Raw genomic sequence first — 114,395 nt, 5'->3', positions numbered from 1 at the left:
CCGGGGAATCCTGCCACACCGCGCCCGGTCGAAGCTCCCAGCCGGCCCCGAAGGATACCCGCGAACCGCGAGGCGGCGACTCGCCGCCGATCCGGACGACGGGCCGCGGACCTCGCATGTTGCCCGCCCGAAGCGGCTCCGCGGTGCAAACTGTCCACCCGCGGACGCCCGCCGTCACGCCGATCCGCGGGATTCCCTAAGCTTCGGGAAGGCGTGCTCGCACCGTCGCGAGGCGCCTCGGATGCACGCATCCCCGATCCGGTAGTCAGAGAGGACCGCACCGTTCATGGATCAGCACATTCCCCCCGCCCCCAGGGCCTTCGCCCGCACCCGCTCCCGACTGCGAGGCGGCGCCGTCGCCCTCGCGGCCGCGACGCTCGCCGTCCCCTTCGCGCTCGGCTCCGGGCTCCCCGCTGCGGCCGCGCCCGAGGACGGCCTCGAGGCCATCGAGGCCGGCGACCTGCTCCCCGGCTACCAGGACGAGTTCCTCGCCCTGCCGGACGGCGAGAGCGTCTTCGCCCACGTCGAGCACCTCGCCGTCGACATCGGCCCCCGCGTCGCCGGCACGGAGGCCGAGGACGAGGCGATCGCCTACGTCGAGGGCCTCCTGGAGGAGTACGGGTTCGACACGTACATCGAGACCTTCGAGGCCCGACCCGGCAGCTTCGCCGACGTCGTCCCGAGCCGCGACGACGTCGAGGGCCACGGCAGCTGGCAGTTCGCGCCCGCCACGAACTCGCTCTTCACCGGCCCCGATGCCCCCGTGACCGCACCGGTCGTCGACGTCGCCGACGGCTCGGCGCTCGAGGACCGGCCGCTCGAGGGCGCGTTCGTGCTCGTCGACTGGGTCGCCGACGCGGACGCCCGGGCCGCGCTCATCGGCGCCATCGCCGAGCACGACCCCGCCGGCATCATCCTCACGGCCACCGCGGCCAACGCCCCCATCCCGCGGATCGGGGCCGCGCCCGCCGGCACGGAGGACCTCATCGTGGCCGCCGCGGGCGACTACCAGGGCGACCGCATCCGCGCGCTGCTCGAGACGGGACCGCTCGACCTCGCCATCACCACCGACACGGGCGGCGCGACGAGCTCGAACGTGATCGGCGTACGCCCGGCGGTCGGCGACGAGGACGGCACCGCGCCGATCGTCTACATCGGCGCGCACATCGACTCCGTGGTCGGCAGCCCCGGGGCGAGCGACAACGCGTCCGGCGTCGGCGTGATGCTGCAGATCGCCGAGCTCATCGGCCGGTACCCGCTCGACGTCGAGATCCGCGTGGGCGCCTGGGGCGCCGAGGAGCAGGGCATCGTCGGCTCCGCCCACCACGCGGCCCAGCTCACGCAGGACGAGATCGACCGCACCATCGGGGCGTGGAACTTCGACATGGCCGGCACCTCCTATCCCGGCACCGCGGACCGGCCCACCGACTTCTACGGGCTCTCCGTGAACCCGGACAACGAGGACAACGCCGTGCTCGACCTCACGGGGCAGATCACCGAGTACACGGGCCACGGCCCGCTCAACCGCGGCTACGTGGGCCGCAGCGACCACCAGTCGTTCCACGACGTCGGCATCGACGCGGCGGTCTTCAGCTGGATGTACTGGTCGCCCGAGACCTCGATCGTGCTGGAGCCGACGTATCACAACCCCTCCGACACGATCGACTTCATCTCCTCCGACCGGCTCGGCACTGCCGCGCAGTTCGTCGGCGGCTCCGTCTTCCTCGCCGCGCTCAACGAGGTGGAGGTGTCGGTGCTCGACGAGTCCGGCGCCGCGGCCGCGGAGGTGCCCGTCGCGATGTCCTGCGAGGGGGACGAGGGCTGGCGGGATGCCGGGACGACCGGACCCGACGGAGCCCTGACCACGGGCGCGCCGCACGTCGAATGCGACTTCGCCGCCCTCGCGGACGACGGCGCCGCGGCATCCGCGGAAGCCGTGCAGATCGCCGGCGACACCTCGGTGACCCTCGAGCTCGCCCAGGCCGCGCCCGCCCCCACGGGCACCGAGGAGCCCGTGCCGACCGGCACCGAGGAGCCGGGCGACTCGCCCGATCCCACCGGCACCGAGGATGCTCCGGGCACGACCGCGCCCTCCGAGACGGCCTCGGAGGCCGGCGACGGCGACCCGCTGGCGCGGACCGGCGACGACCGGATGCTGACGCTGCTCGCGCTCGCGCTGCTCTTCGCCGGGGCGGGCACGGCGCTCGCGGTCTACCGGAGGCGACGCCCCGCCGGCGAGACCGTCGAGTAGCCGCAGGCGGACATCGCCGCAGCGGGCCCCGGCCGGCGCACGCCGCGCCGGGGCCCGCCGCGGGATCGCGTCCGCGGCTAGTCCTCCGCCGCCGCCCACTCGAGCGCGCGCTCGTGCAGCGCCATCGCGCGCTGCTCCCCCGCCTCGCACGCGGCGGCGAGGATGCGCGTGCCGTCGGCGCGGACCGCCCAGGTGTGGCGCCTCGCCGTGCCGAGCTCCCCGTCGAAGGCGCTGCAGGCCCGCGCCACCCGCCCGTGCGGCCAGTGGTCGGACACGCCGAGCAGCAGGCCCGAGTGATCGACCTCCTGCAGCCAGCGCGCGAGCGTCGGCGCGGCGTCGCAGGACACGATCATCAGCTCCACGCGGAGCCGATCCGCCCGCTGGGCGAGCTGCGCCAGCTCGCCGACCTCGTCGCCGCAGACCGGCGTGAACGCGGCCGGCACGAAGGCGAGGATCCGCGGCGCGCCCGGGCCGAGCACGCGCACCCGATCGCCGCGGTGCGTGGGCGCGTCCAGCGGCATGTCTGACGGGTGCGGGTGCGAGAAGAACACGGCTCCATTCTTCCCGAGAAGCGTGGGAATCCACTTGGGATCGGCGGCCCGGATCGAGCGCTGAACGTGCGTTCCGGCAGGACTCGGTAGGCTGATCGGTGTGCCTGCGGTCGTGATCCGACCGAGCACGCCGCACCTGCGCTCTCACTAGTGAAAGAGGTCACCATGGCTGTCAGCCACCAGGATCCTTATTCGGAGGACCATGTCGACACCGATCCGCAGGAGACTGCGGAGTGGAAGGAATCGCTCGACGCGGTAATCGCCGAGCGCGGACATGAGCGTGCGCGCGAGATCATGCTCTCGCTGCTGGAGCGCTCGCGGGAGCAGCACCTCGGCGTGCCCCGCGTGCCCGTCACCGACTTCGTCAACACGATCGCGCCCGAGGACGAGCCGGAGTTCCCCGGCGACGAGCGGATCGAGCGCACCTACCGCCGCTGGCTGCGCTGGAACGCCGCGATGACGGTGCAGAACTCGCAGGCCTCGGAGATCGCCGTCGGCGGCCACATCTCCTCCTACGCCGCCCAGGCCACCCTCTACGAGGTGGGCTTCAACCACTTCTTCAAGGGCAACGGCCACGAGCAGGGCCCCGACCAGGTCTACTTCCAGGGCCACGCCTCCCCCGGCAACTACGCCCGCGCCTTCCTCGAGGGCCGGCTGAGCGAGCAGCACCTCAAGGCGTTCCGCCAGGAGGCCTCGAAGGCCCCCTACGGGCTCTCCTCCTACCCGCATCCGCGGCTCATGCCGGAGTTCTGGCAGTTCCCCACCGTCTCCATGGGCCTCGGGCCCATGAACGCGATCTGGCAGGCCCAGACGAACAAGTACCTCACGAACCGCGGCATCAAGGACGTGTCCGGCTCGCACGTGTGGGCCTACCTCGGCGACGGCGAGATGGACGAGCCCGAGTCGCGCGGCCAGCTGCAGTTCGCCGCGAACAACAACCTCGACAACCTCACGTTCATCGTCAACTGCAACCTGCAGCGCCTCGACGGCCCGGTCCGCGGCAACGGCAAGATCATCCAGGAGCTCGAGTCCTTCTTCCGCGGCGCCGGCTGGCACGTGATCAAGGTCGTGTGGGGCCGCGAGTGGGACGACCTGCTCGCGCGCGACGAGCACAACGCGCTGCTCAACCTCATGAACGAGACCCCGGACGGCGACTTCCAGACCTACAAGGCGGAGTCGGGCAAGTTCGTCCGCGACAACTTCTTCGGCCGCGATCCCGAGGCGCTCAAGCTCGTCGAGGACTACACGGACGACCAGATCTGGAGCCTCAAGCGCGGCGGCCACGACTACCGCAAGGTCTACGCCGCCTACAAGGCCGCGCTCGAGCACAAGGGGCAGCCCACGGTCATCCTCGCCCACACCGTCAAGGGCTACGGCCTCGGCACCCACTTCGAGGGCCGCAACGCGACCCACCAGATGAAGAAGCTGACGCTCGAGGACCTCAAGACCTTCCGCGACAACCTGCAGATCCCGATCGCCGACAAGGACCTCGAGCGCGATCTCTACGACATCCCGTTCTACCGCCCCGACGAGAACGACGAGGCGCTCCAGTACCTGCTCGAGCGGCGCCGGGGGCTCGGCGGCTCGCTGCCGGAGCGCAAGTCGAAGTACACCCAGCTCGAGCTGCCCGCCGACAAGGCGTACGCCTCGGTGAAGAAGGGCTCCGGCTCGCAGCAGGTCGCCACCACGATGGGCTTCGTGCGGCTGCTCAAGGAGCTCATGCGCTCGGGCGAGTTCGGCCGCCGCGTCGTCCCCGTCATCCCCGACGAGGCGCGCACCTTCGGGCTCGACGCGTTCTTCCCGACCGCGAAGATCTACAACCCGCACGGCCAGCACTACACGTCCGTGGACCGCGAGCTGCTGCTCGCCTACCGCGAGTCGCCCCAGGGCCAGCTCATGCACGTGGGCATCAACGAAGGCGGCGCCGTCTCCGCCTTCACCGGCCTCGGCACGAGCTACTCGACCCACGGCGAGCTCATGGTGCCGTTCTACATGTTCTACTCGATGTTCGGCTTCCAGCGGACCGGCGACGGCTTCTGGGCCGCGGCCGATCAGCTCACGCGCGGCTTCATCATCGGCGCCACCGCCGGCCGCACGACGCTCACGGGCGAGGGCCTGCAGCACATGGACGGGCACTCGCACCTGCTCGCCGCCACCAACCCGGCCGTCGTGAGCTACGACCCCGCGTACGTCTACGAGATCGCCCACATCGTGCGGGCCGGCATCGAGCGGATGTACGGCGGGAACCACCCCGACCCGGACGTCATGTACTACATCACGATGTACAACGAGCCGATCGTGCAGCCCGCCGAGCCCGCCGACGTGGACGCCGAGGGCATCCTCAAGGGCATCTACTACCTGCGGGCCCCCGAGTCGCAGGAGGGGCCGCAGGCCCAGCTGCTCGCCTCGGGCGTGGCCGTGCCCTGGGCCCTGCACGCCCAGGAGCTGCTCCGCGAGGACTGGGGCGTCGCCGCCCACGTGTGGTCGGTGACCAGCTGGCAGGAGCTCCGCCGCGAGGCGCTCGAGGCCGACGAGCACAACTGGACCAAGCCCTCGGAGCAGGCGCGCACCCCGTACCTCGCCGAGAAGCTCTCGGGCTCGGACGGCGTCTTCCTGGGCGTGAGCGACTACAACCACTCGCTGCCCGACATGATCCGCAAGTGGGTGCCCGGCGACTACGCCACGCTCGGCGCCGACGGCTTCGGCATCTCGGACATGCGCGCGGCCGCCCGCCGGTTCTACAAGATCGACTCGCATTCGATCGTGATCCGGACGCTCGCCGAGCTCGCCTCCCGCGGGGAGGTCGACCGCGGCGTCGTGCAGCAGGCGATCGACAAGTACGAGCTCCACAACGCCCTGGCGGGGCAGTCGGGCACGGCGGGCGGAGACGCCTGACCCCGGCCCCGGCCCTCGCATCCAGGTAGACGAACGAGAAAGGCTCGGCACTGCCGTTCCCATCCATGACTGACACGACCGACCGCCAACGCGCCGTAGCGTGGCTGCGGAGCATCACCGGTGATCTCTCGACCACCGTGCTCAAGCGAATGGAGCAGACGCTCCCCTGGTTCGCGGATATGCCGCCAGGCAGACGCTCGGCGGTCGCGCTCGTGGCCCAGTCCGGAATCGCCTCGTTCGTCTCCTGGTTCGAGGACCCCACCTCGGCGCCGTGGACGGCGAAGGACGTCTTCGACTCCGCGCCGCGGGAGCTGCTGCGCTCGGTGAGCCTGCAGCAGACGCTGCAGCTCATCCGCGTGGTCGTGGACGTCTTCGAGGAGCGCACCCAGACGGCGCCCTCCGAGATCCGCGAGGGCGTGCTGCGCTACTCCCGCGACATCGCCTTCGCGGCCGCCGACGTGTACGCGCGGGCGGCCGAGCAGCGCGGCCTCTGGGACGCCCGCCTCGAGGCGCTCGTCGTCGACTCGATCCTCACGGGCGAGAACGACACCGAGCTGCCGAGCCGCATCGCGGCGCTCGGCTGGAGCGGGCACGGCGAGGTCTCGGTGCTCGTGGGCACCACGCCGAAGGTGGTCGAGATCGACCAGCTGCGGCGCACCGCCCGGCACAACCGGGCGGACCTGCTCGTGGGCGTGCAGGGCAACCGCCTGGTCCTCGTGATCGGCAGGGCCAAGCCGAGCGCCGAGGCCGAGGACGAGCTCATCCCCTTCCTCGAGATCGCCCAGGCGCTCGAACCCGGCTTCGGTCCGGGCCGCCTCGTGCTCGGGCCCGAGGTCGCCTCGGTGGTCGAGGCCTCGCGCAGCGCCAGGGCGGCGCTCGTGGGATTCTCGGTCGCCTCGGCCTACCGCCGTCTCGAGCGGCCCGTGCTCGCCGACGACCTGCTGCCGGAGCGCGCCCTCGCCGGCGATCCGCTCGCCAGGCAGACCCTCGTGCAGCGCATCTACACGCCCCTGTCCGATCACCAGTCGGACCTGCTGAACACCCTCTGGTGCTACCTCGACAACGGGCGCTCGCTCGAGGCCACCGCGCGCGAGCTGTTCGTGCATCCCAACACCGTCCGCTACCGCCTCAAGCGCATCACCGAGATCATCGGCTGGGACGCGACGGGCGCGCGCGAATCGCTCGTCCTGCAGGCCGCCCTCATCCTCGGGCGCATCGCGGACGGCGCGAACACCGAGCCGCGCCGGCAGGTGCGCTCGCCACGGCGGCGGAACTAGCGCCGTCGCACAAAGCTTGCGGGGAATCATGTCGCGTTCCCCACCAAGCGATCCCCACCCCTCTTGAGAAGATGGACGTTATGACTGTCGTGACCTTTCCCGGCCAGGGATCCCAGAAGCCGGGATTCCTCGCCCCGTGGCTCGAGGACGCCGAGAGCCGCCGCACCCTGGAGCACCTCTCCGAGACCGGCGGCATCGACCTCATCCGCCACGGCACCGAATCCGACGCCGACACGATCCGCGACACCGCCGTCGCACAGCCGCTCATCGTGGCGGCCGGCGTGCTCACCTGGGACGCGCTCCGGGCCCGCTTCGGCGACCGCCTGGACGGCGTCGCGGTCGCCGGGCACTCCGTGGGCGAGATCGCCGCGGCCTACGCGGCCGGCGTCTTCGACGCCGCCACCGCGATCCGCTTCGTCGCCACCCGCGCCCGCCTGATGGCGGAGGACGCGGCGAAGACCACGACCGGCATGTCCGCGATCATCGGCGGCGTCGAGGCCGACATCGTCGAGCGGCTCGGCTCGCTGGACCTCGCTCCCGCGAACTTCAACGGCGCCGGGCAGATCGTCGCCGCGGGCGAGCCCGATGCGCTCGCCGAGCTCAAGGCCGACCCGCCGGCCGGGGCGCGGGTGATCCCGCTCAAGGTCGCCGGCGCCTTCCACACCCGCTGGATGGCCGACGCCCAGGCGGCGCTCGCCGGCGTCGAGGAGGAGTTCCCCGTCTCCGCGCCCGTGCGCCCCATCCACACCAACCGGGACGGCAGCGTCGTCACCAGCGGCGAGCTCTACCGCCGCTACCTCGTCGAGCAGGTGAACCGCCCCGTGCACTGGGATCTCTGCATGACCGCCTTCCTCGAGGCGGAGTACGCGGGCCTCGTCGAGGCCGCTCCCGCCGGCACCCTCGCGGGCCTCGCCAAGCGCGGGATGAAGGGCGTCCCCGCGGTCGCCGTCAACGTGCCCGCGGACCTCGACGCCGCCGGCGAGCTCCTCCGCGGCGCATAGGCCCGCGCTCCGTACCGAAAGGACTGTTCGAAACCATGAGTGAACCAGTCGTGCTGCGCCAGGCCGAGGGGCACGAGTACACCCGCATCTACGGCTACGGCGCCTATCGCGGCGAGCACGCCGTCACGAACGACGAGATCGCCGGGCCGATCGACTCCTCCGACGAGTGGATCCGCCAGCGCACCGGCATCGTCACGCGAGCCCGCGCCGCCGAGGACGTCAACATCATCCACATGGCCACCGCCGCCTGCCGAGAGGCCCTCGAGGTCTCCGGCGTGCAGCCGCAGCAGGTGGGCGCCGTCATCGTCGCCACCATCACCAACGTCTTCCAGTCGCCCGCGGCCGCCACCCGCGTCTGCGATGCGATCGGCGCGACGCCCGCGGCCGCGTACGACATCTCGGCCGGCTGCGCGGGCTACTGCTACGCGATCGCGCAGGCGGACGCCCTCATCCGCGCCGGCGCGGCCGAGTACGTGCTCGTGGTCGGCGCCGAGAAGCTCTCGGACATCATCGACCCGACCGACCGCTCCATCTCGTTCCTGCTGGGCGACGGGGCGGGCGCCGCGCTCGTCGGCCCCGCCGAGGAGCCCGGCATCTCGGCCTCGGTCATCGGCTCCGACGGCTCGAAGTGGGACGCCGTCTCGATGAACCACGAGCTGCAGGAGTTCCGGCGCGGCGAGGTCGAATGGCCGACCCTGCGCCAGGACGGCCGGGCGGTCTTCCGCTGGGCCGTGTGGGAGATGGCGAAGGCCGCGCGCGAGGTGCTCGAGCGCGCCGGCATCGAGGCCTCGGACCTCGCGGCGTTCATCCCGCACCAGGCGAACATGCGCATCATCGACGAGTTCGCCAACCAGCTCGGCCTGCCCGAGAGCGTGGTCATCGCCCGCGATATCGCCGACACCGGCAACACCTCGGCGGCCTCGATCCCGCTCGCCTCGCACCGGCTCGTCTCGGAGCATGCCGAGCTCAGCGGAGGCCTCGCCCTGCAGATCGGATTCGGCGCCGGCCTCGCCTACGCGGCGCAGGTCGTCCGTCTCCCCTGACCATCAATCCACATCGAATTCGACCGGTTCGCGCTTCGCGGGCCGGAAGAGCCCCTGACCGGCAATAGAATGTCTCTCGGTCATTGAAGCAACCACAAGGAGAACACCCAAATGGCACTTTCGAAGGACGAAATCCTCGCAGGCCTCGCCGAGCTCGTCAACGACGAGACCGGCATCGCCGCCGACACCGTCACCGGTGAGAAGTCGTTCACCGACGACCTCGACATCGACTCGATCTCGATGATGACCATCGTCGTGAACGCCGAAGAGAAGTTCGACGTCGAGATCCCGGACGCCGAGGTCGAGAACCTCAAGACCGTCCAGGACGCGGTGGACTTCATCGCCAACGCGCAGGACGCCTAGTTCCAGCGACGGTGTCGGGCTGCTCTGCGAGGAGCCCGACACCTTTCCTGCCCCTTCTCCTCAAGAGGACTTTCATGACCAAGAAGATCGTAGTAACGGGCCTGGGAGCATTCTCCCCGCTCGCTCCGACCGCGCGCGGCACCTGGGAGGCGCTGCTGCGGGGAGAATCGGGAGCGCGTCCGCTCACCGACCAAGCCGAGAAGTACGACATCGACCTTCCGGTCACCTTCGCGGCCACCGTCAAGGAGAGCCCCGCCGAGCACCTCGAGCGCGTGGTCGCGAAGCGGCTCGACCCCTCGAGCCAGTACGCCCTCATCTCGGCGCGCGAGGCCTTCGCCGATGCGGGGCTGACGGACGAGGAGATCGACCCCGATCGCCTGCTCGTGGACTGGGCCACCGGCATCGGCGGCGTCTGGACGCTGCTGGACGCGTGGGACACCCTGCGCGAGCGCGGCCCGCGCCGCGTCATGCCCCTCACGGTGCCGATGCTCATGCCCAACGGCCCCGCCGCCGCGATCGGCATGGAGCTCGGCGCCCGCGCCGGCATCCACACGGCGGTCTCCGCCTGCGCCTCGAGCACCGAGTCGATCATCAACGCGTACAACCACCTGCAGGCCGGCTACGCCGACATCGTGATCGCCGGCGGCTCCGAGGCCGCGGTGCACCCGCTGCCGATCGCCTCCTTCGCCTCGATGCAGGCGCTCTCGCGCCGCAACGACGACCCCGCGCACGCGTCGCGCCCCTACGACACCGGCCGCGACGGCTTCGTGCTCGGCGAGGGCGCCGCGACGCTCGTGCTCGAGACCGAGGAGCACGCGCTCGCCCGCGGCGCGCGCATCTACGCCGAGATCGCGGGCGGCGGCGTGACGGCCGACGCCTACCACATCACCGCGCCCGAGCCCACCGGCTCCGGGGCGTCGAAGGCGCTCGAGGCCTGCCTCGCCCAGTCGGGAGCGGCGGCCGAGGACGTCGTGCACATCAACGCGCACGCCACCTCGACCCCCGTGGGCGACATCGCCGAGTACAACGCGTTCAAGCGGGTCTTCGGCGACCGCACCGACTCGATCCCCGTCTCCGCCACGAAGGCGTCCGTGGGGCACCTGCTCGGCGGCGCCGGCGCGATCGAGGCGCTGTTCACCTCGCTCGCCTTCCACGAGGGCGTGCTGCCGCCCACCATCAACCTCGAGGACAAGGACCCGGAGATCGGCCTCGACGTCGTGACCGAGGCCCGCGAGGTCGACCTGCCCTCGGGCGCGATGGCGGTCTCGACCTCCTTCGGCTTCGGCGGCCACAACGCGGTGCTGGGCATTCGCAAGTACTGACCCGCGCGGCGCGCGGAATGCGGGCCTCTCGGACCGGATCGCGGGAAAGGGCCACGGCCGGGGAATCGGATTCCCCGGCCGTGGCCCTTTTCCGCCGGATAGGCGATCCCTCTACCCGCAACGCCGTGCTTGTGAAACTTGCGGGGCCGTATTTTCGAGGGGTGCTCGCCGTGCGGAAGCCTCAGCCCACCCGGTGCATCCAGACTACGGGGCTCTCGTCGCCCGCGGTGCGGAAGGGCTCGAGCTCGTCCTCCCAGGCCTGGCCGAGCGCCAGGCTCAGCTCGCGGTGCAGCTCCGCCGCATTGCCGCCCGAGATCTCCATCGCGTAGCGCACGCGCTCCTCGGGGACGACCATGTTCCCGGCCGTATCGGTCTGGGCGTAGAAGATGCCCAGGCCGGGGGTGTGCATCCACCGGCCGCCGTCCATGCCGGGGCTCGGGTCCTCGCTCACCTCGAAGCGCAGATGCTCCCAGCCGCGCAGCTGGGAGGCGATGGCCGCGCCCGTCCCCGGTGCGCCGGCCCACTCGTACTCGGCCCGAACGGCGCCGGGGATCACGGGCTGCGCGATCCAGGGAAGGCTCGCGGGCTCGCCGAGTGCGCGCCCCAGCCCCCATTCGACGTGCTGGCAGAGCGCGCGCGGTGCGGAGTGCACGTAGAGCACACCCCGGCTGATCGGTGCAGCCATAGTTTCCTCCAGTTTCACGGGTGGTACGTCTTCCCCTACGTCCATACGTGTGACTGAGGCCGTTTGCGGCACCGTCGAGTATTCAATTGGATTGCTCTCGGTCTCGACGAGTTATTCTCGCGTCACAGGAATTATCACTGACGTTAGCCACTAATGACAAGCCTGTGATTCAAGCTCGCGGCGTGTTATCACCTTCGCGATTTCTCCCGAACGCCGAAGGGGCGGCTTCCCGAGGATGCCGCCCCTTCGCCGAGGGCCCGAGCGGTCTGAGGAGCCGAGCCGTCACAGCCGCCGGATCTGCCCGCCGGTCAGGGAAGCCGGACGAGTCCGAGCTCCACCGGCGAGCGCAGCAGCCGGTGCTGCGGCACGACCCGCACGGTGTATCCCACCCTGCCCGGCCGGTCGATCGCGAAGGAGGCGGTGTACACGCCCGGCTCCGCCGTCGGCGCCATCGCGACGAAGTGCGGGGAGGCGAGCTCGCCGGAGGCGTCGGGGCGGCTCACCACGACCTCGACGCGCACGTCCTCCGCCGCGAGCGGGCCGAGCTCCACCCGGGCCTCGAGCGCGACGTCGCCGCCCGCCCGCGGCGACTCGGAGAGCGCTCGGACCGAGCGGATGGCGACGTCGCGCCAGTGGTCGCGCACGCGCTCCTGCCACCGGGCGAACTGCTCCGCGTTGCCGAGGTCCGCGGCGATGCGCGCCGTGCGGCCGGCAGGTAGGTAGAGCTCGGTCACGTAGTCGCGCACCATGCGCTCCGCCGCCACCTGCGGGCCGATCTCGGCCATCGACCGGCGCACCCGCTCGACCCAGGCCTGCGGGATGCCCTGCTCGTCGCGGTCGTAGAACATCGGCACGATCTCGTGCTCGAGGAGGTCGTAGAGCGCCTGCGCCTCCCACTCGTCGCGCAGGTGCGGGTCGGCGTGCTCGGCGCTCGGGATGGTCCAGCCGAGCTCGTCGTCGCGGAACTCGTCCCACCAGCCGTCGGAGATCGACATCGTGAGGCAGCCGTTCATCACGGCCTTCATGCCCGAGGTGCCCGAGGCCTCCTGCGGCCGGATGGGGTTGTTCATCCACACGTCGGAGCCCGCGACGAGGAACTTGCCCATCGAGATGTTGTAGTCGGGGATGAAGATGATCCGGTCCCGCACCCCGGCCTCGTCGGCGAAGCGGATGAGCTCCTGCAGCAGCTGCTTGCCGCCCATGTCCGCGGGGTGCGCCTTGCCCGCCACCACGAACTGCACGGGACGGTCCGCGTCGGTGAGGATGCGCCGCAGCCGCTCCGGGTTCTGCAGCATGAGCGTGAGGCGCTTGTACGTGGAGACGCGGCGCGCGAACCCGATGGTCAGGGCGTCCGGGTCGAGGATGTTCTTGGTCCATCCGAGCTCGGGCGCCTGCGCGCCGCGCTCCCGCCAGGACTTCTGCGCGAGGTCGCGCGAGCGCTCGACGAGCTCGCGGCGGAGCTCGTTGCGCACGCGCCAGAGCTCGGAGGCGCCGACCGCGTCCGGGCGCTCCCAGCGGTTCGCGGTGGTGAGGTCCCGGTCGCCGCTCATGGTGCGCGTGACGGAGCGCATCGGCCCGCGCACCCAGGTCGGGATGTGCACGCCGTTGGTCACGGACGTGATGGGTACCTCGGCCTCGTCGAAGTTCGGGTAGAGGTTCTTGAACATGCTGCGGGAGACCGCGCCGTGCAGCTTCGCGACGCCGTTCGCGTACTGCGCGAGGCGCAGGCCGAGGTGGGCCATGTTGAACCGGCCCGGGTCGTCCTCGGCGCCGAGCTCGAGCACGAGCTGCACGGGCACGCCGGGTGCGAGGCGGGAGCGGCCCTGCTCGTCGGCCTGCAGGTACCGCTGCGCGAGCGACATGTCGAAGCGGTCGATGCCGGCGGGCACCGGGGTGTGCGTCGTGAAGAGCGTGGAGGCGCGGACCACGGCGAGGGCGGTCTCGAAGGAGGCGCCCGCCACCATGAGCTGCCCGATGCGCTCGACGCCGGCGAAGCCCGCGTGGCCCTCGTTCATGTGCAGCACGTCGGGGTGCGGCCTCCCGAGGATGTCGCAGTAGCGCTGGACCGCGCGGACGCCCGCGACGCCGAGCACGAGCTCCTGCTTGATGCGGTGCTCCGCGTCGCCGCCGTAGAGCCGGTCGGTGATCACGCGGAAGTCGTCCGGGTTGGCGTCGATGTTCGTGTCGAGCAGCAGCAGCGGCACTCGGCCCACGTCGGCCTTCCAGACCGCGACGCGGACCTCGCGCTGATCCGGATAGGTGACGCCCACGTGGAGCTGCTCCCCCGTCTCGTCGAGCACCGGCGCGACCGCGAGGTCCGCGGGGTCGTGCTCGCTGTACCGCTCCTGCTGCCAGCCCTCGCGGGACAGCGTCTGCTGGAAGTAGCCGAAGGTGTAGAGCAGGCCGATGCCGATGATCGGCACCCCGAGGTCGGAGGCCGACTTGAGGTGGTCGCCGGCGAGCACGCCCAGCCCGCCCGAGTAGATGGGCAGCGACTGGTGCACGCCGAACTCCATCGAGAAGTACGCGACCGTGGTCTGCGCGTCCTCGGTGCCGGCGGTCTGCTTCCTGAACCAGCGGTCGACGCCGAGGTAGTTCTCGAGGTCCTCGAGCTCGAGGTGCATCCGGCGCAGGAACTCCTCATCCGATTCCAGCTCGGCGACCCTGCCGGCGGGGAGGGCGGCGAGCAGCGCGATGGGGTTGTGGCCCGTGGTGCTCCACAGCTGCGGGTCGATGCTGCGGAAGAGCTGGTGGGTCTCGTCGCGCCAGGACCAGCGGAGGTTCATCGCGAGCGTGCGGAGGGGCTTGAGCGTGTCCGGGAGAATCGGCGTCACGTCGAGAAAGTCGTATGGCTTCACGGCATAAGCGTACCCAGCATGTGCGAACAAACGGTGTCGCTGCGGAAACCGACAATCCCGGCGCCCGCCCGCCGAGGTGATTCGGCGTTCGGGCACCGGGACGGGCCGGTCAGGCGCGCTGCAGCGGGTCGTGCTCGGGCGCGCCCAGCTCCTCGGGCACGTCGATGCCCGCGACCGTCGCGAAGTAGTCGCGCGGGGTCTCGGCCCGGCGGATGAGGCGGAAGCACCCGTCCGGCTCGAGGAGCACCTCGGCCGAGCGCAGCTTGCCGTTGTAGTTGTGCCCCATCGAGTGCCCGTGGGCCCCGCTGTCGTGGAGCACCACGAGGTCGCCGATCTCGATCTCCGGCAGGGCGCGGTCGATCGCGAACTTGTCGTTGTTCTCGCACAGGGCGCCCGTCACGTCGTAGACGCGCTCGGCCGGCGCATCCTCCTTGCCCGCCACGGTGATGTGGTGGTAGGCGCCGTACATCGAGGGCCGCATGAGGTTCGACGCCGAGGCGTCGAGGCCGAGGTAGTGCTTGTGCGTGTCCTTCTCGTGCACCGCGGTGGCCACGAGCCAGCCGTTCGGGCCGGTGATGAAGCGCCCCAGCTCGGTGACGACCGAGAGCGGATCCATCCCGGCCGGGACGATGGTCTCGGCGTAGGCGCGCTCGACCTCGCGGCCGATGTATGCGAGGTCGGCGCGCGGCTGATCGGGCTCGTACGGGATGCCGATGCCGCCCGAGAGGTTGACGAGGAAGAACTCCGCCCCGCAGTCGCGGTGCAGGTCCGCCGCGAGCTCGAAGAGCATCCGCGCGATGGTCGGGTAGTAGTCGGCGTCCGTGGTGTTCGACGCGAGGAAGGAGTGCAGGCCGAACTCCTCGACCCCGAGCTCCTGGAGCCTGCGGATCGCGACGGGCATCTGCTCGGGGGTCAGCCCGAACTTGGCCTCGGCGGGGTTCCCCATGACCCGGGTGCCGAGGCGGAAGTCGCCGCCCGGGTTGTACCGGAGCGAGACCCGTTCCGGGATCCCGCCGTGCTCGGCGAGGAAGTCGATGTGGGAGATGTCGTCGAGGTTGATGATCGCGTCGAGCTCGCGTGCGAGCAGGAAGTCCTCGGCGGGAGTCGCGTTCGAGGAGAACATGATCTCGTCGCCCCGGAATCCGACCTCGTGGGCGAGCAGCAGCTCGGTGTAGGAGGCGCAGTCGACGCCGCACCCGAGCTCCTTGAGCAGCCGGAGGATCGACGGGTTGGGCGTGGCCTTGACCGCGAAGTACTCGGTGAACCCGGGGTTCCAGGCGAAGGCCCGCTGCAGCTCCCGCACGTTCTCGCGGATGCCCTCCGCGTCGTAGAGGTGGAAGGGCGTGGGGATCTCCTCCGCGATGCATCGCAGGGTCTCGAGGGGTGGCGGTTTGCGGGGCATGGATCAGCTTTCGGTCGTCGTGTCGGAGTCGGATGCGGCGGCCTCGGCCGCCGTCGGCGCGGATGCGGGCGCGGCGCTCAGGCTCGGGATGAGCTCGGCGAGGCGGTCCACGGCCTCGAGGGTCTCCTCGTGCGTGCCGAAGGCGCTGAGGCGGAAGTGGTCGGCGCCCGCCGGGCCGAAGCCGACGCCGGGGGTGCCGACGATCTGCGCGCGCTCGAGCAGCGCGTCGAAGAACTGCCAGGAGTCGAGGCCCCCCGGGCAGCGGAACCACACGTACGGGGAGTTGTCGCCGCCCACCGCGTCGACGCCGCGGCCGCGCAGCACGTCGCGGATCAGGGCGGCGTTGCGCAGGTAGTAGTCGATGTCGGCGCGCACCTGCTCGCGCCCCTCGGCGCCGTAGATGGCCGCGGCGGCGCGCTGGACGATGTAGGGCGTGCCGTTGAACTTCGTGGACTGGCGCCGGCTCCACATGGCCTGCAGCGAGACTCCGTCCACGATCAGCTGCCGGGGCACCACGGTCCACGAGCAGCGGAGGCCCGTGAAGCCGGCGGTCTTCGAGAAGGAGCCGAACTCGATCGCGACCTCCTCCGCGCCCTCGATCTCGTAGATCGACCGCGGCACGTCGGCGTCGACGATGAACTCGCGATAGGCCGCGTCGAAGAGGATGACCGCGCCGTGCTCGCGCGCGTATGCCACCCACTCCGCGAGATCCTCGCGCGAGAGCGTCGTCCCGGTGGGGTTGTTCGGGGAGCAGAGGTAGACGAGGTCCACGTGGCCGTCCGGCAGCTGCGGCCGGTATCCGTTGCCCTCGTCGCAGGGCAGGTAGACGAGCCGGCTCCAGCGTCCGTCCCGGAAGTCGCCGAGCCGGCCGGCCATCGCGTTGGAGTCGACGTAGACGGGGTAGACCGGGTCTGCCACCGCGACGGAGGCGTCGGCGGCGAAGAGCTCCTGGATGTTGGCGGTGTCCGACTTCGCCCCGTCGCCGATGAAGATCTCGGCCGGGTCGATGTCGGCGCCGAGCGGGGCGTACTCCCCCGCGACGATCGCCTCGCGGAGGAAGTCGTAGCCCTGCTCGGGCCCGTATCCGCGGAAGGATTCCGCGTCGGCCTGCTCGTCCACGGCGAGATGCAGCGCGTCCACGACCGCGGGGGCGAGCGGCCTCGTCACATCGCCGATGCCGAGCCGCAGCACCCGGGCCCCGGGGTGGGCGGACTGGTAGTCGCGGACGCGCTGGGCGACCTCGCTGAAGAGGTAGGACGGCGGAATGGTGCCGAAATGCTCGTTGATCATGCGTCATCCCTTTCTGATTCGACGGCGACGCCCGGGTCGCGCCAGCTGTGCGCGCCCGATTGCACGATCATTGAGTCTACTACGGGTTTCCCGTGGCTATTACCAGTTGCCTCACGGGAACGCCCCGTCAGGATGCGGACGCGCCGCCCCGCCTCCGCTTCACCGCGGGCCGATACGCCGACACCGAGGGCTCCCCGTCGAGCCAGAAGCGCCAGGGGAACGCCTCCGCGTCGCCGCCCGGACCGGCGACGCCCACCCGCGGCCCCTGCCGCATCCCCTCCGGCAGCGCGGGCGCCTCCCCCAGCTCGAAGCGCCGATCCCCCGCCGCCCCGCGCTCCTCGATGCCCCGCTCCGCGAGGCCCAGCCCCTCGTGCGGCAGCCACCAGGACCATTCCTCGCCGGCGAGGTCCGCGCCGTCATCGGCCCGCGTGGCCCCGAACACCCCGGCCAGATTGCCCGGCCCGCGGGCGAGCTCGCGGAAGGGGATGGCGCGCGAGGGCGCCGCCGCTCCCGGGCTCCGGCGCAGGCGGGCCGCCGCGCGCTCGGCCCTGAACGCCTCCCGGCGGGCACGCGCAGCCTCCTCGCCGACCACCACCTCGCCGGCGCGCAGCAGCACACCCGTGGCCACGCCCTCCGAGTGGCAGACGACGTTGAGCGCGTGGTGCATGCCGTAGGTGAAATAGCAGTACAGGTGTCCCGGTGGGCCGAACATCGTGGCGTTCCGAGCGGTTCTCCCCCGGAAGGAGTGCGCGCCCGGATCGTGCCCGCCGCCGTAGGCCTCCACCTCGGTGATCCGCACCGCCACGGCGCCCTCGGGGCCGTCGCGCCGGAGGACGCCGCCGAGCAGGCGCGGCGCGAGCTCGAGCACGGGCGCGGCGAAGAACGACCTGGGCGCCCGTAGGAATCCGGGAAGCGGAGGGGTTGGCATCCGGCCAGTATCGCAGCCGCGCCTCCGCCGATCCTCCCCGCAGGCTAGAATCATCGGGTGCCGCGACCGCGATCCCGGCACCCGGGGTAATAGCTCAGCCGGTTAGAGCAGCGGACTCATAATCCGTCGGTCGCGGGTTCAAGCCCCGCTTACCCCACCGACTCCACGAACGGGCCGTGCGAAGTGAGGCAAACCTAAGTACGCTGGTCCGGATGGCCGTTCGGCGCCTCCCCGAGCCGTCGGCCCGACATGCGAAGGAGTTCCGTGACCGAGCAGCGCAAGCGCCCGCCCAAGCCCCAGACCGTCCTGGAGGTGCTGCGCCGCGAGGCGCTCACCCCGCACATGGTGCGGCTCTACGTCGGAGGCGAGGGCCTCGCGGGCTTCACCCCGAACGAGTCCACCGACGCCTACGTGAAGATCTTCTTCGCGAAGCCCGAGCTCGGTCTCGAGCCGCCCTACGACGTCGCGGCGCTCCGCGAGACGCTCGACCCCGAGGACCTGCCCGTCACCCGCACCTATACGCTGCGCGAGATCGACCTCGACGAGGGCTGGATCTCGATCGACTTCGTCGTGCACGGCGAGGAGGGGCTCGCGGGTCCCTGGGCCGCCTCGGCCCGGCCGGGCGACCGCATCGTCTTCGCCGGCCCCGGCGGCGGCTACCGCCCCGACCCGGACGCCGACTGGCACCTCTTCGCCGGCGACGAATCCGCGATCCCCGCGATCGCGGCCGGCATCGAGGCGCTCGACGAGGATGCCTCGGGCATCGCCTTCATCGAGGTCGGCGGCCCCGAGGACGAGCAGCCGATCGCGAAGCCCGAGGGCGTCGAGATCCGCTGGACGCACCGCGGCGAGGCCGAGGCGGGCGTGTCCACCGCGCTCGTCGACGCGGTGCGGGCGTTCGAATGGCGCGAGGGACGCGTCCACGTCTTCGCCCACGGCGAGCGGGAGGCCATCAAGGCGCTGCGGGACGTGTTCTTCAAGCAGCACGGGCTCGAGCGCAAGCAGGTCTCCATCTCGGGCTACTGGGCCTACGGCCGCACCGAGGAGCGCTTCCAGGCCGAGAAGCGGACGCCGATCGGCCAGATCCTGCCGCCCGAGGCGTAGCCGGCGCTCAGCCAGAGCGGCTGCCCGAGGGCCCGGCACCGGGCCCCGCATCCGCCGGCCCGGCTCCCCCGTCCCGTGTCCGGGGTCCGGCGCCGGCGGGACGCTCAGCATGGCGCCTGGCCGAGGCCCGCATCACGCCCGGCAGCGCGGCCCAGCAGAGCAGGACGAGCCCGCCGAGCACGGCCGCGACGATGATGGCCGCCTCGCGCCCGGCGACGATGTCGAAGACGAACGCCACCACGCCCAGCACGAGCGCCGACAGCATGACGAGCGAGGCGAGGAGCATCCGGTTGCCCAGCGCGACCGTGCGCTGCTTCTGTCCGCGGCGGAAGAGGAAGCGGTGCACGGCCACGGGGGTCAGCGCGATGATCGTGCTCAGCGCGGCCATCACCACGAGCACGAGGTAGAACGCCCGCTGCGAGCCGTCGAGGCGGTCGAAGGAGGGCTGAAAGGCGAGGGCGAGCAGGAACGCCGTGAGGATCTGCGTGCCGGTCTGCAGCACCCGGAGCTCCTGCAGCACGTCGATCCAGTTGCGGTCGGCACGCTCTGCGGGCGTCTCGTCCCTGAGCCGCTCGAGGCGGTCCCCCGCGGCCCCGCGCTCCCGATCGGCGCGACCGGGCGATGCATCCTCCGACATGCGGCAACGATAACAGCACGGCTCGGGCGGCCGCGCCGATAGGATGGCGGAGCCCCTCGACGCCCGCGACGCCGGGCGGGAAGGGCGCCGATTGCTCCCGCCGACGCCGGCGCGATCCCTTCGGCTCATCGATCAGGAGCTCCGCCGTGCGCCTCTCGCTCTTCGCCGCCCTTGCCGGGTACCGGGCGCTGCCCGGGCTCGCGGGCCGGACGCAGCTCCTGCTCGGGATCCTCGCGCGCATCCCGACGGCGATGCTCCCCCTCGGCACGATGGTCGCCTTCACGGATTCCACCGGGTCGATCGCGGTCGGCGGCCTCGCCACCGGGTTCCTCGCACTCGCCACCGCCCTCGGCTCCCCGCTCATCGGGCGCCTCGCCGACTCCTTCGGCCCGCGTCTCGTGCTCTCGCTCCTGGCCCCGGTCAACGGCGCCGCCCTCATCGCCCTGTGCCTCACCGCGCTGCTGGGCTGGCAGGGGCCGGCCCTCTTCGCGCTCTGCGCCGCCGCGGGCCTCACATCGATCCCGATCGGCTCCTTCACGCGCATCCGCTGGTCGATGCTCGCGCCGTCATCGCGGGAGCTGTCCGCCGCGTTCTCCTACGAGTCCACCGTGGACGAATTGATCTTCGTGCTCGGGCCCGCGCTCGTGGGCCTCGCCGCCGCGGCGGCCGCGCCTGCGGCGCCGCTGGGCATCGCGGCGGCGTTCGTCCTGCTCGCGGTGCTGCCCTTCGCGCTCGTCTCCCCGCGCGCCGCCGGGTCCTCGCCGCAGGACGACGGGAACCCGGCGGCGCGTCGTCCCGGCCTCCTGCGGACGATGCTGCGCGTCTCCCCCGCGCTGCTCGCGATGATCTCGATCGGGTTCTTCTTCGGGGCGAGCCAGGCGGCGATCACGGAGCGCTCGGCGGAGCTCGGCGCGCCCGACGCGGCGGGCCTCGTCTACGCCCTCATGGGGATCGGCTCGGCGACCACCGCGATCCTCGCCGTCGCGATTCCGGATCGGGTGCCGCTCGCGGCCCGCCTCGCGGTCGGCGGCACGGGCATGTCGCTGCTCACCCTCGCGACGCTCGCGCAGGGCTCGCTCGGCGCTACGGCGATCGCCCTGCTGCTGACGGGGCTGTTCCTCGGCCCGACACTCGTGACCGCGTTCACCGCGGCGGAGGGGCTGGCTCCGTCCGGGGGAATCGGCGTCGCGATGACCTCGCTGCAGGCGGCCATGACCGTCGGCGTCTCGATCGGCTCCGCGGCGGGCGGCGTCGCGGCCAGGGACGCCGGGGCCGACGGGGCGTACTGGCTCGCCGCGGCGGCGCCCCTCTGCGTGCTGGTCGCCGCATTCGCGGTCGCGCGGCTGCGGCCGCGGGCCTGAACCGTTCCGCTCCGCCCGCGGATAACGTCCCTCTCCCGGCCGTGCCGCCCCGATATCGGCGCCGGTGGAGCGGCAGGCGGGCCGCCGCGGAGTCGTTCCGCAGCGGCCCGATCCGCGCCTACGCGGCCTCGAGCTGCCCGGCGAGCAGCGACTCGGCCCATCGCACGGCGAGCTCGGGCGCGGATTCCCGGCCCGCGGCATCGTGCCGCCCGTACTCCCCCACGCGGCGCGCCCCGAGTGCGGCCAGCGCCTCGTCGAGGATCTCGCTGCCGCGCGAATAGGTCTCGTGATAGCTCCGGTCGCCGAGCCCGAACATCGCGTACCGCAGGCCCTCGAGGTTCGATCGCGCCTCGAGGAGCGCGGCGTGGAACCGGCGCGCACCGGTGGGGAGCTCGCCGTCGCCGTAGGTGGAGCAGATCACGAGGTGGATGCGCCCCGGGTCGAGATCGGAGGGCTCCGCGGCGGAGAGGTCGAGGAGCCGCACGTCGTTCGTCTCGCCGAGGCGGTTCGCGAGCTCCTCGGCCGCAAGCTCGGCGTTCCCCGATTCGGTGCCGAAGGCGATCGTGATCGAGGCCCCCGAGATCGAGGTGGCGGATCCGCTCTGCGTCCCTGCGCCGCGCAGCCTCGGCAGCGAGAGCGCGGAGCCCGCCACGAGGCGCAGCGTCTCCGCATCCGCGATCTTAGCCCGGACGCGCCCGGGGCCGGCGTTCCTCGCCTCGTGCGCGTCGATGAGCAGCCAGCCGTCGTAGTCCGTGGCCCGGTCCAGGCCCCGGGCGAGCGCCTTCCGTCCCGGCTTGACGGATCGCTCCGGCAGCTCGCGGCGGATGCGCTCCGCGAGCTCGCGCGAATCGATCCGCTGGGAGGGGATCGTGCCGCGCGAGCCGCGCCGCGCCCAGCCCGCGGCGTAGAGTCCGGGCTCGATGCGCCCGGTCTCGCGCGCCTCGTCCGCGATCTCGACGAGCGACTGCCCGGCGCCCGCGCGGAAGCCGATCGCGGTGATCGCGCTCTCGACCTCGAGCTCGACGCGGGAGCCGTCGGCGGCCCGCTCCAGGACGACGCCCCGGACGCGCTCCTCCCCCTCGATCCCGACGGGCGAGAACCCGAACCACCACTCCATGCGCAGACGGGGCCGTGCGGGCGCCGGCCGCTGCAGCAGGTCGAGGACGGCGCGCGCCCTCGGGTCTTCGGAGGCGCGCAGCTCCGCCGCCGAGGCGCCGTGGACGACGTGATGGATCTGCTCGAGATCGGCGAGCTCGCGCACCATGACGGGATCGAACTTCGCCCGGTCAGGCGCGGAGCGCCCCACGAGGTGGATCGTCTCCAGCTCGCCGGTCAGACCCGCGTGCATCGCGTCGTCGATGTCGGAGCCCTCGAACTCGTCCCCTCGCTTGGCCAGGAGCCTGGCGATGTCCATGGCGACGTTGCCGTGGCCGATCACGGCGGTCCGGCGCCCGAGCGATTCGACGGCCCGGTCCTCCTCCGCGTGCGCGTTGAGCAGCCTGGTGATGCGCCCGGCGCCGTGCACGCCCGGGAGCGATGCGCCGGGAACCGGGAGGGCGGCGTCGGCGTGCAGGCCGTTCGCGAGCACGACGGCGTCGAACGCGCCGCGCAGGGCGTCGAGCCCGAGGTCGCGGCCGATCTCCACGCCGCCGACGAACTCCACGTCCTGCTCCTCGAAGAGCCGAGCGAACTGCCGGGCGATCTCCTTGGTGCCCTGGTGGTCGGCGGCGACGCCGTGGCGCACGAGCCCGAACGGCGTGAGCAGGCGGTCGATCACCGTGAGCTCCGCATCCGGGAGCTCGCGCCGCAGCGCCTGGGCGGTGTAGCAGCCGGCCGGGCCCGATCCGACGATCGCGATGCGGGGCGGGGCCGCGGTGCGCGGGGCCGCCTCGCGATCCTCCCACCGCACCGGGAGCTGCGTCATCCCGCGGAACACCCAGCCGCCGGCCTCCGCGGGGCGCTCCGGGTCGAGCCGCAGGCCCGGGAGCCGGTCGAAGAGCATCGGCAGCGCGGTGCCGGCCACCTCGGCCCGCGCGACCCACGCGCCGAGGCACACGTGCACCCCCTTGCCGAAGGCGAGATGCGCGCCCTCGCCCGCCCTCGCGATGTCGAACCGCGCGGGGTCGTGCCACTGCGATTCGTCCCGGTTGGCGGCGAGGATCGAGATCCCCAGCTTCGCCCCGGCGGGGAGCCGCACGCCGCGCAGCACGACCTCTCGCGTCGTCTGACGGGAGTACATGCCGATCGGCGCGACCCAGCGGATGGCCTCCTCGAACGCGTCGTCCCAGGAGTGCTCGCCGGCGCGGACCGCCTCGAGCTGCTCGGGGTGCTGCAGCAGCCCCCAGGCGGCGACGCCCAGCGCGTCGCGCGGCTCGTTGAGGCCGCCGCCGATCGTCATCTTCACGTTGGCGCGGATCGACTCGATCGGCATCTGATAGTCGGGCAGGCGCAGCAAGGCGGACAGCAGACTGTCGTCCGGATGGCGGCGATGCCAGTCGACCATCTCGTCGAGGGCCGCGTCGACCTCGTTGTAGGAGGCCTCGCCCTTCGCCCAGACCACCGGGTCGTCGGCGTAGTTGCCGGTCGCGGCGATCATCGTGGTGGACCAGCGCTGCAGGTCCTCCTGCGTGGCGTTGTGCAGCCCGATCACGGCGCGCAGGTTCTCTGCGACGTAGGGGGCGGAGAAGTCCCACACCAGGTCGGCGCACGGACCCTTGTCGATGAACTCCTGCAGGTACTTCTCGGCGTTCCGCCGGAAGATCGGCGTCCAGGTGCGCTTGACCGCGCCGGGGCGCAGGACGGGCTGCCAGGCGCGGCGCTCCACGTAGTGCTCGGGGTCGTCCTTGCGGAGCATCGAATGCCCCATGGCCCGGATCATCAGCGATCCCTCCTCGTTCGCCGAGAAGGTCTCCTGGTCGAGCTCGGTGTCGTGCACGGCCGCGTAGGACGTGATGAGATACCGGCCGACGGCGGGGACCCAGTGCACCCCGCCCTCGGCCCGGAGCCGTTCGAAGGCCGGGAACGGGTCCCGGTAGAGCTCGGGGATGGTCACCCAGTCGGCGACCGGTGCGGGTACGGCGTTGGCGTTCATGCTTCCTCCTCGAAGCTGATGCCGGGCAGGCGCACCGCGTCGAAGCGCGTGCCCGGGCGGTAGTTCCCGAAGAACAGGTCGGCCCCCTCCTCGGTCAGGGTCGGAGCCTCGAAGACGGTCCCGCCGCGCGTCGCGCGAGGCTCGCCGAGGTCGAGGATCGCGAGCCGCTCGCCGGGGAAGCCCGGCTCGGCGATGTCGAGCCGGGCGCCCTCGCGCCCGCGCACGATCTCGAGCGCGGCGAACTCGACGGCGAGCAGGCCGCCGTGGCCGCGGAAGGCCGCCGTGCCGCGGAACCGGAGCACCTCGCCCTCCTGCGTCCGGATCCGCTCGACGAGCGGGAAGGAGAACCCCTCGGCGAGGCGCTGGGCGCCGTCCTCGACCAGGACCAGGCCATCGCGCATGCGCTCGACGTATTCGACGAACGTCTCGCGGATGGGCCAGCGCAGCGAGCCCTCCGCGGTCCGCCGGGATCCGGTCGGCGGGCGCTCCTCGCCTCGCGCGTCGGTGATTCGCGACTTCGATGTCGTCATAGAGCACTCCCTCGTCACTCCGATGACTCAAGGATGCGCCGCACCATTCCCGCATGCAAACGGTTTAATTTAGGCTATAACCCGATATTTATCGAGGATTTGGGGGAAGTCCGCGGTGGCGCCGGCACGGTTCCGGCCGCTAGCGCCGCCGCCAGCGCCGCACGAGCAGTGCGAGGAGCGCGACGAGCATCACCGCCGACGCCTGCGGGGCCGTGGCGAGCAGCGCGGCCGAGAGCCCCAGCAGCAGCGCCGCGAGCGGCGCCTCGAGGGCCCACACGATGCGGGAGGCCGCCGAGAGATCGCCGGCCGGTGTCGGCATCGGGGTCAGCAGCACGGGCGGCATGGGCGGCTTGAGCGCGTCGACGACGCGCAGGAGGGTCGTGGACGCGGCCAGGAGCAGCGAGGCGAGGGCCCCGAGCGGCGAAAGCCCCGACCACGGCGCTGCGAGGAGCCCTCCGAGCAGCAGCACGAGTCCGCCGACCAGCAGCGGCAGAAGGACGTGCGAGGCCACGAGCGCGCCGTCGGAGACGCCGTAGAGCGAGGTCGAGCTCGCGGCGTCCACCGCGTGCCGCAGGCCGTCCGTCAGCGGGCCGAGGGCCGTGTAGACGGCGGCGCCGAGCAGCGCCATGGGCACCAGGGAGCCGCCTTGCGCGACGAGGAGCGCGATCAGCGCGCCCGAGACGGCCAGCGCGGCGACCGCCGCAAGCGCCCTGGCCGGCGTGCGCAGCACGCCCACCGCATCGCGCACGAGCACCCGGAGTGCGAGCGGTCGGATGCCCCGCACGGCGCCGATGCGACGCGCCGGCCCGGGCCGCTCGCCGTAGAGCCCCGCCGCCTGCGAGAGCTCGAGGTGGGTCGCGAGCCCGCGGGCCGCCTGCCACCGCCGGGACTGCCCGACGATCGTCTCGGTGCGCAGGCGGCGCAGCAGCGGCGGGATCGTCAGCGCCATCAGGACGGTCGCGGCGGCGAGGACGGCCAGGAGCGGCAGCGCATCCGTGGTCGAGAGGACGAGCATCCGGCCGGCCGACCATGCAGCCGCCGTCGTCGCTCCGATCAGCACGAGCGCGAGCAGGCGCCTGCCGCGGGGCGAGGCCGCCTGCCCGGCCAGCCAGAGCGCGGCGACCAGCAGCCCGAGGCACAGCCCGATGGCCGCCCCCATCGCGGCCGCGGGCAGCGCGCCGGAGGTCGCGATGTTCGCGGCGATCAGGGTCGTGGATGCCCCGCCCGCCGCCGCGCCGACCAGGGCGCCGAGGGCGATACCGAGGGCCCCGAGCGCTGCCGCGGCGATGAGCAGGGGCCGCAGCGCGATGCGCCAGCGCGGCAGCGGCCCCTCGCCGAGCACGTGGGCGACGAACGGCGCGAAGACGACCGGGCCCCGTACGGATCCGGCCGCAAGCGCGCAGAGCAGCGCGGCACCCGCGACGGGGATGAGCAGCGTCGGATCCGCGAACGCGGCGAGGGCGCCCCGGGTCTCGGGCTGCTCGAGCATGAGCCACAGGCCCCGTGCTGCGGGGGCGCCGAGGACGACGAGGCCGAGCAGTGCCGAGTAGACGCGGTACCCGGCGCTCGGCGCCTCCTCGCCGTCGCGCCGTTGCCGCCAGAGCTGCATCGTCATCCGGAGCGAGGCCGTCATGCGGCGGCCTCCGTCTCGCCATTCGCGCCGGGGCTCGCCTTCAGCTCGATCCGCGCGCCGTCGAGCGCCTTCGTGAGCGCTTCGCTGTGGCTGGCCAGCACGATGGCGCGGCCCTCCTCCTGGAGCGCGCGCAGGGCGTCGCCGAGCAGGCCCACCCGGTCGGCGTCGAGCCGCTGCTCGGGCTCGTCGAGCAGGAGCAGGTCGAAGGGGCGCACGAGCACGAGGGCCAGCGCGGCGAGCTGGGTCTGCCCCGAGGACAGCTCGTGCGGGAAGCGATCCGCGATCATTCCGGCATCGAGGTCGGCGAGCACCGCATCCGCTCGCGCCTCCGCGGCCTCCCGGTCGATCCCCCAGCTCATGGCGATCATCGCGGCCTGCTCGCGGACGGTGAGCTCTCGGGCGAAGGGCGGCAGGTCGATGCCCGCCGCGACGCGGCGGCGGAACTCGCCGCTGCGGGAGTCGGGGGCGGCGCCGAAGACCTCGACACTGCCGCGGGTCGGTGCGAGCCGCCCCGCGAGGATGCGCAGGAGCGTGGTCTTGCCGCTGCCGTTGGGGCCGCGCAGGGTCGCGGATTCGCCCGCTTCGAGCCGCAGATCCACCGCCTCGAGCAGCGTCGCATCGTCGTGGTCGACTCCGGCTCCCTGCAGTCTGATCATGCGTCCATGCTCGCATGATCGGCGGGCGCAGGCGAAGCGTCCCGTGCGTGCCCGCGAGCGGACGGGGTGGCCGGGCGCGCGCATCCGGATGCCGCTTCCGGGCTACGATGACGGCTATGCAGCGACACAGGAGCGGCCCTGTCCGGAGCGAGGAGGCACGGCGGGCGATTCTCGAGGCGACCGCGCGCCAGTTCACCGAGCACGGATACGACGGCTTCAGCATCCAGGCCGTGGCCGCCGAGGCCGGTGTCGGCAAGCAGACCATCTACCGCTGGTGGAACGGCAAGCCGGAGCTGCTCACGGACTGCCTGCTCGAGGGGCTGCTGTGGGATGAGCGCATGTCCGTCCGCGATACGGGCGATGTGGACGCGGACGTGTGCGACTGGCTGGTCCGCATCACCGAGGCCGTGACGCAGCCGGACGGCGCCGATCTGCTGCGCTCCCTCTTCGCCGCGGCGAGCGCGAACGAAGCCTTCGGGCACCGGCTGCACGAGGCGCTGAACGGCGACGAGGCCCTGCGGCATCGGCTCGAGATCGCGCGACGGGACGGCGAGCTCGAGACCGACGCCCCCGTGGACCGGATCTCCGAGTTCCTCATCGGCGCGGTCATCCTCCGCGCGCTCTCCTGGCAGCCCGTCGACGCGCAGACGATCCGCGAGCTCACCGAATACGCCCTCGACCGGCACCGGTAGTCCGGCACGGGCAGGCCGGCGATCGGAGCGGGCATGCAATCCCGGCAGGCGTCCGGGCCCGTCCGCGAGGAGCCCGCGCCCCGTTGCTCTGCAAGCGCTCAATCGCCGGGTACCCTGAGGGGATCATGGCGCACACGACGAAGAAGCGGCGGGGCACGGGCCGCGAAGACCTCATCCGAGCGGCCGTCCGCGTGGTCGGTCGGCACGGGCTCGAGGGCGCGACGGTGCGCCGCATCGCCGACGAGGCGAAGGTGCACAACACGCTGATCACGCACTACTTCGGCACTCGCGACGAGCTGCTCGCCGAGGCCACCGCGCTCGCCTTCGACGAGCAGGTGGAGATCGTCGACTTCTCGGTGGAGCTGGCGCTCGACCCGGAGGTGCGCAAGGCGTTCTTCGCGGAGTTCGAGGCGTCGAACGAGCGCCAGCTCTTCCTCTACGAGATGGTCTCCGCGCCGCATCGGCGTCCGCAGCTGCAGCAGACCACCGCGTCGCTCTACACGGCCTACATCGACCGCATGCAGCAGTCGCTCGCGCGCCACGGGTTCCCCGAGGATCGCAGCTTCGCCCGAGCCGTGTTCGCCGCGGTGGACGGCCTGATCCTGCAGCGCGTCGCCGTGGCGACGACGGAGCAGATCCTCGAGGCGTGCGCCCGCCTCGGGGATCTGCTCGTCGGATATCGGGAGTTCTATCGCGCGCGGGAAGCCGCTACGGACGCACCTGACCCTGTCCGTTGACGATCCACTTCGTGGTCGTCAGCTCGGCCAGGCCCATGGGGCCGCGGGCGTGCAGCTTCTGCGTCGAGATGCCGAGTTCGGCGCCGAGGCCGAACATGCCGCCGTCGGTGAAGCGCGTCGATGCGTTCACGATGATCGCCGCGGCGTCGATCTCGTCCGTGAACCGCTCGCTCGCCGCAAGCGATTCGGTGACGATCGCCTCGGTGTGCCCGGAGCTGTAGGTGCGGATGTGCTCGATCGCGTCGTCGATCGAGGGCACGACCCTGATCGCGAGGTCGAGCGAGAGGTACTCGGTCTCCCAATCCTCCTCGGTGGCCTCGGCCAGGGAGGCGCCGCCGGGGACGAGGTTGCGCACCCGCTCGTCGGCGTGCAGCCGCACGCCCTTGTCGACGAGCGCGGCGTGGGCGCGCGGGATGAACTCCTCCGCGACGTCCTCGTGCACGAGCAGCGTCTCGGCGGCGTTGCAGACGCCGACCCGCTGGGTCTTGGCGTTGAGCACGATGGGCAGCGCCTTGTCGAGGTCCGCGGAGGCGTCCACGTAAATGTGGACGTTGCCGGTGCCGGTCTCGATGACGGGCACCTGCGACTCGGCGACCACGGTCTGGATCAGCGCCGCCCCGCCGCGCGGCACCAGCACGTCCACGAGTCCCCGGGCCCGCATGAGTGCCACTCCCCCGGCGCGGCCGTGGTCGTCGACGGTCTGCACCAGGTCGCGCGGGAAGCCATTCGCCTCGAGCGCATCGCCGATCACCGCGACGAGCCGGCGGTTCGACTCGAGCGCGGCCGATCCGCCGCGGAGGATCACCGCGTTGCCGGACTTCAGCGCGAGCCCCGCCGCATCCACCGTCACGTTGGGGCGCGCCTCGTAGATCATCCCCACGACGCCCATCGGCACGCGGATCTGCTTGAGCTTGAGGCCGTTGGCGAGAGTGGAGCCGCGGACGATCTCGCCGACCGGATCGGGCAGCGAGGCGACCTCGCGGAGCGCTTCGGCGATGCCGGCGACCCGTTCCTCCGTGAGCTGCAGCCGGTCGAGCAGGCCGTCCGTGAGCCCGCGCTCGCCTCCTCGGGCCATATCCTCGGCGTTCGCCTCGACGATCGCGGGGGCGGAGGCGACGAGCGCATCCGCGATCGCGGTCAGCAGGTCGTTCTTCACGCCGCTGGTAGCGGTCGCGAGCGATCGGGCCGCGAACTTGGCGCGTCGGGCGATGTCGCGGACTGCGGTCTCGGTCTGCACGTCGATGGCGGTGTCGGGGGCAGTCGTCTTCGTCGAGCCTGGATTCGTCATGGAGCGAGTCTAACGAGCTAGTCGGCGATGGGCAGACCGCTGCCGGTGACGACGTCGGTGACGGTGTTGCGCACGATGATGAGGTCGTCGCGGTGCACGATCGACCGCCCGTAGTCCTCGCCGAGCTCCGCGACCATCTCGTTGGTGGTGCGCCCGAGCATGCCTGGCAGCTCGTTCGAGTCGTAGGCGATGAGGCCGTGGGCGACGAGCTCGCCCTCGAGCGAGACGATCTCCACGGGGTCGCCCGCGGCGAAGTCGCCGATGACCTGGCGGATCCCTGCAGCGAGCAGGGAGGCTCCGCGATCGCGGAGCGCGCGAACCGCGCCGTCGTCCACGACGAGCCGGCCGGTCATCTGGGCGGCGTGCTCGAGCCAGACCTTGCGGCGGGTCCGGCGGCCGTTGGTCGGCACGAAGAGCGTGCCGACGTCCTCGCCGCGGAGCGCCGGGGCGACGTCCTGCGCGCGCGTGAGGACGACGGGGATGCCGGTGACGGTCGCCATCTCGGCGGACTGGAGCTTGGTGATCATGCCGCCGGTGCCGAAGGCGCTGCCGCGGCCCGTGACCTGGACTCCGGCGACGTCGGACATCTTCTCGACCACGGGGATGCGCTTGGCGCCCGGCTGCGAGGGAGGCGCGTCGTAGAGGCCGTCGACGTCGGTGAGGAGGAACATGGCATCCGCCCCCACGAGTTGGGCGACGAGCGCGGCGAGCCGGTCGTTGTCGCCGAAGCGGAGCTCGCTGGTGGCGAGCGCGTCGTTCTCGTTGACGATGGGGACCGCGCCGAGCTCGAGCAGACGCTCGAACACCTGGTGGGCGTGGCGGTAGCGCGAACGGCGGACCGTGTCGGCGGCGGTCATCAGGACCTGGCCGACCGTGATGTCGTAGGCGCCGAACGCGTCGGTGTAGGTGGCCATGAGCGAGGACTGGCCGACCGCTGCGGCGGCCTGGCTGGTGGCGATGTCGTTGGGGCGGCGGTCGAGGCCGAGCGGCATGAATCCGGCGGCGATGGAGCCGGAGGTGACGAGGACGATCTGCTTGCCTGCGAGCACTTCTTCGGCGAGCACATCCACGAGTTTTCGCAGCGCGGGCACGTTGAGTCTTCCGTCGGCCCGGGTGAGCGAGGAGGAGCCGATCTTCACCACCACTCGGTGGGCGCGGGGAATGTGCGTGCGCTGGGAAATCGCAGGTGTCATGCCTCCATTCTGCCGCGAAGGATCGCTAGCCTTGGAATCATGTTCGCCCGTAGCGGGAACACGCCGGGCCCGATTCGAGGAGGAATACCATGATGCTCGCATTCTCCGTCGCGCCGTCCGGCACCGGGCGCGAAGACGCGTCGGTGCACGACGCGGTCGCCGAGGCCGTGCGCGTCGTCCGGGAGTCGGGCCTCCCGAACCGGACGTCGGCCATGTTCACCGAGATCGAGGGCGAATGGGACGAGGTGTTCGGCGTCGTGAAGCGGGCGACGGAGGCCGTGTTGCCGTTCGGCTCGCGGGTGTCGCTCGTCATCAAGGCGGACATCCGGCCGGGCTACACGGGCGAGATCGACGGCAAGCTCGAGCGGCTGGAGAAATCCATCGAGGGTCTGGACTGACGGAGAGGTCCTCATCGATTTCGACGCCGGTCAGGCCAGCGCGGCGCGCGAGGAGACTCTCGCCGATCAGCGAAGATCGAGAACGAACACGAAGAGGGCCTCGTGGACGCGAGCCCTGCTGGCCCGAGGGCCTTCGAGAGCGGGCTCGGGCCGCGATAGCTTGAAAGACCAGCCGAACCACCACGAGAGGGGCCGCGCGACATGACCTCCGACGAGCGCGAGCTCTGGTGGCTCAGCAGCACGGACCTCGCCACCGGCGTGACGCGCGGCGGAGCAGTGCTCGGTGGCGTGCCGGCATCGGCCTGCGCCGGCTCGTACTGTTGCCTGCACAACCCCTCGGATCACCCGCTCAGGGACGCGCCGCTGCGCTGGCGCGGGGACCGGCGGATCATGGAGCGCGTCTGCGAGCACGGTATCTGCCACGACGCCCCCGACGACCTCGCCTACCGCCGCTCCGTCGGCGCGGAGGCGACCGGCGCGCACGGCTGCTGCGTCCCGAGCTGCTGCGGCATCGAACCGGAGCGCGAGCAGGTGACCGTGCCTGAGTCCCGAGCCGTCGTGGTCGTCGACTACCAGGCCGGCTGGCCCGCGCGGTTCGAGGAGCTGCGAGCCGCCTACGCCCGCGCCCTCGAGAAATCGCAGGTGCCCTACCGCAGCATCGAGCACGTCGGGAGCACCTCGGTGCCCGGCCTGGCGGCGAAGCCCGTGATCGATGTCGACATCGTCGTCGATGAGCCCGACGTCGACGCCGCGACCGCGGCCCTCGAGCAGATCGGCTTCATCTCCCGGGGCGACCTCGGCGTCTCCGGCCGCTATGCCTTCGTCACACCCGAGCGCTTCGCCCCGACCAACACCTACGCCGCCATCGAGGGCGCACTGGCCCTGCGCAACCACCTCGCCGTCCGGGACGTACTGCGAGCAGACCCGGCCCTGCGGGACGAATACGCCCAGGTGAAGCGGCACGCTGCCGAGGTGGCCGTCGACATCGACGAGTACATCTCGCTCAAGAGCGAGTTCCTCGGCCGCGTCCTGGAACGCGCAGGCCTCTCCGAGGCCGACCGGGCCGCGATCGCCGAGACGAACCGCGGGATCGCCGGACGCGGCGCGCACGGGTGACCTGATGAAGGATGACCCTGGGGTGGGCACGGAACTAGACTCGGCGCCATGGGCAAGTACCTCGCGATCCTGAACGGCACGGCAGACGACGCCGACAAGACCGCGCTGAGCGACGCGCAGCAGGCGGAGTTCATGAGCGCGTGGGCTGCGTGGGCGCAGGCGCACGAGACTCGGCTCGTCGACCCGGGCGCGCCGCTCTTCCGCAAGCAGCGGGTGACGAGCGCCGGGATCGAGCCGTTCGAGGACGGCAAGGTCGCCTATGCGATCGTCGAGGCCGAGTCGCTCGAGGATGCCGCAGGGATCTTCCGCGACCATCCGCATCTCACGCTCATGACCGGCAACTCCGTCGAGGTGCTGGAGTGCCCGGAGCTCCCCGGAGCATAGACGGCCGCGATAGCGATGGACCCCTGAGCTTGTGCTCAGGGGATCCGGTGCCTGGATGAGGCTCAGTCTGCGTCCCCGTCCTGCTCGTCCGACGGCAGCTCGGTGGTGAGCGGCGTCCAGGCGTCGCCGAGCTCGTGCATGCGCTTCAGGTCGGCGAGGCTGCCGAGCCAGCCCGCCTCGTGCTGCGCCGCGCTGTCCCACTCGTCCTCGGTGTAGCCGCTCTGCACGAAGGTCAGGAACGTCCTGCCGTCGGACCCCTCGAGCTCCCAGCGCGTGATCGAGCCCTCGCCGTCCTCGTACGCGAAGCCCTTGCCGGGCTCGAACTCGAAGATCTTCCCCTCGGCCCCCAGCGTCACCGCGCCGCCGAGCCGCGGCTCGACCTCGACCTCCCAGCCGAACCAGCGCGACGCCAGCGCGGAGTCCGTGAGCGAGGCGAACACAGCCTCAGGCGGCGCGCCGATCTCCATGCGCACGCGGATCTCCGGCGCGCGCTCGGGGCGGAAGTCGGCCCGCGGAGTCAGCTGCCGGCCCTCGACGTGCTCGGCGAGGCTGGCCAGCGCCAGTCCCCAGAAGGTGTGCATGGAGTGCAGTCCGTCACGCCGTCCAGGTGGGTTCATCAGCTCCTCGAGCGTCGGCATGCCGTCCTGCCGCAGGCTCAGCACGGTGTCCCTGCCGTCACCGGCCAGCTCGATCTCCACGACCGTGGCTCTGTCGTCGAGCGTCCACTCGAACCGCAGCAGCCGTCCAGGCTCCATGGCCAGGAGTCTCTGGTGAGCGCGGTCGCCCTGGGGGACCGACGGCCCCCAGAACCCATACCTGTCCTCGTCCGGTGATACAACCGCGTGCTCGGCCAGCCACGTCGTCAAGGCGCTCTCGTCGGTCAGTGCCTCGTACACTTCCTCCGGTCGAGCAGAGATGCGGGCCTGCAGGCCCAGGACGTCGTTCATGATCTGGTCTCCTTCGTATCGGGACCCGCGTCGGGCCTCGGGTAGCAGGCCACGGCAAGCCGGAGAACCTCGCCCCCCGAGCCCCCGTGGCGGGCAAACAGGCCCTGCAGCGTCTGCCGCAGGTCCGCCAGGAACGCCGGCCGGTCCTGCGCCCGCAGCCGGATCTCACCGGAGACGCCCAGAGTCGCCAGCTGTGCAGCGCTCTCCTCGTCGTCGGGCTGCCCGCCGTCGAGCAGAGAGAGATCGACCTGCACGTCCTCGACGAGCTGCAGCAGATAGCCCAGGCTCAGCTCGTCGCGCACCGGCCGCTTCCCGATCGTCCCGAGCAGCCGGGGCGAGAGCCAGTACGACCTGGCCGCTGCCTGGTAGACGCCCTCGTGGATGCCTCGCACCCGTCGCTCGTCCACCTGCAGGGCGAGCTCGGCGCTCAGCAGCTTCTTGACGTGGTAGTAGACCTTCTGCGGCGTCTGACCGAGCACTACGCCGATCTCGGTGCACGACCGCGGCTCATCCAGCGACCGGAGCACCTCGACGCGCTGCGGCGTGAACAGCGCCTCGGCCTGCGCGATCGTCTCCACGTGCATGACGTCCCTCATACGACGATCCTTGTACGTAAAAGATTATTTTGTCAATGGGTGATGGGCGATTCCCGAGGTCACACGGTGGTCGATCCTCCGTCCTGCCGGTGCACCGCTGCGACGTCGTCGGCGAGCCTGACCCAGGCCGCGGCGTGCGGATCTCAGGCAGGCGCCCAGTATCTCAGGGCGTCTCACAGACACCTTCTTGACGAGACGAGATCGCACCCCGGCGCTGGGCCGGTGATGGGGTCTCGCAACCCTGTTTTGAGTGGCGCCGAAACGAGACGCACTTTGTGAGCCGTCTTTGGTGCCGCGACGGCTGCGAAATGATCGGTGTATGGAAGGCAGTCTCGTAGAGCGTCTCGCTGTAGAGGCATGAAAACTCATGCCTAGAACGGTGGTGGGTCGTCTCCCGAGGCTTCCGCGCCCGGCCGGCTTCCGGTTCTCCGATGCATATGATGACGCACCACGCGGCTCCCCTGCTCGTGGCCTCGCTCCTCGCGCTGTCTGCCCACGTGTTGCTGACCCGCATGTTGTGATCCCACATGCTGCTGACCCGGGCAGGGCTGATACGTGCGCCGTCGTCCGGCATGCCTCAGCCCTGGTGCGACGTGGTCTTCGTAGACGACGAACCGTTGCCCCGTCGGCGACACCCACACCATGCGGCCGGGACCATCCTGCTCCAGCACCCACCCGGCTTCACGCATCGTGTGATGCCCGCGACACAGCACCGCGAGATTCTCGTACTTCGTGTCGCCGCCTGCAGCCCACGGGGTGGTGTGGTCGATATCACAGTCCTTCGCCAACCGGCGACAGCCGGGGGCCACGCAGGTCACGTCCCGCACCTGCAGCAACCGACGCAGCGCGGCGGGTGGCCGGTAGGTCTCCGCGGTCAATGGCGTGCCGTCGAGCGGGTCGGTGAGCACCCGGAACCACGTCGCCGTGTCCCCGCAGAACTCGAGGGCGGTGTGGATCGGGATCGGGGTGCGACCGGCAAGTTCCGCAGGACCGGTGAACGCGGCCAGTGAGACCGGCTCCCCACCGGTAGCGGTGTGTTCGGGGTGGACATCCTCATGATCACCGGCGCACGCGGCGCACGCGCCGGGTGTGGCGATGCCCGGGGCATGGGCGCCTGTAGCGCTCGCACCGGCGATGTCGGCGACGGTCAGTGTGGCACCGACGGCAGCGGGCTCGGGACCGGCGACAGCAGGCGTGGGATCGTCCATCGCTGCGGCCCGGATGTCCGAGCCCGTCGCCCTGGCGCGGTCTGCAGTGATCAACGACACCGCGGGCACCGTGATCGCGACGGTCGCTTGGATCGGTTTTGCCACGTGATTCGGCGAGCCCGGGGCGACCTGCCCGGTCAATAACAGGTCCGCGAGCACATCGGCGCGGGTCTGCTCGAAGGTGCGCGCGTCGTGTTCGTCATGGCCCGGGGCGTGGAGCTGTTTCGTGGTCTGGGTGAGGCGGTCGAAGATGCCCGCGCCCACGACCGCGGGCAGGAGTGCGGAGAGCTGGCACATGCCATCAGGCTCGTCCTGGAGCCACACGCGGCGGTCGTCCTGCGCCTGGCGAAGACGCTGCTCGGTTTCCTCGGGTTCCAGGTCCGCGGCGACACGCTTCGCGTACCCCCGCAACCGACCCGGCGTGGTTTCCAGGGCTTTGGCAACGACGAGTTCCTCATACGTGCGGATCGACTCGGGGCGGGTGAGACCGTCGCCGCAGGACTCGATCACCCGCACATGCCCGGTACTGATCGAACCCTGTCCCCAGGCATCCGCGGTACGGGGATAGCGGGCTTCCAGGGCGGGTGCCGCGTTGAGCTTCGCGGCGACGGTACGGTCACTGGTGCGCGTAACCGCGCCGATCTCCGCCGCGAGCGACTTGAGTTCCTGCTCAAACGCGTCAGCCCCATGGCCCGCGGTGATCTCCCGGCAATGCTCATACGAGGCGGCCAACAACTGCGCTTCGAGGGCTTCCGCGGAAGCCCGAAGTTTCGCCGCGTGACCGAGCGCGTCCAGGAGTAGGCGCCGGTTGTGCATGGCTGCCGGGGTGCGGGTGCCACCCTTGAGGTGTTCCGGGGTCCCCACAGGGCGAGAAGGAGCGCTCTGGTGGGTGCGGTCATTCCCGGAGGCGCTGCCTGCGCGGTTGCGAGCATCAGGGGCAGAAGAAGCGCTACCGCTCGGGGCGGGGGCATCCGTGGTGCCAGTCGTACCCGTGGTGCCCGTCACGGCTGTGGTGTTGGCACCCGTGGTGCCGGTATTGGTCGTGGTCATCGTCTCCCCCCCCTTCGCATACGGTCTGGTTGCCTGCGGTATTCGTGCATTCATTCTACTACGCGGGTCGCTGGTTTCTTCGGGTTGTGGATAACTCCGCAGCGACTTCAACCCTGTGTGTTCCCACCCTCGCAGCCGTCACCGCGCTGCCACCCCAGTGACGTTTGCCGGCGGGCATCCCGGCATGCTTCGGGGAACGCAACAGCGAATTCAACCTCATACCCGCAGTAGACCACGAGCCACCGACATGCGGCCCGTCCCACCAGCGCCCCTCGCAGCGGAGCGCGGTCATGCGAGTGACCGTCTCGGCACCACATGCCCTCAGCCGTCCCATGGGGACGACCACTCGGGCCCATGGTCGCCGGAGCCGAAGCCTTCCGGAACTGCGCCAGGCCTCGCTGAGACGGCTGGGTCTCACCGTCATCACAGACCCGGGCGCTAAGCGATACGGCGCCCATGCGGCTCCCGTGCCCGACCGTAATAACAGGTACTCCACCCGCACCGGCTGCCGCCATCGGCTCGGGCCCCACCGGCAGACTCCGAAATGGAGCTCGGCGTCTTCGAGAAGCACAGCCTCGAGAAGCACAGTCTCGAGAAGCACAGTCTCGAGAAGCACAGCCCGCAGGAGACGCACCCCTCGAGAACGTCAGCCTTCGCCGAACAGCGCGCCGCCCCGCACCGTCACCTGCACCATCTCGTGCGCCAGTCGGCATTCCGTCGCAAGCTCATCGGTCGAGACGCCCATCCGATGCGCCTCCCTGAGTGCGGATTCCAATAGGGCCGCTGCGCGCGACCTCGCCGCCGAGGATGCAGTCTCCGTCGCAGACGCATCCCCCGCCTCGATCCCAGGCCCCAGGATCGAGATCAGCTCCAACGCGGCGCGACGCGCCCGCTCCAGCGCGGCGCACCGGGCTTCCGGAGCACCGTCATTCGTCCTACCGGAGTCCTCGCCCATCACGATCCGCCAGTCCGGCGAGTCAGCCGGGCTGCCATCCGCACCGTGGTCGGACACGGCCCCGCCCCGCTACTGCCGCCGGCGCCCCTCGCTGTCGCGCTGCACGGTAGGGATCGCGCCGGTGACCGCCTCCACGACGTTGTCGAGCGAGTCGTCCTGCTCGTTGAACGAGTCGAGCGCCACCTGCTCCGTCGACTCGCCGCGGTAGAGCCGTTCGAACAGCGCCATCGTCGTGTCGATGTCGTGCGGCTGCACCATGCGCAGGCTGGCCCGGCCGAGGCGATCACGCACCTCCTGCGGGGCGGTGAGCACCTTCTCGAGCGCCCGCCGGCAGGCGTCCACGTCGCCAGGGGCGAAGAGGTAGCCGTTCTCGCCGTCGTGCACGAGGTGCGGCAGCGCCATCGCGTTCGCCGCGACGATCGGCAGGCCGGTGGCCATCGCCTCCATCGTCGCGATCGACTGCAGCTCGGCGATCGAGGCGATCGCGAACACGGTCGACTCCGTGTAGATCTGCCGGAGCTCCTCGTCCGTGACGTAGCCGTGGAACGTCGTCCGGTCGTCGACGCCGAGTTCGCGGGAGAGCTTCTCGAGCGCCGCCTTCTGGTCGCCTCCGCCGACGATCTCGAGCGATGCGCCGAGCGCCGGGTCGAGCTTCGCGAACGCCTTGATGAGCACGTCGATCTGCTTTTCCCCCGTGACGCGCCCCACGAACACGATGCGCGGCTTCTTCTCGGGATCGAAGCTGGGCGTGTAGTCGCTTGCGCGCAGACCGCACGAGATGGCGAGCACGCGGTCGAGGCCGCCGTTGCGCTCGAGGAAGTCGGCCGCCCGCCGTGTCGGCGTCGTCAGCGCGTGCGTCGCGTCGAAGGTCTTGTGCGCATCCCGCCACCAGATCCTCGATCCGAGCTGCTGCAGCGGCATCGGCAGCATCGTGTGCTCGAGGAGGTTCTCGAGCATGAGGTGGTTCGTGCCGATGATGCGGATGCCCCGCGGAGCGCCCTCGCGCACCGCGGCGCGGCCGAGCACCACCGCCGACTGGTAGTGGATGACGTCCGGCTGCACCTCGTCGAGCACGCGGCGCATGTGCGCACGCGCCCGCCAGGGCTTGACGTACCGCAGCCAGTCGTGCGGCCACCAGCGATCGGACGGCAGGCGGTGCACCGTGATGGACTGCCCGTCGTACTCCTCGCGCCAGGTGCCGTGGCGCCGCGACGCGGCGGGCACCACGACGTGCACATCGTGCCCCCGCGCCGCCATCTCGCTCGCGAGATTGACCGTGAACTTCGCGGCCCCGTTCACGTTCGGCGGAAAGGTGTCGGCGGCGATGAGCAGACGAATCGGTCGTCCTTGCGGCTCGGCTGGTGACTGGTCAGGCAAGGTGTCGGTGTCCTCTGTGGATTGCTGGTCGGCACGGATGCTTCGGCGACGCTCGGCGAGCGCGCTTCTCGTGGAACGCGCGCTGAGTATCCCCTAAGCCTAAATGGCGAGCGGCGGGCATGGGCGTTATTCGACGCCGACTCAGGTATCGGTTTCCCTCCGACCTGGGTCGGGGTAACCGGGTGTCGGAGGATCGGCGGGGTCTGATACGGGCGCCGCGATGCCGCCCGTCTTGACGCCGAGCGCGTGCCGGCGCGCGGCCGCGATCTCGGCCGCGGTCTGGCTCGAGTTGAGCAGGAACACCCCCGCGATGGCGATCGCCCCGAACACGACGAAGAGCACGAGCGTCACGGGCGTGGCCGCCGCGGTCTCGTGCAGCACCACGATGCCGATCGTCACCGCCACGATGGGGTCGACGACCGTGAGCCCCGCGATGACCATGTCGGTGGAGCCGGAGGCGTAGGCGGTCTGCACGAAGTAGCCGCCGACCGCCACGGTGACGAGCAGCGCGGCGAGGCACACCAGCGAGAGCCCGTCGAACCGGCCCTCGCGAAGGCCCGTGAGGATGAGCTTCGCGAAGGTCGCGACGAACCCGTAGAGCACTCCCCCGGCGAGGATGTAGAACATGCCCCGGTGCGAGGTGCGCCGGAAGACGAGGAAGGCGACGGCGGTGAGCAGCACCACCGCCCCGGCGATGATGAGCACCGTGACGGTCTCCCGCGGGCCGATCGGCGTATCGGTCGCCGCCATCGCCGCCGCCGTCACGAACCCGCCGACGCCGACCACGCTCGTGATCACGGCCGTGACCTTGCTCCGGCGCAGCCTCGCCCTGGCCTGCCTGGCCGAGATGATGGTCGTGACGATGAGCGAGATGACCCCGATGGGCTGCACGACGACGAGGGGCGCGAAGAGCAGCGCCCCGAACTGCAGCAGGATGGCGACGCCGATGAGCACCGTGCCGAACAGCCAGCTCGGCCGGCGCAGCAGCGCCAGGAACTGCTTCATGCCGAGCCCCTCGGCGCCCTGCGCGCCCGAGTCCGCGTCCACCTTCGACACCCCGCGATGCTGCAGCATCGCGCTCACCGACATCAGCACCGCGCCGAGCACCGCGATCGGGATGCCGATCAGCTGGCGCGGCGAGAGGCCGATGTCCAGGGTCGCGTCGAGCGCGGCGAGAGTCGGGGCAAGCACAGTGCAGGAGTCTACGGACTCGAGACGGCAATCCGCGCAACGTCCGCGCCGATAGGCTTGCAGCCATGACGATTCTGCCGATCCGCATCTACGGAGACCCGGTCCTGCACGAGCCCGCCGAGCCGGTGGGCGAGATCACCGACGAGATCCGCGCACTCGTGCGCGACATGTACGAGACCATGGACCTCGCTCCGGGCGTCGGCCTCGCCGGTCCGCAGGTGGGCGTGAACAAGCGGCTCTTCGTCTACAGCTACGAGGAGGAGGACGGCACCGCGCATCGCGGCGTCGCGATCGATCCGGAGCTGTGGCTCGCCCCCGCCGTGCCCGAGTCCCTCGACGCGCTCGAGGAGGACGAGGAGGAGGGCTGCCTGTCCGTGCCCGGGGAGCGGTTCGCGCTGCGACGATCCGAGCGTGCGCTCCTGCGGGCCCGCGACATCGAGGGCGAGCCCTTCGAGATCGCCGCCGAGGGCTGGTTCGCGCGCATCCTGCAGCACGAGTACGACCACCTCGACGGCGTCATCTACGTCGACCGGCTCAAGCTGCCGCTGTGGAAGCAGGCGTTCAAGGTGATGCGCAAGCGCGGCTGGAACACGCCCGGGTGCAGCTGGACGCCGGGCGTGGACGATCTCGACGCGTGAGCCGATGCGGCGCCCGGCGCGCGCCGAGTAGCCTTAGCACTTTGCCCATCACCTTCCGCGAAAGGCGGCCATGACCCTGCTCCGCGTGCTCATCGACCTCATCCGCGGCGCCCTCATCGGCATCGTCGAGATCATCCCCGGCGTCAGCGGCGGAACCCTCGCCCTGATCATCGGCGTCTACGAGCGCCTGATCGACTCGGCGAGCGAGTTCGTGCGCGGGCTCGTCCACCTCGTCGTCGATCCGCCGCGCGGCCGCGGGCTCGGCACCGCGAAGAAGCACTTCCGCGCGGTGGCCTGGCCGCTGCTGGTCCCCCTCGCCGTGGGCATGGTCGGCGGGCTGCTGCTCGCGGCGCGCATCGTCGCGCCCCTCGTCGAGGCGCATCCCGTCGAATCCCGGGCGTTCTTCGCGGGGCTCATCCTCGTCGCCCTGTGGGTGCCGGCGCGCATGGTCGGCGGACGCTGGACCTGGCGCGAGTGGGCGCTGGCCGCGCCCAGCGCGGTGGTGGCCTTCCTAGTCACCGGGCTGCCCGCCGCGGCGGGGGCGGAGCCCGGGCCGCTCATGATCGCGGTGGGCGGCGCGCTGGCGGTGTGCGCCCTGGCGCTGCCCGGCATGTCCGGATCGTTCATCCTGCTGCTGCTCGGCATGTACGCGCCGACCCTCGCAGCCGTGAACGATCGCGACCTCGCCTACCTGGGCCTGTTCCTCGCGGGCATGGCGATCGGCTTCGGACTGTTCGTGCGGGGGCTGCAGTGGCTGCTGCGGCATCGCCGACGCATCACCCTCGCGATCATGACCGGGCTCATGGCCGGTTCGCTGCGGGCGCTCTGGCCCTGGCAGACCGAGGATCGCGTGCTGCTCACCCCGAGCGGGGACATCGCCGGGCCCGTGCTCTGGTTCGCGCTGGGCATGCTGCTCATCGGCGCGACGCTCGTAATCGAGTCCTGGCTCGTGCGCCGACGCATCGCGAACGGCGTCGCGGTGCTGCGCGGCTGAGCCGGATTCAGGGGAGGCGGATCAGGCCGCCCCGCCGACCGGGTCGAGCACGAAGAGGAGCATCGCCACCCAGTGGCAGGCGAAGGCCACCGCGGTGCACAGGTGGAAGAGCTCGTGGAAGCCGAACACCCCCGGCACGAGGTTCGGCCGCTTGAGGGCGTAGAACACCGCGCCCACCGAGTACGCGATGCCGCCGACGAGCACGAGCACCATGCCCGCGACGTTGGCCTGGACGAGGTCCACGATGAAGATCATCGCGACCCATCCCAGCGCGATGTACAGCGCCACGTAGAGCCAGCGCGGCGCCGAGAGCCAGACGACGCGGAAGAAGATGCCGATGAGGGCGCCGGCCCACACCGCGCCGAGCAGGATCGTGCTCTTCGGGGGCTCGAGCGCGCACACCGCCATCGGCGTGTACGTGCCCGCGATGAGCAGGAAGATGTTCGAGTGGTCGAGGCGGCGCAGCAGCGCCGTGGCCCTCTCCGACCAGTGGAACCGGTGGTAGAGCGCCGAGATGCCGAAGAGCAGGATCGACGTCGTGAGGAACACCGCCGAGGCCCATTTCGCGGCCGTGCCCTGGGCGAGGCAGATGAGCACCACGCCGAGCGCGATCGCGACCGGCAGCGTGCCCGCATGGATCCACCCGCGCAGTTTGGGCTTCGCCGGGTACGACGGGATGTGCATCCCCATCGCCTTCGGGTCGGAGGCTCGGCTGTCGCGGTCCTCGGTCACTGTCATTCGTGCTCCATTCCTCCCTGTGGACTACTACTTTCGCAGATGATCGGCCAATGTTGCGTGGGAGATTCACGGCGATCCGCGGGCGCGCCGTGGCTCACCCCCAGGGGTGTGCCGCGCGGAATCGCCGCTCCATAGCCTCGCCCCATACCGTTTCGGAAAGGGCCGGGAATCCATGCACATCGTCCTGCTCGCACACACCAGATTCCCCCTGCGGCAGCCGTTCCACGGCGGCCTGGAGTCGATGACGTGGCATCTGGCCCGCGGGCTCGCCGAGCACGGCATGCGGGTCAGTCTGCTCGCCGCCCCGGGATCCACGCCGATACCTGGCGTGGAATTCCTGGATGCGCCCGCGCTGCGGCTGAGCGAGGCTGCCAGGGCGGACGTCTCGATGCCGGACACCGAGCGGATCGAGGCGCACCACACGTATCTGCGGGCCATGCTCGAGCTGACCGTGCGCAACGACGTGGACATCGTGCACAACCACAGCCTGCATCACCTGCCGATCGCCCTGCAGCCGCTGCTCGCCGCGCCGCTGCTCACGACGCTCCACACTCCGCCGGTGCCCTGGCTGGAATCCGCCGTGCAGTGCGCGAGGGCGCTTCGCGGCACGGGGATGGAGCCGCGCTTCCTGGCCGTCTCGGCGCACACCTCGGCGCAGTGGCGCCACCTCGTCGACGCCCGGGTCGTGCACTGCGGCGTCGATACGGAGCTCTGGCGCCAGGGCCCCGGCGGGGAAGCATTGGCGTGGTCCGGGCGCCTGGTGCCGGAGAAGGCGCCGACGGACGCGATCGCCATCGCGCGGGCGGCGGGCCTGCCGCTCCGCATCGCGGGCCCCGTGCCCGACCCCGACTACTTCGACGCCGAGATCCGGCCCCGCCTGGGCGGCGGCGTCGAGTACGTGGGACATCTGCGCACCCGGGAGCTCGCGGCCCTCGTCGGGGAGAGCGCGGCCGCGCTCGTGACGCCGGACTGGGAGGAGCCCTTCGGCCTGGTCGCCGCCGAGGCGCTCTCGTGCGGCACCCCGCTGCTCGCGTGGCGCCGCGGCGGTCTTCCGGAGATCGTGCCGAAGGGCTCGCCGATGCTCGTGCGCCCGGGGGATGTCGACGCCGCGGTCGACACGCTCGAAGACGTCCTCGCCTACCCGCGCGAGGACTGCCGACGGCACGCCGTGGACTCGCTCTCGCTCGCGGCGATGGTCCGGCGGCATCTGGAGATCTATGCCGGCTACCGTTCGGTGGTGCCCGCATGATCGGCTTCTACCTCCATCATCACGGCAGCGGCCATCGCATCCGCGGCACGCTCATCGCACGGCGGCTCGGCGTGCCCGTCGTCGGATTCGGCACCGGAGAGGCGCCGCAGGGCTGGCCCGGGATGTGGGTGCCGCTCGCGGCCGACGACGCCGATGTGCGGCCGGAGCGCGCCGACGTCGCCGCCGGCGGCGCGCTGCACTGGGCACCCCTGCACCATCCCGGCCTGCTCGAGCGTCACGCGGCGATGGCCGCGGCCCTGCAGCGGCTGCGACCGCGGCTCGTGCTGGTGGACGTGTCCGTGGAGGCCGCGGTGCTCTGCCGGCTCCTGGGCATCCCGGTGGCCGTGATGCTGCTCCCCGGCGAACGCGACGACGCGCCCCATCGGCTCGCCCACGGCATCGCCGAGCTGCTGCTCGCCGCCCGGCCGGTCGAGGCGGATGCGCCGCGCGGCCCCCGGCCCTGGGACTCGAAGACGATCCATGTGGGGGCCATCTCGCGGTTCGCGGGACGCGCACCCGCCGCGGACCGCGCCGTGGACCGGCGGCGGGTGCTCGTCCTCGGCGGCACGGGCGGCGGCGGCCCCGCACCGCGCGAGATCGAGGCCGCCGCCGAGGCGACTCCCGATTGGGAGTGGCTGCAGCGAGGCGGAACGGGCGGCTTCGTCGGACCCGAGCGGCTGTGGTCCGAGCTGAGCGGTGCGGATGCGGTGATCGTGTCTGCGGGCGAGAACGCGGTTGCCGACGTCGCGGCCGCCCGCCGCCCGGCGGTCGTGATCCCCGTACCCCGACCGTTCGACGAGCAGCTCGCCACAGCGCGCGCCCTGGCCCGCCTCGATCTCGCCGAGACGCCGGACTCCTGGCCCGAGCCCGCGCAGTGGCCCGGGCTGCTCGCCGCGGCGCTGCGACGCGGCGGCGACGGGTGGGACCGCTGGGAAGGCGATGGGGTTGACGGCGCCGCCGCCGCGCTCCTCTCCGTCTACCGCCGTCACGGAGGCGAGGCATGAGCGCCCCCGATGTCGCGGTGCTGACCATCGTCCAGGGGCGGCACCGGCACCTGCGCGAGCAGATCGGCGGGCTCGCCCGTCAGGAGGCCCCGCCCCGGTGGCATGTGATCGTGGCGATGGGCGATCCGATGATCGAGGCGGAGACGCCGCCGCGCGGATCCGTTCCCTGGGAGACCGTGATCGTGCGCATCGACGAGCACGAGGACGGCCTTCCGCTCGCGGCGGCGCGCAATCGCGGTGCGGCCGCCGCCATCGGGCTCGGCGCGGAGGTGCTCGTCTTCCTCGACGTCGACTGCATCCCCGGGCCGCGGCTCGTCTCCCGCTACGCGCGCGCCGTGAGGGAGCGGCGGGCGGCCTCCCCCGCGCTCTGGTGCGGAGAGGTGTTCTATCTCCCGCCCCGGCTCGGCGATGCGCCCTACCCGGTCGCCGACCTGGATCGCCTCGGCGTCCGACGCGAGGGGCAGCCCGCGCTCTCCGAGGGCGAGTGGCGGGACGAGCCGCGATTCGAGCTGTTCTGGTCGCTCTCGTTCGCGATGCGCGCCAAGGATTTCGAGCTCGCAGGCGGGTTCGACGAGGGCTACGTCGGCTACGGCGCGGAGGACACGGACTTCGCGGTCACGGTGCGCTCGATGTCCGGCAGCCTCTCGTGGCTCGGCGGCTGCCCGGTGTACCACCAGTACCACGAGACCCGGGATCCGCCCGTGCAGCATCTTCGCTCGATCCTCCGCAACGCGGCGGTGTTCCACCGCCGCTGGGGATGGTGGCCGATGCAGGGCTGGCTGCTCGAATTCGAACGGCTGGGACTCGCGCGCCGCGACGAGCGCGGGAACTGGGGACCGGCCGCATGACCGGGCGTCCGCCGATCCGCGTCCTGTCGATTCCGGCCGGGCACCGCTACGTCCGGCACGCGCTGGCCTCCCCCGGCGGCGACGTGCGGGTGCTGCGCGATCCGGTGACGCCGGGGCTGCCGGCCGGGGCCTGGTGGCCCCATCCCGGTTTGGATCCCGACTGGCTGCGGCGGCGTCGGGCCCGATTCGACATCGTCCACCTGCACTTCGGCTTCGAGCACCGCTCGCTCGAACAGCTCCGGCACTGGCTCGAGGAGCTGCGGGCGCTGGCGCTCCCGCTGGTGTTCACGGTGCACGACCTCGTCAATCCTCATCTCGAGGGGCAGGAGGCGCACCTCGCCCGGTCGGCGCTGCTGATCGCGCACGCCGACCGGCTCGTCACGCTGACGCCCGGCGCGGCGGCGGAGGTGGAGGCCCGCTGGGGTCGCCGGCCGCTGGTACTCCCCCATCCGCACATGGTCGACCTGGAGCGGATGGCGCGACCGGCGGAGCCTCGCACCGCGCTCGAACGCGGGCGGAACCTGCGCATCGGCATCCAGCTGGGCGCTCTGCGGGCGAATCTCGCAGCTCGGCCGCTGCTCGAGTGCCTGCTGGGCGTGCTGCCCGAGTGCCCCGGGGCGAGCGTCCACGTCCGCCTCCACGACGAGGTCCGCCGGCCGGGCTTCCCGCGCCGGGATCTCGCACTGCTGCGGCTGCTGGAGCGCCTGGAGGCGCGCCCCGGGTTTCTCGTGTCCTGGGGAGGGCGCGTGGCCGAGGAGGCCCTGTGGCGGCAGCTGGAGGGATGGGACGCGCTCATCCTGCCGTACCGCTGGGCCACCCACTCCGGATGGGTCGAGGAGTGCTTCGATCTCGGCACCTGGAGCATCGCTCCCCGGGGAGTGGGCCGCCTCTCGGAGCAGGCGCCGATGCTTCGATACCGCGCGGACGACGCCGGCCGCCCGGATGCTGAGTCGCTGCGCCTCGCACTGCGCCGGGCCGCGGAGCGCACCCCGCCGAGGGCCCGCGTCGCGGAGCGGCGCGCCCAGCGCGAGTGGCTGGTCGAGGCCCATCGATCGTTGTATGCAGATCTGCTCCGCCGGTGATTGATGGACGGCGATCGCGTCAGGCGTGCTCCCGCGGCAGCATCCCGTGCTCGATGCCCCATCGCACCGCCTGCGAGCGGCGCTCCACGCCCATCTTCCGGTAGGCCGACCGGATGTAGGACTTCAGCGAGTTGATGCTGATGTAGCTCCGGGCCGCGATCTCGGAGTTCGTGAAGCCGCGCGTGATCAGCGCGACCACTTCGGCCTCGCGCGGGGTGAGTCCCTCCCGCTGCCCCGGCCATGCCCATTCCGGCGCCGTCTCCGGCTCCGCGGCGGCCGTTTCGGCGTCGTCCACGAGGCCTGCGTCGGGCGCGATGACGCCGCCCGCCCCGATCTGCTCGAGCGACCGCACGAGCTCCGCGGCGTCGAGCGACTTGTGCAGGTATCCCCCGCAACCGCGCTCCAGCGCGCCGTGCACCGACTCGCTCCGGAGATTCCAGGTGTAGACGACGACGGTACCGGCGGCGGGGTCCTCGAGGAGCTCCTCGATGTGCTCGAGATCCGGCCGTGCGCTGCCGAAGGTGTCGTACAGCGTGAGGTCGACGCGCCGATCCCCCTCCTCCCGGACCTGTGTCTCGACGACGCGGACCCGATCGGCGAAGGGCTCGAGCATCGTCCGGAGTCCGGCCACCACGATCTCGTAGTCGTTGAGCAGTCGCAGGCGCAGTGGGGCGGAAGTCATAGCGTCAGTATAGGGAGCATCGCCTGCTCGGACGGCGCCCTCCGAGGCGGCCGCCGGAGGGAAGGCTCGGGATCATGGAGATGATCCCGAGCCTCTTCCAATGCTGAGCTCCCCGAGTTGGACTCGAACCAACAACCTGCCGGTTAACAGCCGGCTGCTCTGCCATTGAGCTATCGGGGATGACAACTCGAATACTCTACCACCATGATTCGGCGAAAGTGAAATCGAGCCGCCGTGAGGGGTGAAAACCCTGGTCAGCGCGTGATTCTAGTATCCCTCGGCGGGGTTCGCGACGCCCACGAACGCGCCCGTCTCGAGGAAGGCGCGCACGTTGTCGCGGATCCGCCGCTCAATCAGCGGCTGGGTCATTTCGGGTGTATCCGCGGAATGCGGCGTGATGATGCACCGCTCGCTCGAATAGAGCGGATGCCCCTCCGGGAGCGGCTCGGGGTCGGTGACGTCGAGCCCGGCGCCGTAGATCTCGCCCGCCTCGAGCGCCTCGACCAGCGCGTCCGTGTCCACCAGCGGTCCCCGCGCGATGTTCACGAGCACCGCGTTCGGCTTCATGGCACGGAGGCGGTCGCGGTCGATGAGCGAGCGCGTCTCGCTCGTCGCCGCGGCGGCGAGCATGACGACGTCCGCGTCCGGCAGGATCTCGTCGAGGCGATCGGTGGTCACGGTCTGATCGGCGCCGGCGACCTCGCCGTCGCGGCGCCGGACCACGGTGATCCGCGCCCCGAACGGCTCCAGCAGCCGCATGTACTCCTTGGCGATGCCACCCGCGCCCACGATGACGACGTCGGCGCCGTACAGCGACCGGCCGAACTTGCGCCCCCACGAGTCCGCGCGCAGCCGCACCGGGAGATTCCGCTGGAGCGCGAGGGTGAGCATGAGGGCGTGCTCGGCGACGGGCTGCGCGTACGCGCCCTTCGCCGAGGTGAAGAGCACGCCGCGCTCGGCGTAGGGGGCGATGCGCTCCGCGTAGACGTCGATGCCGGCGAACGGCAGCTGCACCCAGCCGATGTCGGGGTACCGTTCGAGCGCGTCCACGAGCTCGTCGACGTTGCTGTACGAGGTGTAGACGAGCCCGCGAGTGGCCTCGGAGAGCGGCGCCACGACGCCGCCGGCGTCACGGACCGCCTGGACCTCCGGCCGTTCGCGATCGCGGACCGGCAGCACCGCGATCTCCCCGGGCTCCGGCCGTCGATCATCGGGAACCGGCGTCGGTTCCTCGCTCAGCACTTCGCGGTGGTTGAACCCCGTCATCCCTGCTCCTTCTCCTCGTGCTCCTCGTGCGGGCCGGCTTCGGGCCCGCCTGCCTCATCCTGAACGTCGCCCCTGTCTTCCCCGGCCTGCCGGGTCTGGAAGCGCGCGAACTCGGGCCGGTGCTCGAGCAGCTCGCGGCGCTCGTCCTCCGCCGCGTCGCGGGAGACCTCCTCCGGGTCCTCGTCTGCGAAGAGCCCCTCCACCACGCGATCGACCGCGGCCTGCGAATCCCGATCGAGGTCGCCCTCGACGGGCGTGCTCGCGAACTCCCTCGCCTCCCGCATCCGGACGAGGAAGGGATCCTCGGTCTCGGTCAGGATCCGCTCGATCCCGCCCTGGGCGATGACGCTGCCGCGGTGGCATACCAGGACGTCGCTCGTGAGGCGCTCGACGGTGGCGAAATCGTTGCTGATGACGAGGATGCTCATGCCCCGAGCGCGGTTGAGCCGCTCGAGCAGCGACATGAGGGCCGGCTGCGCGAAGATGTCCACGCCCTGTGTGGGCTCATCGACGATCAGCAGGCTCGGCTCGACGATGAGCGCCTGTGCGAAGGCCACGCGCTGCCGCTGGCCGCGGCTCAGCTCGAAGGGGAAGCGGTTGAGGATGCCGAGCTCGAGGTCCACGGCGTCGATGAGCATCGCGGCAGCGCGGCCGAGCGCCCGGCGGTCGAAGTCGCGATCCCGGCGGAGCACGGGGTCGGCGATATTCTCGGCCACCGTGAGATCGCTGCGCAGCCGGTCCCCGGAGTTCGGCGCGAGATAGCCGATGTCGAGAGTCAGGCGGCGCCGATCCTCCCGGCCCGGCCGACGCAGGTCGATCCCGGCGGCCATCGCATCGCCGCCGGAGATCCACGGCCACTCCTGCGCGTCCTCGCTGATCATCGCACGACCCGAGAGCACCTGCCCGAGCGCGGTCTTGCCGCTGCCGGAGGACCCGAGGACGCCGAGGATGCCGCCGCGCTCGAGGTCGACGGTGACGCCGGACAGCACCCGGCGGTCGTCGGAGCCGAGCCGGGGCCCGAACGAGATCGAGAGATCGCGCAGGCGCAGGACGAGATCGCGCTCCTCCTCGGCGGGCGGGGCCGGGTCGACTTCGGGGCTCTGCGCATCGATGCCAGTGGGACTCATGGGCTCCACCCTAGCGGCGTCGCCGTGCGCAGCCGCCATGAGCCCCGGAGGAGTCCGCGCCGACCGGTCGTAGGAGGATCGTCGATGCACCCGAAGCATCCCGGCGCATCGCTCAGCGCTGCCACAGCCCGCTCAGCTCCTCGCGGCAGAACCGGAGCAGGGATTGTACCTTGGCCGTGGGCTGCGTGCCCCGGGCCGTGGCCATCACGAGGGCGTTGGGCGGCAGCTCCTCCGCGATCGGCCGGTACACGATCGGCTTCCCCTCGTAGCTGTGATCCCCGTGGGGCCGGCCCATGATGACGGCGTACCCGAGGTTCCGGGCGACGAGCGCCCGGACCGTCTCGATGTTGCGGCTCCGCCACCGAACCCGCAGCGGGAGGCCGGCGTCCCTGAGCACTTCCTCGACGTGGTCCGAGACCGGTCGGACGCCGAAGATGATCGCGTGGTCGTCCCGCAGACTCTGCAGCGAGACCGCCTCGGACTCGGCGAGCGGATGCTCCGCGGAGAGCGCCAGCTGAAGCCGCACGGGGGTGATCAGCTGGGAGTCGACATCGCCCACGAGGTGGTTCTCGTACAAGATGGCGGCATCGAGCTCACCGTCGAGGAGCATGGCCTGCAGCGCTGAGGAGGGCTCCTCCTCCACCTCGAGCGAGACCCCCGGGTGCGCCGTCGCGAAGAACTCCGCCATGGCGGGGAACACCCACGGCGACAGCGTGGTGAACACCCCGATGCGAAGCGGTCCGGCCACCTCGCCGCGCGCCGCCGCTACGGCGGTGTCGATCTCCTCCACCGCATGGATCGCCTTCTTCGCCGAGCGGTAGACCGAGTGCCCCGCAGGCGTGATCGCCACGCCCTTGCCCCGGATCCGCACGGTCAGCTGCGTGCCGATCCGGCGCTCGAGCTCCGTCAGCGCGAGCGAGATCCCGCTCGGCGAGACGTGGAGGAAGTGCGCCGCGTCGCTGAGGCTGCCCCGTTCGACGACCGCGCAGAACACCTCGAGATGACGCAGGCTGAGATTGAGGGAGGCCATATAAGCAACCCTAAACTATCTGTGCAATCTATTGCGCTTGCCTTAATTGCACCCGTTCACCAGGCTGGTCGTCGAAGGCACCCGTTCGCCGATGACCAAGGAGACTCGATGATGAGTACCGGAACGACCTCCCCCACAGCCCCGCCGCCGACCGAGGAGTCGCTGCGCACCCCGCAGATGCGTCGGATCCTCGCCTCCAGCTTCCTCGGCAGCGCCATCGAGTTCTACGACTTCATGCTCTACGCGAGTGCCGCAGCCCTGGTGTTCGGCAGGATCTTCTTCGTGGACCTCGATCCCGCGATCGCGATGATCGCCTCGTTCGCGACGCTCGCCGCGGGCTACGTGGCCCGGCCGCTCGGCGGCATCGTCTTCGGCCACTACGGCGACAAGCTCGGCCGCAAGGGGGTGCTCGTCACCACGATGCTCCTCATGGGCCTCGCGACCACGCTCATCGGGCTGCTTCCCACCTATGCCCAGATCGGCGCCGCCGCGCCGATCCTCCTCGTCGCTCTGCGAGTCGTCCAGGGCTTCGCGGTCGGCGGCGAGTGGGGCGGCGCGATGCTCATCGCGCTTGAGCACGCCCCCGGCGGCAAACGGGGCTTCGCCGCCTCCTTCGCCAATCTCGGCGCGCCCGCCGGGTCCATCCTCTCCGCCGGCATCCTGGGCCTGTTCTCGCTCCTGTCCGACGAGCAGTTCCTCTCCTGGGGCTGGCGCGTTCCGTTCCTCCTCAGCATCGTGCTCGTCGGGATCGGGCTGATCGTCCGGCTCAAGGTCGTGGAGAGCCCGCTCTTCCAGAGCTTCGACCGCGAGGCCGACAAGCGGCGCGTCCCGCTCCTCGAGGTCCTCGCCAAGTCGCCCAAGGTGCTCGTCCTGGGCACGCTCGTCGCGATCAGCCAGCTCACCATCTCCGGGATCGCCAGCGTGTGGGGGCTCTCCTACGCCACCGCCAGCGGCGCCGACGAGACGGGCGCGCTCAACGCGAAGCTCGCGTCCGCGATCGCGCTGTTCGTCATGACGATCCTCGCGGCCAGGCTCAGCGATCGGCTGGGCCGGCGACCGGTGATCCTCGCCGGCATCGTCGCGGCGGTGCTGTTCGCCTATCCCCTGCTGGCCATGATCGCCTCGGGCGACACGGCGCTCTTCGCGGTCGGCGTGATCGTAGCCCAGGGCATTCAGGGCGTCATCCTCGGCCCGCTCGCGGCCTTCCTCGCCGAGCTCTTCCCGACCTCGGTGCGGTTCACGGGCGCCTCGCTCGCCTTCCAGGGGGCCTCCGCCCTCGGCGCCGGCTTCACCCCCATGATCGCGGGAGCCGTCATCGCTTCCTCCGGCGGGCTGCCCCTCCTGGCCGCTGTCTGGATCGGCATCCTGCTGCTGTGCATCGCAGCCCTGTTCCTGGCCCCCGAAGGCCGCAAGCGCGACCTCCACACGATCAAGTGAACACGCCCGTGCACCGCGGAAGGACCAGTTCCATGAACGAATACGACACCGACGTCCTCATCATCGGCGGCGGCCCCGTCGGGCTGCTGGCCGCGATGAACCTCGACGCCCACGGCGTACGCTCCATCGTCGTCGAATCCGACGAGTTCGCCCGAGCACCGGACGTCAAGTGCAATCATGTCTCGGCGCGGACAATGGAGGCCTTCCGCCGGCTCGGCATCGCCGACCGGGTCCGAGACGCGGGAATGCCCGCCGATCATCCCCAGGACGTCGTGTTCCGGACGAGCGTGCTCGGCAGGGAGCTCGCCAGAATCCCGATCCCCTCGCGCAACGGCCGTCGCGACCCCGCAGCGGTCGGCCCCGACACGGGCTGGAGCACGCCGGAGCCCCCGCACCGGGTGAATCAGCACTATCTCGAGCCGATCCTCGACCGGCACGCCGCCGAGCTCCCCCTCGTGGATCTCCGCAACCTGCACACGTGCGAGTCCGTGAGCCAGGATGCGGACGGGATCACCGCCCGCGTTCGGCCTCGCGACGCCGAACAGCCGGTCGCGCTTCGGGCTCGCTATCTCATCGGCGCCGACGGCGGCAGGTCGCTGGTCCGCAAGCACATCGGCGCGAGGTTCTCGGGCGATGCGGTGCTCCAGCACGTCCAGTCGACCTGCATCAGGGCTCCCGGCCTCTACGAGCGCATGCGCGGCGGAGCCGCGTGGGGCTGCTACACCTTCGGCGAGCGGCAGGGACACGTCTACGCGATCGACGGACGCGAGGTGTTCCTCGTGCACACCTACCTCCGAGAGACCGATGACGGCCTCGAGGAGGTGGACCGTGATCGCGCGATCCGCGACATCCTCGGCGTCGACGAGGGGTACCGATACGAGGTCCTGTCGCACGAGGACTGGACCGCGCGACGACTTGTCGCCGACCGGTTCCGGCAAGGCCGGGCCTTCATCGCGGGCGACGCGGCGCACCTCTGGGTGCCGATGGGCGGATACGGCATGAACGCCGGCATCGCCGACGGCCTCAACCTCTCCTGGCTGATCGCCGCGGTGGTCGACGGCTGGGCGGACGAAGCGATTCTCGACGCCTACGCCGCCGAGCGGCAGCCGATCACGGATCAGGTGTCGAAGTTCGCGATGCGGCATCTGCGCAGGCTCGGCGCCGCGGATGTGCCGCGGGATCTCGATGCCGACGGTCCCGCCGCCGACCGCGCGCGCCGGGAGTTCGGCGAGCTGGCCTATGCGCTCAACGTCGAGCAGTTCGCCGCCGAGGGGCTCAACTTCGGCTACAGCTATCCGCACTCCCCGATCATCGTCGCCGACGGGGCGGCTCCGCCCGCGTACACGATGGGGAGCCACTCGCCCTCCACCGTCCCCGGATGCCGTGCCCCGCACTTCTGGCTCGACGAGGGCGTATCGCTCTACGACCGGCTCGGGCCGTGGTACACGCTCCTGGTCGCGGATCCCGATGCCGACCTCGACGGCGCCCGGCGATGGGCGAGGGCCCTGCACGGCTCGGGCTGCCCCGTCGAGGTGCTCGACCTCCGATCGCACGTGCTTCCTCTCGGATACGAGACCGCCTACCTCGTCGTGCGCGAGGACCAGCACGTGGTCTGGCGGGGCGACCGGCTCCCGGCCGATCCGGAGCGATTCGCGACGGCGCTCGGGGCGCACTCCGCGTGCTCGAGGAGAGTCGAGGCGCCCGCCGTCGAGTCCGCGCTCCGGGCCTGAGCGGCCGGGAAGCGCTCGGCGGGCGGGGCGCCTCCTCTCGCGAGTCGTCCGCTCGTCCCGCCCCTACCCCTGCTCGAGACTCTCGCGAACGTCCCGCTTGCGGCGCTCGACGTCCACCAGTTGCTCGCTGAGCTCGCGATGCCGCATCGGGTCGGTGTCGATGTCGGTGCGGCGCAGCTCGCCGAGCAGCTCGGCCTTGCGCCGCAGCAGGTCGCGCTCCACCAGCGCCGTCGCGACGGACCGCACATAGGCCGCCACCTGCTCCGGGCCCGGCCCGGCCGGCAGCGGGGTCATCGACAGGTCCGTGACGAGCGGCAGGAACGAGCTCGGCACCTCCTCGTGCACCCGCGGCAGCCACTGCGCCGTGCCGAGATCGCCCTGCGTGGCGACGATGGCGTCCCGCACGATAGCGAGCGAGGCCTCCGAGTACTCGGCGTCGAGCACGTTGTTGAGCTGGGCGTCCGAGAGCATCCGCGGGTACTGCAGCACCGCGCTCAGCGTGTCCCGCTCGAGTCTCGTGATGGGATCGTTGGGCAGGTCGCCCATCCGCACCGCCGGGATCGCATAGTCGCCCGTGCCGGAGGTGTCCTCGGGCGGGTACTGCGACGCCTGGCGGAGCTGCCGCTCGGCGCGCCCCACCTCGTAGCGCACCTGGTCGAGGTCCATGCCGAGCCAGCCCGCGAGCTGCCGCTCGTACTCGGGCCGCAGCGAGCGGTCGCGGATGCCGACGATGATCGGCGCCGCCTCGCGGAGCGCCGCGACGCGGCCCTCCGCCGTGCGGAGGTTGTGCGCGCGCAGCTGCTCGCGGATCACGAACTCGTACATGGGCTGGGGATGCTCGACCATGCTCCGCACGGCCTCGTCGCCCCGCTTGAGCCGCAGATCGCACGGATCCAGCCCCTCCGGGGCCACGGCCACGAAGGTCTGCGCGACGAAGCGGTTCTCCTCGGCGAAGGCGCGCATCGCGGCCTTGCGGCCGGCCTCGTCCGGGTCGAAGTTGAAGATGACGCGCCCGCGATGGGACTCGTCGTCCATGATGCGGCGGATGATCTTGATGTGGTCCACGCCGAAGGCCGTGCCGCACGTGGCCACCGCCGTGGTGACGCCGGCCAGGTGCGCCGCCATCACGTCCGTGTAGCCCTCGACCACGACGACCTCGTGGCCGCGTGCGATGTCGCGCTTCGCGAGGTCCAGGCCGTAGAGCACCCGGGCCTTGTGGTAGATCTCGGTCTCGGGCGTGTTCAGGTACTTCGGCCCGCGGTCCTCGTCGAGCAGCTTCCGCGCCCCGAAGCCGACGGTCTGCCCCGAGGTGTCGCGGATCGGCCACACGAGGCGGCCGCGGAACCGGTCGTAGCTCGATCCGCGCTCGTTCGTCGAGACGAGGCCGGCGTCCTGCATCTCCTGCATCGTGAAGCCCCTGCCGCGCAGGTGCTTCGTCAGCGCGTCCCAGGACTGCGGCGCGAAGCCCACGCCGAACCGCTGCGCCGCCGCCGGGTCGAAGCCGCGCTGGCCCAGGAACCGGCGCCCGGGCTCCGCCGCCGCCGTCCCGAGCTGCTGCTGGAAGAAGCGCTCGGCCTCGGCCGAGGCCTGCAGCAGCCGCACCCGCTTCGAATGGTCGGGGGCCTCTCCCCCGTCCTCGTAGGTGAGCTGATAGCCGATCGCGCCCGCGAGCCGCTCGACGGCCTCCACGAACGTGACGTGGTCCATCTTCTGGAGGAAGGTGAACGCGTCCCCCGACTCCCCGCACCCGAAGCAGTGGTAGAAGCCCAGCTGCGGCCGCACGTGGAAGGACGGCGTGCGCTCGTCGTGGAAGGGGCAGAGCCCCTTCTTCGACCCGACGCCCGCCTGCTTCAGCGTGACGTACTCGCCGACGATGTCCTCGATATTGGTGCGGGCACGGACCTCATCGATATCAGAACGCCGGATTCGTGCCATGCACCGAATCCTACGCGTTCGCGTGCCGCGCGCCGGTCACTTTCGCGTGCAGCGCAAGCGCCGACTGGTCCGTGAGCGAGGCGACCTGATCGACGAGCACCCGCCGCCTGGCGCGGTCGTCCTGCGCCTCGCGGAAGAGCGCCGCGAAGGGCACGTCGAGATGCGCCGTGCCGGACGCCCAGAGCCCGTCCAGCAGCTCGCGGAGGAGCTCGCGCTGACGCGCGTAGACGGGCTGCCGCGTGGGCAGCGACATCACGAAGCCCGCCACCGCGCCCTTGAGCAGCGCGATCTCGGCCTCGGTGCCCCGGGGCACGATCACATCCGCGGCGAAGCGCGTCAGCCGTTCGCGCCGGGCGTAGTGCTCGAGCGTGGCGTGCGTGGCCGCCTGCGCGAACCGGCCGATGAGCTGCGAGGTGAGGTTCTTCAGCGCCGCCTGCGCGCGCACGGTGCCGTCGTACCGGTGCACCCAGTAGGGCAGCGCCACGAGCCGGTCGAGCGCCTGCGCCATCTCCGCCTGGGAGAACCTGCCGCCCGCCCAGTCCGAGGCGTTGAAGCAGATCGCCTCGCGGTTCTCCGACCATTCGAACTCCTCGAGCGGGAGGAACCCCTCGACCACCGCGTCCTCGAGGTCGTGCACGGAATAGGCGATGTCGTCGGAGAGGTCCATGACCTGCGCCTCGATGCACTTCCGCCCCGCCGGCGCGTCCTGCCGCAGCCATTCGAAGACGGGGCGGTCGTCCTCGTAGACCCCGAACTTGCGCGTGCCCATCGACGCCGCCGTGGCGAGATCCCACGGGTACTTGCAGGCCGCGTCCAGGCAGGCCCGCGTGAGGTTGAGCCCGTAGTTCCGGCCGTCCTCGCCGATCACCTTCGGCTCGAGCCGGGAGATGAGGCGGAGCGTCTGCGCGTTGCCCTCGAACCCGCCGAGATCCTCGGCCCACTCGTTGATCGAGCGCTCGCCGTTGTGCCCGAAGGGCGGATGCCCGATGTCGTGCGCGAGGCAGGCGGTGTCGACCACGTCCGGGTCGAGCGCGAGCACCCCCGCGAGCTCGCGGCCGACCTGCGCCACCTCGAGCGAGTGCGTGAGCCGGTTGCGGGCGAAGTCCACGCCCGAGGTCGGCGAGAGCACCTGCGTCTTCTGCGCGAGCCGGCGCAGCCCCGAGGAGTGGAGCAGCCGGGCGCGGTCGCGCGCGAATCCGGAACGGCTGCGGTTCTCATGGTGCTCGGGCAGGAAGCGCTCGGCGTCCTGCGAGCGGTATCCGGGCGCCGGGATGTCGGCGCGCGTCAGGGGCACGGGCTCAGCCTCCGGAGATGTCGAGTTCGGCATCCGCGATGTCCGAGGCATCGGCGCTGCTCATGGTCCGCGAGTCCAGCCAGCCCTCGGGCAGGTGCGCGCGGCGCGCCGAGCCCGCGCGGCCGCGCGTCCCCATGGCGCCGCGGCCGGGCCAGGGCTCGTCGGGCAGCTCCGCGACGAGCTCGCGCAGCTGGTCGATCGTGTCGATCTTCGCATAGCGCTGCCGCACCTCGCCGCCCACCGGGTAGCCCTTGAAGTACCAGGCGACGTGCTTGCGGAAGTCGCGCGAGGCGCGGCCCTCGTCCTCGTAGAACTCGTGCAGCAGCTCGGCGTGGCGGATCATCGCCGCGCCCACCTCGCGCAGGCCCGGGCGGACGCGATCCGGCCGCCCCGCGAACGCGGCCTGGAGATCGGCGAACAGCCACGGCCGGCCGAGCACGCCGCGCCCCACCACGACGCCGTCGCAGCCCGTCTCCGCGACCATGCGCGGGCCGTCCTCGCCCTCGAACACGTCGCCGTTGCCGAGCACCGGGATGGCGGAAACGGCCGACTTCAGCGTCTCGATCGCCGACCAGTCCGCCTTGCCCGAGTACTGCTGCTCGAGCGTCCGGGCGTGGAGCGTGATGCCCGCGATGCCGGAGCCCTCGGCGATGCGCGCGCTCTCGAGGTAGGTGAGCCGGTCCTCGTTGATGCCCTTGCGGATCTTCACCGTGACCGGCACGTCCCCCGCGCGCTTCACCGCCTCGAGGCAGATGGCCTCGAAGAGGTCGCGCTTCCACGGCAGCGCGCTGCCGCCGCCCTTGCGGGTGACCTTGGGCACCGGGCAGCCGAAGTTCAGGTCGAGGTGGTCGGTGCGGTCCTCGTCGACGAGCAAGGCGACCGCGTCGCCGATCGTCCTCGGGTCCACGCCGTAGAGCTGGATGGAGCGCACCTCCTCGGCGGGATGGTGGCGGATGAGCCGCATGGTCGCCGGCTTGCGCTCCACGAGCGCGCGCGTCGTGACCATCTCGGTGACGTAGAGGCCGGCCCCGTACTCCTGGCAGAGCCGGCGGAACGCCTCGTTCGTCACGCCCGCCATGGGGGCGAGCACGACGGGCGAGGCGATCTCGATCGGCCCGATGCGGAGCGCGGGGTCGGCGACCGGGGTCGTGAATGCTGCAGAGCGCGTCGTCATGGCTCCTGCAACTAGCAGCCGCGCAGGCGCTCGGCGAGGTAGCCGAACAGCTTGTCGATCGAGACGCGCTCCTGCTGCATGGTGTCGCGCTCGCGCACGGTGACGGCGGAGTCCTCGAGCGAGTCGAAGTCCACGGTCACGCAGTACGGGGTGCCGATCTCGTCCTGGCGGCGGTAGCGGCGGCCGATCGCGCCCGCGTCGTCGAAGTCGATGTTCCAGCGGCCGCCGTTGCGGATCTCGTCGGCCACCCGGCGCGCGAGCGGCGTGAGCTTCTCGTTGCGCGAGAGCGGCAGCACGGCCACCTTGTTGGGGGCGAGGCGCGGGTCGAGCCGCAGCACCTTGCGCTTGTCCACGCCGCCCTTCGAGTTGGGCGCCTCGTCCTCCGCGTAGGCGTCGACGAGGAAGGCCATGAGCGAGCGCGTGAGGCCGAACGAGGGCTCGATGACGTAGGGGGTGTAGCGCTCGCCCGCCGCCTGGTCGAAGAAGGACAGCTCGGTGCCGGAGGCCTTCGAGTGCGAGCCGAGGTCGAAGTCGGTGCGGTCGGCGACGCCCATGAGCTCGCCCCACTCGCCGCCCTGGAAGCCGAAGCGGTACTCGAAGTCGATCGTGCGGTCCGAGTAGTGGGCGCGCTCGCCGTCGGGCACGTCGAACCGCCGCAGGTTCTCGGGATTCACGCCGAGGTCGACGAACCAGTTCCAGCAGGCCTCGACCCAGGCGTCGAAGTGCTCGGAAGCCTCCTCGGGCTTGACGAAGTACTCGATCTCCATCTGCTCGAACTCGCGCGTGCGGAACACGAAGTTGCCGGGCGTGATCTCGTTGCGGAAGGACTTGCCGACCTGGCCAATGCCGAACGGCGGCTTCTTGCGCGCGCTCGTCACCACGTTGTTGAAGTTCACGAAGATGCCCTGCGCCGTCTCCGGGCGGAGGTAGTGCAGGCCCTCCTCGTTGTCCACGGGGCCGAGGTACGTCTTCACGAGGCCCGAGAACTGCTTCGGCTCGGTCCAGGCGCCCTCCTGGCCCGTCTCCGGGTCGCGGATGTCCGCGAGGCCGTTCTCCGGCGCGCGGCCGTGCTTGCGCTCGTAGGCCTCGAGCAGGTGGTCCATCCGGTACCGCTTGTGCGTGTGCAGCGACTCGACGAGCGGGTCGGTGAAGGTCTCCACGTGGCCCGAGGCCTCCCACACGGCGCGCGGGAGGATGATCGAGGAGTCGAGCCCGACCATGTCGGCGCGGCCGCGCACGAAGTTCTGCCACCACTGCTGCTTGATGTTCTCCTTGAGCTCGACGCCGAGGGGGCCGTAGTCCCAGGCCGACCGGGAGCCGCCGTAGATCTCACCGGCTTGGTAGACGAATCCGCGCTGTTTCGCGAGGGCGATTACCTGATCGAGCTTCGAGGCGGCCATCTAAAGAACACTCCTGGGCGTTACGAGGTGGGACCTGCGAGTGCAGGCCGAAGAATCAACTGCCCATCCTACCGCTGCGGAACGGCGGGCGCGTCCTCGATCCTCACGTCGCCCACCGGCGTCTGACCGCCGAGCTCCGGGCGGCGCGACACGATCGCCGAGGCCTCCTGCCGGGCCGGCTGCTCGACCGTGAGGTGGCTGAGCGACTCCGGGATCTCCCGGCCCTTCGCCCGCATCGCCTGCGCCCACAGGCGTCCGGCGCGGTAGGAGGAGCGCACGAGCGGCCCCGCCATGACGCCCGAGAAGCCCATCGCGCGGGCCTCGTCCGACAGCTCGATGAACTCCTGCGGCTTGACCCACCGGTCGATGGGATGGTGCATCTTCGTCGGCCGGAGGTACTGCGTGAGCGTGAGGATGTCGGTGCCGCTGTCGCGCAGGTCGCGCATCGTCGAGACGATCTCCTCCCGGGTCTCCCCCATGCCGAGGATGAGGTTCGACTTGGTGATCATGCCGAGCTCGTCGGCCTTCTGCAGCATCCGCAGCGAGCGGTCGTAGCGGAAGGCCGGGCGGATCTGCTTGAAGATGCGCGGCACCGTCTCGAGGTTGTGCGCGAACACCTCGGGGCCGGCCTCGCAGACCGCCTCGATCGGGCCGTCGCCGCCGCGGAAGTCGTCGACGAGCAGTTCGACGCCCGTGCCGGGGTTGAGCGCGTGGATCTGCCGGGCGGTCTCGGCGTAGAGCCAGGACGCGCCGTCGGGCAGGTCGTCGCGGGCCACGCCGGTGACGGTCGCGTACCGCAGGCCCAGCTCGCGCACGGATTCGGCGACGCGGCGCGGCTCGTCCCTGTCGTAGTCGACGGGCTTGCCGGTCGCGATCATGCAGAAGTCGCATCGGCGCGTGCACTGGTCGCCGCCGATGAGGAAGGTCGCCTCGCGGTCCTCCCAGCACTCGTAGATGTTCGGGCAGCCGGCCTCCTCGCACACGGTGTGCAGATCGCTCTTGCGCGCCAGGCTCCGCACGTCCTCGTACTGCGGTCCCACCGAGGCGCGCGTGCGGATCCACTCCGGCTTGCGCTCGATGGGCGTCTGCATGTTCCGCGCCTCGACGCGGAGCAGCTTCCGGCCTTCGGGGGCGGGGGCGGTGCTGATATTGGTCGCTGGCATCGGTCTCTCCAATCGGGGGGCGCTCAGGCGCCGGTCACGGCGTCGGCGGGCGTGCGGAAGCGGGCGAGTTCGCGTTCGAGGTGCGGGTGCAGCCGGTCGGCGACCTCGTCGAGCGACGCCGCCACGCCGAGGTCGCGCAGGGATACGACGCCCGCGTCGCGGAGGCCGCAGGGGACGATCCGGTCGAAGTCGTCGAGGTCGGTGCTCACGTTGAGCGCGAGCCCGTGCATCGTGGTGCGCTTCGCGAAGCGCACACCGATCGCGCAGAGCTTGCGATCCGGCGCGCCCGACGGGTCCTCCGGCAGCCAGACGCCCGTGCGCCCCTCGACCCGGCGGGTCTCCACGCCGTACTCGGCGGCGAGCGCCATCACGGCCGCCTCGAGCGCGCGCACGTAGGCGACGACGTCCTGTCTGCCGTGCACCTTCACGAGCGGGTAGGCCACGAGCTGCCCCGGCCCGTGATAGGTCACGGAGCCGCCGCGATCGATGCGGACCACGGGGACGTCGGGGTCGGGGATGTCGGCGTCGTCGGTGCGGCTGCCGGCCGTGTAGACCGGGGCGAACTCCGAGTAGATCACCGTGTCCCCGCGCTCCCCCGCGGCGATCTCGGCGTGCAGCGCGCGCTGATGTTGATCGACATCCAAATATCGGGAGGGCGACTGGCTCAAGAGGTTCTCGACATGCACGCCGTCCAGTTAACCAGATCTTCAGCCGGTTGTTGCACCCCCGGCGCCGGTCGGCCGGTCGATCGCGCCGCCGAAGCGCCGGTCCCGGTTGATGTAGAGCCGGATCGCGCGCCACAGATCCTCACGGGTGAAATCCGGCCACAGCGTGTCGAGGAACACCATCTCGGCATAGGCCGACTCCCACAGCAGGAAGTTCGAGGTGCGCTGCTCCCCCGAGGAGCGCACGAACAGGTCCACGTCGGGCAGCTGCGGCTGGTAGAGGTGCTGCTCGATGGTCCGCTCGCCGATCCGCTCGGGATTGAGGCGGCCCGCGGCGACCTCGCGGGCGATGGCCCGCACCGCATCGCGGATCTCGACGCGGCCGCCGTAGTTCACGCACATGTTCAGGGTCATGACGCGGTTCTCCCGGGTCATCTCGGCGGCCGCCTCGAGGTCCTTGACCACGCTCTTCCACAGCCGCCGCTCGCTGCCCGACCACACGACGCGCACGCCCCAGGCGTGCAGCTGATCGCGCTGCCGGCGCAGCACGGCCCGGTTGAAGCCCATGAGGAAGCGGACCTCCTCCACCGAGCGCTTCCAGTTCTCGGTCGAGAAGGCGTACACCGACAGGTGCCGCACACCGGCCTGGATGGCGCCCGCCACCACGTCGAGCAGGGCCTCCTCGCCCGCCCGGTGCCCCTCGGTGCGCGGCAGGCCGCGCTGGTTGGCCCAGCGCCCGTTCCCGTCCATCACGACGGCGACGTGCCCGGGCACCCCCTCGGCCGGGAAGGGCGGCGGCGTCAGGCCGGTCCAGTCCAGCGGCTTGTACTGCGCTGCGTCGGGGGGGCGTGACGACTCGGGGGCGGGCTTGCTCATGGAGCTAGCGTACGTCGCGCAACCGCCTCGCCTCGTCCACCGACCCGAAGGACTTGAGCGGGCGGTCGAGGTGGAACTGGGCGTAGGCGCGCACGAGCCGGGCGGCCGCGGCCCGCGTGTCGGCATCGGCGGCCTCCGCGACGCGCCAGCTGCCCGCGAGCAGCGCCCACAGCAGCCGCATCGTGTCGACGGACACGGCCCGCGTCGCTCCCACGGCGGGCGCGCACTCCTCGCAGACCGCGCCGCCGGCCGCGAAGGAGATGCGGCCGTGCGGGCCCGGCGCGCCGCAGCGCGCGCACTCGTTGAAGCTGGGCTGCCAGCCCGCGAGCGAGAGCGACCGCAGCAGATAGGCGTCGAGCTCGAGCAGCGGATCGTGCTCGCCCTGGGCGAGCGAGCGCAGCGCCCCGATGAGCAGCGCGTACTGCAGCGGCGCCGGCTCCGCGTCGATGAGCTCGTCGACCGTCTCGAGCATCGCGCTCGCCGCGCCGTACCGCTCGAAGTCGGGCACGATCCGCTCCGAGAAGCTCGTGATCGCGACGGCCTGCGTCACGGTCTCGAGCCTCGTGCGGTCCTTGGGGTCCTTCGAGTAGAGCTGCGCGTCGATCACGGTGAGCGGCTCGAGCCGTGCGCCGAATTTCGAGCTCGTGCGGCGCACCCCCCGGGCCACGGCGCGGATCTTGCCGCGCTCGCGCCCGAAGAGCGTGAGGATGCGGTCGGCCTCGCCCAGCTGCTGCGCGCGGAGCACGACCGCCTCCTCGCCGTAGGTGCGCACCTCGGCCCCCGGCCCGATGCGGGCTAGCGCCCGTTGTCGCGCAGGGCGCGGTTGACCGACGAGACGATCGCCTTGAGGGACGCGTTCGAGATGTCGGGGTCGATGCCGACGCCCCACAGCCGCTGCCCGTTCGTCTCGAGCTCGACGTAGGCGGCGGCCAGGGCGTCGCCCGAGGCCGACAGCGTGTGCTCGACGTAGTCGTAGAGCTTGACCTCGTAGCCCTTGCTCGCGAGCGCGTTCAGGAAGGCGTTGATCGGCCCGTTGCCGGTGGTCTCGATCGTCCGTTCCTCGTCGGCCACGCGGAGCTTGACCTCGAGGTTGGTGGTGCCGTCCATTTCCGTGTTCGTGCGGGTGCCGAACACCTCGAGGCGGCCCCACTTGCCGTCCTCCCGGTCGGCCGGCAGGTACTCGTCGGTGAAGGCGCGCCAGATCGCATCGGCCGACAGCTCGCCGCCGTCGGCGTCCGTGCGCTGCTGCACGATCTTCGAGAACTCCACCTGCAGCCGCCGCGGCAGCTCGAGGCTGTGGTGCTCCTTGAGCAGGTAGGCGACGCCGCCCTTGCCCGACTGCGAGTTGACGCGGATGACGGCCTCGTAGGTGCGCCCCAGGTCGCGCGGGTCGACCGGCAGGTACGGCACCTCCCAAACGATGTCGTCGACGTCCTTGCCGGCTTCCTCGGCCTTGGCCCCCATGGCCTCGAAGCCCTTCTTGATGGCGTCCTGGTGCGAGCCGGAGAAGGCGGTGTAGACGAGGTCGCCGCCCCACGGGTGGCGCTCGTCGACCTTGAGCTGGTTGCAGTACTCGACGGTGCGGCGGATCTCGTCGATGTCGGAGAAGTCGATCTGGGGGTCCACGCCCTGCGTGAACAGGTTGACGCCCAGCGTGACGAGGCACACGTTGCCGGTGCGCTCGCCGTTGCCGAACAGGCAGCCCTCGATGCGGTCCGCGCCGGCCTGGTAGCCGAGCTCGGCAGCCGCGACGGCCGTGCCGCGGTCGTTGTGGGGGTGCAGCGACAGGATGACGGACTCGCGCCGCGCCAGGTTGCGGTGCATGAATTCGATCGAGTCGGCGTAGACGTTGGGCGTGGCCATCTCGACGGTCGCGGGCAGGTTGATGATGACGTTGCGGTCGGGCCGCGCGTCGAACTCCTCGATCACCGCGTTGCAGACCTCGACGGCGTAGTCGAGCTCGGTGCCCGTGTAGCTCTCGGGCGAGTACTCGTAGAAGATCTCGGTGTCGCCCGCGTACTCGGCCTCGAAGCGCTTGCACATGCGCGCGCCCTCGAGGGCGATCTGCTTGATCCCCTCGCGGTCCTGCCGGAAGACGACCTCGCGCTGCAGCGTGCTCGTCGAGTTGTAGAGGTGCACGATCGCGCGCCGCGCGCCCTGGAGCGATTCGAAGGTGCGCTTCACCAGGTGCTCGCGCGCCTGGGTGAGGACCTGGATGGTCACATCCTCGGGGATCTTGTCCTCGTCGATGAGGCGGCGCACGAAGTCGAAGTCGGTCTGACTCGCCGAGGGGAAGCCCACCTCGATCTCCTTGTAGCCCATGCGCACGAGGAGGTCGAACATGACCATCTTGCGCTCGGGCGACATCGGGTCGATCAGCGCCTGGTTGCCGTCGCGCAGGTCGACGGCGCACCAGCGGGGCGCCTCGTCGATGACCTTGTCGGGCCAGGTGCGGTCGGGGAGGCGGACGCCGAACTGCTGGTCGTAGGAGACGTAGCGGTGGATGGGCATCGTGGACGGCTGCTGGAAATTCTGCATTGCAATGGCTCTCTGTGTTCGGGTTCGAGACGAACGCCGGTTCGGTTCCCGAGAAGGGGTGGCTAAGCCAACACCGGACTCCGCGACGAGGAAGGCTTAGTGGCTAAGCCCCGTCGCGGCAGAGAAGCAGGAGGATGCCGTTCACGAGCATGGCATCCACAGTACCACTTTCCCGGATCGCCCCGAGGCGCCCGCGGCCGGCGGTCACGGCTCCGGGAAGGCCCGCTTGATGTTCGCCCACCCGTGCACGTCCGCGACGACCTCGCCGCCGGACACGCGGACCACGCGATGCGCGCGGCTCGCGCTCTCCGCGGTGCCGGTCGCGTAGACCACCGGCAGGCCGTACTCGTGGGCGAGGACGCGGAGCATGCCCTCGAGCATGAGCCGCTCCCGGCCGGGCAGCGAGCCGAACGGATCCAGCACCGCGAGCATCCCGGGCCCGGGCACGAGCGCCCGGCCGATCGCCGCGCGGTGGCGGAGCGCCTCGGGCAGCTCGGCGACGTGGGCGGTGCCGAGCCCGGCGAACCCGAGCGATTCCCCGACCCGCTCGAGTTCGCGGCTCGCCCGGTCCTCGCGCCCCGCCTCGAGCCACTCCGCCAGCGCCGCCGCCAACGAGCTCGAGCGGAAATCGAGCCCGGGCGCGATGAGCCCCACCTGCCGAGGTGTCAGGCTGTTCGAGTCGCCCCGCCGCCGGTCGAGCCGCTCGCCGCGCAGCGCGCTCGCGCCCGAGTCCACCGGGTCGATGCCGGTCGCGGCGCGCAGCAGCGCCTGCCCCGAGCCGTCCTCGGACAGGAGCACGGTGAGCTCCCCCGGCGCCGCCTCGAACGAGGCTCCGGCGAGCGGGGCTCCGCCCCCGCGCAGCAGGCCGGAGACCCGCAGCGCACGACTGTCGACCTCCGGGACGGGTGGCGACGACGCCGCGGCGGACGACGCGGAGCTGAGCGGGGCGGACATGCCTCAACTCTAGAAATCCGTTCGGCGGCCCTCGTCGGCGGGACTGCGGAAGCCCGGTCATCCCTCAGGATGACCCGTGCGCGTCAGGGCTCAGAGCAGACCGTGCTCGTACGCGAAGACGACGAGCTGCACGCGATCGCGGAGCGAGAGCTTCGCGAGGATGCGCGAGATGTGCGTCTTGACGGTGGCCTCGGAGAGGAACTCCTGCGCCGCGATCTCGCCGTTCGACATGCCCTTCGCGGCGAGGAAGAACATCTCCCGCTCGCGTTCGGTCAGCTCCTTGAATTCCTCGGGCTCGCCCGCGAGACGGCTCGGCGACTGCGAGAAGCGGCGGATGAGGTCCGCCGTGGCCTGCGCCGCGAAGACCTCCGAGCCCGTCTTCACGGTCCGGATCGCCGCGAGCAGGAACTCGGGGTCGGCGTCCTTGAGGACGAAGCCGGACGCGCCGGCGGCGACGGCCTTCGCCACCGCCTTGTCGAGGTCGAAGGTCGTGAGGATGAGGATGCGCGTGTCGAGCCCCCGCGCCACGATCTGCTGCGTGGCCTCGAGGCCGTCCATGACCGGCATGCGCACGTCCATGAGCATGACGTCCGGCTGGGCGGTCTGCGCGAGCCGCACCGCCTCGGCGCCGTCGGAGGCCTCGGCGATGAATTCCATGTCCGGCTGGCTCTCGATGAGCATGCGGATGCCGCCGCGGAAGAGCTGCTGGTCGTCGACGAGGGCGACGCGGATGGGCGCGGTGCTGTCGGGGTTCGCGTTCACTTCGGTCTCACTTCTCGATCGGGCGCGTTCGGCGCCGGGTTCGGTTCAACAATAGGGCCACCCTCCCCGGAGTTCGCTGCGGCGGCGCCGTCCTCCGCCTCCGAACCGCTCGCGGCCGCCTCTTCCTGCGCCGCCTCGGCGCCCGGGGCGATGTACGGCACCTCCGCGCCGACCACCCAGTCCGCGCCCTCCGCGCCCGCGTACGTCGCGCCGCCGACCGCGAGGAGCCGTTCGCGCATGCCGGTGAGGCCGTGCCCCGATCCGGCGTTGATGCGCGGCTGCTCGGCGATCCGGTTGCGGGCGCGGATGCGGAGCCGGTCGGGGCCCCACTCCATCCGCAGCGAGGTCGTCCGGTTCGGCTCGCTGTACTTCAGTGCGTTGGTGAGCGCCTCCTGGACGAGGCGGTAGACGGCGAGCTCCGCGATCGCGCCGATGTGCTGCGGCTCGCCGAGCTCCTCGAAGTCCACGCGCAGCCCCGCCGCGCCGATGCGCTCGACCATGCCGGGGATGTCGCACAGCGCCTTCTGCGGCCCCTCGCCCTGGGTGTGCCGCAGCTGTCCGAGCAGGTTCCGGACATCCCCGAGGGCCTCTCGCGCCGTGTCGGAGATGGTCTCGAGCACGGGCTCGGCCTTCTTCGGGTCCACCTTCATGAGGTAGCGCCCGCCATCGGCCTGGGCGACGACCACGGCGAGGGAATGCGCGATCACGTCGTGTATGTCCCGCGCGATGCGGTTCCGCTCCTGCTCCACGAAGAGCTGCTCCTGCGTCCGCTGGTACTCGAGCTCGGCCAGCTCGGCCGAATGCGAGAGCCTCCCCGCGGTGATCTGCACGCGCTGCACGACCCCCGCCAGCCAGACGATCATCGAGATGAGCGTGAGCGGCAACGCGAAGATGAGCGCCGTGAGCAGGAACACGCCCGTGCCGTAGAAGCCGTTGCCCGCGTACTGGTCCAGGAAGGGCAGGTCCACGGGGAAGAGGGACAGGTACACGGACTGCACGAGGGGCAGCACGACCGCGGCGGCGCCCGAGAGCCACATGAGCAGGCGGGAGCCGTTGGCCGCGAGGCTGTAGAGCACCACGAGCATCGCGACGTCGCTGAAGTGCGGCCCGACGCCGAGCAGCAGCTTGACGTTGAACCCGAGCGTCACCAGCAGCATGGCCGGCCACGGCGCGACCCGCCGCAGGCACAGGCCGATCGTCGCCGGCACCCAGGACGCGAGCACGGCCCAGTCGAACGCGAGGCTCCAGTCGGCGTGGATCGACACCGGCACGCCGACGGTGGCCATGACGACGAGACCGACCACCAGGTCGGTCAGCCAGACGTGCCGGGGCTGCTCGCGCGCCCAGTCGCGCATCCAGCGCGGCAGGCGGCCGCCCGGATCAGAAGCCGAGACGGCCGAGCTGCTTGGCGTCACGCTGCCAATCCTTCGCCACCTTCACGTGCAGTGCGAGGCTCACCGGCTGCCCCGCGATGCCGCGGATGGCGCGCTGCGCGAAGCTCCGGACGTTCTTGAGCCGCGAACCGCCCTTGCCGATGATGATGCCCTTCTGGCTGTCGCGCTCGACGAAGAGGTTCGCGTAGATCTGCAGCCGGCCCTCCTCGTCCTCGTAGCAGTCGTCGATGGTCACCGCGATCGAGTGCGGCAGCTCGTCGTGCACGCCCGCGAGGGCCGACTCGCGGATGAGCTCCGAGACCCGCTGCTCGAAGGTCTCCTCGGTGATCATGTCGTCGGGGTAGAGCTGCGGCGACTCGGGGAAGAGCGCGATGAGCTCGTCGACGAGCGGATCGAGGTTGATGCCCTCCGCGGAGGAGACGGGGATGATCGCATCCCAGTCCCGCAGCGTCTCGACGGCCATGAGCTGGTCCGCCACCTGCGGCCGGGGTACCGTCTCGCACTTCGTGACGAGGGCGATCTTCTTCGCCTGCGGCGCGCGGTCGAGCCACTCGTTGATGAGCCGGTCCCCCGGGCCGATCGGCTCGTCCGCGGGCACGCAGAAGCCCACGGCGTCGACGTCGCCCAGCACGTCCTCCACCACGTCGTTGAGCCGCTGCCCCAGCAGCGTGCGCGGCCGGTGGATGCCCGGCGTGTCGACGATGATGATCTGGCCGTGCTCGCGGTGCACGATGCCGCGCACGGCGCGGCGCGTGGTCTGCGGCTTGTCGGAGGTGATGACGATCTTCTCGCCCACGAGCGCGTTGGTGAGCGTGGACTTGCCGACGTTGGGTCGGCCGACGAAGGTGACGAATCCGGCGCGATAGACGGAGCGGTCCTGCTGCCCCGCCTCCTGTCCCGGCTCCGCGGGCGCGTCCGCGGTCGGCGTGTCGTTCTGGGATGCTTCGGCGCTCATGTGTGGTCCGCTCGTCTCGGGTTCTCGGTCTGGTTCGGTCGTCATCGTCGCTGGGAGTCCTCGGTGCCCCGGTCCTCGAGCACGCCGGTCAGGGAGTCGGTCAGCGCGCCGCCCCCGCGGGGCGCCTGCGCGCCGCCCCCGACCACGCGCACCGTGACCTCGGTGACGTGATGGCGCCGCCCCACCCGGTCCGCGGTGATCTCGAGGCCCTGCACGACCGCGCGATCGCCGAGTACCGGGATCTTACCGAGTTCCTTGCCGAGGAGCCCGCCGACCGTGTCGACGTCCTCCTCCTCGAGCTCGAGGTCGAACAGTTCGCCGAGGTCGCTCGTGGACATGCGCGAGGAGATCCGCATGCCGCCGTCCGCCAGCAGCTCGACGTCGTCGGTCGCGCGATCGTGCTCGTCGCTGATCTCGCCCACCAGCTGCTCGATGAGGTCCTCGATCGTCACGAGCCCCGCGACGCCGCCGTACTCGTCGACGACGATCGCGAAGTGCGTGGATTCGCGCTGCATGCGCCGCAGCAGCTCGTTCGCCCTGAGGCTCTCCGGGACGAAGGTCGCCGGGCGGGCGAGCGATTCGGCGCGGTTCACGAGGCTCGGCTGCTCGCCGCCTCGGCGCATCAGCTCCCGCGCGAGATCCTTCTGGTAGAGGATGCCCCGGATGTCGTCGCTGTCGCGGCCCGTGATCGGCGCCCGGGAGATGCCGAACTCGAGCAGCTCGCGAAGCGCGTCGGCCAGCGGCGCCTGCGCGTCGACCGTGATCATGTCGGTGCGGGCGACCATGACCTCGCGCACGAGCCGGTCGGAGAAGTCGAAGATGGAGTGGATGAGCTCGCGGTCCTCCTCGTCGAGCACCTCGTCCTCGGTCGCCTCGTCGACCATCGACAGCAGCTGCTCCTCGCTCGAGAAGGCGCCCTGCCGGGAGTGCCTGCCGGGGGTGAAGGAGTCGCCGATCGTCGTGAGCAGATCGGCGACGGGCGAGGTCAGCACGCGGGTGAGGCGCACGAACCACGCGAGCGGCCGCAGCGTCTCGCGCGGGTGCGCCCGCGCGACCGACTTCGCCGTCGAGCCGGTGAGCAGCACGTGCACGAGCAGCATGACCGCCGCCGTGATCACCAGCGCGAGCCAGGGCTCGGCGAGCACCTGCGTCAGCCAGACCGCGAGCAGCGCGGTGGCCACCGCCTCGGTGCCGGCACGGGTGAACGCCGCCGCCTGCTGATGCCCCTCGGGGTTTGCGGCGATGCCGGGCAGGAAGCGGTTGTCCGGGTGGTCCTCCGCGAGCTCCGCCACGTCGGAGCGCGGCAGCTCCGCAAGCGCCGCCTCGATCGCGGCGAGGACCGCGGAGACCAGCACCAGCGCGACGGCGATGCCGACCGCGAGCAGCCAGCTCACCGACTACTTCGCCCCCTTGCGCTCCGCCTTCGCGAAGCTCGCGAGCAGTTCGGCCTGCAGGCCGAACATCTGCTTGTGCTCCTCCGGCTCCGCGTGGTCGAAGCCCAGCAGGTGGAGGATGCCGTGGGTCACCAGCAGCAGGATCTCGGACTCGGTGTCGTGCCCCGCGGCCTGCGCCTGGCTCTCCGCCACCTGCGGGCAGACCACGACGTCGCCGAGCAGTCCCGGCGGCGTCTGCCGCTCGATCGACCCGGGCCGGAGCTCGTCCATCGGGAAGCTGAGCACGTCCGTCGGGCCCGGCTCGTCCATCCACTGCACGTGCAGCTCCTCCATGGGGCCGACGTCGACGAACACGAGGCTCAGATCGGCGTCGGGGTGGATGTGCAGCCGGTCGAGCACGTGGGTGGCGAGCCGCAGCATCCGCGCCTCGTCCACCGCCATGTCGGATTCGTTATTCACTTCGATGCTCAACGGCGTCCTCCGGAGTGTGTGCGGCCCGTGCGGGCCTGGATGCCCGCCTCGTGGGCGGTGTACGCGTCGACGATCTCGGCGACCAGCGTGTGCCGGACGACGTCGGCGCTCGTGAGGTGCGAGAAGTGGATGTCCTCGATGCCCTCGAGGATGCGCGAGGCGTCCTTGAGGCCCGACGCGCCCGAGGGGAGATCGACCTGCGTGATATCGCCCGTGACCACCATCTTCGAGCCGAAGCCGAGCCGCGTGAGGAACATCTTCATCTGCTCGGGGCTCGTGTTCTGGGCCTCGTCGAGGATGACGAAGGCGTCGTTGAGCGTGCGGCCGCGCATGTACGCCAGCGGCGCGACCTCCACCACGTTCGTCGACATCAGCTTGAGCACGAGATCGGGCTCGAGCATCTCGCCGAGCGCGTCGAACAGCGGCCGCAGGTACGGGTCGATCTTCTCGGTGAGCCCGCCGGGCAGGTACCCGAGCCGCTCCCCCGCCTCGACGGCGGGCCGCGTGAGCACGAGCCTGGAGACCTCCTTGCGCTGCAGCGCCTGGACGGCCTTCGCCATGGCCAGGTAGGTCTTGCCGGTGCCCGCCGGGCCGATCCCGAAGGTGACGGTGTGCTCGTCGATCGCGTCGACGTACTGCTTCTGCCCGAGCGTCTTGGGCCGGATCGTGCGCCCCCGGGAGGTGAGGATCGCCTCGCCCAGCACCGAGGAGGGCGGCGGCGCGCCCTTCGTCTCGAGGAGCTGGTTGGAGCGGCTCACCGACTCCGGGTCGAGCGGGGCGCCCGACTTCGCGATCTCGATGATCTCGCGCACGAGCGCCTCGGCCTTCCGGACGTCTTCCGGCGAGCCCGACAGCGTGAGCTCGTTGCCCCTCGCGTGCACGCGGACCCCGGGATGCTGCCGTTCGATGGTCCGGAGGATGCGGTCGGCCGGCCCCAGGACGCTGACGACCGAGACCCCTTCGATCGTGATGACCCGTTCGATGCGCGACGGGCGCGATTGCTCAGTTTCCGACAAGTGTGCCTTCCTGGAGGCCTCCGGCCAGCACGTGCGCGTGCACGTGGAAGACGGTCTGGCCGGCCCCGGCCCCGGTGTTGAAGATGAGACGGAACTCGCCGTCGGCGTGCTCCTCGGCCAGCCGCTGCGCCGTCGCGACCATCGCCGCGAGCAGCTCGGGGTCGCCCGCCGCGAGCTCGGCGACGTTCGCGTACTGCTCGGCCTTGGGGATCACGAGCAGGTGCAGGGGCGCCTGCGGGCTGATGTCCCGGATTGCGATGACCCGGTCGTCCTCGTACAGGATCTCGCTCGGGATCTCGCGGTTGATGATCTTGGTGAAGATGCTGGCAGACATGCGGGCCAGTCTACTGGGCGGCGCCGGTCACCAGCGCCCCAGGCGCGTAAGCAGGGCCGCCATCGCCGCGGGCCCCGCCGTGGAGGTGCGCAGGACGTTCCGACCGAGCCGCACCGGGGTCGCCCCGGCCTCGCGGAACCGCTCGAGCTCGGCCTGGGCGATGCCGCCCTCCGGCCCGACCACGAGGCCCACCGCGGGCTCCTCCGGTGCGAGCTCGAGCTCCCCGAACACGGTCTCCGCGCTCGGCTCGAGGACGAGCCACCGGCCCGTCGCCATCCGCTCCGCGAGGCTTCCGGAGTCGACGGGCTCCTCGACGCGGGGCAGGTGCGCGCGGATGGCCTGCTTGGCCGCCTCCCGCGCGATGGTCTGCCAGCGCGCCCGCTGCTTGTCCCGCTTCTCGCCCTGCCATCTCGTGATCGAGCGCTGCGCCTGCCAGGGCAGGATCGCCTCCGCGCCCAGCTCGACCGCGGCCTGCACGGCCATCTCGTCGCGGCCGCCCTTGGCGAGCGCCTGGACGAGGGTGACGCCGGGCGCCGGGGCGGGCTCGGTCTCGGAGTCCTCCACGGCCCGCACGAGGAAGGCGGAGGGCGAGGCCTCCACCACCTCGGCCTCGGCCCTGCCGCCGCGGCCGTTGAGCAGCACGATGCGCTCCCCGACGCGCAGCCGCGCCGCCTTCACCGCGTGGCGCGCCTCGTCGCCGACGACCTCGACCCGGTCCCCCGCCGCCAGGCGGTCCCAGTGCTCGGCGAGGTAGGCGTGCGCCACTAGCGGCCGAACTTCCCGCGCAGCTTCGAGAACAGCCCCTGGCGCTCCTTGGTGAGCGAGGGCGCCGACTCCTGCTTGTCGCGCTCGGCGAACTGCCGCAGCAGCTCCTTCTGCTGATGGTCGAGCCTGGTGGGCGTGCGCACCTGCAGGGTCACGTCGAGATCGCCGCGCTGCGTCGAGCGCAGCCGCGTGATGCCGCGCCCCCGCACCGTGAGCACGTCCCCGGACTGGGCGCCCGCCGGCACCTCGACCTCGATGTCGCCGTCGAGGCCCGGCAGCGTGGTCGTGACGCCGAACACCGCGTCGACCATCGAGACCTCGAGCAGGCACTCGAGGTTGTCGCCGTTGCGGACGAAGGTGTCGTGCTCGCGCACGCGCACCTCGATGTAGAGGTCGCCGCTCGGCCCGCCCCCGGGGCCGGCCTCGCCCTGGCCGGGCAGGTGCAGGCGCAGGCCGGAGTCGACGCCCGCGGGGATGTCGACGGGGATCGTGACCTGGGCGCGCACGCGGCCCTGGCCGTGGCAGGTCTCGCAGGCGTGCTCGATGACGGTGCCGTAGCCCTGGCAGGCGCCGCAGGGCGAGGTCGAGATGACCGGCCCGAGGATCGAGCGCACCTGGCGGCGGACCTCGCCCGTGCCGCCGCACTGGTGGCAGGTCGTCGGGGCGGTGCCGGGCGCGGCGCCCGAGCCGTCGCACGTGTCGCAGTGCACCGCCGTGGCCACCTCGATGTCCCGGTGCGTGCCGAAGATCACCTCGTCGAGGTCCAGCTCCACGCGCACGAGCGCATCCTGGCCCCGCTGCGCGCGCGAGCGGCGGCCGCGTCCGCCGCCCTGCGCGGCGCCGAAGAAGGCGTCGAAGATGTCGCCGAAGCCGAAGCCCTCGGGGCCGGCCTGCGGCCCCATGTCGTACTGCTGACGGCGCTGCGGGTCCGAGAGCACGTCGTACGCGGCCGTGACGTCCTTGAACTTCGCCTCCGCCTCGGGCGAGGGGTTCACATCCGGATGCAGCTGCCGCGCGAGCTTGCGGTAGGCCTTCTTGATCTCGTCCTGCGAGGCGTCCTGCGCGACGCCGAGGGTTTCGTAGTGGTCTGCCAAGTCCGGCTGCCTCCTTGATTACTGCGCGCCGTCGTCGAACGAGCGCGATAGATAGCGTGCGACTGCGCGAACAGCCGCGATATTCCGCTGATAGTCCATGCGTGTGGGGCCGAGGATGCCCAGCCGGCCCTGCCCGCGGTCGGCGAAGTAGCCGGATGCGAGGATACTCGTCTCCTCGAAGGAGGAGTCCTCGTTCTCGTGCCCGATCGAGACCGCCACGTCCTGCGCGTCGAGATCGAGCTCCGCGACCAGGCGCAGGAGCACGACCTGCTCCTCCATCGCCTCCAGCACCGGCAGGATGGACGAGAAGTCGCCCTCGGTGCGGGCGAGGTTCGCGGCGCCGGTGATGATGAGGCGGTCCTCCCGCTGCGAGTGCAGCTGGTCGACGAGGGCCGTCACGATCCCCGCGGCGAGCACCTCGTCCTCGCCCTCGAACGGCTCCGTGACCTCGTCGAGCCGGCCGACCGCGCTCTGGAGCGTGGAGCCGACGAGCAGTTCGTTGCAGTGGTGCCGCAGGCGCAGCAGCACCTCCTCGGTCACCTCGTGCTCGACCTCGACGATGCGCTGCTCCACGCGGCCGGTATCGGTGATGAGCACCGTGAGGATGCGCCGGTCGCTGAGCGAGACGAGCTCGAGCCGGTGGATGGAGGAGCTCAGCAGCGAGGGCAGCCGCCCGATCGCGACGCTGTTCGTGAGCTGGGCCAGGGTCCGCAGCGCCTGCACCACGAGCTCCTCCGGGTCCGTCGAGCCCTCGAGGAACTCCTCGATGGCGCGGCGCTGCACGACCGACATCGGCCGCACCCCTGCGAGGCGGTCCACGAAGACGCGGTAGCCCTTGTCCGTGGGGATGCGGCCCGAGGAGGTGTGCGGGGCCGCGATGAGCTCCGCCTCCTCGAGCGCCGCCATGTCGTTGCGGATCGTCGCGGCCGAGACGCCGAAACGATGCCGCTCCACGAGCCGCTTGGAGCCGACCGGCTCGCGCGTCTCGACGTAGTCGCCGATGATGGCGCGGAGCACTTCGAGACTGCGGTCGCTGACCACTCGCATCACCCCATCCACGTTCGCTGGCACTGTCGAAGTCCGACTGCCAATTCTACCCGGGTTCTCGCGCGGGCCGGCATCCCCCGCTACGCTCTCGGCGAGCAGGGCCCCTCGCCTCAGGTGAGGTCCCGCGCGATCACGTCCGCGAGCAGCCGCCCGCGGAGTGTCGGCACCACGCGGCCGGCGAGCGCGGCCTCGGGCGCCACGAGGCCGTCGGCGATGAGGCGCGCCACCGCCTTCCTATCGCGCAGCTCCGATACCGGCAGCCCCTCGCGCAGCCGCGTGCGCAGCAGCACCGATTCCTCGTAGCGCTCCCGCGCCGTGAGCGACTCGTGCCCCGCCGCGGGGCTCTCCCCCGCTCGCAGCCGGTTCGCGTAGGCCGCCGGATGCTTGACGTTCCAGAAGCGCACGCCGTTGACGTGGCTGTGGGCGCCCGGCCCGAAGCCCCACCAGTCGGTGTCGTGCCAGTACGCGAGATTGTGCCGCGAGGGGTGCCTGCCGCCCCGGGACCAGTTCGAGAGCTCGTACCACTCGAAGCCGGCCTCGGCGAGCAGGCCGTCGGCGAGCTCGTACATCTCGGCCTGCAGGTCGTCGTCCACGGGCTCCAGCTCGCCGCGGCGGATGCGACGGGCGATCGCCGTGCCCGGCTCGATGATGAGCGCGTACGCCGAGATATGGGTCGGCTCGAGCGCGATCGCCTGCTCGAGCGAGGCGCGCCAGTCGTCGAGGGACTCTCCGGGCGCGCCGTAGATGAGGTCCACCGAGACCTCGAGCCCCGCGTCCTTCGCGGCGCTGACCACCTCGGGCACCCGCTCGGGGTCGTGGGTGCGGTCTAGGGTCGCGAGCACGTGCGGCTGCGCGGACTGCATCCCGAAGCTCACCCGCGTCATCCCGCCCTCCCGCAGAGCGCGCAGGTACTCCGCGTCCACCGAGTCGGGGTTCGCCTCGACGCTCACCTCGGCGCCGGGGACGAGCCCGAAGGCCTCCCGGAGCCGGGCGAGCACGTCGACGAGCGCCGCGGCCGGGAGCAGCGTCGGCGTGCCCCCGCCGAAGAAGACCGTGCTCAGCGGGGAGCGCTGGCCGGCCTCGTCGAGCACGCGGCGCGCGAGGCCGATCTCCTCGAGCACCGCGTCCGGGTAGGACTCCTGCGACACCGATCCGAGCTCGGTGGCGGTGTACGTGTTGAAATCGCAGTAGCCGCAGCGCACCCGGCAGAAGGGGATGTGGACGTAGGCGCCGAGCTGGCGGCCTCCCGCCCCCTCGCGGACCGCGGCGGGCAGGGCGCCGTCCGCCGGCAGCGGGCCGCCCTCGGGCAGCGCGCTAGGGGGCAACGCGGCCGTTCCGGTTGAAGAGCTCGGCCGTGATGGGCATCCGCTCGGCCCAGAGCTCCTCCATGCGCTCCGCGCACATCTCGATCTCGCGCTGCGGGAAGGAGGGGAAGGCCGAGCCCTCGACGAGGCGGCGCAGGGAGAGGAAGTTCATGAGCGAGCGGGCGTTCATCGTGACGTACATCGAGGAGTAGATGTTGAGCGGCAGCACCATCCGAGCCACCTCGCGCGCGACCCCCGCGTCGAGCATCCGCTGGTAGCGCCCGTAGGCCTCGACCGACGCGCCCCGGATCTCCTCCGCGACGAGCGCCGTCTGCTCGGGCGTGCCGGGGTGGAACTCGTACTTGCCCGGGCGGCCCTCCTGGCGCAGCCTGCGCTCGGGCGCCGGCACGTAGAACGCGGGCCGCAGCTGCCGATAGCGGCCGGACTCCTCGTTGTAGCTGGCGATGCGGTGCCGCTGGAACTCCCGGAAGACGAAGATGGGCGCCTGCACGTAGAACGTCATCGAGTTGTGCTCGAAGGGCGTGCCGTGGCGGTCGCGCATCAGGAAGTTGATGAGGCCGCGGTCCCGCTTCTCGAGCTCCTCGTCGTCCCCGGCCCGTTCGAGGGTCTGCTCGCCGATCGTGGAGACGCGGGCGGCGAACAGCACATCGCCGTCCGAGGCCTGCGAGCGTACGAGTTCGACGGTGACGTCGCTGCGGAATTCAATCTCGTCGTTCACCGGATCAGCCTATCGCAGGGGCGCGGAGCGCCCGCGCTCATCCCGCCCGCGATTCGAGCTCGAGGGCCTGCCGCATGGCCCGCCGGGCGCGGGCCGTGTCGCCCGAGGCGCGATAGGCCAGCGCGAGCCGGGCCCACGCCCGATAGTCCTCGGGCGCGGCCTCGACCTCCTGCTTCCAGCGCTCGAAATCCGCGTCCGCGGCCTCGCGCACGGGGCGTCCCGAGGGCCGCTTCGGCAGCGTGTCCTCGGGCAGCTCCCCCGCCTCCGCCAGCGCGCGCAGCAGGCGGTCGCCGCGGCGGGCGAACCGCACGTCCTTCCAGATGAAGACGATGCCCACCACCGGGAAGACGACGAGCGCGGCGCCCATCGCGAAGCCGATCGGCTCGCCGCTCGTGACGAGCCCGTAGACCATGCCGCTGATCGCGACGAGGTAGATCGCGATGAGCGCCAGCAGGATGTAGACGCCCGCCTGCGCGCCGGACACCCGGCGCGCGCCCTCCGGACGGCTCACGCCGCTCCGCCGATGCCGAGCAGCCGATCGATCCCGACCGTGAGGCCGCGCGCCTCGGGGGCCGCGCCGAGCGCGAGGCGGATGCCCTGCACGTAGGCCCCGTTCGAGAGGGTCTCGTGACGGATCGTGAGGGTCTCCCCCGTGCCGCCGAAGATCACCTGCTGGTCCGCGACCACGCCGCGCAGGCGCAGCGAGTGCACCGGGATGCCGGCCACGACCCTGCCGCGCGCCTCCTGGTCGGCGTTCGGCGGCACCGGGGCCTCGTCGCGGGCCGCCGAGATCGCCTCGGCGGTGCGCACGGCCGTGCCCGAGGGCGAGTCGATCTTCTTGTCGTGATGGGCCTCGAGGATCTCGATCGAGTCGTAGAACCGGCCCGCGATGGTCGCGAGGTGGGTGCCGAGCACGGAGCCGACCGAGAAGTTGGGGGCCACGATCACGCCGCGCCCCTCGGGGATCCGCGCCTCGAGCGCGGCCAGCCGCTCCGCGCTCCACCCGCTCGTGCCGGTCACGACGTCGATGCCGTGCGCCAGGGCGAAGTCCACGAGCCCCTCCGCGACGTCGATGCGCGTGACGTCGATGAGGACGTCCGCGCCGAGCATCTCCTCCGGCGAGGACGCGCTCGTGAGCGCGGCGTGGAGCTCGAACTCCTCGTGCTCGGCGATGATCTGCTGAATCAGGGTGCCCATTCGGCCGGACGCACCGGTGACCGCGACTGCAATTGCCATGCCCACTACCGTAGCGCGCGAGCCGACGGCCCCGCAGCGCCGCGGCTATGCTGCTCGCATGCTCGAACTTCGCGCCACCGCCCCGGATGCGCCGCTCGCCGCGGCCCTGCTCGCCGAGTACATGGCCGGCCGGGCGAGGTCCCGACCGGCCGAGGACGGCGAGTACCGGAGCACCCGGCCCGCGCCCGGGCAGTTCCGCCCGCCGCACGGCCGGTTCCTGCTGGCGGTCGAGGGCGGGGAGCCGCTCGGCTGCGCCGGAGTGCGCCGCGTCGTCCCGGGCCCCGAGTGGCGGGACGACGGCTTCGGCGGCGACCGCTGGTTCGAGCTCAAGCACCTCTACACGCGGCCCGAGGCGCGCGGCCGGGGCGTCGCGCAGCGCCTCATCGACGCGCTCGCGGACTTCGCGGCGGAGTACGGCGGCGACCGGCTCGTGCTCGACACGCACGACTCGCTCGAGGCCGCGGCCCGCCTCTACGCGCGCAACGGCTTCTCGCCCATCCCGAGGTTCAACGGCAACACGAACGCGAACCGCTGGTACGGCAGACGGCTGGACCGCCGCGCCCCGGCCTCGGAGGCGCCGGCGGGCTAGACGTCCGGGAACCGGTTGACGCCCGTCCGGTCCTGCGGCTCGAGGTGCGAGAGGTCGCCGAAGAGCTTGAGCTCGTCGGGCCGGCCCGAGCGGAGTCGCAGCACCGTGAGCGCCGTATTGCCGGTGCCGAGGGTCAGCCACGCCCATTCCGGCAGACCCAGCAGCTGCCGCACGAAATAGCCGATCACGAAGTTGTGGGTGATCAGCAGCGTGTGCTCGTCCTCGCGGGAGCGGGTGAAGTACGCGTTGATCGCGTCCGTCATCTGCGCCTGGCCGGCCTCCACGAGCTCCGGCTCGATGCCCGAGAAGAAGCTCTCGTAGGAGTCGGGCGCATCCTCGCCCGAGGAGGGCACGCAGTCGAACAGCAGGTTCGACGGCTGCGTCGGCGGCCCCTGCGTGTAGGTGTCGATCACCCCGGCCGTGTCGAGCGCCCGGTCGAGCGGCGAGGTGTGGGCCGCGGTGAACGGCACCCGCGAGAGCCTCCGGCCGAGCGCGTGCGCCTGCAGCCTCCCCCGCTCGGAGAGCGGGCCCTCGGCGATGCCGTGCTCGGCGTTCTCCTGCTCTCCGTGCCGCACCAGATAGAGGAAATGGCTCATACGAGCGCCTCCAGTTCCGTCTTCGCGTCCTCCGTGATGGGTCCGATCGTCTCGGCGGTGAGCTGCCCGGACGCGAACTCCGCGGCGATGGCGCGGATGTCCTCGGTGGTCGTCGCGTTCATCCGGGCGATCGACTCATCGAGATCAATGTACTCGCCCAGCACGAGTTCACTGCGCGCCAGGCGGTGCATCCGCGCATTCATCGACTCGAGTGCGAGCGCGCCCGCACCGGCACCCGCGCCCTGGGCGTCCGCGAGCTCCTCCTCGCTCACCCCGTCGGCCGCGATCCGCTCGAGCTCGCCGCGGATGACCCGGATGGCCTCCGCGGCCTTGTTCGGCAGGAACGAGGCCGAGACCCCGGTCACGCCCGCGTCGGTGTGGCTCGCGCCGAAGGAGAAGACCGAGTAGACGAGGCCGCGGCGCTCGCGGACCTCGTGGAAGAGTCTCGAGGACATGCCCCCGCCCAGGACGTGGTGCATGAGTCCGTAGGGGACCCGGCGCCGGTCGGTCGCGTTGATCCCTGGGGTGCCGAGGATGAGATGGGTCTGCTCGAGCTCGCGCGGGATGTGCTGGAAGGCCTCGCGCCGTGCGAAGGCCGACGGCCCGTCGTGGCGGCGGGGCGCCGGGCGGCCTCGCGCGTCGAGGTCCCAGCCGCCCGCGCGCAGGCCCCGTTCGAGCCGTTCGAGGACCGCGTCGTGGTCCACGCGGCCCGCGATCGCCACCACGAGCCGTTCGGGGCGGTAGTGGCGCCGGTAGAAGTCCCAGACCTCGTCCCGCGTCGACGCGTCGATGGACTCCGGCGTGCCCGCGATCGGGCGGCCCAGCGGGTGCTCGCCGAAGAAGTTGTCGTAGAAGCGCTCCCAGAGCACGTCCGTCGGGTCGTCCTCGGCCATCGCGATCTCCTCGAGGATCACGCCGCGCTCGAGCTCGAACTCCGCGGGGTCGAGGAGCGAGGAGGTGATCATGTCGCTGAGCACGTCGACGGCCATGCCGAGGTCGCGATCGCGCACCCGGGCGTAGTAGACGGTCTGCTCGCGCGAGGTGGCCGCGTTGAAGTCCCCGCCCACGCGCTCGAACTCGAGCGCGACGTCGCGCGCGGAGCGGCTGGGCGTGCCCTTGAACAGGAGGTGCTCGAGGAAGTGGCTCGAGCCGTACTCCCGGTCGGTCTCGTCCCGCGAGCCGAGCGGGACGAAGAAGCCGATCGACGCGGAGGCGGCGCCCGGCACGTCCTCGGTGATGAGCCGGATGCCGCTGGGCAGCACGCTTCTCCGGAGCCTCGCGCCTCCCGCCACGGCTTCATCGAGATGCGGGACGTCGAGCGGGAGCGAGGTGGGTGAGGTCATAGCTGCGACAGCCTATCGCGTACCGGCGACCGGGCGGCGCGGCTGCCGGGAAACGGGCCGGGCCCGGCCCCCGTTCGATCACGGGGTGCCGGGCCCGGCGGTCGGTACCGCCGACGCGCTAGGCGTCGGTCGGCACCTCCTCTTCCTCGAGCACGGGCTCGAGCGAGAGCTTGCCGCGGTCGTCCACCTTGGTGATGCGCACCAGCAGCTTCTGGCCGATGGACACGACGTCCTCGACGTTCTCGACGCGCTTCCCGCCGACGAGCTTGCGCACCTCGGAGATGTGCAGCAGGCCGTCCTTGCCGGGCAGCAGCGAGACGAAGGCGCCGAAGGAGGCGTTCTTCACGACGGTGCCGAGGTACTGCTCGCCGACCTCGGGCACCTGCGGGTTCGCGATCGCGTTGACCGCGTCGCGCGCCGCCTCGGCCGCCGACCCGCTGGTCGCGCCGATGAACACGGTGCCGTCGTCCTCGATGGAGATGTCGGCGCCGGTGTCCTCCTGGATCTGGTTGATGATCTTGCCCTTGGGCCCGATCACCTCGCCGATCTTGTCGACCGGGACCTGCACCGAGATGATGCGCGGGGCGGTCTCGGCCATCTCGTCGGGCTGGTCGATGACCGGGGTGATGGCCTTGTCGAGGATCTCGATGCGGGCGTCGCGCGCCTGCGTGAGCGCCTGGTCGAGCACCTCCGAGGGGATGCCGTCTAGCTTGGTGTCGAGCTGCAGCGCGGTGATGAACTCGCTCGTGCCTGCGACCTTGAAGTCCATGTCGCCGAGCGCGTCCTCGGCCCCGAGGATGTCGGTGAGGGCGCGGTACTGCGTCTCGCCGTCGACCTCGGCCGAGACGAGGCCCATCGCGATGCCCGCGACGGCCGCGCGCAGGGGCACGCCCGCGTTGAGCAGCGAGAGCGTCGACGCGCAGACCGAGCCCATCGAGGTCGAGCCGTTCGAGCCGAGGGCCTCGGAGACCTGGCGGATCGCGTAGGGGAACTCCTCGCGCGCCGGCAGCACCGTCACGAGCGCCTTCTCGGCGAGGTTGCCGTGGCCGATCTCGCGGCGCTTCGGGGAGCCGACGCGACCGGTCTCGCCGGTCGAGTAGGGCGGGAAGTTGTAGTGGTGCATGTAGCGCTTGCTCTTCTGCGGCGAGAGCGAGTCGATCTGCTGCTCCATCTTCAGCATGTTCAGCGTGGTGACGCCCATGATCTGGGTCTCGCCGCGCTGGAAGATCGCCGAGCCGTGCACGCGCGGGATCACGTCGACCTCGGCGTCCAGCTGGCGGATGTCGGTCACGCCGCGGCCGTCGATGCGCAGGCCGTCGCTGAGGATGCGCCCGCGCACGATGTCCTTCGTCACCGACTTGTAGGCGGCCGAGACCTGGCCGTTGGCCGACTCGGGCAGCTCGCCCGCCTCGACCTTCGCGGCGATCTCCGCCTTCACGCGGTCCTTGAGCTCGTCGTCGGCGTGCTGGCGCTCGACCTTGTCGGCGATCTGGTAGACCTTCGCGAGCTCCGTCTCGGCGATCTCTGCGACCGCCGCGCGGACGGGCTCCTCGTAGGCGGGGAACGTGGGGTACTCCTGCACCTCCTTGTTCACCTGCCCCGCGACGTCGAGCTGCGCCTTGATGAGCTGCGTGATGAAGGGCTTCGAGGCCTCGAGGCCCTGGGCCACGGTCGCCTCGTCGGGCTTCTTGGCCCCCGCCTGGATGAGGTTCCAGGCGTTCTCGGGCGCCTGCGCCTCGACGGTCATGACGGCGATGTCCTCGGTGCCGTCCTTGCGCGTCACCAGGCGGCCGGCGACGGTCAGTTCGAAGACCGCCTCCTCGAGCACCTGCGAGTAGGTCGGGAAGGCGACCCACTGGCCGTCGATGAGGGCGATGCGCACCGCGCCGATGGGGCCGGAGAACGGCACGCCCGAGATCTGCGAGGACATCGAGGCGGCGTTCACGGCGAGCACGTCGTAGGTCTCGTCGGGTGCGATCGAGAGGACCGTGATGACGATCTGCACCTCGTTGCGGAGGCCGTCGATGAACGACGGGCGCATCGGGCGGTCGATGAGCCGGCACGCGAGGATCGCGTCGGTCGAGGGGCGGCCCTCGCGGCGGAAGAACGAGCCGGGGATGTCGCCCTTCGCGTAGCTGCGCTCCTCCACGTCCACGGTGAGCGGGAAGAAGTCGAAGTTGTCCTTCGGGTTCTTCGAGACGCTCGTGGCGCTGAGCAGCATGGTCTCGTCGTCGAGGTAGGCGACTGCCGAGCCCTGCGCCTGCTGGGCGAGGCGGCCGGTCTCGAACCGGACGGTGCGGGTGCCGAACCTGCCGTTGTCGATGACGGTCTCGGCGTACTTGATTTCGGGACCTTCCAAAGGTCTCCTCCTTGCGATCGTCCGCACGCGCACAGCACACACCGGAATGCCCCTAGTGGGCTGCCGGGCTGACCGTCAGTGGAAACGCACCGGCTCGATGGAACCGGGGTGCCACCACCGAAGATCAGCAGGGCCGATCCGCGCGCGGGTGAATACGGACTCGCCCACTGTAACAGTGCGGCGCGGAAATACGCCCGTCCGGCTCCCAGCGGAGGATGCCGCGGGGCTCCGGACGGGCGTTCGCCCCTCGCCCGGGAGGCGCTAGCCGAGCGCCGCGTCGAGGCTCGCGCGGAGATCCGCGATGAGGTCCTCGGCCGGCTCGATGCCGACCGAGAAGCGCAGCAGGCCGGGGGTGATCCCGGCCAGCGCCTGGATCTCCGGCGGCATCGCCACGTGCGTCATCGTCGCCGGGTGGGCGACGAGCGATTCGGTGCCGCCCAGGGACTCGGCGAGGCTGAACAGGCGCTTGCCCTCGACGAAGCGGCGCGCCGCCGCCTCCCCGCCGGCGAGGTCGATCGAGAACATCGACCCGAAGCCGAGCTGCTGCCGCATCGCGAGCTCGTGGCCGGGGTGCGTCTCGAGGCCGGGGAAGTAGACGGTCCTGATCGCCGGGTGGTCCTTGATGGCGTCGACCACCTCGACGGCGTTGCGCTGATGGCGCTCGAAGCGCACGTGGAGGGTGCGCAGGCCGCGGAGCACGAGATGCGAGTCGGCGGGGCTGGCCGTGACGCCGAGCACGTTGCTCCACCAGTCGAAGCGCTCGGCGAGCTCCTCGGTCTTCGCGACGATCGCGCCCTGGACGACGTCGGAGTGGCCGTTGAGGCACTTCGTCACGGAGTGCACGATCACGTCGGCGCCGAGCTCGAACGGGCGCTGCCCGAGCGGGGTGAGGAAGGTGTTGTCCACGACGACGACCGCGCCGAGCTCGTGCCCGGTCTCCCCGATCGCCCGGACGTCGGTCACACCGAGCAGCGGATTGGAGGGGGTTTCGATCCAGACCAGGCTCGGACGCAGCTCGCGCAGCCGCTCCCGGGCAGCCTCGGTATCGGTGAAGTCCACCGCCTCGAACCGGTAGTGGCCCTTGGCCCGGAGCTCCTCGAAGAGCCGCCAGCTGCCGCCGTAGCAGTCGTGCGGATAGGCGACGAGATCGCCCGGCTCGAGCAGGGTGATGAGCGCGAGCGTCATCGCGGCCGTGCCGGTGGCGACCACGGAGGCCCCGGCGCCGCCCTCGAGCTCGGCGAGCGCCTCCCCGAGGATGGCTCGCGTGGGGTTGCCCGAGCGCGTGTAGTCGAATTCCCGCCGCTCGCCGAAGGCCTTGAAGGCGTAGGTCGAGGAGCTGTACAGCGGCGGCACGACCGCGCCCTGCGCCGGATCCGTTTCGATCCCCGCTCGGATGACCCTGGTGAGGCTGGAGAATTCGGTCATGGTCGCTGGCTCCTTCGTCGACGTGGCAGTGGTCCCCGTCACGATATTCGGGAGCCCGCATCCGCTGCCCCGGCGTCGTCTCCGAGCGTCATATTCCGCCCGATCGGGAATATCCGGCACCGCACGGGTGCGGAAAACGCGGAGCGCCCCCGCCTCGAGGCGGGGGCGTTCCGGACTCGCCCGTCTCCGGGCCGGTCGTCGCTAGCGGCGCAGGCCGAGACGGCCGATGAGCGTGCGGTAGCGGTTGATGTCGACCTGGGTCAGGTACTTGAGCAGACGACGGCGCTGGCCGACGAGGAGCAGCAGGCCGCGACGCGAGTGGAAGTCGTGCTTGTGCTCCTTGAGGTGCTCGGTGAGCTCGCTGATGCGGGCGCTGAGCAGCGCGACCTGCACCTCGGGGCTGCCGGTGTCGCCCTCGTGCGTCGCGTACTCGTCGATGATGGCCTTCTTCGTTTCTGCGTTCAGCGCCATTGGCGTGAGCCCCTTTCGTTCGCTGCGCGGCGTTCTCGGACCGATTCCCAGAACTCTCTCCATCCGCGGCCGATTCACGGCAACCTCCCAAGTGTACCGCACCGGGAGGCGGATGCGAACCACCGGGGCGGGGCTACTTGGTGCCGAGCAGGTCGATCACGAAGATGAGCGTGCGCCCGGCGAGGGGGTGCGCCCCGGCCTCGCCGTAGGCGAGCGCGGGCGGCACCACGAGCTTGCGGCGGCCGCCGACGCGCATGCCGGGGATCCCCAGCTGCCAGCCCTTCACGAGCATCGCGAGCGGGAAGTTGACGGACTCGCCGCGCGACCACGAGGAGTCGAACTCGTCGCCGGTCTCGTAGTCGACGCCGAGGTAGTGGACGTCGACGGTCGCGCCCTTGGCGGCCTCGGGACCGTCGCCGACGACGATGTCCTCGATCTCGAGCATCGTGGGCGCCGGGCCCTCGGGGAATTCGATTTCGGGCTTCTGCAGTTCAGTCATGCCCACCATGGTTTCACACTCCCGGGAGCCTGCCCGCATGGCGCTGCTTGCGCGCCTCGGCGAGCACCGCGCGATGCGCGCGCGTGCGCTCGAGCAGCTGCTTCTCGTTCGTGCGCCGGTTCGGGTCCTTCTTGTCCACCGACGCGTGCTCGCGCGCGAACGCCAGCCTGGTGGCCTCGGTGATGAAGCCGCGCATCGCCTCGCCCACCGCCTCCGGCTGCTCCTTCGCCCAGCGCAGCGCCGCCCGGCGGATGGGCCAGTCCGTGATCATCCGGATCTCGCCCGCGGTGAACCAGCCGGCCTTCCGGTACTCCCCCAGCCGCAGCATGATGATCTCCTGATCGTGCTCCTGCAGCCGCACGAGGAACCAGGCGGCGAGCAGGAACAGCGGCACCTGCACGATCGCGTAGTAGATGATCCACCCGAACGGGTTCGACAGCTCGATGCCCAGCAGCGGCAGCACCAGCACGTTCCCGCCGTTCCAGAGGGCGTGCAGGGCGATCGCGAACGCGAGCCCCCCGATGACGGCCACGACGAACCGCCAGGGCTCGCTGCGGCGCGCCGCCCAGCCGATGGGCATGCCGACCATGCCGGTGAACAGCACGTGCGCGAAGGGCGACAGGATGCATCGCACCACGAGCAGCCAGACGAACTCGATGCCGGTCGAGGCCGAGGAGGCGAAGTAGACGATGTTCTCGGTGAACGCGAACCCCGCCCCGATCATGGCCCCGTAGATGAAGCCGTCGAGGGGGCCGTTGAACTCGCGCCGGGCGATGAGCAGCAGCACGACGAGCCCGGCCCCCTTGATGACCTCCTCGGTGACCGGCCCCTGGACCAGGATGGAGAAGGCGTTCACGGCGCCCTCCGTCTCGAGGTAGTCGCTGGCCACGTCGAGCAGGAAGTTGCCGGTCAGCAGCGTGCCGAGGATCGACGCGCCGGCCCCGTAGAGGAAGCAGAAGGCGAGCAGCATCGGCGGCTCGGGCTCCCAGCGGTCGAGCCAGTGCACCGCGGCGAGCGCGATGGCGAGCGGCACCACGGCCGGGATCGCCATGATGATGGCGTCCACCTGCCAGTTGACCAGGAGCCAGCCGACGGCGACGAGCCCCACCACGAGCACGACGGCGAGGACCGTGTACCAGATGAGCGGGGCGCGCGGCAGCCGGATGCGCCTGCGCAGCTGCGCCCGAGTATTGCGGGTCGGGGGTGAGTTCAAGGAGGGATCCACTACTTGCGTCGACGGGCGGTCTTCGGTGAGGAAAGGGTACCGCGCGCCGGCGGCGTCTCGCGCCCTTCGTCCAGTAGCGGGCGGTACATTGGAACCATGAAGCGAGTCTTGTTTATCGTCGGCGCCGGCGTCGGTTTCGTCCTCGGCGCCCGGGCCGGGCGCGAGCGCTACGAGCAGATCAAGGGCGTCGCGTGCTCCGTCGCGGAGTCGGCCCCCGCGAGGCGGGCGGTCGCCATCGCGCAGCAGGGCGCGGACCTCGCGACGGACGGCCTCGCGCGCCTGACCGGCAAGGTCTCGGCCTCCTCGCGCGAGTTCGAGTCGCGCATCGTGCACACCACCGAGTCGCTGCGCGCGGACCTGCGACGGCGGATGGACGACACGCGCACCAGCATCGACGACGCGCGCCTCTCGGCGAGGGAATGGGTGGACCAGGCCAAGGAGCGGAGCATCGAGCTGCAGGCCCAGAACGTGATGGCCGTCGGAGAGCAGCGGGCCGAGGCCCTCGCCGATCTCGAGGACGAGGGCGACCTGATGGTCGACGAGGGCGGCGCCGACCGGCGCAACGAGCGCGAGTAGCCGGCCCCGCGAGGCGGAACGCCCGCCGCACCTTCGGGTGCGGCGGGCGTTCCGCCTGTCCGACGGGGCGCTCGCGCCCTGCTACGCGTGCAGGGAGGGCTCCGCTGCGTCGAGCGAGTCGATCTGCCGCTCGCGCTCGGCGATCTCCTCCGCCGTGAGGAACTCCGAGTCGTCGCCCGGGTACTTGCCCGCGAGCACGTGCGGGCGCAGCATCTCGTCGACCTGCTCCCGGGTGAGCATGCCCTCGGCCACGACGATGTCGCCCACGTTCTCCCCCGTGCGCTGCGCGCGCTTGGCCGCCTTCGACGCGGCCGCGTAGCCGATCAGCGGGTTGAGCGCGGTGACCAGCCCGATGGACGCGGCGACCTGCGCCTCGGTCTTCTCGCGGTTCGCGGTGATGCCGTTGACGCAGTTCACCCGGAGCGTGCGCATCGAGCGGCGCAGCCAGACCGAGTTCTGCATGAGCGTGTGCATCATGACCGGCTCGAACGCGTTGAGCTGCAGCTGGCCCGCCTCGGATGCGAAGGACACCGCGACGTCACCGCCGGCCACGACGAACGCGACCTGGCTCACGGCCTCCGGGATGACCGGGTTGACCTTGCCGGGCATGATCGAGGATCCCGCCTGGCGGGCGGGCAGGTTGATCTCGCCGATGCCCGCCTGCGGTCCGGAGGAGAGCAGCCGGAGGTCGTTGCAGATCTTGGAGAGCTTCATCGCGCCGCGCTTCATCACCGAGGAGAGCGACATGAAGACGCCCGTGTCGCTGGTCGCCTCGATGAGGTCGGTGGCGGAGGTGAGCGACTCGTAGCCCGTGAGCTCGCGCAGGTTGCGGATCACCGACTCGCGATAGTCGGGATGCGTGTTGATGCCCGTGCCGATCGCGGTGGCGCCGAGGTTGAGCTCGAGCAGCAGCGGCTGCACGTCGCGGAGCCGCTCGATGTCCTCGCCGATCGTCGTCGAGAAGCCGTGGAACTCCTGCCCGAGGGTCATGGGCACCGCGTCCTGCATCTGCGTGCGACCGACCTTGAGGATGTCCTTGAACTCCATGCCCTTCTTCGCCATGGCGTCCTTGAGCAGCGTGTACTCGGCGATGAGGTTGCTCGTGGAGTGCACGAGCGCGAGCTTGAGCGCCGAGGGGTAGGCGTCGTTCGTGGACTGCGAGAGGTTGACGTGGTCGTTCGGCGACATGTAGCCGTAGTCGCCGCGGGGGCGCCCCGCCAGCTCGAGCGCGCGGTTAGCGATGACCTCGTTCGCGTTCATGTTCGAGGAGGTGCCCGCCCCGCCCTGGATGACGCCGACGACGAACTGGTCGTGGAGCCGCCCGTCGATGATGTCCTGGCACGCGCGGTCGATGAGCTCGGCGCGCTCCGGGTCCAGCACCCCGATCTCCCGGTTGGCCCGGGCGGCGGCCTGCTTCACCTGCGCGAGGCCGACGACGAAGTCGGAATACACGCCGATCTGCCGTCGGGCGATGTCGAAGTTCTCCACGGCGCGGGCGGTATTGACGCCCCAGTACGCCTCGGCGGGGATCTTGATCTCACCGATCGAGTCGGCCTCGATGCGGAACTCCTGCTGAACCATGCTCTGCGGTCTCACCTTCGTTAGTTCGATGGGCTACATTGCCGCAGCCCAGTCTAGGTGCCCCGCGAATCCCCCGGTCGTGCGGGCGAACAAGGGATTCCGAGTCGCGTTGGTCAGTTCGCCAAGCGGCGCTCGAGCCCCTCCCGCAGCATGCCGATGATCGCCTCGACCTGGATGTCCTCGCTCTGGGCCTCGCCCTCGTCGGTGCCCTCGAGCGCGCGCGCCGCGAGCCCCTGCTTCGAGTCGATCAGCTCGGCGACGTGCGCGTCGATGGTCTGCGAGGCGAGGATGCGCCAGGCCGTCACCGGCTCCTCCTGCCCGATGCGGTGCACGCGGTCGATGGCCTGGGTCTGCTCCGCCGCCGTCCAGCTGAGCTCGGCCAGCACGACGTCGCTCGCCACCTGGAGGTTGATGCCGACGCCCGCCGCCATGAGCGAGCAGACGATCACCTTGACCTCGGGGTCCTGCTGGAAGGCCTCGATCGCCCGGTCGCGGGCGGCCTGGGTCTGATCGCCCCGGATCGCGACGCTGCGCAGGCCCTCGGACTCGAAGGCCTCCGTCGCCCGATCCATCGCCTCGATGTGCTTCGCGAAGAAGACGACCTTGCCGGCCGAGTGCGCGAGCTGCGCCGTGTACTCGGCGGCGAGCTGCGCCTTCGCGACGCCGATGCGGTGCAGCATCGTGAAGATCGAGTCCCCGGCCGTGGAGGCCTTCGACTCCTCGACCTCCTGACGGGCGAGCATCCGCAGGCGGTCCTCGTCGATCGTGCCGGCGGGCAGGTCCGCGGCGGCGATCATCCGGTCGTAGCGGCCGAGCAGCCGCTCCACGAGCATGCGCTCGGCGCGGCGGATCGAGTTGCCCTCCTCCGAGTCGAGCTCGACGGGCATGTCGATGATGCGCTTCGAGGGCAGCGACTTCGCCACGTCGACCTTGCGGCGCCGGACGATGCCGAGGTCGATGACCGTGCGCCGGGCGGCGGCGAGGAAGCCCGGGTCCGAGGGCACGAGCCCCGTGTCGTCCAGCGCGTCCATGAGCACCGGAGCCGGCTTGTCGCCGTCCAGCCAGCCGAGGAACTGCCAGATCGCCTTGAAGTCCTCGACGTCGTTGATCAGCGGCGTGCCCGTGAGCGCCATGAGCAGCGGCTCCACGCCCGGGATGTGCGTGCGGATCGAGCGCGAGAGCTGCAGCACGAGCTGCGAGCGCTGCGACTGCAGGTTCTTGATGAAGTGGGCCTCGTCGACCACCATGCCGCGGAAGCCGATCTCGGTGAGCCAGCCGATGTGCCGGTCGAGGATCTCGTAGTTGACGATGAACACGTCGCTGAAGGCGTCGATGTCCTGGCCGTCGCCGCTGATGACCGTGGCCCGACGGGTCGGGGTCCAGCGCTCGACCTCCTGCTGCCAGTTGGTCTTCACGACGTTCGGCACCACGCACAGGAGCGGATAGGCGTCGGCCACCGAGGCGGCCAGGATCGACTGCGCGGTCTTGCCGAGGCCCGGCTCGTCGGCGAGCAGGACCGTGCGGTGCCCCTCGCGCACCGATTCGATGAGCTGGGCCTGGTGCGGCATGAGCTCGGCGCCCACGGGCGCGACCCGGTCGAAGCGGGGCGGCTCGGGCAGGTCCATCGAGGCCGCTCCGCCGCCGGCGCCGGTCTCGAAGGCCTTGAGGAGCGAGCTGAGCAGCTCCCAGTTGTGCAGCCGCGAGTAGTGCTGCTCGCGGGGGCGGATCTTCGAGAGATCCGGCGCGAGGAAGGGCGAGGAGCGCACCCGCGACTTCACGCTCGTGGGCGTGACCTGGCGCTCGAGGATCTTCTGGGGCAGCGACTGCTTGGGCGTCTCCTCCTGCGGCTTCTCGTCGACCACCATGTCGACGCCCGCGGCGAAGAGGATCTGCTTGCGGAGCTCGCGCGCCTGCGGCGTGGTCGGCGCGTTCGCGTCGAGAAGGGCGATGAGCGAGGTGTCCCGCGCCGCGGTCTTCGCGAGGATGGCGGCGAGCCCGTCGAGGCGCTTCATCGACTCGGCGCGCGCCGAGTCCGACACGCCCGCATCGGTCTTGAGCCGGGCGCGCTCCTCGCGCATGAGCAGGGCGGCCACCTGGAACTTCGTCCGGTTCGCCGGCGAGACGCGGCCGCGGGCCGCGGCGGCCTCGACCTCGCGGGCCGCCTTGGCGAGCTGCGGGATCACCCCGGTGTTGTCGCCGGCGCTGCGGGCGCGTCGGCGCGACGCGTGATGGTTCATCCGCGATCGGGTCTTGGGCGTCATGCCCCTCCTTCGGTGAGCAAATGGGCAAATCGGAACTCGGTGCCGAATGCGCTGCGTGCAGATCGCGGGAGGCGCTGCGAGGAACACGCGCGAAACGTGACGAATTCGTCGTCGAAACGCGGACTCGGGAAATCCAGAACGCTCCCGGAGATGCAGGCGTTTGGCAGATCATACCCCGACCAGCCTCCGCCATGCGAATCGATCCCCAAGCTCCCGGGCCGCCTCGGTGCAATAATGACGCCGTGACACACTCCAGCGCCTCCGAAGAACTGCCCCAGCACGAAGACGCCTTCTCGCGCCCGCCGAAGCGCATCCCCGGCGACTGGAGCGCCCATCTCGCGACCACCCTCGACCGGCTCGCGGATCTCCTCGACGAGCTGGACGGGTCGCAGTGGGAGGCGCCGAGCCTGTGCGAGGGCTGGCGCATCCGGGACGTCGTCGGCCACCTGCTGTGGCGGCTCGGCGAGCACAGCGGCACCATGCTCCGCAGCGGCGTGCGCGCGGCCCGGCGCGCCCGGCTGAGCCCCTCCCGCGCGATCAGCGAGATCGCCGTCCGCGAGGGCTCCGCCGCGCCGGAGGAGCTCGTCTCGCGGCTGCGCGCCATCGGCGAGGAGAAGCTGCAGGGCATCGGCCGCACCGGCATCATCGAGCTCACCGAGGCCGTCGTGCACACCTACGACATCACCGAGGCGCTCGGCCTACCCATCCGCCTCAGCCCGCACTCGACCGGCGCGGTCGCGCTCGCGCACGTCCGCTCGATCGCGCGCGGCAAGTCGGCGCGGATCGTGCGCCGCCGCTCGCTGCGGGCCACGGATGCGCGCTGGGTGATCGGCCAGGGCTCGCCCGTCGACGCCACCGCCGGGGAGATCATCATGCACCTCTTCGGACGGCGCGAGCTCCGAAGGCCGCGGGACTAGCGGCCCGGACGGGCCCTCGCCCGCGGCGATCAGCGCGAGGGCTGTTGGAGCAGGCTCCGCGTCTCCTCCACGTCGCGCCGCATGGTCCGGATGAGCGCCTCGAGGGAGTCGAAGCGCTCCATGCCGCGAATGCGGCGGACGAAGGCCACCTGCACGCGCTCGCCGTACAGGTCCAGGCCCTCGTGGTCGATCACGTGGGCCTCGACCTGCTTCTGCGGCACCCCGTCGAAGGTCGGGTTGTTCCCGACCGAGATGGCGGCGGGATAGTCGGACTCCCCCACGTGCAGCCAGCCCGCGTACACGCCGTCCGCGGGGATGAAGCCCTCGAGCGTGTCGGGGCAGAGGTTCGCGGTGGGGAATCCCAGCTCGCGACCGCGCTTGGCGCCGTGCACGACCGTGCCGCGCAGGGTGTGATGCCGGCCCAGGACCTCGGTGGCGTTCTCCACGTCGCCCGTCTCGAGGCACTCACGCACCCAGGTGGAGGACGCCCGGCGGCCGTTGGGAGACAGCTCGTCATCGACGAGCACCACCTCGTAGCCGAACGTCGACCGGTGCTCCAGGAGGAAGTCGACGTCGCCCGATCCCTTGTGGCCGAAGCGGAAGTCGCGGCCGATCACGATGAGGCGCATGCGGAGCTTGCCGACCAGCAGGTCGCGCACGAACTCGAGCGGCGACATCCTCGACAGCTCCCGCGTGAACTCGAGCAGGACCGTGTCGACGCCCTGCCTGCCGATGAGCTCGAGCTTCTGCTCGACCGAGACGATCGGCGCCGGCGCCCGGTCGGGGTCGAACAGCGCCGCGGGATGCCGGTCGAAGGTCACGACCACGGGCGTCAGGCCGTGCCGCTGCGCCTCGAGGCGCAGCCGGGAGACGAGCTGACGGTGGCCGAAGTGCAGCCCGTCGAACTTGCCGATCGTGACGGCGGTCGGTCCGTGATCCTCGGGAAAGTGTTCCGGAGTGGTCACCAGCGTCATGCGATCTTCGCCCTCCCACGCGCGCGGCGCATCGATTCGAGATAGGAGATGCCGAACAGCGGCAGCACCAGAGGAATGTACAGGTAGCCGCGTCCGAAGCCGCTCCACACCGTATCGGAGGGGAACAGCTCCGGATGCGTTCCGGAGAGCACCCCGACGAGCAGCACGCCGAGCAGCTCGAAGACGACCGCGGACCACGCGAGCGCGCGCCAGGGCTCGGAGCGCGCGGCGAGGGCGAGCGCGCAGCCGGCGACGAGGTAGACGACCGCCGCGGCCGCGCTCAGCGAGTAGGCGAGCGGCGCCGCGTCGAAGTCCCGGATGATCTGGTACACGCTCCGCCCCGTGGCCGCGAGGAACAGCACCACGTAGACCGCGACGAGCACGCGGGAGGCGCCGCGCGAATGCCCGGCGCCGGAGTCTTCGTTCGCTTCAGTCATGGTTCCTCTCAGTATTCCACGCCCGTTCGCCGCTTGCGCCGCGGGCCTTCCGAGGCGTCCCGGGTCGCGGGCGGCTCTTCCCCGGCGTCCGCCGGCGCCCTCAGCCGATCAGCGGCGACGCGTCCTGCCAGATCTGCTGCATGCGGAAGACCATGACCGCGACGGTCAGCCCGGCCACGCCCAGCACCGCGTTCGACCAGCGGGTCCGCTCGATGAGCGACCACAGGATGGCTCCCGGCGGGATGATGAGCGCCACGACGAGGTACATCCAGAACTCGAGGCCGTCGCCGAGGCAGGGGTTGCCGAGCATCGGCGCCACGATCGCGACCACGAGCTGCACGATCAGCAGCGCGCCGACGAGCGCGGCCGCGCCCGCGGTGAGGTCGCTGGGCTTGCGCCCCGCGACCGCCGCGATGAGGCCGATGAGCCCGGCGAGGATGCCGACGCCGAACTGCAGCCAGGTGAACCACTCGATCATCGCGGATCCGTCCCCGGGGCGCGCTCGGGCATGTTCATGAGCGTCTTCGTCGCGCCGTCGCGCAGCTCGACGAGTCCGATCAGCGAGCCATCCGGATCGAGCATCGCGATCGGCCCCGACGGCGGCTCCTCGAGCCGATCCGCGAATTCCGCGGCGGGGATGCGGCGGCCGTGCCGGAGCGCCCGCGCCTCGTCCGGCGTCGCGAGGATCGCGGGGAACCGCCGGCGCATCGCCTCGGCGGGGTCGATGAGCGCCGGGGCCGCCGCGCCCGCCTCGATCTCGGCGCGCTCGGGGAGCGTCGCGGCGTCCTCGATGCCGAATCCGCCGATCCGGGTGCGGTGCAGCGCGGTGAGGTGGGCCCCGACGCCGAGCGCCTCGCCGATGTCCCGGGCGAGCGCGCGGATGTAGGTGCCGGACGAGCACCGCACCGTGATGCGCGCGTCCACGACCGGGCCGTCGGCCGCCGGCAGCGCCTCGGCCCCGTGCACCGTCAGCCCGTGGATGGTGACCGGGCGGGCCTCGAGGACGACCTCCTCCCCCGCGCGCACCCGCTCGTGCGCGCGGCGGCCGTCGACCTTGATCGCGCTCACCGCGCTCGGCACCTGCTCGATCTCGCCGACGAAGCGCTCCGCGGCCGAGCGGATGGCCGCCTCGTCGATCCGCGCCAGCGCCTCCGGGGCCGCCGCCGAGGTCGGCTCGCCGTCGGCGTCCTCGGTGGTCGTGGTCCGGCCGAATCTGACGGTGGCCTCGTAGGTCTTGTCCTCCCCCACGAAGTACGCGAGCAGCCGCGTCGCGTCGCCGACGCCCAGGAGCATGAGCCCCGTGGCCATGGGATCGAGGGTCCCGGCGTGCCCCACCTTGCGGGTGCCGAAGACCTTGCGGGTCCGGGCCACGAGATCGTGGCTCGTGATGCCGCCGGGCTTGCTGAGAGGGAGGAGCCCGTGCGGGCCACGCGGACGCGAAGACATAGTCAGATCAGTCTATCGGGATCGCCGAGCCCCCTCGGGTCGCGGGGTCCGGCGGTCGGCGGCGCATCCGTCCGCCCGCGCGCTGCTACGCTCGCGGGGTCGGAAGCGGCTGATCTGGGAGGTGGTGGACGTGCGGATCGCGGTCATCGGCGTCGGCGCGGTCGGCGGCGTGCTCGCGGGGCTGCTGCACCGGGCCGGGCACGAGGTCTCCGCCGTCGTGCGGGGCGAGACCGCCGAGCGCATCGCCGCGGACGGGCTGCGGGTCGATCTGCCGGACGGCGCCGTCGAGGCGCGGCTGCCCGTCCTCTCCTCCGTGCCGCCCGAGGCCGAGCTGGTGCTGCTCGGCGTTCGCAGCTATTCGGTTCGAGCCGCGCTCCACGAGCACGCCGCCGGCATCGGCGAACGCCCGGTGCTGCTGCTGCAGAACGGGCTCGACGCGCCCGAGACTGCCGCGGAGGTGCTCCGGCGGCCGGACGGCGCCGGCCTCCACGGCGGGATCGTGCTCTTCCCCGCCACCCGCACGGCCCCGGGCCGGGTCCGCCTCACCGCCTACGGCCCGGCGCGCGTCGGCCCGGTGGATCCCGGCCGCCGCGTCGAGTCGGAGCGCATCGCCGCCGTGCTCGGCGATGCCGTGCCCGCCCGTGCGACGGGCGACCTGCGCGGCGCGCTGTGGAGCAAGCTGCTCGTGAACCACGTGAACGCGCTGCCCGCCGTTACCGGCCTCAGCGTGCAGCAGGTGTGCCGGCATCCCCTGCTCGGCCCCCTCCTCGCGCGCGCCCTCGAGGACGCGGTCACGGTGGGCGACGCCCTGCGCGTCCGCTTCGCCGGGGTCGGGGTGCTCGAGCCCGCGCATGTCGTCCTCATCCGGCGGGGCCGGGCGCTCGACGTCGTGAGGGGCCGGCTCGCGCGGGCCTTCGGCACGAGGCCCAATCCGGCGTCCACGCTGCAGTCGATCCGGCGCGGCGAGCCGACCGAGATCGAGCACCTCGACGGCGCGGTGGTGCGAGCCGCGCGGCAGGCCGGCCTGCGCGCGCCGGTGCAGGAGCACATGGTCGGGCTCGTGCGCCGGGTCGAGCGCACCGGGGCCTTCCTGCCCCCGCGCGCGGTGCGCGATCGCATGCCGACGGCGAGCGGACGAGGGCTCGGATGAGCGAGGAGGCGCGCCGGGCCGAGATCGTGGAGCGCACGATCGCCTGGTTCGAGCGCAGCATGAGGCCGTTCCCGTGGCGCGAGCCGGACTGCTCCGCGTGGGGCGTTCTCGTCAGCGAGATCATGTCGCAGCAGACGCAGATGGCGCGGGTCGAGCCGAAGTGGCTCGAGTTCATGGAGCGCTGGCCCACCCCGCGGGCGATGGCCGACTCCCCCGTGTCCGAGGTGCTCTCCCGCTGGGACCGCCTCGGCTATCCGCGGCGCGCGCTCAACCTCCACCGCTGCGCGGCGGCGATCGTCGAGCGCCACGACGGCGTCGTGCCCCGCTCGCGCGAGGCGCTCCTCGCGCTGCCCGGCATCGGCGCCTACACCTCCGCGGCGGTCGCCTCCTTCGCCTACGGGCTGCGCGAGCCCGTCGTGGACACGAACATCCGCAGGGTGCTCGCGCGCGCCGTGCACGGCGAGGCGCTGGCCTGGCCCGCGAACGCGCGACGCGACGACGCGGAGATGCTGCCGCTCCTCCCCGAGGATCCCGCCCGCGCCTCGCTGTGGAACGCCGGCTCGATGGAGCTGGGCGCGGTGGTCTGCCGGTCGCGACGCCCCGACTGCGGCGTGTGCCCGGTCAAGGATCTCTGCGCCTGGCGCGCCGCGGACTATCCGGAGTCCGCCGCCGCGCCGCGGCGGCAGGCGAAGTTCGAGGGCTCGGACCGGCAGCTCCGCGGGCGCATCATGGCGCTGCTGCGCGCGGAGCCCGAGGGGGTCGAGCTCGACCGCCTCGTGCGCGAGCTCGAGCGGCATCAGCCCGAGCCCGATTCGCAGCGGGTGCGCGGACTGATCCGCGCCCTGACGGAGGAGGGGCTCGCCTCGCTCCGCGACGGCAGGATGTCGCTGCCCTCCTGAGGGTGCCCCGCGCACGTGCGTCCTCCGCCCTCCAGGTCGCGATGATAGGGATGCATCATGCCAATCCGCGCGATACCCGAGATCGGAGGCTGATCGACCATGTACGGATTTCCCCCGTCACCCGAGGGCCTGCGATGGCTGCAGGCGCTCGATGCGATTGGGCTGTCGGCAGCGGCGGGCCTCTCCCCGCGAGGCTTCTCATGGCAGCGGAGCGGGGACGTCACGACGGCCGTCGAGGTGCACTACGCGGTCGGCGACGTCCGGGAGCACTCGCACTCGCTGCTCACGGCGTTCCCGGTCGTAGCGGAAGAGGAGGGCCTTACAGACGCCGCTGCCGAGAGCATCCTGAATGCATTCGCGGGGCAGCGGCTGGCCGACTATCACGGCGCGCTCGATCTCGGCGGCGATCCCGAGGAGCAGCGAGGCGCCATATGGGAGATCACGGAGCGCTGCGCCGCCGCCGGGCGCACCGCGACCTCGGTCGTGATCAACGGAACCCCAACACAGGGCCACAGCATCCGCGTGGACGGGGCCGAGCTCGGCGTCGTGACGTGCTCCGGGACGGTGCTGTGCTGGGACGGCCGCGCCGTCGTCGAGCACGGCGTCCGCCTCCTGCCCTGGGACGAGCACCCCGAGCACGTCGGGTGAACGAAGACGAGGCGGTTGCCGAGGAGAGTTCCTCGGCAACCGTCTCATCGGCATCCGGGCGAGGAGCTAGTCCTCGTCCTCCTCGGCCTTGTAGGGGTTCTCCTCGCCCGCGAAGGCCTTGCCGTCGCGGTTGCGGGCCACCTCGGCGTCCTGCTCGCGCGCCTTCTCGAGGAGGTCCTCGATGTGCGCCGCGTTCTCGGGCAGCGCATCGAGCACGAACTCGAGCGAGGGCACGAGACGGATGCTGAGGTTCTTGCCCACCTCGGAGCGGATCCGACCGGTGGCCGACCGGAGCGCCGCCTCGGTGCCGCGGCGCTCCTCGTCGGTCCCGTACACGGTGTAGAACACGGTGGCGTGCTGCAGGTCGCCGGTCACCCGCACGTCGGTGATGGTGACGAACCCGAGCCGGGGATCGCGGATCCCCCGCTCGAGGATCTTCGCCACGAGCACCTTGATGCGGTCGGCGAGACGCACCGCGCGCGCGTTATCAGTCACGGGGCTTCTCCACCATCTCGGTGGTCTCGATCTCGTCGCCGATCCGGATGTCGCCGAACTTGCCGAGACCGATACCGCACTCGTAGCCGTCGCGCACCTCGGTCACGTCGTCCTTGAAGCGGCGCAGCGACTCGATGGCGAGGCCATCCGCCACCACGACGCCCTCGCGGACGATGCGGGCCTTCGCGTTGCGGGTGATCGTGCCCGACTGCACGAGGCAGCCGGCGATGTTGCCGAACTTCGAGGAGCGGAAGATCTCGCGGATCTCCGCCACACCGGACTGGACCTCTTCGTACTCGGGCTCGAGCATGCCCTTGAGCGAGTTCTCGATGTCCCCGATCGCGTCGTAGATGACCGAGTAGAACCGGATGTCCACGCCCTCGGCCGCCGCCTGCTGCCGGGCCTTCTGGTCCGGACGCACGTTGAAGCCGATGATCACCGCGTTGTCGATGGTCGCCAGGTTGACGTCCGACTCGCTGATCGCACCCACCGCGCGGTGGATGACGCGCAGCTGCACCGAGTCGTCGACCTCGATCTTGAGGAGCGAGTCCTCGAGCGCCTCGACGGCACCCGAGACGTCGCCCTTGAGGATGAGGTTGAGCGACTGCACCTTGCCCTCTTCGAGCGCGCGGGTGAAGTCCTCGAGCGACATGCGCTTGCGGGCCTTGGCGAGCTGCGCGTTGCGCTCCGCGGCCTCCCGCTTCTCGGCGATCTGCCGAGCCGTGCGGTCGTCCTCGGTCACGATGAACGAGTCGCCGGCGCGCGGCACCGAGCTGAGGCCCTGCACCTGCACGGGACGCGACGGACCCGCCGCCTCGACCGCCTCGCCGTTCTCGTCGAACATCGCGCGCACTCGGCCGTAGGCCGTGCCTGCGACGATCGAGTCGCCGACGTGCAGCGTGCCCGACTGGATGAGCACGGTCGCGACCGAGCCGCGACCGCGGTCGAGCTTGGCCTCGATGGCCGTGCCGCGGGCGTCCTTGTCGGGGTTCGCGCGCAGGTCCAGCGCGGCGTCGGCCGTCAGCAGGATCGAGTCGATCAGGTCGCGGACGCCCTCGCCGGTCTTCGCCGACACGTTCGTGAAGATCGTGTCGCCGCCGTACTCCTCGGGGATCACGTTGTACTCGCTCAGCTGAGCGCGCACCTTGTCCGGGTTCGCGCCCGGCGCGTCCATCTTGTTGACCGCGACCACCACGGGCACGCCCGCGGCCTGCGCGTGGTTCAGCGCCTCGATCGTCTGCGGCATGATGCCGTCGTCGGCCGCGACTACGATGATCGCGACGTCGGTGACGTTCGCACCGCGGGCTCGCATGGCGGTGAACGCCTCGTGACCCGGGGTGTCGATGAAGGTGATCGCGCGACGGACGCCGTCGTGCTCGCCCCACACCTGGTAGGCGCCGATGTGCTGCGTGATGCCGCCGGCCTCGCCCGCGCCGACCTCCGACTGGCGGATCGCGTCGAGCAGCGAGGTCTTGCCGTGGTCCACGTGGCCCATGACGGTGACGACCGGGGGACGCGCCTCGAGCATGTCGTCCGACTCGCCCTCCTCCTCCGACTCGAGATCGATGTCGAAGGCCTCGAGCAGCTCGCGGTCCTCGTCCTCGGGCGAGACGATCTCGATCCGGTAGCCCAGCTCCTCGCCGAGCACCTGGAACGTCGCCTCGTCGAGCGACTCCGTCGCCGTCGCCATCTCGCCGAGGTGGAACAGCACGGTCACGAGGTCGCCGGGCGATGCGTCGATCTTGTCGGCGAAGTCCGAGATGGATGCGCCGCGGCGAAGCCGGATGAGCGTGTCGCCGTTGCCGCGCGGGACCTTGACGCCGCCGATCGACGGCGCCTCCCGCATCTCGAACTCTGCCCGCTTCGTCCGCTTCGACTTCCGCGCCTTGGACTTGCCGCCGCCGCGGCCGAAGGCGCCCGCGGTACCGCCGCGACGCCCGCCGCCGCGACCGCCGCGGCCGGGACGGGGGCCGCTGAAGCCGCCGCCCCCGGGACCGCCCGAACGACCGCCGCCACCGCCGCCGGGACCGCCGGAGCGGCCGCGGCCGGGACCCTGCGGGCGCTCGCCGGGGAGCACGCGGGGCTGACCGGGGCGCGGAGCGCCGGGACGGCCGGTTCCGCCGCCCGCTGCGGGCGCGCCGCCGCCGGGACGGGGCCCGGGCCGCGGACCGCCGGCGCGCTGGCCGGCGCCCTTGCCGCCGGGACGGGGGCGCCCCATGCCCTGCGAGGACGCGAACGGGTTGTTGCCCGGGCGCGGACCTCGCGGACGCGGGATGTTGTTGGGGCTCGGCTTGGGAGCGCCGCCGGGCTTCGGAGCCGCCTGGCCGTCCGGCTTGGCGCCGCTCTGCTCCGCCTGCTCGGCGGGCTTGGGCGCGGGCTTCTGACCGGGCTTCGGCGCGCCCTGCCTCGGCGCGCCCTGGCCGCCGGAGGCCGGCTTGCCGGACTCCTGCTGCGGCTGCACCGGGGTCGGCGCGACCGCGGAGCGGGTCGGCGGCGCGGCCGGATTCGGCGTCGGGGCGACGCCCGAGCGCTGGCGCTGCTCCGGCTTGGGGCCCGACTTCTGCCCGGGCTTGGGGCCGGAGGACTTCGCACCGGGCTTCGGCGCGGCCTTCTGGCCGGGCCTGGGCGCGGAGGCTCCGGGCTTCGGGGCCGCGGGTGCGGCCGACTTGGGCTTCGGGGCGGGCTTGGCCGCGGGGGCGTCCTTCGCGGACTCCGCGGGCGCCGCCTTCGGGGCGTCCGCGCCGGACTCGGCGCGGCGCTTGAGCTCGTCGCGGAGGCGACGGGCCACCGGCGGTTCGACGCTCGACGATGCCGTCTTCACGAACTCGCCCATTTCCTGCAGGGTCGTCAGTACGACCTTCGATTCGACGCCCATCTCGGCGGCGATCTCATGTACGCGTGGTTTTGCCACTTTTCTCCTCACCAGGGTCTGCCCCGGTGGGGAGCAGACCGTTCAACTTCGGTTGTGCCTCATCGCGAGCCACTCATGATTGGTCCATAGTCCGATCAACAACCTTTGCTGTAGCTGCCGGGGCGGCTGCCCCGGCCAGTATCTCCGCGTACTCCCGTACGTCGGTGTCGTCCGCATCCCGAACGCGGAGGGCCCTTCGGAAGGCCTTCCTCTCGAGTGCGATTCGCACGCACTCCTCGGTGGGATGCAGCCAGGCTCCTCGCCCCGGAGCGACGGCCCGCGGGTCCAACCTGAGTCGTCCCCCGGCCGCGACGACGCGCGTCAGTTCCGAGCGTGGAGCGCGCGAGCGGCAGCTGATGCACGTTCGCACGGGCTCCATACTACTCCCCCGCGGCCTCGTCCGAGTCCTCGAGAATGCTATCGGGCTGAATGTCGATTCGCGCGCCGGTCAGCTTCGCGGCGAGTCGCGCGTTCTGCCCCTCCTTGCCGATGGCCAGCGAGAGCTGGAAATCGGGCACCAGGGCGCGCACGGCCTTGGACTTCTCGTCGAGCACGAACGCGCTGGATACCTTGGCCGGACTGAGCGCCGCGGCGACGAACCTCGCCAGGTCCGGCGAGTAGTCGACGACGTCGATCTTCTCGCCGCCGAGCTCGTTCGTCACGGCGCGCACTCGCGCCCCGAGCTCGCCGATGCACGCGCCCTTGGCGTTGATCCCCTCCTCGTTCGCGCGCACGGCCACCTTCGAGCGGTGCCCCGCCTCGCGGGCGAGCGACACGATCTCGACGATGCCGTCGGCGATCTCGGGCACCTCGTGCGCGAACAGCTTGCGCACGAGGCCGGGGTGGGTGCGGGACACGGTGATCTGCGGGCCCCGGGTGCCGCGCTCGACCTTCGTCACGAACACGCGGAGCCGACGCCCGTGCGAGTAGTCCTCGCCCGGCACCTGCTCCTCGGGGGGCAGGATGGCCTCGATCGTGCCCAGGTCCACGTGGATCATGCGCGGGTTCGGCCCCTGCTGGATGACGCCGGCCATGATGTCGCCCTCGCGACCGCGGAACTCGCCGAACACCTTGTCGTCGCCGAGGTCGCGCAGCCGCTGGTTGATGACCTGCTTGGCCGCCGCCGCGGCGATGCGCCCGAAGTCCTCCGGGTGCTCGATCGCCTCGCCGACGACCTCGCCCTCCTCGTCGAGCTCGGGCACGAAGATGTTGATCTCGCCGGTGCGGCGGTCGAGGTGCACCCTCGACCCCTCGGGCGGAGGGGTCTGCCCGGCCTCGGCGGTCGCGTGCTTCTGGTACGCGGACATGATCGCCTGCTCGATGATCGAGACGAGCTCCTCGAACGGGATCTCGCGCTCTCGCTCGAGCAAACGCAGTACTGCCAGGTCGATGTTCATCGGCACTCCCTATTCAACTGTGCTGTGTCCGGCCGGTGCGAGCGGAGGCTCGCGGCCGCAGCCTACGAGGATACCCCACGCAGCGAGCGCAGCGTGGGAACGGCCTGGTCGATCTCGATCCTGGTGCGCTCGTCCGTGCGCCGGTTCCACAGCTCGACGACCCCCTCGGCCGCCGTCTTGCCGGCGATGAGGATCCACGGCACGCCGATGAGCTCGGCGTCGCCGAACTTCACGCCGGGCGATTCCTTGGGCCGGTCGTCCAGCAGCACCTCGAGCCCCGCCGCCTCGGCCTCGGCCGCGAGCCGCTCCGCGACCTCGAGGGGCTCGGGGCCCCGGCCCGTGGCGATCACGTGCACGTCGTACGGCGCGACCGCCTCGGGCCAGATCAGGCCGCGCTCGTCATGCCCCTGCTCCGCGATGAGCGCCAGATCGCGCGTCACGCCGATGCCGTAGGAGCCCATCGTCACGACCACGAGCTTGCCGTTCCGGTCGAGCACGCGCAGGTCCAGCGCCTCGGCGTACTTCCTGCCGAGCTGGAACACGTGCCCGATCTCGGTGCCCCGCTCCGTCGTGATGGGCCCCGAGCCGTCCGGCGCCGGGTCGCCCGCCCGCACCTCGGCGGCCTCGATGCGCGCGTCCGGCACGACGTCGCGGCCGATCACGAGGTCGTGCAGGTGGGTGTCGGGCTTGTTGGCCCCGGTCACCCAGCTCGACCCCTCGCCGATGCGGGCGTCGAGGTAGTACGGGATGCCCCATTCGCGGTCGGCGCCGAGCACCTGCTCGCCGTCGAGCCACGGCCCGATGTAGCCGGGGTTGAGGAACGGGTAGCGCTCGAGGTCCTCGGCCGTGGCGGTCTCGACCTCGCGGGGCGAGAACGCGGCCTCGATGCGACCCAGATCGGCCGCGCGGTCGCCCTCGAGGCCGACGACCACGATCTCGCGCCGGCCCTCGTGGTCCACCACCGCGAGCACGACGTGCTTGAGCATCTCCGCGGCCGTCCACGGCTCCTCCCGCGGCACCTCGGCGTTGGCCGCGTCCACGAGCGTGTCGATCGTCGTCGATCCGGGCGTCACGAACTCGGCGACCTCGCCGTCCTGCGAGAAGTCGCGCGCGGGCGCCTGCGTCGAGACGAAGGCCTCGACGTTCGCCGCGTAGCCGCCGGGCGAGCGCACGAAGGTGTCCTCGCCGACGGGGGTCGGGTGCAGGAACTCCTCCGACTTCGACCCGCCCATGGCCCCGGCGTGGGCGTCGACGATGACGTAGTCGAGCCCGAGGCGCGCGAAGATGCGCTCGTACGCGGCGCGCTGCTTCGCATAGCTCTCGTCGAGGCCGGCGTCGTCGACGTCGAAGGAGTAGGCGTCCTTCATCGTGAACTCGCGCCCGCGCAGCAGCCCGGCCCGGGGGCGCGCCTCGTCGCGGTACTTGTCCTGGATCTGGTAGATCGTGACCGGGAGCTCCTTGTACGAGGAGTAGAGGTCCTTGACCGCGAGGGCGAAGGCCTCCTCGTGCGTGGGGGCGAGCACCATCGGCGCGTCCTTGCGGTCCGCGAGCCGGAACATCTCGTCCCCGAAGTCGTCGAGGCGACCGGAGGCCGCGTAGATGTCGGCCGAGAGCAGCGCCGGGAAGTGCACCTCCTGCGCGCCCGCCCGCGCCATCTCCTCGCGGACGATGTCCTCGACCTTGCGCTTCACCCGCATCCCGAGCGGCAGCCACGCGTAGATGCCCGGGGCCTGGCGGCGGATGTACCCCGCCCGCACGAGCAGGCGATGGCTGGCGACCTCCGCGTCCGCGGGGTCTTCGCGCAGCGTGCGGACGAACAGGGTGCTAAGACGTTCAATCACGCTCGCTATCGTACCCGCGCGCACGGGCGGCCGAGCATCGGGCGCCCGGGCGCTCCGCGCGGCGGGCTACCAGGGCTGGTCGACGCCCGATCCGCCCCCGCCGCCGTGCTCGTCGTCCTCCAGGCCGTCCTCGCGCTCGTCGCGGTTCTCGTCGAGCCCGCCCTCGAGCTCGTCGAGCGCGTCCGGATCCGGCTGGTTCTGCGGATCCTCGCCGCCCTCGCCGCCATCGGACTCGTCACCGTCCTCGCCGCCCTCGGGAGGCTCCTGCTCCTCCTGCTGCAGCTTCTCGAGGATCCGCTCGATGCTGTCCTCGATGGAGCGGTTGGAGCTGCTCTCGGCGCAGGCCGGATCGCGGCCCTCGAGCAGCTCGAGCGCCTCGCGGTACCGCTCCATCCCGGCCTCGATCTCGCCCGCGGCCACGAGGTCGTCGCCCTCGCGCTCGATCGCGATCGCGAAGTTCGCCCGGATCGGGCACTGCTCGGCGGGGCGCGCGAGCCCCATCGCGATGGCGAACTGCTCCTTCGCCTCCCCGAGCGCGTCCACCTGCAGGTAGCTGGTGCCCATGTCGTAGTGCGGCTTCCACCGCTCCACGATGTTCACGAGGGCGAGCTGCCCGGAGGTGTTCAGGGACTCCTCGTACTCCCCCGCGTCGTATTGCGCGATGGCGCTGAGCGCGATGAAGTGCTGCACGATCAGCGTGCCCCCGAACAGCCCGCCCGCCAGGGCGAAGGGCAGGCCGATCAGGGCGATGCGCCGGCGCAGCCGGCGTCGGCGGGAATCCGCGGTCATTCGATCATCTCCCGTGCCGAGCGCAGCTCGTTGGCCGCGCGCCCGAGGAACCAGCCCTCGAGCAGCAGCCAGCCGAGGACGACGAGGGCGAACACCCAGTAGAGCGGGAAGGTGGTCAGCTGCGTGGAGGAGGAGTCGAGCGACTGGCCGCGGGAGGCGTCGACCTCCGCGGCCTCGACCGGCGCGTCGGCGCTGCGCGGCGCGTACGGCACGTCGAGCTCCTCGGCGACGGCCTCGAGATTGCCCTCGTCGATGCGCGAGACGGCGTCCTCGTAGTTCCGGTCCTTGACGAAGGAGCCCGTCGGCCCGAACTCGCCGTACTCGGGCATCCTGCCGCCGGCCTCGGTGCCGTAGCCGAGCACCGCGCCGCCCTGGATGAGCTCGGCGGAGTCGGCGAAGGACTCGATCTCGCCCGCGGCGGTCTGCTCGCCGTCCCCGAGGTAGTACACCACCCGGACGCGATCGGGGTAGTCCCGCCTCGCCCCGTCGAGCACCTCCTCGACGAGCGGCGCGGCCGCGCCGATCGAGCTGCCCTGGGCGTTCTGCACGGATTCCGGCTGCAGCCGGTCGAGCGCGTTGCCGAGCGCCGTGGCGTCGGTCGTGAACGGCAGGCGCTGCACCGCGTACGACCCGAAGGTCACCACCGAGTACCTCGCCCCCGCGTGCTGCGCGGCGAGCTCGCCGATGTCCTCGACGACGCCGTCGAGGCGGCTCGCCTCGCCGTCCCAGTCCTGCGCCGCGATGGAGGCCGAGGTGTCCACGACGAAGAGCACGTCGACCGACTCGTCGGCCACCTCGGCGCTGACCTGGCCGATGCCGGGGCGCGCCAGCGCGACGACGAGCGCCGCGACCATCGCGATGCGGCCGAGCCACCGGAGCCGCGCGCGGCGGTCCGCCCGGAACGCGCAGTAGCCCGCCCAGGCGAGCAGCGCCGCGGCCGCGAGCAGCAGCAGCGGGGCCGGCATGATCGGATCGAAGGTCATAGCCGCAGCCTCCTCGCCAGGATCAGGTAGGCGGGCACGAGCGCGAGCATCCACCACAGCCAGGTGTCGGGCCGGTCGATGACGAGCAGCTGCGGCGCGCCCTCAATCTTGTTCGTCTGATCGCTCGTGATCTCGTCCACGATCGCGTCCACGGCCTCCTCGTCGTCGAGCGCGTAGTAGGTGCCCTCCTGCTCCTCGACCACGGATCGGTACTCGGCCGCATAGGCGTCGTCGAGGCTGTTCGCGTCGAGCGCGTACAGGCTCACGCCGTGGAGCGTGGCGAAGTCGGCGGCCTGCGGCAGGGAGATGGTCTGCGTCCCGTTCACGACGTTGTCGGTCGCGAGGATCACGGAGCGCGAGCGGCCGTCGTCGACCGGCTCGCCGCCCTCCGACGGCGAGGCCCCCTCGAACTGCATGACGCAGGAGGCGAGCCCGTCGCCGACCAGCGAGGCGCCGGGCTTGTTCAGCGTGCCGGTGTTGAAGTACTCGCTGTCGTAGCCGTCCCGCATCGCGTCGCGCACCTGCGTGAGCTGCTCCGCCACGAACCGGTAGTCGTCCGTGAGCGGGAACACGGGCACGGCCGAGGAGTTCCAGAGCACGAGGGACATCCGCTCGCCCTCGAACCCGGGGAGCATCTCCAGATACCGGTCGAGCACCTCCGCGTCGAAGTCGACCATCGAGCCCGATACGTCGAGGCAGAGCACGATGTCGCGGTTGTACTTCTCGGGGGTCTCGACCTTCGTGTAGACCCAACGCGCGCCCGCCATCGTGGTGACGCCGATGAGCGCGACCAGCACGACGCTCGCGAGGATCGCGCCGAGATTCGCCCGGTCCAGGGCCCGCAGGTAGCCGGGCAGCCGCGTCAGCCGGTCGGAGTTGGCGATCGGCCTCCCCCGGCCGCGCCGTCCGGGCGAGCGGACGAACACCAGCACGCCGATCACGACCACCGCGACCGCGACGGCGAAGGGCAGCCACCAGTACGCTAGCGCCATCCGGCGATCACCTCCCGAGCGAGTTGGATGCTGCGCGGCAGGTCGTGCGCGGGCTCCGCGCCGAACACGCTCGGGTAGAACTGCTCGACCGCCGCGGTGGTGCCGCGCAGGGGCGACTCGCGCAGATCGCGCAGCGTCATGCGATCGGCGGGGATGCCCGTCGCCTCGGCCACGTACCGGCGCACGAGCGAGCTCAGCGCCTCGTTCGCCGACCTGGGGTCCACGACGCCCGCGTGCAGCTCGCGCTCGATCTCCGCGATCCTCGCGAACGACTCGTCGCGCAGCCGCACGAGGTCGACCGGCGGATCGGAGGGCCGTTCGGCCTCGACGACCCGCTCCCGCGGGCGGGTGAGCAGGACCAGGACGAGGTAGCCCGCCACGATGACGGCGAGCACCGTGATGCCGAGCACGAGCCAGAAGGGGCTGTAGCCGACGAGCGGCATGATCTCCCCCGGCGGGGTCTCGTCGGGGGCCGCGGGCGGCAGCCCCGGCAGCAGCTCATCGACGCGCATGCTGCCTCGCCTTCAGCGCCCGCAGGAGCACGGGCACGGCGTCATCCCCGCGCTCGATGCGCGCCACCGTCGCGCCCCGGTGCTCGAGCACCGCGCGCAGCCGCTCCCGCCGTTCGCGGTACTGCTCGGCGAACTGCCGGCGCAGCCCCGCGTGCTCGCGCAGGGCCGCGGGGAGCTCCCAGTCCCCCGCCACGTCGTAGATCCGCGCGTCCCGCCGGTTCGCCTCGGTGGGGTCGGTGTCGGCGATCTCCACCCAGAACAGCTCGTGCTGCGCGCAGAGCGCGAGCACGCTGGTCTCGAGCTCCTCGTCGAGCTCGATCTCGTCGGTGACGACGACCACGAGGGCGCGATGCCGCAGCGTGCGCCGGGCGCGCTCGAGCAGCGCGCGGGTGTCCGAGACCGGCGCCTCGAGCGTCGCGCCGTCGTGGATGTCCCGCAGCATGCGCTCGAGCGCCGCCTCGCCGGTGCGGAAGGGGCGCGTCGTGATCCGGACCGAATCGCCCGCGAGGAGGCCGACCTCGTCGCCGTGCCGGATCGCGAGGTAGCCGAGCGTGCCGGTCACCGAGACCGCGATGTCGCGCTTGGGGTCGCCCCCGCGCGAGTGGGCCGCCATGTTCCTCCCGGAGTCGACGATGAAGCACACCCGGTGGCGGCGCTCGTCCTGCCAGCGGCGCACGAGCGTGGATCCCGCCCGCGCGGTGGCCTTCCAGTCGATGTCCGCGATCGCGTCGCCCGGCGCGTACTCGCGCAGGTCGTCGAAGTCGAGGCTGCTGCCGCGGTGGATGGAGGCGTAGTGCCCGTCGAGCAGGTGCGCGGCGCGGCGCCGAGACCGGAGGAACAGCCTCGACTTGACGCGCTGGAGCAGGGTGCCCGACACGTCAGGGGGTCCGCACCGAGGCGAAGATCGCGTCGACGACGGCCTCCGGCGTCACCCCGGTCGCCTCGGCCTCGTAGCTCAGGAGCGTGCGGTGCCGCAGCACCCGGTGGCCGAGCGAGCGGATGTCCTCGGGGATCACGTGATCGCGCCCCTGCAGCAGCGCGGCGGCCCGCGCGCCGGCGACGAGGTTGATCGCGGCGCGCGGCGAGGCGCCGACCTCGACGAGTCGCGCGAGCTCGGGCGCGAGGTACTGGTCGACGTGCCGGGTCACGTACGTGAGGGAGACCACGTACTCGGTGACGGCGGGGTCCACGTAGACCCGCCGCGAGAGCGCCTGCAGCGCCCTGACGTCCTCGACGGACGCGATCGGCGCGTCCTCGGACTCGAACACGCCCGAATCGATGCGGCGCAGGATCTCGGCCTCCTCCGCCGGGCTCGGATAGTCGAGCACGTCCTTGAGCATGAACCGGTCGAGCTGCGCCTCGGCGAGCACGTACGTGCCCTCCTGCTCGATGGGGTTCTGGGTGGCCATGACCAGGAAGGGCTTCGGCAGCGCGTGCCGCTCGCCGCCGATCGTGGTCTGCTGCTCCTGCATCGCCTCGAGCATGGCGGACTGCGTCTTGGCGCTCGAGCGGTTGATCTCGTCGAGGAGCACGAAGTTCGCGTGCACCGGCCCGAGCTTCGTCACGAACTCGTTGCGCGGCGCGTCGTAGATCTGGGTGCCGATGATGTCGGTGGGCAGCAGGTCGGGCGTGCACTGGATGCGCTTGAAGGTGCCGCCGATCGCGTGCGCGAGCGCCTCCGCCGCCGTGGTCTTCGCGAGCCCCGGCACGGACTCGAGCAGCACGTGCCCGCCGGCGATCAGCGCGACGAGCAGCGTCTCGCGCAGCCGCGCCTGGCCGACCACCTTGGCGCTGTACGCCTCCGCGATGCCGCCGATGATCCGGTTCGCCTCCGCGAGTTCTCCGGGGCTGATGCGAGCGCGCGATGAAGTCATGAGGGCCATGGTAGGCCGTCCGGCGACCCCCGCGCTAAGCGATCACCACGGGCGGGCCGGCCTCGCCCGCGGGCATTTCCGCGGCGATCCGCTCCGCCTCGGCGATCAGCGTCTCGACGATCTCATCCTCCGGTACGACACGGATCACCTCGCCCTTGACGAAGATCTGCCCCTTGCCGTTGCCGCTCGCGACCCCGAGGTCGGCCTCCCGAGCCTCGCCGGGCCCGTTCACCACGCAGCCCATGACCGCGACCCGGATCGGGACGGTGAGGTGCTTGAGCCCCTCCTGCACCGAATCGGCGAGCGTGTAGACGTCCACCTGCGCGCGCCCGCAGGAGGGGCAGGAGACGATCTCGAGCCGCTTCTCGCGGAGGCCGAGCGACTGCAGGATCTGCATGCCCACCTTGACCTCCTCGACTGGCGGGGCCGAGAGGGAGACGCGGATGGTGTCGCCGATGCCGTCGGCCAGCAGCGAGCCGAACGCCACCGCGGACTTGATCGTGCCCTGGAACGCGGGGCCGGCCTCGGTGACGCCGAGGTGGAGCGGCCAGTCGCCGCGCTCGGAGAGCATCCGGTAGGCCTTGATCATCACGACCGGGTCGTTGTGCTTCACCGAGATGCCGAAGTCGTGGAAGTCGTGCTCCTCGAAGAGCCCGGCCTCCCAGACCGCCGATTCGACGAGGGCCTCGGCGGTGGGGCGGCCGTGCTTCTCGAGCAGCGAGGGCTCGAGCGAGCCCGCGTTCACGCCGATGCGCAGCGCGACTCCGGCGTCCTTCGCCGCCTTCGCGATCTCGCCCACCTTGTCGTCGAACTTGCGGATGTTGCCGGGGTTGACCCGCACGCCGGCGCAGCCCGCCTCGATGGCCTGGAACACGTAGTTCGGCTGGAAGTGGATGTCCGCGATGACGGGGATCTGGCTCTTCATCGCGATGATCTTCAGCGCCTCCGCATCCTCGCGCCGCGGCACGGCGACCCGGACGAGATCGCAGCCCGCGGCGGTGAGCTCCGCGATCTGCTGCAGCGTCGCGTTGATGTCGTGCGTGGGGGTCGTCGTCATCGACTGCACCGTGACCGGCGCATCGCCGCCCACGAAGACCGACCCGACCCGGACCTTGCGGGTCTTCCGCCGCGGGGTCACGAGTTCGGGCATCCTGGGCATTCCGAGATTCACGTCAGACACGCTGCCAGTCTACGTGCGCGCGGAACCGGGGAGGCGGCGCTCCCAGCCGCTCAGAAGAGCGAGATGGGGTTGACGATGTCGGTGAAGATGAACAGCGCGCCGATCGCCATCCACACGATCGCCATGACCATCGTGACGGGGATCAGCTTGGCCACGTCGAAGGGGCCGGGATCGGGCCTGCCGCGCAGCTTCGCGAACCAGCGGCGCAGGCCGTCCCACAGCGCCGAGACCACGTGGCCGCCGTCCAGCGGGGGCAGCGGGATGAGGTTGAACACGCCGAGGGCGATGTTCACGGTGCCCACGATCTGGATGATGGTCGCCACCCGGTCCGCGATCGGGATCTGCTCCTGGGCGGCGATCTCGCCCGTGATGCGGCCGACGCCGACCACGCTCATGGGCCCGTTCGGGTCGCGCTCGGCGCCGAGGAATCCCGCCTGGAACATCTGCACGACGCGCTGGGGCATGGTGATCACGATGTCGGTGATGCCCTTGACGGTCTGCCCGTACATCTCGCCCACGAACGCGAGGTCCTGCGGCACGCGCTGCTGGGCCGCGGTGAACCCGACGTAGCCCACGGTCTCGGTGACCGGCTCGCCGTGCTCGTCCTCCGCGACCTCCCCCGTCTCCGGATCGACGACGTAGATCTCGTTGGGGATGGGCGTGATCGTGAGATCGAGCGTCTCGCCCTCCCGCTCCACGGTGAGCCGGATGGGCTCGTCGGCGCTCGTGCGGATCCGGTTCTGCAGCTGCGCCCATTCCTCGACCGGCTCGCCGTCCATCGCGACGACCCGGTCGCCGGGGAGCAGCCCCGCCTCGAACCCGGGGGCGGGCGCCGAGCAGTCCTCGGTGGACTCGTTCGAGCCGCCGCCGACCACGACGCATTCGTAGACCTGATCGACGCTCGTGGTCGGCTGGTACGTGCCGAACCCGACGGCGACCACTGCGAAGCAGATCCCCGCGATCACGAAGTTCATGAGCGGCCCGCCGAGCATGATGAGCAGCCGCTGCCAGACCGGCTTGCGGTAGAAGGCGCGGTGCTCCTCGCCGTCGGGGATGCTCTCGGCGCTCGCCTCGCGCCCCTCCTCGATCATCTGCGAGACGAACCCGGTACCCTGCGCGGTCGCCTTCTGCCCCGCCTTGGGCGGATACATGCCGATCATCGAGATGTAGCCGCCGAGCGGGATGGCCTTGACGCCGTACTCCGTCTCGCCGCCCTTGCGGCGCCGCGACCAGATCGTCGGCCCGAAGCCGACCATGTACTGGGGGACGCGCACGCCGAAGAGCTTCGCGAAGGAGAGGTGTCCCAGCTCGTGGAGCGCGATGGAGATCGCGAGCCCGATCAGGGCGGCGAGAATCCCGAGGATGAAGAGCAGTGCACCGGTCACGGGGGAATAGCCTACGCGCGGATCATCCGCCGCGCGGCTGAACGTGCCCACGCGTCCGCCGCGAGCAGCGCCTCCCTGGTGGGTTCGTCCGGCTCGGGGCGCCAGGCCTCGAGCACGCCGCGCACCGTGTCGACGATGCCGGGGAAGGGCAGGGCGCCGTCGTGGAAGGCGGCGACCGCGACCTCGTTGGCGGCGTTGAGCACCGCCGGGTGGGCACCGCCCGCCTCGCCGGCCGCCTTCGCGATCGACACGGCGGGGAACGCCTCCTCGTCGAGCGGCTCGAACGTCCAGGTCTGCGCCCGCGTCCAGTCCAGCGGCGGCACCGCCCCCGGCACGCGACCGGGCCAGTCGAGGGCGAGCGCGATCGGCAGCCGCATGTCCGGCGGCGAGACCTGCGCGATGGTGGAGCCGTCGACGTACTCGACCATCGAGTGCACGATCGACTGGGGGTGCACGACCACGTCGATGCGGTCGAAGGGCATGTCGAACAGCACGTGGGCCTCGATGACCTCGAGCCCCTTGTTCACGAGCGTGGCGGAGTTCGTGGTCACGACGCGGCCCATGTCCCACGTGGGGTGCGCGAGGGCCTCCGCCGGGGCGACGCGCTCGAGATCCGCGCGGCGGCGCCCTCGGAAGGGGCCGCCCGAGGCGGTGAGCACGAGCCTCGAGACCTCCTCCCGGCGGCCCGCGGCGAGGCACTGCGCGATGGCCGAGTGCTCCGAGTCGACCGGGACGATCTGCCCGGGCGCGGCCAGGCGGCGCACGAGCGGGGCGCCGACGATGAGCGACTCCTTGTTCGCGAGGGCGAGGACGCGGCCGGTCTCGAGCGCCGCGAGCGTGCCGCCGAGCCCGGCCGAGCCGGTGATGCCGTTGACCACGACGTCCGCCTCGGTGTCGCGGACCAGGCGCTCGGCGTCCTCGGCGCCCAGCGCGAGGGCGCCCGCGGGCAGCCCGAACTCCTCGGCGAGCGCTTCGAGCTCCTCGCGGTCGCTGCCCGCGCCGAGCCCCACGGGCTCGAAGCGATCCGGGTTCCGGCGCAGGATGTCGAGGGTCTGCATCCCGATCGATCCGGTCGCGCCGAGCACGAGCACGCGCCGCCGCTCTGCCGTCATGGTGCCTCCCCTGGTCTCGCACGAGCATAGTCCCGATCCGTCGCCGCGATCCGCGGGAGCGCGTAGCATGTGGGGGTTATCCGATCGGCGTGGAGGTAGTTGGTGGCAGGCACGTTCTTGGGCAAGGATGCGGTGGAGCTGGCCGTGGTGACGCGGAACGGCTTCATCGAATCGCGGCATCTCGGCTCCGCCGCCGTGGTCGACGGCGAGGGCGCGCTGCTGTGCTCGCTCGGCGACGTGCGCACCCCGGTCTTCCCGAGGTCGACGCTGAAGTTCGTCCAGGCGCTGGCCTCGCTCGAGGGCGGGGCGCAGCTCGAGGGAGAGCATCTCGCCATCGCGTGCGCCTCGCATGCCGGGACGCCGCTGCACGTCGCGCTGGTCCGCGACATCCTCGGTCGCGCCGGGCTCGACGAGCGGGCCCTCCGCTGCCCGGCGACCTGGCCGAACGACCGGGCGTCGCGCGATTCGCTCGTGCGCACGGGCGAGCCGAGCGCGCAGGTCTACATGGAGTGCTCCGGCAAGCATGCGGCCTTCCTCGCCGCGTGCGCCGCCGCCGGCTGGCCGACCGACACGTACCTGCAGCCCGAGCATCCGGTGCAGAAGCTCGTGCGGGAGTCGCTGGCCCGGTTCGCGGGAGAGCAGGTGAGCGTCACGGGCGTGGACGGCTGCGGCGCGCCCGTCTACGCGGTCTCCCTCGCCGGCATGGCCAGGGCCATGTCGCGATTCGCGACCTCCCAGGCCTCCTCCCCCTTCGGCATCTTCCGCAACGCGGCCAAGATCTGGTCCGCCGCCCTCCGGCATCCCTGGACGATCGCGGGCCACGGCCGCCCCGACACCGTGGTGATCGAGGAGCTCGGCGTGCTCGCGAAATCGGGGGCCGAGGGCGTGCAGGTGCTCGTGGCCGAGGACGGCACCGCGGCCGTGCTCAAGTGCCTCGACGGATCCGGCCGCGCCGCCATGCTCCCGGGCCTGCAGCTGCTCGTCGCCGCGGGGGCGGTGGACCCCGCGAAGGCGGAGGCCATCCTGCCCAAGCTGCGGCTGGGCGTCACCGGCGGCGGGCAGCCGGTGGGCAGCGTGATGCTCGGCTCGGACGTGCCGAGCGTGATCGAGCGCGGCTGAGACGAGCGAGGCCGGCAGGGCCGGCCCCTCGCGTTCTCCCTCCCAACCTTCCCAACCCCCGACC

Annotated in this window: 103 protein-coding genes and 2 tRNA genes; 30 read left to right on the top strand and 75 right to left on the bottom strand. The window is 71.4% G+C overall.

The window, feature by feature from the left end; all coding sequences use genetic code 11:
• The first annotated feature begins 286 nt into the window (after positions 1–286).
• Positions 287–2,251: a M28 family peptidase gene (locus FM112_RS00960; RefSeq protein WP_087002313.1), complete on the top strand. Its 1,965-nt coding sequence runs from the start codon at positions 287–289 to the stop codon at positions 2,249–2,251.
• A gap of 77 nt (positions 2,252–2,328) precedes the next feature.
• Here FM112_RS00960 and FM112_RS00955 read toward each other — a convergent pair whose 3' ends face one another.
• On the bottom strand, positions 2,329–2,802 hold the full coding sequence (locus tag FM112_RS00955) for a redoxin domain-containing protein (RefSeq protein WP_140400522.1): 474 nt from the start codon (positions 2,800–2,802) through the stop codon (positions 2,329–2,331).
• Positions 2,803–2,967: 165 nt separating this feature from the next.
• On the opposite strand from FM112_RS00955, the gene aceE reads away from it, so the two are divergent.
• From aceE to FM112_RS00925, 6 genes are all read left to right on the top strand, one after another.
• Entirely contained in the window at positions 2,968–5,697 is a 2,730-nt protein-coding gene (aceE, locus tag FM112_RS00950) for a pyruvate dehydrogenase (acetyl-transferring), homodimeric type (RefSeq protein ID WP_087002309.1), read from the top strand.
• Positions 5,698–5,762: 65 nt separating this feature from the next.
• A complete protein-coding gene (locus tag FM112_RS00945; RefSeq protein WP_087002307.1) occupies positions 5,763–6,974 on the top strand; it encodes a CdaR family transcriptional regulator in 1,212 nt (403 codons plus the stop codon).
• Positions 6,975–7,054: 80 nt separating this feature from the next.
• Positions 7,055–7,975, top strand: a complete 921-nt coding sequence (locus tag FM112_RS00940) for an ACP S-malonyltransferase (RefSeq protein WP_087002305.1) — start codon at positions 7,055–7,057, stop codon at positions 7,973–7,975.
• Positions 7,976–8,010: 35 nt separating this feature from the next.
• The gene (locus FM112_RS00935) at positions 8,011–9,018 is read left to right on the top strand and encodes a beta-ketoacyl-ACP synthase III (protein ID WP_087002302.1); all 1,008 of its coding nucleotides are present in this window, start codon (positions 8,011–8,013) and stop codon (positions 9,016–9,018) included.
• Between the two features lie 111 nt (positions 9,019–9,129).
• Entirely contained in the window at positions 9,130–9,381 is a 252-nt protein-coding gene (locus FM112_RS00930; RefSeq protein WP_087002300.1) for an acyl carrier protein, read from the top strand.
• 74 nt (positions 9,382–9,455) lie between these two features.
• Positions 9,456–10,703, top strand: a complete 1,248-nt coding sequence (locus FM112_RS00925; protein WP_087002298.1) for a beta-ketoacyl synthase — start codon at positions 9,456–9,458, stop codon at positions 10,701–10,703.
• Between the two features lie 181 nt (positions 10,704–10,884).
• On the opposite strand, the gene FM112_RS00920 is transcribed toward FM112_RS00925, so the two are convergent.
• The 5 genes from FM112_RS00920 to FM112_RS00900 form a co-directional block, all read right to left on the bottom strand.
• On the bottom strand, positions 10,885–11,388 hold the full coding sequence (locus tag FM112_RS00920) for a DUF3145 domain-containing protein (RefSeq protein ID WP_087002296.1): 504 nt from the start codon (positions 11,386–11,388) through the stop codon (positions 10,885–10,887).
• Positions 11,389–11,696: 308 nt separating this feature from the next.
• On the bottom strand, positions 11,697–14,246 hold the full coding sequence (gene glgP / locus FM112_RS00915; RefSeq protein ID WP_087002294.1) for an alpha-glucan family phosphorylase: 2,550 nt from the start codon (positions 14,244–14,246) through the stop codon (positions 11,697–11,699).
• A gap of 109 nt (positions 14,247–14,355) precedes the next feature.
• Complete coding sequence (locus FM112_RS00910; RefSeq protein WP_087002293.1) at positions 14,356–15,648, bottom strand: diaminopimelate decarboxylase; 1,293 nt, start codon at positions 15,646–15,648, stop codon at positions 14,356–14,358.
• Between the two features lie 3 nt (positions 15,649–15,651).
• Entirely contained in the window at positions 15,652–16,938 is a 1,287-nt protein-coding gene (locus tag FM112_RS00905) for an LL-diaminopimelate aminotransferase (RefSeq protein ID WP_087002291.1), read from the bottom strand.
• Positions 16,939–17,065: 127 nt separating this feature from the next.
• The gene (locus FM112_RS00900; RefSeq protein WP_087002289.1) at positions 17,066–17,866 is read right to left on the bottom strand and encodes a DNA-3-methyladenine glycosylase; all 801 of its coding nucleotides are present in this window, start codon (positions 17,864–17,866) and stop codon (positions 17,066–17,068) included.
• Between the two features lie 83 nt (positions 17,867–17,949).
• Here FM112_RS00900 and FM112_RS00895 point away from each other — a divergent pair.
• Both FM112_RS00895 and FM112_RS00890 read left to right on the top strand, forming a co-directional pair.
• Positions 17,950–18,023 (top strand) — tRNA-Ile (locus FM112_RS00895).
• A gap of 107 nt (positions 18,024–18,130) precedes the next feature.
• Positions 18,131–18,970 (top strand): siderophore-interacting protein, encoded by an 840-nt coding sequence (locus tag FM112_RS00890; RefSeq protein WP_254910316.1) that lies wholly within the window; start codon positions 18,131–18,133, stop codon positions 18,968–18,970.
• 7 nt (positions 18,971–18,977) lie between these two features.
• Here the strand turns inward: FM112_RS00890 and FM112_RS17480 are convergent, their stop codons facing one another.
• Positions 18,978–19,607, bottom strand: coding sequence for a DUF6328 family protein (locus tag FM112_RS17480; RefSeq protein WP_254910315.1), 630 nt, complete (start codon positions 19,605–19,607; stop codon positions 18,978–18,980).
• A 146-nt stretch (positions 19,608–19,753) separates the two neighbouring features.
• On the opposite strand from FM112_RS17480, the gene FM112_RS00880 reads away from it, so the two are divergent.
• Complete coding sequence (locus FM112_RS00880) at positions 19,754–20,968, top strand: MFS transporter (RefSeq protein ID WP_087002285.1); 1,215 nt, start codon at positions 19,754–19,756, stop codon at positions 20,966–20,968.
• Between the two features lie 118 nt (positions 20,969–21,086).
• On the opposite strand, the gene FM112_RS00875 is transcribed toward FM112_RS00880, so the two are convergent.
• The 4 genes from FM112_RS00875 to FM112_RS00860 all read right to left on the bottom strand — a co-directional run bounded on the left by FM112_RS00875 (position 21,087) and on the right by FM112_RS00860 (position 26,878).
• Positions 21,087–24,059 (bottom strand): cytochrome P450, encoded by a 2,973-nt coding sequence (locus FM112_RS00875; RefSeq protein WP_087002283.1) that lies wholly within the window; start codon positions 24,057–24,059, stop codon positions 21,087–21,089.
• Entirely contained in the window at positions 24,056–24,589 is a 534-nt protein-coding gene (locus tag FM112_RS00870) for an HtaA domain-containing protein (protein ID WP_087002281.1), read from the bottom strand. The genes FM112_RS00875 and FM112_RS00870 overlap by 4 nt, the downstream gene beginning before the upstream one ends.
• A 139-nt stretch (positions 24,590–24,728) precedes the next feature.
• The gene (locus FM112_RS00865) at positions 24,729–26,222 is read right to left on the bottom strand and encodes a hypothetical protein (RefSeq protein WP_087002279.1); all 1,494 of its coding nucleotides are present in this window, start codon (positions 26,220–26,222) and stop codon (positions 24,729–24,731) included.
• Positions 26,219–26,878 carry an ATP-binding cassette domain-containing protein gene (locus tag FM112_RS00860; RefSeq protein ID WP_087002277.1) on the bottom strand — a complete coding sequence of 220 codons (660 nt, stop codon included), beginning with the start codon at positions 26,876–26,878 and terminating at the stop codon, positions 26,219–26,221. Before FM112_RS00860 ends, FM112_RS00865 begins: the two co-directional genes overlap by 4 nt.
• Positions 26,879–26,994: 116 nt before the next feature.
• On the opposite strand from FM112_RS00860, the gene FM112_RS00855 reads away from it, so the two are divergent.
• On the top strand, positions 26,995–27,570 hold the full coding sequence (locus FM112_RS00855; RefSeq protein WP_176386611.1) for a TetR/AcrR family transcriptional regulator: 576 nt from the start codon (positions 26,995–26,997) through the stop codon (positions 27,568–27,570).
• A 125-nt stretch (positions 27,571–27,695) separates the two neighbouring features.
• Positions 27,696–28,307, top strand: coding sequence for a TetR/AcrR family transcriptional regulator (locus tag FM112_RS00850; protein ID WP_087002273.1), 612 nt, complete (start codon positions 27,696–27,698; stop codon positions 28,305–28,307).
• On the opposite strand, the gene FM112_RS00845 is transcribed toward FM112_RS00850, so the two are convergent.
• Positions 28,279–29,595, bottom strand: coding sequence for a glutamate-5-semialdehyde dehydrogenase (locus tag FM112_RS00845; RefSeq protein ID WP_087002271.1), 1,317 nt, complete (start codon positions 29,593–29,595; stop codon positions 28,279–28,281). The two genes, FM112_RS00850 and FM112_RS00845, sit on opposite strands and share 29 nt — an antisense overlap.
• A gap of 17 nt (positions 29,596–29,612) precedes the next feature.
• On the bottom strand, positions 29,613–30,788 hold the full coding sequence (proB, locus tag FM112_RS00840; RefSeq protein ID WP_087002269.1) for a glutamate 5-kinase: 1,176 nt from the start codon (positions 30,786–30,788) through the stop codon (positions 29,613–29,615).
• A gap of 89 nt (positions 30,789–30,877) precedes the next feature.
• Here proB and FM112_RS00835 point away from each other — a divergent pair, with 89 nt between their 5' ends.
• From FM112_RS00835 to FM112_RS00825, 3 genes are all read left to right on the top strand, one after another.
• Positions 30,878–31,186 carry a thiamine-binding protein gene (locus FM112_RS00835; RefSeq protein WP_087002267.1) on the top strand — a complete coding sequence of 103 codons (309 nt, stop codon included), beginning with the start codon at positions 30,878–30,880 and terminating at the stop codon, positions 31,184–31,186.
• 201 nt (positions 31,187–31,387) lie between these two features.
• Complete coding sequence (locus FM112_RS00830) at positions 31,388–32,302, top strand: GrpB family protein (RefSeq protein WP_254910314.1); 915 nt, start codon at positions 31,388–31,390, stop codon at positions 32,300–32,302.
• A gap of 48 nt (positions 32,303–32,350) precedes the next feature.
• Positions 32,351–32,686 (top strand): hypothetical protein, encoded by a 336-nt coding sequence (locus FM112_RS00825; RefSeq protein ID WP_087002264.1) that lies wholly within the window; start codon positions 32,351–32,353, stop codon positions 32,684–32,686.
• Positions 32,687–32,748: 62 nt separating this feature from the next.
• Here FM112_RS00825 and FM112_RS00820 read toward each other — a convergent pair whose 3' ends face one another.
• The 5 genes from FM112_RS00820 to FM112_RS00795 all read right to left on the bottom strand — a co-directional run bounded on the left by FM112_RS00820 (position 32,749) and on the right by FM112_RS00795 (position 40,010).
• Entirely contained in the window at positions 32,749–33,633 is an 885-nt protein-coding gene (locus FM112_RS00820; RefSeq protein WP_087002263.1) for an SRPBCC domain-containing protein, read from the bottom strand.
• Complete coding sequence (locus FM112_RS00815) at positions 33,630–34,229, bottom strand: helix-turn-helix domain-containing protein (protein ID WP_087002260.1); 600 nt, start codon at positions 34,227–34,229, stop codon at positions 33,630–33,632. The genes FM112_RS00820 and FM112_RS00815 overlap by 4 nt, the downstream gene beginning before the upstream one ends.
• Before the next feature lie 371 nt (positions 34,230–34,600).
• Positions 34,601–36,487: an HNH endonuclease signature motif containing protein gene (locus tag FM112_RS00810; RefSeq protein ID WP_176386610.1), complete on the bottom strand. Its 1,887-nt coding sequence runs from the start codon at positions 36,485–36,487 to the stop codon at positions 34,601–34,603.
• A gap of 1,024 nt (positions 36,488–37,511) precedes the next feature.
• A complete protein-coding gene (locus tag FM112_RS00800) occupies positions 37,512–38,819 on the bottom strand; it encodes a glycosyltransferase (protein ID WP_176386609.1) in 1,308 nt (435 codons plus the stop codon).
• Between the two features lie 141 nt (positions 38,820–38,960).
• On the bottom strand, positions 38,961–40,010 hold the full coding sequence (locus tag FM112_RS00795) for a DMT family transporter (protein WP_254910313.1): 1,050 nt from the start codon (positions 40,008–40,010) through the stop codon (positions 38,961–38,963).
• Between the two features lie 65 nt (positions 40,011–40,075).
• On the opposite strand from FM112_RS00795, the gene def reads away from it, so the two are divergent.
• Both def and FM112_RS00785 read left to right on the top strand, forming a co-directional pair.
• Positions 40,076–40,648 (top strand): peptide deformylase, encoded by a 573-nt coding sequence (gene def / locus FM112_RS00790; RefSeq protein WP_087002254.1) that lies wholly within the window; start codon positions 40,076–40,078, stop codon positions 40,646–40,648.
• Between the two features lie 70 nt (positions 40,649–40,718).
• Positions 40,719–41,642, top strand: a complete 924-nt coding sequence (locus tag FM112_RS00785) for a DUF368 domain-containing protein (protein ID WP_087002252.1) — start codon at positions 40,719–40,721, stop codon at positions 41,640–41,642.
• A gap of 21 nt (positions 41,643–41,663) precedes the next feature.
• Here FM112_RS00785 and FM112_RS00780 read toward each other — a convergent pair whose 3' ends face one another.
• On the bottom strand, positions 41,664–42,332 hold the full coding sequence (locus FM112_RS00780) for a hemolysin III family protein (RefSeq protein WP_087002411.1): 669 nt from the start codon (positions 42,330–42,332) through the stop codon (positions 41,664–41,666).
• A 220-nt stretch (positions 42,333–42,552) separates the two neighbouring features.
• Between FM112_RS00780 and FM112_RS00775 the strand changes: the two genes are divergently transcribed.
• From FM112_RS00775 to FM112_RS00760, 4 genes are read left to right on the top strand one after another with little or no spacing between them, the layout of a single operon-like run.
• A complete protein-coding gene (locus FM112_RS00775; RefSeq protein ID WP_087002250.1) occupies positions 42,553–43,629 on the top strand; it encodes a glycosyltransferase in 1,077 nt (358 codons plus the stop codon).
• Complete coding sequence (locus FM112_RS00770; RefSeq protein WP_087002248.1) at positions 43,626–44,633, top strand: hypothetical protein; 1,008 nt, start codon at positions 43,626–43,628, stop codon at positions 44,631–44,633. The genes FM112_RS00775 and FM112_RS00770 overlap by 4 nt, the downstream gene beginning before the upstream one ends.
• Entirely contained in the window at positions 44,630–45,481 is an 852-nt protein-coding gene (locus tag FM112_RS00765) for a glycosyltransferase family 2 protein (RefSeq protein ID WP_087002246.1), read from the top strand. Before FM112_RS00770 ends, FM112_RS00765 begins: the two co-directional genes overlap by 4 nt.
• Positions 45,478–46,563: a glycosyltransferase gene (locus FM112_RS00760; protein WP_087002243.1), complete on the top strand. Its 1,086-nt coding sequence runs from the start codon at positions 45,478–45,480 to the stop codon at positions 46,561–46,563. The genes FM112_RS00765 and FM112_RS00760 overlap by 4 nt, the downstream gene beginning before the upstream one ends.
• Positions 46,564–46,582: 19 nt before the next feature.
• Here the strand turns inward: FM112_RS00760 and FM112_RS00755 are convergent, their stop codons facing one another.
• The 5 genes from FM112_RS00755 to FM112_RS00735 all read right to left on the bottom strand — a co-directional run bounded on the left by FM112_RS00755 (position 46,583) and on the right by FM112_RS00735 (position 50,668).
• On the bottom strand, positions 46,583–47,245 hold the full coding sequence (locus tag FM112_RS00755; RefSeq protein ID WP_087002242.1) for a response regulator transcription factor: 663 nt from the start codon (positions 47,243–47,245) through the stop codon (positions 46,583–46,585).
• 108 nt (positions 47,246–47,353) lie between these two features.
• Positions 47,354–47,425: transfer RNA gene (locus tag FM112_RS00750), tRNA-Asn, on the bottom strand.
• 87 nt (positions 47,426–47,512) lie between these two features.
• Positions 47,513–48,511 (bottom strand): D-isomer specific 2-hydroxyacid dehydrogenase family protein, encoded by a 999-nt coding sequence (locus tag FM112_RS00745; RefSeq protein WP_087002240.1) that lies wholly within the window; start codon positions 48,509–48,511, stop codon positions 47,513–47,515.
• Positions 48,508–49,638: an ATP-binding cassette domain-containing protein gene (locus FM112_RS00740; protein WP_176386608.1), complete on the bottom strand. Its 1,131-nt coding sequence runs from the start codon at positions 49,636–49,638 to the stop codon at positions 48,508–48,510. The genes FM112_RS00745 and FM112_RS00740 overlap by 4 nt, the downstream gene beginning before the upstream one ends.
• A 112-nt stretch (positions 49,639–49,750) precedes the next feature.
• Positions 49,751–50,668 (bottom strand): LysR family transcriptional regulator, encoded by a 918-nt coding sequence (locus FM112_RS00735; protein ID WP_087002236.1) that lies wholly within the window; start codon positions 50,666–50,668, stop codon positions 49,751–49,753.
• Between the two features lie 108 nt (positions 50,669–50,776).
• On the opposite strand from FM112_RS00735, the gene FM112_RS00730 reads away from it, so the two are divergent.
• Together FM112_RS00730 and FM112_RS00725 are read left to right on the top strand one after the other, a co-directional pair.
• On the top strand, positions 50,777–52,105 hold the full coding sequence (locus FM112_RS00730; protein WP_254910312.1) for an MFS transporter: 1,329 nt from the start codon (positions 50,777–50,779) through the stop codon (positions 52,103–52,105).
• Between the two features lie 32 nt (positions 52,106–52,137).
• The gene (locus tag FM112_RS00725) at positions 52,138–53,835 is read left to right on the top strand and encodes an FAD-dependent monooxygenase (RefSeq protein WP_087002234.1); all 1,698 of its coding nucleotides are present in this window, start codon (positions 52,138–52,140) and stop codon (positions 53,833–53,835) included.
• Positions 53,836–53,898: 63 nt separating this feature from the next.
• Here the strand turns inward: FM112_RS00725 and dnaG are convergent, their stop codons facing one another.
• The 24 genes from dnaG to dapB form a co-directional block, all read right to left on the bottom strand.
• Positions 53,899–55,770 carry a DNA primase gene (gene dnaG / locus FM112_RS00720; RefSeq protein ID WP_087002232.1) on the bottom strand — a complete coding sequence of 624 codons (1,872 nt, stop codon included), beginning with the start codon at positions 55,768–55,770 and terminating at the stop codon, positions 53,899–53,901.
• A 10-nt stretch (positions 55,771–55,780) separates the two neighbouring features.
• On the bottom strand, positions 55,781–57,058 hold the full coding sequence (locus tag FM112_RS00715) for a deoxyguanosinetriphosphate triphosphohydrolase (RefSeq protein ID WP_254910317.1): 1,278 nt from the start codon (positions 57,056–57,058) through the stop codon (positions 55,781–55,783).
• Between the two features lie 10 nt (positions 57,059–57,068).
• Positions 57,069–58,238 (bottom strand): tRNA dihydrouridine synthase DusB, encoded by a 1,170-nt coding sequence (dusB, locus tag FM112_RS00710; RefSeq protein WP_087002228.1) that lies wholly within the window; start codon positions 58,236–58,238, stop codon positions 57,069–57,071.
• A gap of 11 nt (positions 58,239–58,249) precedes the next feature.
• The gene (locus FM112_RS00705) at positions 58,250–59,638 is read right to left on the bottom strand and encodes a glycine--tRNA ligase (RefSeq protein ID WP_087002226.1); all 1,389 of its coding nucleotides are present in this window, start codon (positions 59,636–59,638) and stop codon (positions 58,250–58,252) included.
• Between the two features lie 68 nt (positions 59,639–59,706).
• Positions 59,707–60,801, bottom strand: coding sequence for a lipoyl synthase (lipA, locus tag FM112_RS00700; protein WP_176386607.1), 1,095 nt, complete (start codon positions 60,799–60,801; stop codon positions 59,707–59,709).
• Between the two features lie 23 nt (positions 60,802–60,824).
• Positions 60,825–61,487: a lipoyl(octanoyl) transferase LipB gene (gene lipB, locus FM112_RS00695; RefSeq protein WP_087002224.1), complete on the bottom strand. Its 663-nt coding sequence runs from the start codon at positions 61,485–61,487 to the stop codon at positions 60,825–60,827.
• Between the two features lie 21 nt (positions 61,488–61,508).
• Positions 61,509–62,342 (bottom strand): isoprenyl transferase, encoded by an 834-nt coding sequence (locus FM112_RS00690; protein WP_087002222.1) that lies wholly within the window; start codon positions 62,340–62,342, stop codon positions 61,509–61,511.
• Between the two features lie 4 nt (positions 62,343–62,346).
• Complete coding sequence (gene recO / locus FM112_RS00685; protein ID WP_087002220.1) at positions 62,347–63,114, bottom strand: DNA repair protein RecO; 768 nt, start codon at positions 63,112–63,114, stop codon at positions 62,347–62,349.
• Between the two features lie 23 nt (positions 63,115–63,137).
• Complete coding sequence (gene leuA, locus FM112_RS00680) at positions 63,138–64,880, bottom strand: 2-isopropylmalate synthase (RefSeq protein ID WP_087002219.1); 1,743 nt, start codon at positions 64,878–64,880, stop codon at positions 63,138–63,140.
• Between the two features lie 204 nt (positions 64,881–65,084).
• Positions 65,085–65,834 carry a hypothetical protein gene (locus FM112_RS00675; RefSeq protein WP_087002217.1) on the bottom strand — a complete coding sequence of 250 codons (750 nt, stop codon included), beginning with the start codon at positions 65,832–65,834 and terminating at the stop codon, positions 65,085–65,087.
• 90 nt (positions 65,835–65,924) lie between these two features.
• A complete protein-coding gene (locus tag FM112_RS00670; protein ID WP_087002215.1) occupies positions 65,925–66,596 on the bottom strand; it encodes a response regulator transcription factor in 672 nt (223 codons plus the stop codon).
• Complete coding sequence (locus FM112_RS00665) at positions 66,593–68,011, bottom strand: sensor histidine kinase (RefSeq protein WP_140400519.1); 1,419 nt, start codon at positions 68,009–68,011, stop codon at positions 66,593–66,595. Before FM112_RS00665 ends, FM112_RS00670 begins: the two co-directional genes overlap by 4 nt.
• Positions 67,977–68,945, bottom strand: a complete 969-nt coding sequence (gene era, locus FM112_RS00660; protein ID WP_087002211.1) for a GTPase Era — start codon at positions 68,943–68,945, stop codon at positions 67,977–67,979. The genes FM112_RS00665 and era overlap by 35 nt, the downstream gene beginning before the upstream one ends.
• Positions 68,946–68,986: 41 nt before the next feature.
• Positions 68,987–70,339 carry a hemolysin family protein gene (locus tag FM112_RS00655; protein WP_254910311.1) on the bottom strand — a complete coding sequence of 451 codons (1,353 nt, stop codon included), beginning with the start codon at positions 70,337–70,339 and terminating at the stop codon, positions 68,987–68,989.
• Between the two features lie 3 nt (positions 70,340–70,342).
• A complete protein-coding gene (gene ybeY / locus FM112_RS00650; protein ID WP_087002209.1) occupies positions 70,343–70,810 on the bottom strand; it encodes an rRNA maturation RNase YbeY in 468 nt (155 codons plus the stop codon).
• A complete protein-coding gene (locus tag FM112_RS00645) occupies positions 70,807–71,826 on the bottom strand; it encodes a PhoH family protein (protein WP_087002207.1) in 1,020 nt (339 codons plus the stop codon). The genes ybeY and FM112_RS00645 overlap by 4 nt, the downstream gene beginning before the upstream one ends.
• The gene (locus tag FM112_RS00640) at positions 71,813–72,160 is read right to left on the bottom strand and encodes a histidine triad nucleotide-binding protein (protein ID WP_087002206.1); all 348 of its coding nucleotides are present in this window, start codon (positions 72,158–72,160) and stop codon (positions 71,813–71,815) included. The genes FM112_RS00645 and FM112_RS00640 overlap by 14 nt, the downstream gene beginning before the upstream one ends.
• Before the next feature lie 27 nt (positions 72,161–72,187).
• A complete protein-coding gene (locus FM112_RS00635) occupies positions 72,188–72,925 on the bottom strand; it encodes a 16S rRNA (uracil(1498)-N(3))-methyltransferase (protein ID WP_087002204.1) in 738 nt (245 codons plus the stop codon).
• Positions 72,925–74,019, bottom strand: a complete 1,095-nt coding sequence (gene dnaJ / locus FM112_RS00630; protein ID WP_087002202.1) for a molecular chaperone DnaJ — start codon at positions 74,017–74,019, stop codon at positions 72,925–72,927. The genes FM112_RS00635 and dnaJ overlap by 1 nt, the downstream gene beginning before the upstream one ends.
• An 18-nt stretch (positions 74,020–74,037) precedes the next feature.
• Positions 74,038–75,060 (bottom strand): heat-inducible transcriptional repressor HrcA, encoded by a 1,023-nt coding sequence (gene hrcA / locus FM112_RS00625; protein ID WP_087002404.1) that lies wholly within the window; start codon positions 75,058–75,060, stop codon positions 74,038–74,040.
• A gap of 116 nt (positions 75,061–75,176) precedes the next feature.
• On the bottom strand, positions 75,177–76,391 hold the full coding sequence (hemW, locus tag FM112_RS00620; protein WP_087002200.1) for a radical SAM family heme chaperone HemW: 1,215 nt from the start codon (positions 76,389–76,391) through the stop codon (positions 75,177–75,179).
• Positions 76,381–77,109, bottom strand: a complete 729-nt coding sequence (gene thyX / locus FM112_RS00615) for an FAD-dependent thymidylate synthase (protein WP_087002198.1) — start codon at positions 77,107–77,109, stop codon at positions 76,381–76,383. Before thyX ends, hemW begins: the two co-directional genes overlap by 11 nt.
• A 37-nt stretch (positions 77,110–77,146) precedes the next feature.
• Positions 77,147–77,620: a hypothetical protein gene (locus FM112_RS00610; protein ID WP_254910310.1), complete on the bottom strand. Its 474-nt coding sequence runs from the start codon at positions 77,618–77,620 to the stop codon at positions 77,147–77,149.
• On the bottom strand, positions 77,617–78,345 hold the full coding sequence (gene dapB / locus FM112_RS00605; RefSeq protein ID WP_087002196.1) for a 4-hydroxy-tetrahydrodipicolinate reductase: 729 nt from the start codon (positions 78,343–78,345) through the stop codon (positions 77,617–77,619). Before dapB ends, FM112_RS00610 begins: the two co-directional genes overlap by 4 nt.
• 58 nt (positions 78,346–78,403) lie before the next feature.
• On the opposite strand from dapB, the gene FM112_RS00600 reads away from it, so the two are divergent.
• Positions 78,404–78,934 carry a GNAT family N-acetyltransferase gene (locus FM112_RS00600; RefSeq protein WP_087002194.1) on the top strand — a complete coding sequence of 177 codons (531 nt, stop codon included), beginning with the start codon at positions 78,404–78,406 and terminating at the stop codon, positions 78,932–78,934.
• Here the strand turns inward: FM112_RS00600 and FM112_RS00595 are convergent.
• The 7 genes from FM112_RS00595 to FM112_RS00565 form a co-directional block, all read right to left on the bottom strand.
• Positions 78,931–79,530 (bottom strand): histidine phosphatase family protein, encoded by a 600-nt coding sequence (locus tag FM112_RS00595; protein WP_087002192.1) that lies wholly within the window; start codon positions 79,528–79,530, stop codon positions 78,931–78,933. The two genes, FM112_RS00600 and FM112_RS00595, sit on opposite strands and share 4 nt — an antisense overlap.
• Positions 79,527–80,873 carry a pitrilysin family protein gene (locus FM112_RS00590; protein ID WP_087002190.1) on the bottom strand — a complete coding sequence of 449 codons (1,347 nt, stop codon included), beginning with the start codon at positions 80,871–80,873 and terminating at the stop codon, positions 79,527–79,529. The genes FM112_RS00595 and FM112_RS00590 overlap by 4 nt, the downstream gene beginning before the upstream one ends.
• A gap of 118 nt (positions 80,874–80,991) precedes the next feature.
• Positions 80,992–83,232: a polyribonucleotide nucleotidyltransferase gene (locus FM112_RS00585; protein WP_087002188.1), complete on the bottom strand. Its 2,241-nt coding sequence runs from the start codon at positions 83,230–83,232 to the stop codon at positions 80,992–80,994.
• Positions 83,233–83,493: 261 nt separating this feature from the next.
• A complete protein-coding gene (gene metB / locus FM112_RS00580; protein ID WP_087002186.1) occupies positions 83,494–84,657 on the bottom strand; it encodes a cystathionine gamma-synthase in 1,164 nt (387 codons plus the stop codon).
• A 201-nt stretch (positions 84,658–84,858) separates the two neighbouring features.
• Positions 84,859–85,128, bottom strand: a complete 270-nt coding sequence (gene rpsO, locus FM112_RS00575; RefSeq protein WP_087002184.1) for a 30S ribosomal protein S15 — start codon at positions 85,126–85,128, stop codon at positions 84,859–84,861.
• Positions 85,129–85,261: 133 nt separating this feature from the next.
• The gene (locus FM112_RS00570) at positions 85,262–85,627 is read right to left on the bottom strand and encodes an FKBP-type peptidyl-prolyl cis-trans isomerase (RefSeq protein WP_087002400.1); all 366 of its coding nucleotides are present in this window, start codon (positions 85,625–85,627) and stop codon (positions 85,262–85,264) included.
• A gap of 13 nt (positions 85,628–85,640) precedes the next feature.
• A complete protein-coding gene (locus tag FM112_RS00565) occupies positions 85,641–86,840 on the bottom strand; it encodes a PrsW family intramembrane metalloprotease (protein WP_087002182.1) in 1,200 nt (399 codons plus the stop codon).
• 108 nt (positions 86,841–86,948) lie between these two features.
• Between FM112_RS00565 and FM112_RS17475 the strand changes: the two genes are divergently transcribed.
• Complete coding sequence (locus FM112_RS17475; protein ID WP_140400518.1) at positions 86,949–87,428, top strand: hypothetical protein; 480 nt, start codon at positions 86,949–86,951, stop codon at positions 87,426–87,428.
• Between the two features lie 81 nt (positions 87,429–87,509).
• On the opposite strand, the gene FM112_RS00555 is transcribed toward FM112_RS17475, so the two are convergent.
• Both FM112_RS00555 and FM112_RS00550 read right to left on the bottom strand, forming a co-directional pair.
• Entirely contained in the window at positions 87,510–89,009 is a 1,500-nt protein-coding gene (locus tag FM112_RS00555) for an aspartate ammonia-lyase (RefSeq protein ID WP_087002177.1), read from the bottom strand.
• Positions 89,010–89,122: 113 nt separating this feature from the next.
• Positions 89,123–91,270 (bottom strand): DEAD/DEAH box helicase, encoded by a 2,148-nt coding sequence (locus FM112_RS00550; RefSeq protein ID WP_087002175.1) that lies wholly within the window; start codon positions 91,268–91,270, stop codon positions 89,123–89,125.
• A gap of 242 nt (positions 91,271–91,512) precedes the next feature.
• On the opposite strand from FM112_RS00550, the gene FM112_RS00545 reads away from it, so the two are divergent.
• The gene (locus FM112_RS00545) at positions 91,513–92,187 is read left to right on the top strand and encodes a maleylpyruvate isomerase family mycothiol-dependent enzyme (RefSeq protein WP_176386606.1); all 675 of its coding nucleotides are present in this window, start codon (positions 91,513–91,515) and stop codon (positions 92,185–92,187) included.
• Between the two features lie 29 nt (positions 92,188–92,216).
• On the opposite strand, the gene FM112_RS00540 is transcribed toward FM112_RS00545, so the two are convergent.
• The 4 genes from FM112_RS00540 to truB form a co-directional block, all read right to left on the bottom strand.
• Positions 92,217–93,161 (bottom strand): bifunctional riboflavin kinase/FAD synthetase, encoded by a 945-nt coding sequence (locus FM112_RS00540; protein ID WP_087002170.1) that lies wholly within the window; start codon positions 93,159–93,161, stop codon positions 92,217–92,219.
• Entirely contained in the window at positions 93,158–93,598 is a 441-nt protein-coding gene (locus FM112_RS00535; RefSeq protein WP_087002168.1) for a hypothetical protein, read from the bottom strand. The genes FM112_RS00540 and FM112_RS00535 overlap by 4 nt, the downstream gene beginning before the upstream one ends.
• A gap of 100 nt (positions 93,599–93,698) precedes the next feature.
• Positions 93,699–94,076, bottom strand: coding sequence for a hypothetical protein (locus tag FM112_RS00530; RefSeq protein WP_087002166.1), 378 nt, complete (start codon positions 94,074–94,076; stop codon positions 93,699–93,701).
• Positions 94,073–95,044, bottom strand: a complete 972-nt coding sequence (truB, locus tag FM112_RS00525; RefSeq protein WP_087002164.1) for a tRNA pseudouridine(55) synthase TruB — start codon at positions 95,042–95,044, stop codon at positions 94,073–94,075. The genes FM112_RS00530 and truB overlap by 4 nt, the downstream gene beginning before the upstream one ends.
• A gap of 130 nt (positions 95,045–95,174) precedes the next feature.
• Here truB and FM112_RS00520 point away from each other — a divergent pair, with 130 nt between their 5' ends.
• The 3 genes from FM112_RS00520 (at position 95,175) to FM112_RS00510 (ending at position 97,741) form a co-directional block, all read left to right on the top strand.
• Positions 95,175–96,194, top strand: coding sequence for a ketopantoate reductase family protein (locus FM112_RS00520; RefSeq protein WP_176386605.1), 1,020 nt, complete (start codon positions 95,175–95,177; stop codon positions 96,192–96,194).
• A complete protein-coding gene (locus tag FM112_RS00515; RefSeq protein ID WP_087002162.1) occupies positions 96,191–97,093 on the top strand; it encodes an A/G-specific adenine glycosylase in 903 nt (300 codons plus the stop codon). Before FM112_RS00520 ends, FM112_RS00515 begins: the two co-directional genes overlap by 4 nt.
• Before the next feature lie 99 nt (positions 97,094–97,192).
• Positions 97,193–97,741: a hypothetical protein gene (locus FM112_RS00510; protein WP_087002160.1), complete on the top strand. Its 549-nt coding sequence runs from the start codon at positions 97,193–97,195 to the stop codon at positions 97,739–97,741.
• Positions 97,742–97,807: 66 nt separating this feature from the next.
• On the opposite strand, the gene rbfA is transcribed toward FM112_RS00510, so the two are convergent.
• From rbfA to dxr, 14 genes are all read right to left on the bottom strand, one after another.
• Entirely contained in the window at positions 97,808–98,236 is a 429-nt protein-coding gene (gene rbfA / locus FM112_RS00505; RefSeq protein WP_087002158.1) for a 30S ribosome-binding factor RbfA, read from the bottom strand.
• Positions 98,229–101,147 (bottom strand): translation initiation factor IF-2, encoded by a 2,919-nt coding sequence (gene infB, locus FM112_RS00500; protein WP_087002156.1) that lies wholly within the window; start codon positions 101,145–101,147, stop codon positions 98,229–98,231. The genes rbfA and infB overlap by 8 nt, the downstream gene beginning before the upstream one ends.
• A gap of 73 nt (positions 101,148–101,220) precedes the next feature.
• Entirely contained in the window at positions 101,221–101,526 is a 306-nt protein-coding gene (locus tag FM112_RS00495; RefSeq protein ID WP_087002154.1) for a YlxR family protein, read from the bottom strand.
• Between the two features lies 1 nt (position 101,527).
• A complete protein-coding gene (gene nusA, locus FM112_RS00490; protein ID WP_087002152.1) occupies positions 101,528–102,544 on the bottom strand; it encodes a transcription termination factor NusA in 1,017 nt (338 codons plus the stop codon).
• Between the two features lie 62 nt (positions 102,545–102,606).
• Positions 102,607–104,385, bottom strand: a complete 1,779-nt coding sequence (locus FM112_RS00485) for a proline--tRNA ligase (RefSeq protein WP_087002150.1) — start codon at positions 104,383–104,385, stop codon at positions 102,607–102,609.
• 66 nt (positions 104,386–104,451) lie between these two features.
• On the bottom strand, positions 104,452–105,174 hold the full coding sequence (locus FM112_RS00480) for a hypothetical protein (protein WP_087002148.1): 723 nt from the start codon (positions 105,172–105,174) through the stop codon (positions 104,452–104,454).
• Positions 105,171–106,157, bottom strand: a complete 987-nt coding sequence (locus FM112_RS00475) for a VWA domain-containing protein (protein WP_087002146.1) — start codon at positions 106,155–106,157, stop codon at positions 105,171–105,173. Before FM112_RS00475 ends, FM112_RS00480 begins: the two co-directional genes overlap by 4 nt.
• Positions 106,154–107,149 carry a VWA domain-containing protein gene (locus FM112_RS00470; RefSeq protein ID WP_087002144.1) on the bottom strand — a complete coding sequence of 332 codons (996 nt, stop codon included), beginning with the start codon at positions 107,147–107,149 and terminating at the stop codon, positions 106,154–106,156. The genes FM112_RS00475 and FM112_RS00470 overlap by 4 nt, the downstream gene beginning before the upstream one ends.
• Positions 107,140–107,661: a hypothetical protein gene (locus tag FM112_RS00465; protein ID WP_087002142.1), complete on the bottom strand. Its 522-nt coding sequence runs from the start codon at positions 107,659–107,661 to the stop codon at positions 107,140–107,142. Before FM112_RS00465 ends, FM112_RS00470 begins: the two co-directional genes overlap by 10 nt.
• Positions 107,648–108,538, bottom strand: coding sequence for a DUF58 domain-containing protein (locus FM112_RS00460; protein ID WP_087002140.1), 891 nt, complete (start codon positions 108,536–108,538; stop codon positions 107,648–107,650). The genes FM112_RS00465 and FM112_RS00460 overlap by 14 nt, the downstream gene beginning before the upstream one ends.
• A 1-nt stretch (position 108,539) precedes the next feature.
• The gene (locus tag FM112_RS00455) at positions 108,540–109,544 is read right to left on the bottom strand and encodes a MoxR family ATPase (RefSeq protein ID WP_087002138.1); all 1,005 of its coding nucleotides are present in this window, start codon (positions 109,542–109,544) and stop codon (positions 108,540–108,542) included.
• 25 nt (positions 109,545–109,569) lie between these two features.
• The gene (gene ispG / locus FM112_RS00450; protein WP_176386604.1) at positions 109,570–110,715 is read right to left on the bottom strand and encodes a flavodoxin-dependent (E)-4-hydroxy-3-methylbut-2-enyl-diphosphate synthase; all 1,146 of its coding nucleotides are present in this window, start codon (positions 110,713–110,715) and stop codon (positions 109,570–109,572) included.
• A gap of 50 nt (positions 110,716–110,765) precedes the next feature.
• The gene (locus FM112_RS00445) at positions 110,766–112,100 is read right to left on the bottom strand and encodes an RIP metalloprotease (protein WP_087002134.1); all 1,335 of its coding nucleotides are present in this window, start codon (positions 112,098–112,100) and stop codon (positions 110,766–110,768) included.
• Positions 112,101–112,111: 11 nt separating this feature from the next.
• Entirely contained in the window at positions 112,112–113,212 is a 1,101-nt protein-coding gene (gene dxr, locus FM112_RS00440; RefSeq protein ID WP_087002132.1) for a 1-deoxy-D-xylulose-5-phosphate reductoisomerase, read from the bottom strand.
• A 102-nt stretch (positions 113,213–113,314) separates the two neighbouring features.
• Here dxr and FM112_RS00435 point away from each other — a divergent pair, with 102 nt between their 5' ends.
• On the top strand, positions 113,315–114,331 hold the full coding sequence (locus FM112_RS00435) for an asparaginase (RefSeq protein ID WP_087002130.1): 1,017 nt from the start codon (positions 113,315–113,317) through the stop codon (positions 114,329–114,331).
• Positions 114,332–114,395: the final 64 nt, after the last annotated feature.

The organism is Gulosibacter sp. 10 (genome assembly GCF_900163695.1).
In the GTDB taxonomy this organism is placed as follows: domain Bacteria; phylum Actinomycetota; class Actinomycetes; order Actinomycetales; family Microbacteriaceae; genus Gulosibacter.
The sequence above is the reverse complement of the archived record's forward strand: the minus strand, read 5'-3'. Positions and strand labels throughout refer to the sequence as shown.

Coding starts and splice junctions, on each gene's coding strand:
- FM112_RS00960 (WP_087002313.1), top strand. CDS start 287: ATGGATCAGCACATTCCCCCCGCCCCCAGGGCCTTCGCCCGCACCCGC.
- aceE (WP_087002309.1), top strand. CDS start 2,968: ATGGCTGTCAGCCACCAGGATCCTTATTCGGAGGACCATGTCGACACC.
- FM112_RS00945 (WP_087002307.1), top strand. CDS start 5,763: ATGACTGACACGACCGACCGCCAACGCGCCGTAGCGTGGCTGCGGAGC.
- FM112_RS00940 (WP_087002305.1), top strand. CDS start 7,055: ATGACTGTCGTGACCTTTCCCGGCCAGGGATCCCAGAAGCCGGGATTC.
- FM112_RS00935 (WP_087002302.1), top strand. CDS start 8,011: ATGAGTGAACCAGTCGTGCTGCGCCAGGCCGAGGGGCACGAGTACACC.
- FM112_RS00930 (WP_087002300.1), top strand. CDS start 9,130: ATGGCACTTTCGAAGGACGAAATCCTCGCAGGCCTCGCCGAGCTCGTC.
- FM112_RS00925 (WP_087002298.1), top strand. CDS start 9,456: ATGACCAAGAAGATCGTAGTAACGGGCCTGGGAGCATTCTCCCCGCTC.
- FM112_RS00920 (WP_087002296.1), bottom strand. CDS start 11,388: ATGGCTGCACCGATCAGCCGGGGTGTGCTCTACGTGCACTCCGCACCG.
- FM112_RS00910 (WP_087002293.1), bottom strand. CDS start 15,648: ATGCCCCGCAAACCGCCACCCCTCGAGACCCTGCGATGCATCGCGGAG.
- FM112_RS00905 (WP_087002291.1), bottom strand. CDS start 16,938: ATGATCAACGAGCATTTCGGCACCATTCCGCCGTCCTACCTCTTCAGC.
- FM112_RS00900 (WP_087002289.1), bottom strand. CDS start 17,866: ATGCCAACCCCTCCGCTTCCCGGATTCCTACGGGCGCCCAGGTCGTTC.
- FM112_RS17480 (WP_254910315.1), bottom strand. CDS start 19,607: ATGTCGGAGGATGCATCGCCCGGTCGCGCCGATCGGGAGCGCGGGGCC.
- FM112_RS00875 (WP_087002283.1), bottom strand. CDS start 24,059: ATGAACGCCAACGCCGTACCCGCACCGGTCGCCGACTGGGTGACCATC.
- FM112_RS00870 (WP_087002281.1), bottom strand. CDS start 24,589: ATGACGACATCGAAGTCGCGAATCACCGACGCGCGAGGCGAGGAGCGC.
- FM112_RS00865 (WP_087002279.1), bottom strand. CDS start 26,222: ATGACGGCCTCGCTCCGGATGACGATGCAGCTCTGGCGGCAACGGCGC.
- FM112_RS00860 (WP_087002277.1), bottom strand. CDS start 26,878: ATGATCAGACTGCAGGGAGCCGGAGTCGACCACGACGATGCGACGCTG.
- FM112_RS00855 (WP_176386611.1), top strand. CDS start 26,995: ATGCAGCGACACAGGAGCGGCCCTGTCCGGAGCGAGGAGGCACGGCGG.
- FM112_RS00850 (WP_087002273.1), top strand. CDS start 27,696: ATGGCGCACACGACGAAGAAGCGGCGGGGCACGGGCCGCGAAGACCTC.
- FM112_RS00845 (WP_087002271.1), bottom strand. CDS start 29,595: ATGACGAATCCAGGCTCGACGAAGACGACTGCCCCCGACACCGCCATC.
- proB (WP_087002269.1), bottom strand. CDS start 30,788: ATGACACCTGCGATTTCCCAGCGCACGCACATTCCCCGCGCCCACCGA.
- FM112_RS00835 (WP_087002267.1), top strand. CDS start 30,878: ATGATGCTCGCATTCTCCGTCGCGCCGTCCGGCACCGGGCGCGAAGAC.
- FM112_RS00830 (WP_254910314.1), top strand. CDS start 31,388: ATGACCTCCGACGAGCGCGAGCTCTGGTGGCTCAGCAGCACGGACCTC.
- FM112_RS00825 (WP_087002264.1), top strand. CDS start 32,351: ATGGGCAAGTACCTCGCGATCCTGAACGGCACGGCAGACGACGCCGAC.
- FM112_RS00820 (WP_087002263.1), bottom strand. CDS start 33,633: ATGAACGACGTCCTGGGCCTGCAGGCCCGCATCTCTGCTCGACCGGAG.
- FM112_RS00815 (WP_087002260.1), bottom strand. CDS start 34,229: ATGAGGGACGTCATGCACGTGGAGACGATCGCGCAGGCCGAGGCGCTG.
- FM112_RS00810 (WP_176386610.1), bottom strand. CDS start 36,487: ATGACCACGACCAATACCGGCACCACGGGTGCCAACACCACAGCCGTG.
- def (WP_087002254.1), top strand. CDS start 40,076: ATGACGATTCTGCCGATCCGCATCTACGGAGACCCGGTCCTGCACGAG.
- FM112_RS00785 (WP_087002252.1), top strand. CDS start 40,719: ATGACCCTGCTCCGCGTGCTCATCGACCTCATCCGCGGCGCCCTCATC.
- FM112_RS00780 (WP_087002411.1), bottom strand. CDS start 42,332: ATGGGGATGCACATCCCGTCGTACCCGGCGAAGCCCAAACTGCGCGGG.
- FM112_RS00775 (WP_087002250.1), top strand. CDS start 42,553: ATGCACATCGTCCTGCTCGCACACACCAGATTCCCCCTGCGGCAGCCG.
- FM112_RS00770 (WP_087002248.1), top strand. CDS start 43,626: ATGATCGGCTTCTACCTCCATCATCACGGCAGCGGCCATCGCATCCGC.
- FM112_RS00765 (WP_087002246.1), top strand. CDS start 44,630: ATGAGCGCCCCCGATGTCGCGGTGCTGACCATCGTCCAGGGGCGGCAC.
- FM112_RS00760 (WP_087002243.1), top strand. CDS start 45,478: ATGACCGGGCGTCCGCCGATCCGCGTCCTGTCGATTCCGGCCGGGCAC.
- FM112_RS00755 (WP_087002242.1), bottom strand. CDS start 47,245: ATGACTTCCGCCCCACTGCGCCTGCGACTGCTCAACGACTACGAGATC.
- FM112_RS00745 (WP_087002240.1), bottom strand. CDS start 48,511: ATGACGGGGTTCAACCACCGCGAAGTGCTGAGCGAGGAACCGACGCCG.
- FM112_RS00740 (WP_176386608.1), bottom strand. CDS start 49,638: ATGAGTCCCACTGGCATCGATGCGCAGAGCCCCGAAGTCGACCCGGCC.
- FM112_RS00735 (WP_087002236.1), bottom strand. CDS start 50,668: ATGGCCTCCCTCAATCTCAGCCTGCGTCATCTCGAGGTGTTCTGCGCG.
- FM112_RS00730 (WP_254910312.1), top strand. CDS start 50,777: ATGATGAGTACCGGAACGACCTCCCCCACAGCCCCGCCGCCGACCGAG.
- FM112_RS00725 (WP_087002234.1), top strand. CDS start 52,138: ATGAACGAATACGACACCGACGTCCTCATCATCGGCGGCGGCCCCGTC.
- dnaG (WP_087002232.1), bottom strand. CDS start 55,770: ATGGCACGAATCCGGCGTTCTGATATCGATGAGGTCCGTGCCCGCACC.
- dusB (WP_087002228.1), bottom strand. CDS start 58,238: ATGACGACGCGCTCTGCAGCATTCACGACCCCGGTCGCCGACCCCGCG.
- FM112_RS00705 (WP_087002226.1), bottom strand. CDS start 59,638: ATGGCCGCCTCGAAGCTCGATCAGGTAATCGCCCTCGCGAAACAGCGC.
- lipA (WP_176386607.1), bottom strand. CDS start 60,801: ATGCCAGCGACCAATATCAGCACCGCCCCCGCCCCCGAAGGCCGGAAG.
- FM112_RS00690 (WP_087002222.1), bottom strand. CDS start 62,342: ATGAGCAAGCCCGCCCCCGAGTCGTCACGCCCCCCCGACGCAGCGCAG.
- leuA (WP_087002219.1), bottom strand. CDS start 64,880: ATGCAGAATTTCCAGCAGCCGTCCACGATGCCCATCCACCGCTACGTC.
- FM112_RS00675 (WP_087002217.1), bottom strand. CDS start 65,834: ATGTCCGCCCCGCTCAGCTCCGCGTCGTCCGCCGCGGCGTCGTCGCCA.
- era (WP_087002211.1), bottom strand. CDS start 68,945: ATGAGCGCCGAAGCATCCCAGAACGACACGCCGACCGCGGACGCGCCC.
- FM112_RS00640 (WP_087002206.1), bottom strand. CDS start 72,160: ATGTCTGCCAGCATCTTCACCAAGATCATCAACCGCGAGATCCCGAGC.
- dapB (WP_087002196.1), bottom strand. CDS start 78,345: ATGGCAATTGCAGTCGCGGTCACCGGTGCGTCCGGCCGAATGGGCACC.
- FM112_RS00600 (WP_087002194.1), top strand. CDS start 78,404: ATGCTCGAACTTCGCGCCACCGCCCCGGATGCGCCGCTCGCCGCGGCC.
- FM112_RS00595 (WP_087002192.1), bottom strand. CDS start 79,530: ATGAGCCATTTCCTCTATCTGGTGCGGCACGGAGAGCAGGAGAACGCC.
- FM112_RS00590 (WP_087002190.1), bottom strand. CDS start 80,873: ATGACCTCACCCACCTCGCTCCCGCTCGACGTCCCGCATCTCGATGAA.
- metB (WP_087002186.1), bottom strand. CDS start 84,657: ATGACCGAATTCTCCAGCCTCACCAGGGTCATCCGAGCGGGGATCGAA.
- rpsO (WP_087002184.1), bottom strand. CDS start 85,128: ATGGCGCTGAACGCAGAAACGAAGAAGGCCATCATCGACGAGTACGCG.
- FM112_RS00570 (WP_087002400.1), bottom strand. CDS start 85,627: ATGACTGAACTGCAGAAGCCCGAAATCGAATTCCCCGAGGGCCCGGCG.
- FM112_RS17475 (WP_140400518.1), top strand. CDS start 86,949: ATGAAGCGAGTCTTGTTTATCGTCGGCGCCGGCGTCGGTTTCGTCCTC.
- FM112_RS00555 (WP_087002177.1), bottom strand. CDS start 89,009: ATGGTTCAGCAGGAGTTCCGCATCGAGGCCGACTCGATCGGTGAGATC.
- FM112_RS00550 (WP_087002175.1), bottom strand. CDS start 91,270: ATGACGCCCAAGACCCGATCGCGGATGAACCATCACGCGTCGCGCCGA.
- FM112_RS00540 (WP_087002170.1), bottom strand. CDS start 93,161: ATGACGCTGGTGACCACTCCGGAACACTTTCCCGAGGATCACGGACCG.
- FM112_RS00535 (WP_087002168.1), bottom strand. CDS start 93,598: ATGACTGAAGCGAACGAAGACTCCGGCGCCGGGCATTCGCGCGGCGCC.
- FM112_RS00530 (WP_087002166.1), bottom strand. CDS start 94,076: ATGATCGAGTGGTTCACCTGGCTGCAGTTCGGCGTCGGCATCCTCGCC.
- truB (WP_087002164.1), bottom strand. CDS start 95,044: ATGTCTTCGCGTCCGCGTGGCCCGCACGGGCTCCTCCCTCTCAGCAAG.
- FM112_RS00515 (WP_087002162.1), top strand. CDS start 96,191: ATGAGCGAGGAGGCGCGCCGGGCCGAGATCGTGGAGCGCACGATCGCC.
- FM112_RS00510 (WP_087002160.1), top strand. CDS start 97,193: ATGTACGGATTTCCCCCGTCACCCGAGGGCCTGCGATGGCTGCAGGCG.
- FM112_RS00495 (WP_087002154.1), bottom strand. CDS start 101,526: ATGGAGCCCGTGCGAACGTGCATCAGCTGCCGCTCGCGCGCTCCACGC.
- nusA (WP_087002152.1), bottom strand. CDS start 102,544: ATGAACATCGACCTGGCAGTACTGCGTTTGCTCGAGCGAGAGCGCGAG.
- FM112_RS00480 (WP_087002148.1), bottom strand. CDS start 105,174: ATGACCGCGGATTCCCGCCGACGCCGGCTGCGCCGGCGCATCGCCCTG.
- FM112_RS00475 (WP_087002146.1), bottom strand. CDS start 106,157: ATGACCTTCGATCCGATCATGCCGGCCCCGCTGCTGCTGCTCGCGGCC.
- FM112_RS00470 (WP_087002144.1), bottom strand. CDS start 107,149: ATGGCGCTAGCGTACTGGTGGCTGCCCTTCGCCGTCGCGGTCGCGGTG.
- FM112_RS00465 (WP_087002142.1), bottom strand. CDS start 107,661: ATGCGCGTCGATGAGCTGCTGCCGGGGCTGCCGCCCGCGGCCCCCGAC.
- FM112_RS00455 (WP_087002138.1), bottom strand. CDS start 109,544: ATGGCCCTCATGACTTCATCGCGCGCTCGCATCAGCCCCGGAGAACTC.
- dxr (WP_087002132.1), bottom strand. CDS start 113,212: ATGACGGCAGAGCGGCGGCGCGTGCTCGTGCTCGGCGCGACCGGATCG.